The organism is Afipia sp. 1NLS2 (assembly GCF_000178995.1).
Taxonomy (GTDB): Bacteria; Pseudomonadota; Alphaproteobacteria; order Rhizobiales; family Xanthobacteraceae; genus Afipia.
In genome coordinates, this window is record NZ_ADVZ01000001.1 from 530,001 (window position 1) to 642,247 (window position 112,247).

107 protein-coding genes, 2 tRNA genes, 1 rRNA gene and 1 riboswitch (2 of these 111 cut by a window edge) are annotated in these 112,247 nt (G+C 62.0%); of the genes, 46 read left to right on the top strand and 64 right to left on the bottom strand.

Annotation, left to right across the window (positions count from 1 at the left end):
* Both AFIDRAFT_RS02565 and AFIDRAFT_RS02570 read right to left on the bottom strand, forming a co-directional pair.
* Window positions 1–65, bottom strand: a tRNA-Ile gene (locus AFIDRAFT_RS02565); it reaches 12 nt to the left of the window's first position.
* A 196-nt stretch (window positions 66–261) separates the two neighbouring features.
* Window positions 262–1,748: ribosomal RNA gene (locus AFIDRAFT_RS02570) — 16S ribosomal RNA — on the bottom strand.
* 698 nt (window positions 1,749–2,446) lie between these two features.
* Between AFIDRAFT_RS02570 and AFIDRAFT_RS02580 the strand changes: the two genes are divergently transcribed.
* Complete coding sequence (locus AFIDRAFT_RS02580; protein WP_040297748.1) at window positions 2,447–4,510, top strand: M23 family metallopeptidase; 2,064 nt, start codon at window positions 2,447–2,449, stop codon at window positions 4,508–4,510.
* A 77-nt stretch (window positions 4,511–4,587) separates the two neighbouring features.
* Here the strand turns inward: AFIDRAFT_RS02580 and clpB are convergent, their stop codons facing one another.
* On the bottom strand, window positions 4,588–7,221 hold the full coding sequence (gene clpB, locus AFIDRAFT_RS02585; protein ID WP_009337486.1) for an ATP-dependent chaperone ClpB: 2,634 nt from the start codon (window positions 7,219–7,221) through the stop codon (window positions 4,588–4,590).
* Between the two features lie 212 nt (window positions 7,222–7,433).
* Here clpB and AFIDRAFT_RS02590 point away from each other — a divergent pair, with 212 nt between their 5' ends.
* Window positions 7,434–8,204: an MOSC domain-containing protein gene (locus tag AFIDRAFT_RS02590; protein WP_009337488.1), complete on the top strand. Its 771-nt coding sequence runs from the start codon at window positions 7,434–7,436 to the stop codon at window positions 8,202–8,204.
* Here the strand turns inward: AFIDRAFT_RS02590 and AFIDRAFT_RS02595 are convergent.
* The 3 genes from AFIDRAFT_RS02595 to metX all read right to left on the bottom strand — a co-directional run bounded on the left by AFIDRAFT_RS02595 (window position 8,201) and on the right by metX (window position 10,878).
* A complete protein-coding gene (locus AFIDRAFT_RS02595; protein ID WP_009337490.1) occupies window positions 8,201–8,821 on the bottom strand; it encodes a TIGR02594 family protein in 621 nt (206 codons plus the stop codon). The two genes, AFIDRAFT_RS02590 and AFIDRAFT_RS02595, sit on opposite strands and share 4 nt — an antisense overlap.
* Before the next feature lie 193 nt (window positions 8,822–9,014).
* Window positions 9,015–9,668: a methionine biosynthesis protein MetW gene (gene metW / locus AFIDRAFT_RS02600; protein WP_009337492.1), complete on the bottom strand. Its 654-nt coding sequence runs from the start codon at window positions 9,666–9,668 to the stop codon at window positions 9,015–9,017.
* A 1-nt stretch (window position 9,669) separates the two neighbouring features.
* Window positions 9,670–10,878: a homoserine O-acetyltransferase MetX gene (metX, locus tag AFIDRAFT_RS02605; RefSeq protein WP_009337493.1), complete on the bottom strand. Its 1,209-nt coding sequence runs from the start codon at window positions 10,876–10,878 to the stop codon at window positions 9,670–9,672.
* A 57-nt stretch (window positions 10,879–10,935) separates the two neighbouring features.
* Window positions 10,936–11,015, bottom strand: a riboswitch (SAM riboswitch).
* Between the two features lie 138 nt (window positions 11,016–11,153).
* Here metX and AFIDRAFT_RS02610 point away from each other — a divergent pair.
* The 3 genes from AFIDRAFT_RS02610 to AFIDRAFT_RS02620 are packed head-to-tail and all read left to right on the top strand — an operon-like array spanning window position 11,154 to window position 14,073.
* Window positions 11,154–12,002 (top strand): chorismate mutase, encoded by an 849-nt coding sequence (locus tag AFIDRAFT_RS02610; RefSeq protein WP_009337495.1) that lies wholly within the window; start codon window positions 11,154–11,156, stop codon window positions 12,000–12,002.
* Between the two features lie 17 nt (window positions 12,003–12,019).
* Window positions 12,020–13,114, top strand: a complete 1,095-nt coding sequence (gene hisC, locus AFIDRAFT_RS02615; protein ID WP_009337497.1) for a histidinol-phosphate transaminase — start codon at window positions 12,020–12,022, stop codon at window positions 13,112–13,114.
* Complete coding sequence (locus AFIDRAFT_RS02620; protein WP_009337499.1) at window positions 13,111–14,073, top strand: prephenate/arogenate dehydrogenase family protein; 963 nt, start codon at window positions 13,111–13,113, stop codon at window positions 14,071–14,073. Before hisC ends, AFIDRAFT_RS02620 begins: the two co-directional genes overlap by 4 nt.
* 9 nt (window positions 14,074–14,082) lie before the next feature.
* On the opposite strand, the gene AFIDRAFT_RS02625 is transcribed toward AFIDRAFT_RS02620, so the two are convergent.
* Entirely contained in the window at window positions 14,083–15,279 is a 1,197-nt protein-coding gene (locus AFIDRAFT_RS02625; protein WP_502685471.1) for a DUF2125 domain-containing protein, read from the bottom strand.
* 112 nt (window positions 15,280–15,391) lie between these two features.
* Here AFIDRAFT_RS02625 and AFIDRAFT_RS02630 point away from each other — a divergent pair, with 112 nt between their 5' ends.
* On the top strand, window positions 15,392–15,976 hold the full coding sequence (locus AFIDRAFT_RS02630; RefSeq protein ID WP_009337502.1) for a gamma-glutamylcyclotransferase: 585 nt from the start codon (window positions 15,392–15,394) through the stop codon (window positions 15,974–15,976).
* A gap of 6 nt (window positions 15,977–15,982) precedes the next feature.
* On the opposite strand, the gene AFIDRAFT_RS02635 is transcribed toward AFIDRAFT_RS02630, so the two are convergent.
* The 4 genes from AFIDRAFT_RS02635 to ftsE form a co-directional block, all read right to left on the bottom strand.
* Window positions 15,983–16,750: a lysophospholipid acyltransferase family protein gene (locus AFIDRAFT_RS02635; protein WP_009337504.1), complete on the bottom strand. Its 768-nt coding sequence runs from the start codon at window positions 16,748–16,750 to the stop codon at window positions 15,983–15,985.
* Entirely contained in the window at window positions 16,750–17,460 is a 711-nt protein-coding gene (locus tag AFIDRAFT_RS02640) for a YdcF family protein (protein ID WP_009337506.1), read from the bottom strand. The genes AFIDRAFT_RS02635 and AFIDRAFT_RS02640 overlap by 1 nt, the downstream gene beginning before the upstream one ends.
* A 105-nt stretch (window positions 17,461–17,565) precedes the next feature.
* A complete protein-coding gene (locus tag AFIDRAFT_RS02645) occupies window positions 17,566–18,504 on the bottom strand; it encodes a cell division protein FtsX (RefSeq protein ID WP_009337507.1) in 939 nt (312 codons plus the stop codon).
* 23 nt (window positions 18,505–18,527) lie between these two features.
* On the bottom strand, window positions 18,528–19,187 hold the full coding sequence (ftsE, locus tag AFIDRAFT_RS02650) for a cell division ATP-binding protein FtsE (protein WP_009337508.1): 660 nt from the start codon (window positions 19,185–19,187) through the stop codon (window positions 18,528–18,530).
* Between the two features lie 171 nt (window positions 19,188–19,358).
* Between ftsE and AFIDRAFT_RS02655 the strand changes: the two genes are divergently transcribed.
* Both AFIDRAFT_RS02655 and AFIDRAFT_RS02660 read left to right on the top strand, forming a co-directional pair.
* A complete protein-coding gene (locus AFIDRAFT_RS02655) occupies window positions 19,359–20,219 on the top strand; it encodes an MJ0042-type zinc finger domain-containing protein (RefSeq protein ID WP_009337509.1) in 861 nt (286 codons plus the stop codon).
* Window positions 20,219–20,596, top strand: a complete 378-nt coding sequence (locus AFIDRAFT_RS02660) for a response regulator (protein WP_009337510.1) — start codon at window positions 20,219–20,221, stop codon at window positions 20,594–20,596. Before AFIDRAFT_RS02655 ends, AFIDRAFT_RS02660 begins: the two co-directional genes overlap by 1 nt.
* On the opposite strand, the gene AFIDRAFT_RS02665 is transcribed toward AFIDRAFT_RS02660, so the two are convergent.
* The 4 genes from AFIDRAFT_RS02665 to argH form a co-directional block, all read right to left on the bottom strand.
* Window positions 20,590–23,106: a TIGR02302 family protein gene (locus AFIDRAFT_RS02665; protein WP_009337511.1), complete on the bottom strand. Its 2,517-nt coding sequence runs from the start codon at window positions 23,104–23,106 to the stop codon at window positions 20,590–20,592. The two genes, AFIDRAFT_RS02660 and AFIDRAFT_RS02665, sit on opposite strands and share 7 nt — an antisense overlap.
* A 98-nt stretch (window positions 23,107–23,204) precedes the next feature.
* Window positions 23,205–24,470 carry a diaminopimelate decarboxylase gene (gene lysA / locus AFIDRAFT_RS02670; protein ID WP_009337512.1) on the bottom strand — a complete coding sequence of 422 codons (1,266 nt, stop codon included), beginning with the start codon at window positions 24,468–24,470 and terminating at the stop codon, window positions 23,205–23,207.
* A gap of 6 nt (window positions 24,471–24,476) precedes the next feature.
* Complete coding sequence (lptM, locus tag AFIDRAFT_RS02675; RefSeq protein WP_009337513.1) at window positions 24,477–24,806, bottom strand: LPS translocon maturation chaperone LptM; 330 nt, start codon at window positions 24,804–24,806, stop codon at window positions 24,477–24,479.
* Window positions 24,807–24,858: 52 nt separating this feature from the next.
* A complete protein-coding gene (gene argH / locus AFIDRAFT_RS02680) occupies window positions 24,859–26,256 on the bottom strand; it encodes an argininosuccinate lyase (RefSeq protein ID WP_009337514.1) in 1,398 nt (465 codons plus the stop codon).
* Window positions 26,257–26,315: 59 nt separating this feature from the next.
* On the opposite strand from argH, the gene tlpA reads away from it, so the two are divergent.
* Together tlpA and AFIDRAFT_RS02690 are read left to right on the top strand one after the other, a co-directional pair.
* Entirely contained in the window at window positions 26,316–26,975 is a 660-nt protein-coding gene (gene tlpA, locus AFIDRAFT_RS02685; RefSeq protein WP_009337515.1) for a thiol:disulfide interchange protein TlpA, read from the top strand.
* Between the two features lie 79 nt (window positions 26,976–27,054).
* Window positions 27,055–27,414: a DUF1428 domain-containing protein gene (locus AFIDRAFT_RS02690; RefSeq protein WP_009337516.1), complete on the top strand. Its 360-nt coding sequence runs from the start codon at window positions 27,055–27,057 to the stop codon at window positions 27,412–27,414.
* Here AFIDRAFT_RS02690 and AFIDRAFT_RS02695 read toward each other — a convergent pair.
* From AFIDRAFT_RS02695 to AFIDRAFT_RS02720, 6 genes are all read right to left on the bottom strand, one after another.
* Window positions 27,411–27,602, bottom strand: a complete 192-nt coding sequence (locus AFIDRAFT_RS02695) for a putative motility protein (protein ID WP_009337517.1) — start codon at window positions 27,600–27,602, stop codon at window positions 27,411–27,413. The two genes, AFIDRAFT_RS02690 and AFIDRAFT_RS02695, sit on opposite strands and share 4 nt — an antisense overlap.
* Before the next feature lie 72 nt (window positions 27,603–27,674).
* Complete coding sequence (locus AFIDRAFT_RS02700; RefSeq protein ID WP_040297753.1) at window positions 27,675–28,556, bottom strand: 3-hydroxybutyryl-CoA dehydrogenase; 882 nt, start codon at window positions 28,554–28,556, stop codon at window positions 27,675–27,677.
* Window positions 28,557–28,665: 109 nt separating this feature from the next.
* Entirely contained in the window at window positions 28,666–29,610 is a 945-nt protein-coding gene (locus tag AFIDRAFT_RS02705) for an electron transfer flavoprotein subunit alpha/FixB family protein (RefSeq protein WP_009337519.1), read from the bottom strand.
* Window positions 29,610–30,356, bottom strand: coding sequence for an electron transfer flavoprotein subunit beta/FixA family protein (locus tag AFIDRAFT_RS02710; protein WP_009337520.1), 747 nt, complete (start codon window positions 30,354–30,356; stop codon window positions 29,610–29,612). The genes AFIDRAFT_RS02705 and AFIDRAFT_RS02710 overlap by 1 nt, the downstream gene beginning before the upstream one ends.
* 123 nt (window positions 30,357–30,479) lie before the next feature.
* Window positions 30,480–31,052, bottom strand: a complete 573-nt coding sequence (locus AFIDRAFT_RS02715; protein WP_009337521.1) for a cob(I)yrinic acid a,c-diamide adenosyltransferase — start codon at window positions 31,050–31,052, stop codon at window positions 30,480–30,482.
* 13 nt (window positions 31,053–31,065) lie between these two features.
* A complete protein-coding gene (locus AFIDRAFT_RS02720) occupies window positions 31,066–31,260 on the bottom strand; it encodes a twin transmembrane helix small protein (RefSeq protein ID WP_009337522.1) in 195 nt (64 codons plus the stop codon).
* A 151-nt stretch (window positions 31,261–31,411) separates the two neighbouring features.
* Between AFIDRAFT_RS02720 and AFIDRAFT_RS02725 the strand changes: the two genes are divergently transcribed.
* A complete protein-coding gene (locus AFIDRAFT_RS02725) occupies window positions 31,412–32,296 on the top strand; it encodes a YihY/virulence factor BrkB family protein (protein WP_009337523.1) in 885 nt (294 codons plus the stop codon).
* Here AFIDRAFT_RS02725 and AFIDRAFT_RS02730 read toward each other — a convergent pair.
* Together AFIDRAFT_RS02730 and gluQRS are read right to left on the bottom strand one after the other, a co-directional pair.
* Entirely contained in the window at window positions 32,229–33,500 is a 1,272-nt protein-coding gene (locus tag AFIDRAFT_RS02730) for an ATP-binding protein (RefSeq protein ID WP_009337524.1), read from the bottom strand. The two genes, AFIDRAFT_RS02725 and AFIDRAFT_RS02730, sit on opposite strands and share 68 nt — an antisense overlap.
* 46 nt (window positions 33,501–33,546) lie before the next feature.
* A complete protein-coding gene (gene gluQRS / locus AFIDRAFT_RS02735; RefSeq protein ID WP_009337525.1) occupies window positions 33,547–34,425 on the bottom strand; it encodes a tRNA glutamyl-Q(34) synthetase GluQRS in 879 nt (292 codons plus the stop codon).
* 18 nt (window positions 34,426–34,443) lie between these two features.
* Here gluQRS and AFIDRAFT_RS02740 point away from each other — a divergent pair, with 18 nt between their 5' ends.
* Window positions 34,444–35,229 carry a DNA-3-methyladenine glycosylase family protein gene (locus AFIDRAFT_RS02740; RefSeq protein ID WP_009337526.1) on the top strand — a complete coding sequence of 262 codons (786 nt, stop codon included), beginning with the start codon at window positions 34,444–34,446 and terminating at the stop codon, window positions 35,227–35,229.
* Window positions 35,230–35,318: 89 nt separating this feature from the next.
* A complete protein-coding gene (locus tag AFIDRAFT_RS02745; RefSeq protein ID WP_040297755.1) occupies window positions 35,319–35,876 on the top strand; it encodes an HNH endonuclease in 558 nt (185 codons plus the stop codon).
* Here AFIDRAFT_RS02745 and AFIDRAFT_RS02750 read toward each other — a convergent pair.
* The 3 genes from AFIDRAFT_RS02750 to AFIDRAFT_RS20100 form a co-directional block, all read right to left on the bottom strand.
* Window positions 35,849–36,250 (bottom strand): acyl-CoA thioesterase, encoded by a 402-nt coding sequence (locus tag AFIDRAFT_RS02750; RefSeq protein ID WP_009337528.1) that lies wholly within the window; start codon window positions 36,248–36,250, stop codon window positions 35,849–35,851. The two genes, AFIDRAFT_RS02745 and AFIDRAFT_RS02750, sit on opposite strands and share 28 nt — an antisense overlap.
* A 77-nt stretch (window positions 36,251–36,327) precedes the next feature.
* A complete protein-coding gene (locus AFIDRAFT_RS02755; RefSeq protein ID WP_040297984.1) occupies window positions 36,328–37,320 on the bottom strand; it encodes a beta-ketoacyl-ACP synthase III in 993 nt (330 codons plus the stop codon).
* A gap of 193 nt (window positions 37,321–37,513) precedes the next feature.
* Window positions 37,514–37,975: a ribbon-helix-helix domain-containing protein gene (locus AFIDRAFT_RS20100; RefSeq protein WP_244469019.1), complete on the bottom strand. Its 462-nt coding sequence runs from the start codon at window positions 37,973–37,975 to the stop codon at window positions 37,514–37,516.
* Between the two features lie 297 nt (window positions 37,976–38,272).
* Here AFIDRAFT_RS20100 and AFIDRAFT_RS02765 point away from each other — a divergent pair, with 297 nt between their 5' ends.
* Complete coding sequence (locus tag AFIDRAFT_RS02765) at window positions 38,273–40,315, top strand: methyl-accepting chemotaxis protein (RefSeq protein WP_245258101.1); 2,043 nt, start codon at window positions 38,273–38,275, stop codon at window positions 40,313–40,315.
* Window positions 40,316–40,374: 59 nt separating this feature from the next.
* Here the strand turns inward: AFIDRAFT_RS02765 and AFIDRAFT_RS19065 are convergent, their stop codons facing one another.
* From AFIDRAFT_RS19065 to AFIDRAFT_RS02800, 7 genes are all read right to left on the bottom strand, one after another.
* On the bottom strand, window positions 40,375–42,375 hold the full coding sequence (locus AFIDRAFT_RS19065) for a methyl-accepting chemotaxis protein (protein ID WP_009337532.1): 2,001 nt from the start codon (window positions 42,373–42,375) through the stop codon (window positions 40,375–40,377).
* A gap of 15 nt (window positions 42,376–42,390) precedes the next feature.
* On the bottom strand, window positions 42,391–43,257 hold the full coding sequence (locus AFIDRAFT_RS02775) for an ABC transporter ATP-binding protein (protein ID WP_009337533.1): 867 nt from the start codon (window positions 43,255–43,257) through the stop codon (window positions 42,391–42,393).
* Complete coding sequence (locus AFIDRAFT_RS02780) at window positions 43,250–44,083, bottom strand: ABC transporter permease (protein ID WP_009337534.1); 834 nt, start codon at window positions 44,081–44,083, stop codon at window positions 43,250–43,252. Before AFIDRAFT_RS02780 ends, AFIDRAFT_RS02775 begins: the two co-directional genes overlap by 8 nt.
* Window positions 44,084–44,093: 10 nt before the next feature.
* Window positions 44,094–45,062, bottom strand: coding sequence for an ABC transporter substrate-binding protein (locus AFIDRAFT_RS02785; protein ID WP_009337535.1), 969 nt, complete (start codon window positions 45,060–45,062; stop codon window positions 44,094–44,096).
* A gap of 282 nt (window positions 45,063–45,344) precedes the next feature.
* The gene (locus AFIDRAFT_RS02790) at window positions 45,345–46,703 is read right to left on the bottom strand and encodes a sigma-54-dependent transcriptional regulator (RefSeq protein WP_009337536.1); all 1,359 of its coding nucleotides are present in this window, start codon (window positions 46,701–46,703) and stop codon (window positions 45,345–45,347) included.
* Window positions 46,696–48,564 carry a sensor histidine kinase gene (locus AFIDRAFT_RS02795; RefSeq protein ID WP_009337537.1) on the bottom strand — a complete coding sequence of 623 codons (1,869 nt, stop codon included), beginning with the start codon at window positions 48,562–48,564 and terminating at the stop codon, window positions 46,696–46,698. Before AFIDRAFT_RS02795 ends, AFIDRAFT_RS02790 begins: the two co-directional genes overlap by 8 nt.
* A 335-nt stretch (window positions 48,565–48,899) precedes the next feature.
* Window positions 48,900–49,385 carry a hypothetical protein gene (locus tag AFIDRAFT_RS02800; RefSeq protein WP_009337538.1) on the bottom strand — a complete coding sequence of 162 codons (486 nt, stop codon included), beginning with the start codon at window positions 49,383–49,385 and terminating at the stop codon, window positions 48,900–48,902.
* Between the two features lie 172 nt (window positions 49,386–49,557).
* Between AFIDRAFT_RS02800 and AFIDRAFT_RS02805 the strand changes: the two genes are divergently transcribed.
* Window positions 49,558–49,782: a PsiF family protein gene (locus tag AFIDRAFT_RS02805; protein ID WP_009337539.1), complete on the top strand. Its 225-nt coding sequence runs from the start codon at window positions 49,558–49,560 to the stop codon at window positions 49,780–49,782.
* A 94-nt stretch (window positions 49,783–49,876) separates the two neighbouring features.
* On the opposite strand, the gene AFIDRAFT_RS02810 is transcribed toward AFIDRAFT_RS02805, so the two are convergent.
* On the bottom strand, window positions 49,877–50,359 hold the full coding sequence (locus AFIDRAFT_RS02810) for a disulfide bond formation protein B (protein ID WP_009337540.1): 483 nt from the start codon (window positions 50,357–50,359) through the stop codon (window positions 49,877–49,879).
* Between the two features lie 189 nt (window positions 50,360–50,548).
* Here AFIDRAFT_RS02810 and AFIDRAFT_RS02815 point away from each other — a divergent pair.
* Window positions 50,549–50,633 (top strand) — tRNA-Leu (locus tag AFIDRAFT_RS02815).
* 144 nt (window positions 50,634–50,777) lie between these two features.
* On the opposite strand, the gene AFIDRAFT_RS02820 is transcribed toward AFIDRAFT_RS02815, so the two are convergent.
* Entirely contained in the window at window positions 50,778–52,484 is a 1,707-nt protein-coding gene (locus AFIDRAFT_RS02820; RefSeq protein ID WP_040297761.1) for a methyl-accepting chemotaxis protein, read from the bottom strand.
* A gap of 305 nt (window positions 52,485–52,789) precedes the next feature.
* Here AFIDRAFT_RS02820 and AFIDRAFT_RS02825 point away from each other — a divergent pair, with 305 nt between their 5' ends.
* Complete coding sequence (locus tag AFIDRAFT_RS02825) at window positions 52,790–53,044, top strand: DUF3551 domain-containing protein (RefSeq protein ID WP_009337542.1); 255 nt, start codon at window positions 52,790–52,792, stop codon at window positions 53,042–53,044.
* 7 nt (window positions 53,045–53,051) lie between these two features.
* On the opposite strand, the gene AFIDRAFT_RS02830 is transcribed toward AFIDRAFT_RS02825, so the two are convergent.
* The 5 genes from AFIDRAFT_RS02830 to AFIDRAFT_RS02850 form a co-directional block, all read right to left on the bottom strand.
* Window positions 53,052–54,086: a GGDEF domain-containing protein gene (locus AFIDRAFT_RS02830; RefSeq protein ID WP_009337543.1), complete on the bottom strand. Its 1,035-nt coding sequence runs from the start codon at window positions 54,084–54,086 to the stop codon at window positions 53,052–53,054.
* 283 nt (window positions 54,087–54,369) lie between these two features.
* A complete protein-coding gene (locus AFIDRAFT_RS02835) occupies window positions 54,370–54,888 on the bottom strand; it encodes a hypothetical protein (protein ID WP_009337544.1) in 519 nt (172 codons plus the stop codon).
* A 114-nt stretch (window positions 54,889–55,002) separates the two neighbouring features.
* Complete coding sequence (locus AFIDRAFT_RS02840; protein WP_009337545.1) at window positions 55,003–55,584, bottom strand: YqaA family protein; 582 nt, start codon at window positions 55,582–55,584, stop codon at window positions 55,003–55,005.
* 62 nt (window positions 55,585–55,646) lie between these two features.
* Window positions 55,647–56,039 carry a phosphoribosyl-ATP diphosphatase gene (hisE, locus tag AFIDRAFT_RS02845; protein WP_009337546.1) on the bottom strand — a complete coding sequence of 131 codons (393 nt, stop codon included), beginning with the start codon at window positions 56,037–56,039 and terminating at the stop codon, window positions 55,647–55,649.
* A gap of 120 nt (window positions 56,040–56,159) precedes the next feature.
* Window positions 56,160–56,561, bottom strand: coding sequence for a hypothetical protein (locus AFIDRAFT_RS02850; protein ID WP_009337547.1), 402 nt, complete (start codon window positions 56,559–56,561; stop codon window positions 56,160–56,162).
* A 191-nt stretch (window positions 56,562–56,752) separates the two neighbouring features.
* On the opposite strand from AFIDRAFT_RS02850, the gene AFIDRAFT_RS02855 reads away from it, so the two are divergent.
* The 5 genes from AFIDRAFT_RS02855 to AFIDRAFT_RS02875 all read left to right on the top strand — a co-directional run bounded on the left by AFIDRAFT_RS02855 (window position 56,753) and on the right by AFIDRAFT_RS02875 (window position 64,055).
* On the top strand, window positions 56,753–58,555 hold the full coding sequence (locus tag AFIDRAFT_RS02855) for a glucan ABC transporter ATP-binding protein/ permease (RefSeq protein ID WP_009337548.1): 1,803 nt from the start codon (window positions 56,753–56,755) through the stop codon (window positions 58,553–58,555).
* Between the two features lie 236 nt (window positions 58,556–58,791).
* The gene (locus tag AFIDRAFT_RS02860) at window positions 58,792–60,219 is read left to right on the top strand and encodes a D-alanyl-D-alanine carboxypeptidase family protein (RefSeq protein WP_009337549.1); all 1,428 of its coding nucleotides are present in this window, start codon (window positions 58,792–58,794) and stop codon (window positions 60,217–60,219) included.
* A gap of 144 nt (window positions 60,220–60,363) precedes the next feature.
* Window positions 60,364–62,046: a long-chain-fatty-acid--CoA ligase gene (locus tag AFIDRAFT_RS02865; protein WP_009337550.1), complete on the top strand. Its 1,683-nt coding sequence runs from the start codon at window positions 60,364–60,366 to the stop codon at window positions 62,044–62,046.
* 3 nt (window positions 62,047–62,049) lie between these two features.
* Entirely contained in the window at window positions 62,050–62,598 is a 549-nt protein-coding gene (locus AFIDRAFT_RS02870) for a DUF924 family protein (protein WP_009337551.1), read from the top strand.
* Window positions 62,599–62,687: 89 nt separating this feature from the next.
* Window positions 62,688–64,055, top strand: coding sequence for a lipopolysaccharide biosynthesis protein (locus AFIDRAFT_RS02875; RefSeq protein ID WP_197083234.1), 1,368 nt, complete (start codon window positions 62,688–62,690; stop codon window positions 64,053–64,055).
* A 9-nt stretch (window positions 64,056–64,064) separates the two neighbouring features.
* Here the strand turns inward: AFIDRAFT_RS02875 and AFIDRAFT_RS02880 are convergent, their stop codons facing one another.
* The 8 genes from AFIDRAFT_RS02880 to cysG all read right to left on the bottom strand — a co-directional run bounded on the left by AFIDRAFT_RS02880 (window position 64,065) and on the right by cysG (window position 71,680).
* A complete protein-coding gene (locus AFIDRAFT_RS02880) occupies window positions 64,065–64,853 on the bottom strand; it encodes a 3-hydroxybutyrate dehydrogenase (RefSeq protein WP_009337553.1) in 789 nt (262 codons plus the stop codon).
* 165 nt (window positions 64,854–65,018) lie between these two features.
* A complete protein-coding gene (locus AFIDRAFT_RS02885) occupies window positions 65,019–65,522 on the bottom strand; it encodes a CAP domain-containing protein (protein WP_009337554.1) in 504 nt (167 codons plus the stop codon).
* A gap of 95 nt (window positions 65,523–65,617) precedes the next feature.
* Window positions 65,618–66,664: a sulfate/molybdate ABC transporter ATP-binding protein gene (locus tag AFIDRAFT_RS02890; protein ID WP_009337555.1), complete on the bottom strand. Its 1,047-nt coding sequence runs from the start codon at window positions 66,662–66,664 to the stop codon at window positions 65,618–65,620.
* Window positions 66,654–67,532, bottom strand: coding sequence for a sulfate ABC transporter permease subunit CysW (cysW, locus tag AFIDRAFT_RS02895; protein ID WP_009337557.1), 879 nt, complete (start codon window positions 67,530–67,532; stop codon window positions 66,654–66,656). Before cysW ends, AFIDRAFT_RS02890 begins: the two co-directional genes overlap by 11 nt.
* Before the next feature lies 1 nt (window position 67,533).
* On the bottom strand, window positions 67,534–68,412 hold the full coding sequence (gene cysT / locus AFIDRAFT_RS02900) for a sulfate ABC transporter permease subunit CysT (RefSeq protein ID WP_502685472.1): 879 nt from the start codon (window positions 68,410–68,412) through the stop codon (window positions 67,534–67,536).
* 38 nt (window positions 68,413–68,450) lie between these two features.
* The gene (locus AFIDRAFT_RS02905) at window positions 68,451–69,440 is read right to left on the bottom strand and encodes a sulfate ABC transporter substrate-binding protein (RefSeq protein WP_009337561.1); all 990 of its coding nucleotides are present in this window, start codon (window positions 69,438–69,440) and stop codon (window positions 68,451–68,453) included.
* A gap of 123 nt (window positions 69,441–69,563) precedes the next feature.
* Window positions 69,564–70,268: a phosphoadenylyl-sulfate reductase gene (locus AFIDRAFT_RS02910; RefSeq protein ID WP_009337563.1), complete on the bottom strand. Its 705-nt coding sequence runs from the start codon at window positions 70,266–70,268 to the stop codon at window positions 69,564–69,566.
* Complete coding sequence (gene cysG, locus AFIDRAFT_RS02915; RefSeq protein WP_009337565.1) at window positions 70,268–71,680, bottom strand: siroheme synthase CysG; 1,413 nt, start codon at window positions 71,678–71,680, stop codon at window positions 70,268–70,270. Before cysG ends, AFIDRAFT_RS02910 begins: the two co-directional genes overlap by 1 nt.
* 142 nt (window positions 71,681–71,822) lie before the next feature.
* On the opposite strand from cysG, the gene AFIDRAFT_RS02920 reads away from it, so the two are divergent.
* The 4 genes from AFIDRAFT_RS02920 to AFIDRAFT_RS02935 all read left to right on the top strand — a co-directional run bounded on the left by AFIDRAFT_RS02920 (window position 71,823) and on the right by AFIDRAFT_RS02935 (window position 77,310).
* On the top strand, window positions 71,823–72,137 hold the full coding sequence (locus AFIDRAFT_RS02920; RefSeq protein ID WP_009337567.1) for a 2Fe-2S iron-sulfur cluster-binding protein: 315 nt from the start codon (window positions 71,823–71,825) through the stop codon (window positions 72,135–72,137).
* A 19-nt stretch (window positions 72,138–72,156) separates the two neighbouring features.
* A complete protein-coding gene (gene cysD, locus AFIDRAFT_RS02925) occupies window positions 72,157–72,951 on the top strand; it encodes a sulfate adenylyltransferase subunit CysD (RefSeq protein WP_009337569.1) in 795 nt (264 codons plus the stop codon).
* Window positions 72,952–72,966: 15 nt separating this feature from the next.
* Window positions 72,967–74,883: an adenylyl-sulfate kinase gene (gene cysC / locus AFIDRAFT_RS02930; protein ID WP_009337571.1), complete on the top strand. Its 1,917-nt coding sequence runs from the start codon at window positions 72,967–72,969 to the stop codon at window positions 74,881–74,883.
* Between the two features lie 261 nt (window positions 74,884–75,144).
* Window positions 75,145–77,310: a malate synthase G gene (locus AFIDRAFT_RS02935; protein WP_009337573.1), complete on the top strand. Its 2,166-nt coding sequence runs from the start codon at window positions 75,145–75,147 to the stop codon at window positions 77,308–77,310.
* Between the two features lie 57 nt (window positions 77,311–77,367).
* On the opposite strand, the gene AFIDRAFT_RS19675 is transcribed toward AFIDRAFT_RS02935, so the two are convergent.
* The 3 genes from AFIDRAFT_RS19675 to AFIDRAFT_RS02945 form a co-directional block, all read right to left on the bottom strand.
* The gene (locus AFIDRAFT_RS19675) at window positions 77,368–77,526 is read right to left on the bottom strand and encodes a Thivi_2564 family membrane protein (protein ID WP_009337575.1); all 159 of its coding nucleotides are present in this window, start codon (window positions 77,524–77,526) and stop codon (window positions 77,368–77,370) included.
* Between the two features lie 95 nt (window positions 77,527–77,621).
* On the bottom strand, window positions 77,622–78,263 hold the full coding sequence (locus AFIDRAFT_RS02940) for a DUF2865 domain-containing protein (protein WP_009337577.1): 642 nt from the start codon (window positions 78,261–78,263) through the stop codon (window positions 77,622–77,624).
* Between the two features lie 45 nt (window positions 78,264–78,308).
* Window positions 78,309–79,082 carry a L,D-transpeptidase gene (locus AFIDRAFT_RS02945; protein ID WP_009337582.1) on the bottom strand — a complete coding sequence of 258 codons (774 nt, stop codon included), beginning with the start codon at window positions 79,080–79,082 and terminating at the stop codon, window positions 78,309–78,311.
* Window positions 79,083–79,353: 271 nt separating this feature from the next.
* Between AFIDRAFT_RS02945 and AFIDRAFT_RS02950 the strand changes: the two genes are divergently transcribed.
* The 3 genes from AFIDRAFT_RS02950 to AFIDRAFT_RS02960 all read left to right on the top strand — a co-directional run bounded on the left by AFIDRAFT_RS02950 (window position 79,354) and on the right by AFIDRAFT_RS02960 (window position 81,383).
* Complete coding sequence (locus AFIDRAFT_RS02950) at window positions 79,354–80,451, top strand: AI-2E family transporter (RefSeq protein ID WP_009337586.1); 1,098 nt, start codon at window positions 79,354–79,356, stop codon at window positions 80,449–80,451.
* A 102-nt stretch (window positions 80,452–80,553) separates the two neighbouring features.
* Window positions 80,554–80,889 carry an ElaB/YgaM/YqjD family protein gene (locus AFIDRAFT_RS02955; RefSeq protein WP_009337588.1) on the top strand — a complete coding sequence of 112 codons (336 nt, stop codon included), beginning with the start codon at window positions 80,554–80,556 and terminating at the stop codon, window positions 80,887–80,889.
* Window positions 80,890–80,963: 74 nt separating this feature from the next.
* Window positions 80,964–81,383 carry a hypothetical protein gene (locus AFIDRAFT_RS02960; protein ID WP_009337590.1) on the top strand — a complete coding sequence of 140 codons (420 nt, stop codon included), beginning with the start codon at window positions 80,964–80,966 and terminating at the stop codon, window positions 81,381–81,383.
* Between the two features lie 56 nt (window positions 81,384–81,439).
* On the opposite strand, the gene AFIDRAFT_RS02965 is transcribed toward AFIDRAFT_RS02960, so the two are convergent.
* Both AFIDRAFT_RS02965 and AFIDRAFT_RS02970 read right to left on the bottom strand, forming a co-directional pair.
* Complete coding sequence (locus AFIDRAFT_RS02965) at window positions 81,440–81,838, bottom strand: hypothetical protein (protein WP_009337592.1); 399 nt, start codon at window positions 81,836–81,838, stop codon at window positions 81,440–81,442.
* A 200-nt stretch (window positions 81,839–82,038) separates the two neighbouring features.
* Entirely contained in the window at window positions 82,039–82,839 is an 801-nt protein-coding gene (locus AFIDRAFT_RS02970; protein ID WP_009337594.1) for a response regulator, read from the bottom strand.
* Window positions 82,840–83,059: 220 nt separating this feature from the next.
* Between AFIDRAFT_RS02970 and AFIDRAFT_RS02975 the strand changes: the two genes are divergently transcribed.
* Window positions 83,060–83,281, top strand: a complete 222-nt coding sequence (locus tag AFIDRAFT_RS02975; RefSeq protein WP_009337596.1) for a NepR family anti-sigma factor — start codon at window positions 83,060–83,062, stop codon at window positions 83,279–83,281.
* On the top strand, window positions 83,281–83,829 hold the full coding sequence (locus AFIDRAFT_RS02980; RefSeq protein ID WP_002718381.1) for a sigma-70 family RNA polymerase sigma factor: 549 nt from the start codon (window positions 83,281–83,283) through the stop codon (window positions 83,827–83,829). Before AFIDRAFT_RS02975 ends, AFIDRAFT_RS02980 begins: the two co-directional genes overlap by 1 nt.
* A 105-nt stretch (window positions 83,830–83,934) precedes the next feature.
* Here AFIDRAFT_RS02980 and AFIDRAFT_RS02985 read toward each other — a convergent pair whose 3' ends face one another.
* Window positions 83,935–85,575 carry a CHASE domain-containing protein gene (locus tag AFIDRAFT_RS02985; RefSeq protein ID WP_009337599.1) on the bottom strand — a complete coding sequence of 547 codons (1,641 nt, stop codon included), beginning with the start codon at window positions 85,573–85,575 and terminating at the stop codon, window positions 83,935–83,937.
* 797 nt (window positions 85,576–86,372) lie between these two features.
* On the opposite strand from AFIDRAFT_RS02985, the gene AFIDRAFT_RS02990 reads away from it, so the two are divergent.
* From AFIDRAFT_RS02990 to AFIDRAFT_RS03000, 3 genes are all read left to right on the top strand, one after another.
* Window positions 86,373–87,902, top strand: a complete 1,530-nt coding sequence (locus tag AFIDRAFT_RS02990) for a DEAD/DEAH box helicase (RefSeq protein WP_009337601.1) — start codon at window positions 86,373–86,375, stop codon at window positions 87,900–87,902.
* A gap of 18 nt (window positions 87,903–87,920) precedes the next feature.
* Complete coding sequence (gene infA, locus AFIDRAFT_RS02995) at window positions 87,921–88,202, top strand: translation initiation factor IF-1 (protein ID WP_009337602.1); 282 nt, start codon at window positions 87,921–87,923, stop codon at window positions 88,200–88,202.
* A 221-nt stretch (window positions 88,203–88,423) separates the two neighbouring features.
* Window positions 88,424–88,636, top strand: a complete 213-nt coding sequence (locus AFIDRAFT_RS03000) for a cold-shock protein (protein ID WP_002714433.1) — start codon at window positions 88,424–88,426, stop codon at window positions 88,634–88,636.
* Window positions 88,637–88,756: 120 nt separating this feature from the next.
* On the opposite strand, the gene AFIDRAFT_RS03005 is transcribed toward AFIDRAFT_RS03000, so the two are convergent.
* The 3 genes from AFIDRAFT_RS03005 to cpaB form a co-directional block, all read right to left on the bottom strand.
* Window positions 88,757–89,341, bottom strand: coding sequence for a TadE/TadG family type IV pilus assembly protein (locus AFIDRAFT_RS03005; protein WP_009337603.1), 585 nt, complete (start codon window positions 89,339–89,341; stop codon window positions 88,757–88,759).
* A 20-nt stretch (window positions 89,342–89,361) separates the two neighbouring features.
* Window positions 89,362–89,907 carry a TadE/TadG family type IV pilus assembly protein gene (locus tag AFIDRAFT_RS03010; RefSeq protein WP_009337604.1) on the bottom strand — a complete coding sequence of 182 codons (546 nt, stop codon included), beginning with the start codon at window positions 89,905–89,907 and terminating at the stop codon, window positions 89,362–89,364.
* A 147-nt stretch (window positions 89,908–90,054) separates the two neighbouring features.
* Window positions 90,055–90,876: a Flp pilus assembly protein CpaB gene (cpaB, locus tag AFIDRAFT_RS03015; RefSeq protein ID WP_009337605.1), complete on the bottom strand. Its 822-nt coding sequence runs from the start codon at window positions 90,874–90,876 to the stop codon at window positions 90,055–90,057.
* A gap of 365 nt (window positions 90,877–91,241) precedes the next feature.
* Here cpaB and AFIDRAFT_RS03020 point away from each other — a divergent pair, with 365 nt between their 5' ends.
* The 8 genes from AFIDRAFT_RS03020 (at window position 91,242) to AFIDRAFT_RS03055 (ending at window position 99,293) form a co-directional block, all read left to right on the top strand.
* Window positions 91,242–91,412, top strand: coding sequence for a Flp family type IVb pilin (locus AFIDRAFT_RS03020; RefSeq protein WP_009337607.1), 171 nt, complete (start codon window positions 91,242–91,244; stop codon window positions 91,410–91,412).
* 289 nt (window positions 91,413–91,701) lie between these two features.
* Complete coding sequence (locus AFIDRAFT_RS03025) at window positions 91,702–92,226, top strand: A24 family peptidase (RefSeq protein ID WP_009337608.1); 525 nt, start codon at window positions 91,702–91,704, stop codon at window positions 92,224–92,226.
* 133 nt (window positions 92,227–92,359) lie between these two features.
* The gene (locus tag AFIDRAFT_RS03030) at window positions 92,360–93,814 is read left to right on the top strand and encodes a type II and III secretion system protein family protein (protein WP_040298004.1); all 1,455 of its coding nucleotides are present in this window, start codon (window positions 92,360–92,362) and stop codon (window positions 93,812–93,814) included.
* 20 nt (window positions 93,815–93,834) lie between these two features.
* Window positions 93,835–94,575 carry a CpaD family pilus assembly protein gene (locus tag AFIDRAFT_RS03035; RefSeq protein WP_009337610.1) on the top strand — a complete coding sequence of 247 codons (741 nt, stop codon included), beginning with the start codon at window positions 93,835–93,837 and terminating at the stop codon, window positions 94,573–94,575.
* Entirely contained in the window at window positions 94,572–95,837 is a 1,266-nt protein-coding gene (locus AFIDRAFT_RS03040; RefSeq protein ID WP_009337611.1) for a CpaE/TadZ family protein, read from the top strand. The genes AFIDRAFT_RS03035 and AFIDRAFT_RS03040 overlap by 4 nt, the downstream gene beginning before the upstream one ends.
* Before the next feature lie 18 nt (window positions 95,838–95,855).
* Window positions 95,856–97,322, top strand: coding sequence for a TadA family conjugal transfer-associated ATPase (locus AFIDRAFT_RS03045; RefSeq protein ID WP_009337612.1), 1,467 nt, complete (start codon window positions 95,856–95,858; stop codon window positions 97,320–97,322).
* Window positions 97,323–97,333: 11 nt separating this feature from the next.
* Window positions 97,334–98,305, top strand: coding sequence for a type II secretion system F family protein (locus AFIDRAFT_RS03050; RefSeq protein ID WP_009337613.1), 972 nt, complete (start codon window positions 97,334–97,336; stop codon window positions 98,303–98,305).
* A 10-nt stretch (window positions 98,306–98,315) separates the two neighbouring features.
* Window positions 98,316–99,293, top strand: coding sequence for a type II secretion system F family protein (locus AFIDRAFT_RS03055; RefSeq protein ID WP_009337614.1), 978 nt, complete (start codon window positions 98,316–98,318; stop codon window positions 99,291–99,293).
* A 64-nt stretch (window positions 99,294–99,357) separates the two neighbouring features.
* Here the strand turns inward: AFIDRAFT_RS03055 and AFIDRAFT_RS03060 are convergent, their stop codons facing one another.
* Window positions 99,358–100,167: a tetratricopeptide repeat protein gene (locus AFIDRAFT_RS03060; RefSeq protein WP_009337615.1), complete on the bottom strand. Its 810-nt coding sequence runs from the start codon at window positions 100,165–100,167 to the stop codon at window positions 99,358–99,360.
* Between the two features lie 153 nt (window positions 100,168–100,320).
* Here AFIDRAFT_RS03060 and AFIDRAFT_RS03065 point away from each other — a divergent pair, with 153 nt between their 5' ends.
* Window positions 100,321–101,697: a leucyl aminopeptidase family protein gene (locus AFIDRAFT_RS03065; RefSeq protein WP_009337616.1), complete on the top strand. Its 1,377-nt coding sequence runs from the start codon at window positions 100,321–100,323 to the stop codon at window positions 101,695–101,697.
* Window positions 101,690–102,547 (top strand): C40 family peptidase, encoded by an 858-nt coding sequence (locus tag AFIDRAFT_RS03070; protein ID WP_009337617.1) that lies wholly within the window; start codon window positions 101,690–101,692, stop codon window positions 102,545–102,547. The genes AFIDRAFT_RS03065 and AFIDRAFT_RS03070 overlap by 8 nt, the downstream gene beginning before the upstream one ends.
* Window positions 102,548–102,553: 6 nt before the next feature.
* On the opposite strand, the gene AFIDRAFT_RS03075 is transcribed toward AFIDRAFT_RS03070, so the two are convergent.
* The 6 genes from AFIDRAFT_RS03075 to AFIDRAFT_RS03100 all read right to left on the bottom strand — a co-directional run bounded on the left by AFIDRAFT_RS03075 (window position 102,554) and on the right by AFIDRAFT_RS03100 (window position 110,931).
* The gene (locus tag AFIDRAFT_RS03075) at window positions 102,554–104,191 is read right to left on the bottom strand and encodes an ABC transporter ATP-binding protein (protein WP_009337618.1); all 1,638 of its coding nucleotides are present in this window, start codon (window positions 104,189–104,191) and stop codon (window positions 102,554–102,556) included.
* 5 nt (window positions 104,192–104,196) lie between these two features.
* Window positions 104,197–105,369 (bottom strand): ABC transporter permease, encoded by a 1,173-nt coding sequence (locus AFIDRAFT_RS03080; RefSeq protein ID WP_009337619.1) that lies wholly within the window; start codon window positions 105,367–105,369, stop codon window positions 104,197–104,199.
* Window positions 105,366–106,472, bottom strand: coding sequence for a microcin C ABC transporter permease YejB (locus AFIDRAFT_RS03085; RefSeq protein ID WP_009337620.1), 1,107 nt, complete (start codon window positions 106,470–106,472; stop codon window positions 105,366–105,368). Before AFIDRAFT_RS03085 ends, AFIDRAFT_RS03080 begins: the two co-directional genes overlap by 4 nt.
* Before the next feature lie 3 nt (window positions 106,473–106,475).
* The gene (locus tag AFIDRAFT_RS03090; RefSeq protein WP_009337621.1) at window positions 106,476–108,338 is read right to left on the bottom strand and encodes an extracellular solute-binding protein; all 1,863 of its coding nucleotides are present in this window, start codon (window positions 108,336–108,338) and stop codon (window positions 106,476–106,478) included.
* Entirely contained in the window at window positions 108,335–110,218 is a 1,884-nt protein-coding gene (locus AFIDRAFT_RS03095) for an extracellular solute-binding protein (RefSeq protein ID WP_009337622.1), read from the bottom strand. The genes AFIDRAFT_RS03090 and AFIDRAFT_RS03095 overlap by 4 nt, the downstream gene beginning before the upstream one ends.
* A 197-nt stretch (window positions 110,219–110,415) precedes the next feature.
* Window positions 110,416–110,931, bottom strand: a complete 516-nt coding sequence (locus tag AFIDRAFT_RS03100; RefSeq protein WP_009337623.1) for a c-type cytochrome — start codon at window positions 110,929–110,931, stop codon at window positions 110,416–110,418.
* A 220-nt stretch (window positions 110,932–111,151) separates the two neighbouring features.
* On the opposite strand from AFIDRAFT_RS03100, the gene AFIDRAFT_RS03105 reads away from it, so the two are divergent.
* Together AFIDRAFT_RS03105 and AFIDRAFT_RS03110 are read left to right on the top strand one after the other, a co-directional pair.
* Window positions 111,152–111,895, top strand: coding sequence for a 3-deoxy-manno-octulosonate cytidylyltransferase (locus AFIDRAFT_RS03105; protein WP_009337624.1), 744 nt, complete (start codon window positions 111,152–111,154; stop codon window positions 111,893–111,895).
* Between the two features lie 8 nt (window positions 111,896–111,903).
* Window positions 111,904–112,247 carry the start of a prephenate dehydratase gene (locus tag AFIDRAFT_RS03110; RefSeq protein ID WP_009337625.1) on the top strand. It continues 523 nt past the right edge of the window, so 344 of the gene's 867 nt are visible here — the first part of the coding sequence; its start codon is at window positions 111,904–111,906; its stop codon lies beyond the right edge, outside the window.

Here is a 112,247-nt window from a genome sequence, read left to right on the forward strand (position 1 = left end):
GAAGACTTGAACTTCCGACCTCACGCTTATCAAGCGCGCGCTCTAACCAACTGAGCTACAAGCCCTGAACGGCAAGAGGCACAAAGCTGAAGCGACAATCGCTTTCAGCGCCGCCCCCGGCGCGTGTTCGTCCGCGAAGAAAGAGAAACGAAGACGGCGGCGTCCCGCCAATGCAGCTCAACGATCTGGCGATCTGTTGGCCGCTGAATGTTTCTAAAACGAACCGATAGCTGCCGAAGCAGGCTGAAGGTTCATCCTTAGAAAGGAGGTGATCCAGCCGCAGGTTCCCCTACGGCTACCTTGTTACGACTTCACCCCAGTCGCTGACCCTACCGTGGCCGGCTGCCTCCCTTGCGGGTTAGCGCACCGTCTTCAGGTAAAACCAACTCCCATGGTGTGACGGGCGGTGTGTACAAGGCCCGGGAACGTATTCACCGTGGCATGCTGATCCACGATTACTAGCGATTCCAACTTCATGGACTCGAGTTGCAGAGTCCAATCCGAACTGAGACGGCTTTTTGAGATTTGCTAGGGCTCGCGCCTTTGCATCCCATTGTCACCGCCATTGTAGCACGTGTGTAGCCCAGCCCGTAAGGGCCATGAGGACTTGACGTCATCCCCACCTTCCTCGCGGCTTATCACCGGCAGTCTCCTTAGAGTGCTCAACTAAATGGTAGCAACTAAGGACGGGGGTTGCGCTCGTTGCGGGACTTAACCCAACATCTCACGACACGAGCTGACGACAGCCATGCAGCACCTGTGCTCCAGGCTCCGAAGAGAAGGTCACATCTCTGCGACCGGTCCTGGACATGTCAAGGGCTGGTAAGGTTCTGCGCGTTGCGTCGAATTAAACCACATGCTCCACCGCTTGTGCGGGCCCCCGTCAATTCCTTTGAGTTTTAATCTTGCGACCGTACTCCCCAGGCGGAATGCTTAAAGCGTTAACTGCGCCACTGAAGAGTAAACTCCCCAACGGCTGGCATTCATCGTTTACGGCGTGGACTACCAGGGTATCTAATCCTGTTTGCTCCCCACGCTTTCGTGCCTCAGCGTCAGTATCGGGCCAGTGAGCCGCCTTCGCCACTGGTGTTCTTGCGAATATCTACGAATTTCACCTCTACACTCGCAGTTCCACTCACCTCTCCCGAACTCGAGATCCTCAGTATCAAAGGCAGTTCTGGAGTTGAGCTCCAGGCTTTCACCTCTGACTTAAAGACCCGCCTACGCACCCTTTACGCCCAGTGATTCCGAGCAACGCTAGCCCCCTTCGTATTACCGCGGCTGCTGGCACGAAGTTAGCCGGGGCTTATTCTTGCGGTACCGTCATTATCTTCCCGCACAAAAGAGCTTTACAACCCTAGGGCCTTCATCACTCACGCGGCATGGCTGGATCAGGCTTGCGCCCATTGTCCAATATTCCCCACTGCTGCCTCCCGTAGGAGTTTGGGCCGTGTCTCAGTCCCAATGTGGCTGATCATCCTCTCAGACCAGCTACTGATCGTCGCCTTGGTGAGCCGTTACCTCACCAACAAGCTAATCAGACGCGGGCCGATCTTTCGGCGATAAATCTTTCCCCGTAAGGGCTTATTCGGTATTAGCACAAGTTTCCCTGTGTTGTTCCGAACCAAAAGGTACGTTCCCACGCGTTACTCACCCGTCTGCCGCTCCGTATTGCTACGGCGCTCGACTTGCATGTGTTAAGCCTGCCGCCAGCGTTCGCTCTGAGCCAGGATCAAACTCTCAAGTTGGACTTGAACTTTGAACCGGCTGATCACAACGTTTGACGAGGTCCCACCATTTTTTGTTAGCCCAATTCTTGCGAACTAAAGCTAACAGCTGTCTGCGATTCACATCGCTGACAACGATGGTGTAACCTTTGAAACGTGTACCGCCGAAGTCTTTCGTCCGGTCCCGAACTGAAAGCCGAAGCCTTCAATTACGAGACCCGCAAGGACTCCGCCGTCCACGTTTCTCTTTCTTCATCTTTACTTGTCAAACAGCCCGGGACCGAAGTCCCAACTCTCTATTAAGGACCTTCCGACGCCAAATAACAACCGACAACTATCGGCTGTTACTTCACTCATCGGAATGAGGAACCTCAAGGGTGCGCCGTCCTGCCCGCCCGAAGGTCAAGCAACGCCGCACCGGAGTGGGCGGGTTATAGGCCGCCCTCTCGTCGCTTGTCAACGACAATGTCAAGAAATCGTCGCAACGCACCAAAATTCAAGAAGCCCCTGAATTGATTGGCCTGCAGAGGCCTCACGCCGCACTTGAGCCACATTCCTCGGACGTTCTGGGCACAGAAATTGTCGGCCCTGACCGGCATATTTCGAAGATCGGCGTTTTCGGCTATCACTTGTGTCTCCCCGCGGGGGCGGCGGATCGACCGGACGAGCTTGAGCGCGGCACTTTCGGCCCGCTGAACAGACCAGTTGGGGACCACGGCTTGCATCACAGGACGACAGGCGGACAATACGGACGTTCCGCGCCGATCGATCTCGGCCACGAACCGCCATTGTCGGTCGACGGCACGGAAGCCGCCGTCATCGATCGCCGCAGCGTCTCCGTCCAATGGTTCAGCGGCACCATTCTCACAGGTCTTTGCGGCGCGGCCCTGATCGGCGGCGCCGTTTTCGCGTCCCTCGACGGCGAGACCACCTTCGCCAAGGTGCCCGAGCGTGTGGAAACCGCGCTGCGCGGCGCATTCGGCGGTGCCGACAAGAATGCCGTCGCCCGCAAGAGCGACCGCCTGCCGCCGCCGAGCGAGGCCGCAGCGGCACGCCAGGTCATCAAGGTTTCGATGGTCGCCAAGGTCGGTAATCGGGAGGTGGTCCGCGTGCGCCCGTTCGTGCGGATCGCCGGCAACCTGACGCTGTCCTCGACCGACCTTGCCTCCAAGGTGCCCCCTTTCGACGCCCAGCGCATGCTGACCGATGTCGGCCGGACAGCCTCCGACAGTGACGATTCCCGCAATCCAGGTGCCGCCGCCGAACCAGACGCGGAGGTCTCGTTCGTGATGCGGGATCTCGGCAGCGTGTTGCCGCATGCGAAGATCGCAGCGACCGTGCCTGCGGAAGAAGTGCTGAATCAGGTCCGCAATGCCTCGAACTGGCGCGGCAATTCCGGCGTTCGCTACGCCTATAACGGTTCCTCCGGGCTGAAGATGGCCTATGCCTCGGAAGGCAGCATCGATCCCTATCGCGGCTTCGAGGCCCGTCTGGTGCCGGAAAACGTCACGCTTCTCGCCAAGACCCGCGCGCAGGCCACCGGCGGTTCGGACGCCGCCGAGCGGGTGCGCGTCGTCAAGAAGGGCGAGACGGTCGAATCGATCCTGCGCGACGAAGGCGCCAGCGCCAGCGATGCCCATGCCATCGCCTCCCAGCTTGGCGCCCGCGGCCGCGATGGCGGCCTGCGGGAGGGTCTCAAACTGCGCATCCTGATGGCGCCGGCCGGCCCAAACCTGCCGCTGCAGCCCGTGCGCGTGATCGTCGCCAACGAAACCGCCATCGAAGCCGTCGCTGCGCTGTCCGATCTCGGCAAATACGTTGCCGTCGACGTACAGAGCTTCAACGCCTCGACCGAGACGGCTTCCAATGCGAGCGACGAGGACGACGAGGACGATGACGGCACTGGCGTTCGCCTCTACCAGAGCATTTATGAGACGGCCCTGCGCGACAAGGTTCCGCAGCAGGTCATCGACGACATGGTCCGCATCTACTCCTACGATGTCGATTTCCAGAGGAAGGTGCAGGCCGGCGATTCGTTCGAGGTGTTCTTCGCCGGAGAGGACGAGACGCCCGCTGCCGGCGAAAAGCCCGAAATTCTCTACGCCGCGCTGACCACCGGCGGCGAAACCAAAAAATACTATCGCTTCCAGACCCCCGACGACGGCGGCGTCGATTACTATGACGACACCGGCAAGAGCGCGAAGAAATTCCTGGTCCGCAAACCCGTCAACAACGCCATCATGCGCTCCGGCTTCGGCGGCCGCCGCCATCCGATCCTCGGCTTCACCAAGATGCACACCGGCGTTGACTGGGCCACCGCCTATGGCACGCCGATCTTCGCTTCCGGCAACGGCGTGATCGAAAAAGCGGAATGGGAAGGCGGCTACGGCAAATATATCCGCATCAAGCATCCCAACGGTTACGAGACGGCCTATGGCCACATGAGCGCCTTCGCCAAGGGCATGGAGCCGGGCAAGCGCGTGCGCCAGGGCCAGGTGATCGGCTTCGTCGGCTCCACCGGCATGTCCACCGGCGCACACGTCCACTACGAAATTCTCGTCAACGGCCGCTTCGTCGACCCGATGCGCGTGAAGCTGCCGCGCGGACGCTCGCTCGAGGGTGGCATGCTCACCGCATTCGAAAGCGAGCGCGACCGCATCGACGCGATGATGGCGAGCCGCAGCGCACCGAAGGTGGCGCAGAACCAGCCGGTCGTCACGCAGCCGCCCGCCAATCGCGTCCCAAGCCTGCCGCCGATCTCCTCCGCGGTCAGCACGCGCTAGGCAAGCCCCTCCCGCAATAAAAAAGCCCGGCTCAAGCCGGGCTTTTCAGTGTCACCTGCTAGGGCCGACCGGCACGTTCAGTTCAGCACCCGCTTCGCCTTCGGCGTCTCATCGAGATCCGATGCGTCCTCGCCGACCGCCTTTCCGTTGAAGGTCAGGCCGCTCTTGCCGGCCGAAATCTTCACGGTCGCGCCGTCACGCACATCGCCGGCAAGGATCATCTCGGCCAGCGGGTCCTGCACGCTGCGCTGGATCACGCGCTTGAGCGGGCGCGCGCCATAGGCCGGGTCCCAGCCCTTCTCCGCCAGCCAGTCGCGGCCCTTGGCGTCGAGCACGAGGTCGATCTTGCGATCTTCCAGGAGCCCGCGCAGCCGGTTGAACTGGATTTCGACGATCTTGCCCATCTCGCTCTTCTGCAAGCGATGGAACAGGATGATCTCGTCGATGCGGTTGAGGAATTCGGGACGGAAGTGCGTGCGCACCATGCCCATCACCTGATCGCGCACCGCGCCCGTGTCCTCGCCCTCCGGCTGGTTGACGAGGAATTCCGCGCCGATGTTCGAGGTCATGATGATCAGTGTGTTGCGGAAGTCGACGGTGCGGCCCTGACCATCGGTCAGGCGGCCATCGTCGAGCACCTGCAACAGCACGTTGAACACATCCGGGTGCGCTTTCTCGATCTCGTCGAACAGCACGACCTGATACGGCCTGCGCCGCACCGCTTCGGTGAGCGCGCCGCCCTCGTCATAGCCGACATAGCCCGGAGGCGCGCCGATCAGCCGCGCGACCGAATGCTTCTCCATGTATTCGGACATATCCATGCGCACGAGCGCGGTCTCGTCGTCGAACAGATACTCGGCCAAAGCCTTCGTCAGTTCGGTCTTGCCGACGCCGGTGGGCCCCAAGAACATGAACGAGCCGATCGGCCGGTTCGGGTCCTGCAAGCCCGCGCGCGCGCGCCGCACGGCTGTCGAGACCGCGCGCACCGCCTGCGCCTGCCCGATAACGCGCTTGCCGAGCATGTCCTCCATGCGCAGCAGCTTGTCCTTCTCGCCCTCCAGCATCTTGTCGACCGGCACGCCGGTCCAGCGCGACACCACTTGCGCGATACTGTCCGCCGTCACCGCCTCGTCGATCGACGGGTCTTCGGTGACTTCGACCGCCGCCAACCGCTTTTCCAGATCGGGAATGCGGCCATAGGCGAGTTCGCCCGCGCGCTGGTACTCGCCCTTGCGCTGGGCGTTGGCGAGTTCGGTGCGCAACTGCTCGAGTTCGCTTTTCAGCTTCTGGGCGTCGGAGAGTTTGCTCTTTTCCGCTTGCCATTTCGAGGTCAGGTCGGCGGACTTCTTCTCGAGATCGACCAGATCGCCCTCGAGGGTCTGCAACCGGCTCTTGGAGCCCGCATCCGTTTCCTTCTTCAGCGCCTCCTGCTCGATCTTGAGCCGGATGATTTCGCGGTCGAGCGAATCCAGTTCTTCCGGCTTGGAATCGACCTGCATCTTCAGCCGCGCCGCGGCCTCGTCGACGAGATCGATCGCCTTGTCCGGCAGGAAGCGATCGGTGATATAACGGTTCGACAGCGTAGCCGCAGCCACCAGCGCGGAATCCGCGATGCGGATGCCGTGGTGCAGTTCGTATTTTTCCTTGAGGCCGCGCAAAATCGAGATCGTGTCCTCGACGGTGGGCTCGGACACGAACACCGGCTGGAAGCGCCGCGCCAGTGCCGCGTCTTTCTCGACATGCTTGCGATACTCATCGAGCGTGGTCGCGCCGATGCAATGCAGTTCGCCACGCGCCAGTGCCGGCTTGAGCAGGTTGGATGCATCCATCGCGCCGTCCGCCTTGCCCGCGCCAATCAGCGTGTGCATCTCGTCGATGAACAGGATGATGCCGCCCTCGGCGGACGTCACTTCCTGCAACACCGCTTTGAGCCGTTCCTCGAACTCGCCGCGATATTTCGCACCGGCGACCATCGCGCCGAGGTCGAGCGACAACAGTTTTTTGTCCTTGAGGCTTTCCGGCACGTCGCCGTTGAGGATGCGCAGTGCGAGACCTTCCACGATGGCGGTCTTGCCGACGCCGGGCTCGCCGATGAGCACCGGATTGTTCTTGGTGCGGCGGGAGAGCACCTGAATCGTACGGCGGATTTCCTCGTCGCGGCCGATCACCGGGTCGAGCTTGCCCTCGCGCGCGGCCTGAGTGAGGTCGCGGGCATATTTCTTCAGCGCGTCATAGGCGTTTTCCGCGGACGCACTGTCGGCGGTGCGGCCTTTGCGCAGCGCATTGATCGCGGCATTGAGGTTTTGCGGCGTGACGCCGCCCTTGGCGAGCAAGTTGCCGGCCTCGCTGTCCTTGTCCAGCGTCAGCGCCAGCAGCAGGCGTTCGACGGTGACAAAACTGTCGCCTGCCTTCTCCGCGGCCTGCTCGGCCGCCGTAAAAGCCCGCGCCGTCTCGGGCGCGAGATAGATCTGACCCGCACCGCCGCCGGAGACTTTCGGCAGTTTTGCGAGCGCCTGCTCGGTTGCCTGAAGAATGGCGCGCGAGTTGCCGCCCGCGCGGTCGATCAGACCGCCCGCAAGCCCCTCGGGATCGTCGAGCAGAACTTTCAGGATATGGAGCGGGGAAAATTGCTGGTGCCCTTCCCGCAGGGCAAGCGACTGCGCGGACTGGATGAACCCCTTCACGCGGTCGGTATATTTTTCAACGTTCATTCGATGGCCTTCCCTCAGCCTGCCCCGCCGCCTCGAAAGCACGGCGAAGGCATCTTCATTGGGTTACGTACGGCCTAGCCGCAGCCAGCCGGACGCGGGCCGGAAAGCGCCCGGCTTGGCCACAATGTGGGACCACAGGGCTATTTGTGAAAGGGGCCAGATCAAATTTCGGCGTCATTGGCGCGCGGCCAGAACCTCCGTTAAAAAGCGATATGTTTGATCCCTCTCAAGGCACGCTCAAAAGTCTTTACCGCTATCCGGTCAAGGGGCTTTCCCCCGAACCGCTCACTGGGGCCGCGCTGGCCGTCGGGCAGACGGTGCCGGCCGACCGGCGCTATGCCATCGCCAACGGCGCGCTCGATTTCGACCCCGCGCACCCGAAGCATTTTCCGAAAATCCGCTTCCTGATGCTGATGCGGGACGAGCGGCTGGCCGCCCTGCGCAGCCGCTTCGACGATTCCAGCACCACCCTGCGCATCGCCTACAACAACGTCGAGGTGGCGCGCGGCGACCTCTCCACCGCTGCGGGACGAGTGGCAATCGAGGATTTCTTCGCCGCGAACTTCACGAAGGAATTGAAGAGGCCGCCGAAGATTCTCGAAGCGCCGGGTCACAGCTTTTCCGACGTCGCCGCCAAGGTGGTGTCGATCGTCAATCTGGCGAGCGTGTCCGAGATCGAGAACGCGGTTGGGCAGCCGGTCGACCCGCTGCGCTTTCGCGCCAATCTGTATGTCGAAGGATGGCCCGCATGGCGCGAGCTTGAATCGATGGGGCGGGACATTCGCATCGGCCGTGTCCGCCTGCGCGTGACGCGCAACATCGTGAGGTGCGCAGCAACCAATGTCGATCCCGTGACGACGGAGCGCGACATGAACATTCCGAAGACGCTGATGGACCGTTTCGGCCACACCCATTGCGGCGTCTATGCGGAAGTGATCGCCGGGGGCGACGTGGCACCCGGCGACCGAATCGAAATTCCTTAGCTCGACGGCATCACGTAGGCGTAGACGCGCCCTCGCGAATAGGTCGCCTCGGCGACACGATGACCGTGATTGCCGGAAATGATGATCGGGTTGCCCTTGGCATCGATGCCACTGACGACACCGACATGACCACCGCCGCGGCGGCTCATCACCGCGATCGCGCCAACCTGAGGCCCCGAAACGCGATGACCATAGCGCGCGAAAGAACTGGCCATGTCCGAGCCGGTGCCCTTATGACCGGTCTTCTGCAAAACCATGTTCATGAAGCGCGCGCACCACAGGCGCGAGCGTCCGGTGGGATTGCCCTTACCGATGAAGCTCCGCGCTTCCGCCACGACGTTCGAGCCGCCGAAGCCGCCGCCAAAACCACCGGAGGAGTCCATCGATGCATTGGTCTCGCCGAATTGCTGCGCCTGCGCGCGGAATGCACCCCAGCGCGCGCTGTGGCGCACATGGTGGCGATGAGCATGATGCTTGGAGGTGTGATGCTGGCCGACGTGATGCCTGGCGTGATGACGCGGACGCGCCTCGGCCGGGTTGGAGAATGCCGCAACCGCAGCGGTGCACATGACCAGAGCTGCGAGACGCAACGGCGGAAGAGTCGTGGGTCGTTTCATTCTTCGAAGGTTCCTTTACGCATACATTGCGCGCGTGCAGCGCGACATGGCGCGTAAGACCCCTTTCGATGTGGCGAGAAAACGGCACAATTCATACCTGCATGACAGGTATTCGCCATGCGGGCACACTGGGGGCACTTCCGTCGACGAAAACCGGAAGAATCGCGGAAATGCCCTATTTTAGCCGCTCAGATTAATTGCGCCGGGTGAGCAAAAACACGCCCTGCTCGCCAAACATATTCCAGAACCACCACGGCGCATTGAGGCGCAACGGCCTTCCATAAAGGTCGAGCGCGACCGCACGCTCCATCCCGACATTGATCTCGTCGCAGAGCTGAACGAAATCCTTGATGGTGCAGAAGTGAATATTCGGCGTGTCGTACCACGTCGCCGGCAGGTTCTCGGTGCGCGGCATATGGCCCCCGATCAGCAATTGCAGCCGCATCCGCCAGTGCCCGAAATTCGGAAACGACACGATGGCACGGCTGCCGATGCGCAGCAGATTCTCCAAAACCTTGCGTGGCTGCCGCGTCGCCTGCAGCGTCTGCGACAGGATCACGTAATCGAACGAGTCGTCGGGATAACTGTCGAGGTCGGTATCGGCGTCGCCCTGCACCACCGCAAGGCCCTTGGCGACGCAACTGTTCACGCCTTCGCGCGACAGCTCGATCCCGCGCCCATCGACGCCGCGCGCCTCCAGCAATTGCAGAAGATCGCCCTCGCCGCAGCCGACATCGAGCACCTTGGAGCCCGGCGCAACCATTTCGGCTACCAGCAGATGGTCCCCCCGGACTCCGTCGACCTTGGGGAGCTGCGCGGTTGGGCGGAAAAATTCAGGCGCGTTCATATCAACTCACACTGTTCAGACCATGCGTGCTCGCGGCCGCTTCCAGGAACGCGCGCGAGATCGCGAAGAATTCGGGCTCGTCGAGCAGGAATGCATCGTGCCCCTTGTCGGTGGTGATTTCGGCGAAGGACACCCGCGCGCTGCTCGCGTTCAGCGCGTGCACCACGGCGCGCGCCTCGGAGCTTGGAAACAGCCAGTCGCTCGTGAACGAGATCACGCAGAAGCGCGTCCGCGTGCCGAGAAACGCCGCTGCCAGCACGCCGTTATGGTCGGCGGCGATGTCGAAATAGTCCATTGCGCGGGTCAGATAGAGATAGGAGTTGGCATCGAAGCGCTCGACAAACGACGAGCCCTGATGGCGCAGATAGCTTTCCACCTCGAAATCGGCGTCGAACGAGAAGGTCGGCTCGTCCCGATCCTGCAGGCGGCGGCCGAACTTGCGATGCAGCGCCGCGTCCGACAGGTACGTGATGTGCGCGGCCATGCGCGCGACGCCGAGGCCGCGGCGCGGATGCGTGCCATGCTCGAAATATCGTCCCTGCCGCCAATCCGGATCGGCCATCACCGCCTGACGGCCGAGCTCATGGAAAGCGATGTTCTGCGCGGAATGCTTCGCACCGCAGGCGATCGCAAGTGCCGCGAACACCCGTTGGGGATACGCGGTCGCCCATTGCAGAACCTGCATGCCGCCCATCGAGCCGCCGACCACCGCGAACAATTTGGTGATGCCGAGATGATCGATCAGCATCGCCTGCGCGCGCACCATGTCGGGAATGGTGATGACTGGAAAATCCAGCCCCCACGGCTTGCCGGTGGCGGGATTGGTCGAGGACGGCCCGGTCGAGCCCATGCAGCCGCCGACGACATTCGAGCAGATGACGAAATAGCGGTCGGTATCGATCGGCTTGCCCGGCCCCACCAGCGTCTGCCACCAGCCCGGCTTGCCGGTGACGGGATGCGTGTTGAACACATGCTGGTCGCCGGTGAGCGCATGGCAGATCAGGATCGCGTTGGAGCGGTCGGCATTGAGCGTGCCGTAGCTTTGATAGGCGATCTGGAATGGCGAAAGATCGACACCGCAATCCAGATGCAGCGGCTTGTCGGCGCCGAACACAACAAGCTGCGACGACGGATGATCCGCCTCGCGCGCGCGCTCTTCGCTGACCGTAGATTTTTTGCCGACCGGTTGTCGGCTTGCAACGTCGGACATCGTATCTCCAGACCTTCAGGCCCAAAAAAACCGGCCTGAACGAATTGTTCGGCCGGGATCCAGATGTCCCCGGCCTGTTTAGCGAATTCTTTAACGTGGCTGCAAGCCGGCCGGCTCAAATGACCACGGAACAAGGCAAAAATAGTCCTGCGCCACCCCTCCGTCAAGGAGCTCCATCAAGGCGGAGGCCGCTAAACTCCCCTTAGCGTGAAGGTTTTCTTTGCTTTCAGGCACCGTCTTTTCTAATCAGAACCTTCGTTGCGAAAGCTCTTTCCATGCCCGATACACCCTCACCCATTTCACTTCAGGATTTGCGCCGCGAGATCGATACGATCGACGAGCAGGTGCATACGCTGCTGATGCGGCGCGGCGATATCATCGACCGTCTGATCCGCGTGAAGCAGACCCAGGAGGTCGGCTCCGCGTTTCGTCCCGCGCGCGAGGCGGACATGATGCGCCGCCTCGTGACGCGGCATCACGGCATCCTGCCGCTCGACACCGTGGAGAGCATCTGGCGCGTTATCATCTCGACCTTCACTTATGTGCAGGCGCCGTTCTCCGTTCATGCCGACCTGTCGTCGGGCGAAAGCGCGATGCGCGACAGCGCGCGCTTCCATTTTGGTTTTACGGTGCCGTTCCTTGCCCACTTCAACGCGGGTGCCGCCGTCGAAGCGGTCGCGAAATCGCGTGGCGACCTCGCGCTGGTGTCGGCGACATCGAGCCAGACGCCGTGGTGGAGCGTCCTCGAACAGCCGGGCGCGCCGAAGATCATCGCGCGACTGCCGTTCGTCGAGCGCGCCGACCATCCGGCTGCGATGCCGGTGTTCGTCATCTCCCGCGTGGCGGACGATGCACTGGTGACCGAAATCGAGACATGGAGCCTGCACGTCAGCGGCTGGAGCCCGGCCGCAGCGCGCGCCCTCTCGCCGCTGTCCGACGTGCTGGCGGTCGCGGATGCCTCATCAGGCACCGCCGCCCTGCTGGTCTCGGTCGCTCACACCGATGGGATCGAAAAGATCATATCTGCCCTGACCGAGGCAGGCGCAGCCGTGCGGGCCTCCGCTCTCGTCGGCGGCCACGCAACGCGCTATAGGGTGCCATCGCCCGGCACGCCCGCGCCTTGAAGTCTCTGGAGCCAACAATGTCCCGCCCCATGCCGAAACCCGGCATCCTTGAAATCGCGCCCTACGTCCCCGGCAAGAGTGGCGCGGGCATGCATGGGCGCGTGTTCAAGCTGTCGGCGAACGAGGCGGCTCTGGGTCCTTCACCGAAGGCCATCGAGGCCTTTACCCGGACGGCTACGGGGCTGGAAATCTACCCGGATGGCTCCGCGCGGCTCTTACGCGAGGCGATCGGCCGCGCCTTTAACATCGATCCCGCCAATGTCGTCTGCGGCGTCGGCTCGGGCGAATTGCTGCACACCATCGCCAACATCTATCTCGGCCCCGGCGACGAGGCGATCCACACCACGCACGGCTTCCTGCTCTATCCGATTGCGACCATGAGCAACGGCGCCACGAACGTCGTCGCGCCGGAGACAAACTTCGCCGCCGATGTCGACGCGATTCTCGCGGCCGTGACCCCGCGCACCAAGATCGTCTGGCTCGCCAACCCGAACAATCCGACCGGCACCTACGTGACCGCCGCGGAAGTGCGCCGGCTGCGCAAAAATCTGCCGCCGCAAACGCTGCTGGTGCTCGATGCCGCCTACGCCGATTTCTGCTCGAACGCCGATTACGAGGCCGGCATCGAACTCGTGAAGGAAACCGACAACACGGTGATGGCGCGGACCTTCTCGAAGATCCACGGCCTCGCCGCCGTGCGCATCGGCTTCATCTTCGGACCGCCGCACCTGATCGACGTCGTCAACCGCGTGCGCGACCCGTTCAACGCCAACGGCCCCGCGATGCAGGCGGCCATCGCCTCGCTCGCCGACACCGGGCACTACAAGGCGGCGCAGGCGCATAATGAAAAATGGCGCGCGTGGTTGACCGACGAAATTTCAGGTCTCGGCCTCACCGTGACGCCGAGTGCCGCGAATTTCATCCTGATCCACTTCCCCTCCACACCGGGCAAGACCGCGGCGGATGCCGATGCTTTTCTCACCAAGCGCGGACTGATCCTGCGCGCGGTCGCGGCCTACAAACTGCCGCAGGCGTTGCGGCTCAGCGTCGGCACCGAGGAGCCCAACCGCCTCGTCGTCGAGGCGCTCCGCGAATTCATGGGTGCAGCGTGAGCACGATCCAGTTCAACCGCATCACCATCATCGGGCTCGGCCATATCGGCTCCTCGATTGCACGCGCGATCAAGCAGCTCCATCTCGCCAATGAACTGGTCGTGACGGACGGAGCCGCCGCCATCCGCGCCCGCGCCGCCGAGATCGGATTGGGCGACCGCGTGGCGCAGAGCAACGTCGAGGCCGTGACGGATTCCGACCTCGTCATCATCTGCGTGCCGGTCGGAAAACTGGGCCAAGTCGCCGCTGAAATCGCGCCGCATCTCAAGGCTGGCGCGATCGTCTCAGATGTCGGCTCCGTCAAAGGCCCGGTGACGCGCGAAATGGCAAGTCATTTGCCGAAAACGATTCATCTCGTGCCGGGCCATCCGGTCGCGGGCACGGAGGATTCCGGTCCCGACTCCGGCTTTGCCGAACTCTTCATCAATCGCTGGTGCATCCTGACGCCGCTGCCGGACACGGATGCTGCTGCGGTCGAAAAGCTCGCAACTCTCTGGCGCACCATCGGCGCCAATGTGGAGACGATGTCACCCGATCATCATGACTTGGTGCTCGCGGTGACGAGCCACCTGCCGCACTTGATCGCCTACACCATCGTCGGCACCGCCGAGGACATGGAGAAGGTGACGGAGGCGGAAGTTTTGAAATTCTCCGCGGGCGGCTTCCGCGACTTTACGCGCATCGCGGCGTCCGACCCTACGATGTGGCGCGACATCTTCCTTGCCAACAAGGACGCGGTGCTGGAGATGCTCGGCACGTTCCAGGAAGACCTGTCGAAGCTCACCCGCGCCATCCGCCACGGTGACGGCGAGGCGCTGTTCGATCATTTCACCCGCACGCGGGCGATCCGGCGCGGCATCGTCAATCTTGGCCAGGATTCGTCCGGCGCTAATTTCGGCCGCCCGACGGAAAGGCTCCCGCAGGATGCGAAACCGGCGACACCGGCACCGTCGAAATAATCTTATCGCCTAGAACAGCGCCGGGGTCTGCGCCACGCGCAGCGGCCCGAGCAGCAGCGCGCCGTCCATGAACCGCAGCGTGATCGCCCGCGCGGGGCGGCCTTCCAGCGTGGTCTGCTGGCCGATCAGGTTAAGCCCCGCGATCAGTCCCGCATTGGCGTTCTTTCGCGCAACCTTGCCAAGCCCCGGAATGATCCGGTCGAGCGAATCGATCACCTTGTTGACGTCCTGCGTCGAGACGCCCGGTGCGACGTTCGACGGCGGGGCGCCTTCAGCGAGAGCCTTCTCAAGACCCAGCGCAGGCACGATCTTCTCGAAACCCGCGATCGTCATCTGCAACTGGCCGTCGAGATGGCCGCTTGGCGTCAGGCTGAGGGTACCCGCCGCCACCGCGATGGTGTCGCCCTGCTGAATGCGCGATTCGGTGACGTCGATGCCGCCGCCATTGGCCTGAATTTCGCGAAACCGCTCCGGCCACGGCTTCGGCGCAAAATCGTTGAGCCCGCGCAGCTTCACATGAATGGCTTCGTCAAACGGCGTCGCCAGCACCGGATGGACGTCCTGCACGCTGGCGCCCTCGCTGCGCAACACGCTCTCGATCACCGGATGATCGTTCAGTTCGCCCTCCACCAGCCGGATATGCCACTCCAGATGCTTGGCGCTGAAAAATGGCGCGGTCACCCCCGCCACGATCCGCTCGACGACGGGATCGTTGAACTCCATGGAAATGCGCTTCGGCAGTGACGGCAGGCCTGCGGCACTGGCGTGGCCAAGGCTCCAGTTGGCGGTCGCGAACGGTTGCTGGCCGGTTTCGCCGACCGTCACCGGCCCGGTGAATTCCGCGATCACGCGGGTCGGATCGTAAATCTGGGCGACGGCGAGGATCTGGCTGAGTTTGGCTGTCAGTGGTGTCTTGGTGGCGAATTGCTGCGCGGTCTGCGCCGTAAGCGAGATCACCGGATCGACGCAGCGCACCTCGAAGCGGAATGGGAAACCACCGACATCACGCTTTGAGCAATCGTAAATCCGGCCGGATTTCGCCTCACGCGCCTGCCAGCCCTTGAACTGCGCGTCGACCTCATGGGAGGCATAGAACCAGAATCCACTCCAGCCGATGGCGGCAAGCAGCAGCAGCGCGGACGGAACAAAAACCGGCCATAACCGGCGGCGGCGGGGCAAAGGAGCGCGTGGTTCGGCATAAGTCATCATAGGCGGTCCCAGAGCATTCAAATCCGGCGGATGAAAGACACTCATTGCCGCGTTAGGTCTTGAAGTCCAGTCGAACAGATATGATGATTCACTCAAGAAGGCGCGATTCATGGCGATAAGACCCATTCCCGACGAAGACCTGCCCCAGGGGGACCTGTGGGTGTTCGGTTATGGATCGCTGATGTGGCGTCCCGGCTTCGACTACATCGCTGAATTTCCCGCGCGGCTGATCGGCGAACACCGCGCATTATGTGTCTTTTCGCACCATCATCGCGGCACGGCGGAGCGGCCGGGCCTCGTGCTCGGGCTCGACCGTGGCGGCACCTGCCAGGGCACCGTGTTCCGCGTGGCGGAGAGCCTGCGCAAGGTGACACTCGATTACCTGCGCGAGCGCGAGCAGATCACCGGCGTCTACCGCGAGGTTCTGCGTTCGGTCTCGATCGAAAGCGATGCCCGTGAACGAGTTCAGGCGCTGGCTTTCGTGGTCGATCGCAGCCACCCGCAATATGCGGGGGCGCTGACGGTGGAGCAGCAGTTACACTATGTCGCGCACAGCCACGGCGCCTCCGGGGCCAATCGCGACTACGTGATCTCGACGGTGAAAACGCTGGAAGCCCGCGGCTGCCACGACGAAACACTGCACCGTCTGGTCACGCTGCTACAAAACGAAGCGCCGCTGCAGGAAGCGGAATGATCCGCGCTACGGCGCGGAAAATCCCATGATGCGCTCCTGCTCCGCCCGCCCTTCCCGGATCAGGCGGTTGCTCGCATCCTCGATCGCGGACGAGACCTGCGCGGTGAATTCGTCGCGCGAGAGCCCTGCCGGAATAGGTTTCAGGAATTCCACCACCAGCGTGCCGGGATAACGCAGGAAAGTACGGCGTGGCCAGAACAGGCCGGAATTGAGCGCCACCGGCAGACAAGTGACGCCGCAACCGACATAGATCTGGCTGACGCCCACCTTGTAATCCGGCGGGGCACCGACCGGACGCCGCGTGCCCTCGGGAAAAATGATGAGCTGCCGCCCGCGCTGGACCTGATCGCGTGCGTTCTTCATCATTTTCAGCAGAGCGCGTCCGCCCGACTCGCGGTCAAGGCCTATCATCTGCGCCTTGACGAGATACCAGCCGAAAAACGGAATCCGCGTCAGCTCGCGCTTGAGAATGAACAGCGGCTGATCGAAGAACGGCATCAATGCGAAGGTCTCCCACGCGGATTGATGCTTGGAGGCGACCAGCAGAGGCCCCTCGGGGATATTCTCGACGCCGCGATACTCCACCTTCACATTGCAGATCAGCGTGAGCAGCCACGCGCTGGTGCGCGCCCATGTCTTGGCGATCCAGATAATGCCCCAGCGCGGCATCGCGTAGGTCGGCAGGCCGATCACGCACCAGAGGATCGTGTTGAGATAAAACACGATGTTGTAGACCAGCGAACGCACGAACAGCGAAAACTTCGTCATGCGCATCAACCGGCCGATGCCGACGGCTTGGACACCGCACCGCTTTTGGCGGGCTGCTCCTCCCATTCGGGAAAATTGATGCCGAACGCCGCGAGGCGCACGCGGACCTGCGCAACCAGATATTTCACGTATTCAAGCGCCACCAGCCGCACTCCGGCGGGGCTGTTCCACCATGGCTCCCCGCGCCACGCTTCGCTGACCACGGGATAGAAGATGAGATCGATGTCGGGCATCGCGTGCGTCAATTCCACGGTGGCGCGCGGCATGTGGTAGTTCGATGTCACAACGATCAAAGAATGAAATCCGCGTTCCTTCACCCAGCGCCGCGTCTCGGTCGCGTTGCTGCGGGTGTTGACGGCGGAACGGTCGAGATCGACGCAGCATTTCAGCAGCGCCTGGCTCTCCGGCTGCGCGCGCAGGATGTCAGCGGCGCCATTGGCAGGGTGCACGCCGGAGATCAGCAGCCGCTTGCCGTAACCCTTCGACAGCAGGTCGAGCGCATCCGCCACGCGCGAGGCGCCGCCGGTCAGCACCACGATTCCATCGGCATGGCGGTCTGGCTTGCTTTCCTCGGAGCGTAGCTGCGAGGCAAACCAGGCAAATCCGGCAAGAAAGATCACGAAGAACGAGAACAAAAACCGCGTCACCGGCCAGCCGCCGGCGCGCGCCCGCGCTTCGGCCTCGCTCATTTTCGAATGGTCCGGCCTGCTGGTCATGACCGTGATGCGCTCCGTCCCGATCGTATCGTTTCCCCGCGCCCAAAATGCCCGAACCGGCAGCCGCCCGCAATCATTCCCACAGCATCATTCCCAAGCCCGCCTTCAATCGATCTCGTCAAGCGTCGCAAACAGCGTCCGGCGCGACGCCCATGCCGTCACCGCTGCGATCAGCATCGCCTGCCCCGCGAGCACGAGATACCCGGATGCCGGCAGCGCGAACGTGCCGAGCAGCGCCGCGAACTGGTCGCCCGCAGGCGTGCCGGAAAACCAGCTTGCGATGGATTCCGAGAATCCGAACACCAGGATGGCGGCGACACCGCCGATCACGCCGCCCTCGAGCCCCAACTGGAGGAAGTGCCGGAAGAAGCGGTTGGCGATAAAGCGATCCTGCGCGCCGACGAAATGCAGCACCTCGACAATCGGCCTGTTGGCGGACATCGCGCCGCGCGTCGCGAACGACACCGAAATCACGGTGGCGAAGATCACAAGGATCAGAACGCCCGTGCCCGCCAGCACGATCGCGCCGCTCATCGAGCGCATCCGTTCGATCCAGGCACGATGATCGTCCACCGTGGCAGACGGCGCGATCGCCACGAGACGTTTCTGCAGATCGGCAATATTGAGAGAGCCATCCGGCGTGACCCGCGCCACGATGATGCGCGGCACCGGCAGGTCGTCGATGGAAAAGCCCGTGCCGAGCCATGGCTCGAGCAGCTTGGCGGATTCCTGCTTGGTGAAGGCGCGCGCATCGACAATGCCGGGCTGCGCGCGTACGGCATCGGTCACCGCCTTGACGTCGCGGTCAATGTCGCGGCCGGAGGTCGCCCGCAACTGGACGGTGATTTCGCTTGCGACATCCGACTGCCACTGTGCGGCGGACGCCCGCACCAGCAACACCGCACCGGTGGTGATGGAGGCGAGAAACGTCATGATCGCGACCACCGCGACCAGCGCGCGGCCGGACATCGAGCCGCGCGGCACGATCGGCGAGACGTTGCGCGCCGGCCCATCATCCTCGGTCTGGTAGTTCGCATCAGTCACGGCGGTGCACCTGAGTGAAAAGCCTACTCATAGATATGCAGCCTGGATTCATGAAGGACCATGCGGCGTGCCTGATACTGATCCATCAAGGCAATATCGTGGGTGGCGATGATGACGGCGGTTCCGGTCTTGTTGAGCTGGATGAAGAGATTGAGCAGCCGCCTTGCCAGCGATGGATCGACGTTACCGGTGGGCTCGTCGGCGAGCAGAATCTGCGGCCGCGCGATCACCGCACGCGCGATGGCCGCGCGCTGCTTCTCACCGCCGGAGAGGATCGGCGGCAATGCGTCCATCCGCTCGCCGAGCCCGACCCATTTCAACAGGTCGATCACCTCGCGGCGATAGCTCGACTCGTCCTTGCCCATGACGCGAAACGGCAGCGCCACGTTTTCATACGTCGTCATGTGATCGAGCAGGCGGAAATCCTGCAACACGATGCCGATGCGCTGACGCAGCCGCGCGATGGCATTCTTGTCGAGGAGCGAGATATCCTGTCCGAACATGTTGACCAGGCCGCGCGTCGGGCGCAGCGACAGGAACAGCATCCGCAGCAGCGAGGTCTTGCCCGCACCGGAGGGGCCGGTGAGGAACTGAAAGGAATGCGCCGGTATCTGGAACGTCAGATCCCGCAGCACCTCCGGACCAAGCCCATAGCGCAAACCGACATTTTCGAATCGGACCAAGCTCAGCTCCGTTCGGAAAAGGGCGCGAATTCCATGGCGGGAACAATTCCGCCGCAAAACAGGGACATATCTGTCGCCAGTCTTGGGACCAGTCTTGGGGCCGTTATGGTTTCCGATTCGTTAACGGACGCCGCATAGACTGCGGGCGGCTCATTCTCGGCGATTCGATTTATGCAGATCATCTGTCCCCATTGTACGACATTCTACGACGTGGACTCGTCCAAATTCGGCGCCGCCGGCCGCAATGTCCGCTGCGCGCGCTGCGGCGAAACCTGGCTCGCGAAGCCGGAATCCGCCTCCGCGATGGCGGGGCCGGACCCGTTCGAGGAGGTCGATGCGGGCTGGGGTCTGGCGGCGGAAACGCCGGTCCGTGAGGAGGACACCCCTCACGTCCAAAGTCCGTCCATCGCCGCGGACTGGCAGGATGAGTATGCTTCTCACGAGGCAACCGATGGCGAGGATGAACCTCGCGCATCCCGCAGGCCCGAATGGCTGCAAAGCCTGCTGCGCCCGCTGCAACCGATGCTGCAAACCCGTTTCCTGTCCGGCATCACATCCCGCATTCCGGGCGTGCCGCACCTGCGGCCGCCGAAGGTCAGCCTGGCTTTCACCAGCACAGCGATGGCGGCCGTCTGCCTTGGCCTCATCATCTGGCGCGCCGATGTCGTGCGACTGATGCCGCAGACCGGACCGTTCTTCAAAATAGCCGGGCTCGGCGTCAATCTGCGCGGGCTTGAGTTCGACAAGCTTCAGCTCTCCTCGGAGATGGTCAACGGCAAGTCAGTGCTGGTGATTCAGGGGGCGATGAAGAACATCACCCGCAAGCCGGTCGAACTGCCGCGCCTGCGCTTCATTGTCCGCGACCAGAACGGCACCGACATCTACGCATGGAATTCCGTGCTGGAGCAGCCCGTGCTGAAGGCCAACGAGCGGCTGGCGTTCAAGTCCCGCCTCGCCTCGCCGCCAGCCGAAGGCCGGGAAATCGCCGTTCGATTCTTCCAGCGCCGGGATATCGGAGCCGGGGCAACCTGATGGCGAAAATCCTGATCGCTGACGACGAGGAGTCGATGCGCCTCCTCGTGGCGCGCGCCATCGCGATGGACGGACACGACATCACCACCGCGCAGGACGGTGCGGAAGCGCTCGACATCATCACCCGCGCCAATGGCGCATTCGACCTGCTGCTGACCGACATCAAGATGCCGGTGATGGACGGCATCGCGCTCGCGCTCGCGGTGGCGCGCGACTACCCGAAGCTTACGATCGTGCTTATGACCGGCTTCGCCGACCAGCGCGAGCGCGCCTCGGGCCTCGAGGCCATCGTCCATGACGTGGTAACGAAACCGTTTGCGATCGCCGACATTCGCACAGCGGTCGCCGACGCGCTCGCCTCGCGACCGGCTCAATAGTCCTTCAAGAGACGCTCGATGTAGTCGAGTTCGATCTGTGGGCGGTACGAGTCGCCAAGCCGCCGCCGCAGTTCTTCCAGAATACGGCGGACGCGCTGCACGTCGATCTCGCCGGGAATCTTCACGCTCTGATCGTCGCTGTAATCGCGCCCCTTCAGCGGCCGCCCGAGCGGATCGGTGTCCTGCCCGCCGCTCTGACGCTGACCGAAGCGATTGCCCTGCTGGCCTTCGCCGTCGCCCTGATTCTGCTGCGCGAGGTTTTGCGCGCCCTTCTTCAACGCCTCGACCGCGCGGCCCTGCGCATCCACCGCACCATTTGCGCTGCCCTGACCAAGCTGGCCTCCCGCTTCGCCCATCGCGTTGTCAGCGTCGCCGAGCGGATTTCCTTCGCTCAACTCGCCGTCTTCACCGGGCTGTTTCCCGCCCTGCTGGGGCATCATGCCCTTCTGCTTCATGCCGTCGAGCAGCTTCTGAAGGCGGTCACGCAAGTTCTGCTGCTCACGCTGCAGATCGCCCATCGCGTTGCGGCCTTCCTGCTGCTCACGGCGCGAGTCACGCGAATTCTGTCCCTCATTATAGGTCTTGTCGCGCAACTGCTGCTGCTTGCGGGCGAGATCGCTCAATTCGTTGAGCGCCTGCTGCATATCCTGATCGCCCTGCCCCGGCTGCGCCATCTGCAGGTTTTCCAGCATCTGCTGCATCTGTTCGAGCAGTTGCTGCGCGGCTTCCTTGTCGCCGGAACGCGCCAGACGCTCCATGCGATCGATCATCCCCTTGAGATCCTGCTCACTCATCACCCGCGCATTGCGGTCGAGCGGGCGCGCAAGCTCCTGCGGATTCTTTTGCAACTGCTGCGCCAGTTGCCGCAGATAGTCGCTCAGCGCCGCACGCAAATCCTGTGTGAGCTTTTTGATTTCCTCATCGCTCGCACCGCGTTCCAGCGCCTGCTTCAGCGCATCCTGTGCCGCGCGCAGCGCCTTTTCGACATCGGTGACGTTCTTGTCCTCGATCGCCACCGCCAGCGCCCACAGGCTGTCCACCGTGCCGCGCAACGCCTCGCGCGTGTTGGCATGTGCGAGCTGGTTGGCAACGGCGTGGAGGCCGAGATATTCGCCCGACTCCGGCGTGAACGCCTGCGGCGCGACCAGAAGCGCTTCCAGCGCGATCATCACCAGCGGCTTCTGGCTGGCGTCAAGCGCCAGAATCCGGCGCTGCTCGATCAGGGCGCGCGCCAGGGGCTTGTTGAAGACGCGCTGCGGCAGCCGCATGTTGAAGGGCTCGCTGCGTCCTTCGTTGCCGGCTTCGTCCTTGGCCGTCAGGGTCAGCCTGACCTCCGCACCCGCATAAGGATGCTCGCTCAGATCCTTCACGGTCTGACCGACACCCGTTTTCGTCCGCGCGCTCGGCAAGCCCAAAGCGAACGCGATCGGATCGTACAGTGGCGAGGTGGCCTTTTCCGGCGTGCCATCGTCATCCGAATTGCGAAGCGCGATATGCGCCTGCGCCTGCGTGACGCCGTAATCATCCTCGAGCTTGTAGGACAGCGACAAGCCACCATGCGCCTGCCGCTCGGGGTCCTTCGCCAGCGCAATTGTCGGCGCATGATCGGGAATGACCTTGAACGACCATTGCGGCAGCGAGGACGGCGAGCGGACCCGCGCGCTGCCATCGGTTGCGATGGTGAAGCGGCGCTCGTCGGTGTTCTTCGGCGCGTCCCCGGTCTCGGCCGCAGCGGCGACACCGCCGCTCAGGCTGACATCGAGCGAACCGCCGCTGGCGCGCACGATCAGCGTGCTCCCTGCCGGAACCGAGATCGGCTCCTCAGCGGAAGCTGCCTTCTGCGGACCGGAGATCACGACTGGCGGACGGTTGGTGTAGGGCGGCGGATCGACCCAGGCATCGATTCGCGCCGGAGTGCCCGAGAACATCCCGTTCCAGTCGAAGGCCTGCATGAAACGCGCGGTCCGCTCGTCGCCCGCAGCGATGAAGGTCGCGATCAGCAACAGGATCGCCGCCGCGCGCAGCGCCAGCGGATCGTGGCGTGGCAGATCTGGCGACGGCAGCCGCGCGCGGATGCGGTCGAGCGAGGCACGCATGCGCGCGCGTTGCGCATTCCACAATGCGAGCGCTACCGGGTCTTCCGACTTCAGCGTGTCGGTCAGCGCGGTCGCAGGACGATGAGCGATGCCGGAATCGAGGTCGAGACGGCGCAGCGCCTCCTCGCGGGCGGGCCAGCGAAAGCGAACAAGCGGCACCAGCGCGGCAAGACCGGCGATGGCGAAAATCGCCACGCCCGCGACACGCAGGACAAACGGCGCCACCATCCAGACGCCTGCCCAGGCGGCGGCGAGAAACAGGCCCACGACCGTCAACACCCGCGCCAGCGATGGCCACAGCCGCTCCCACGCGATCGCAAGCCGCGCATGTTGCACAGCGCGGGCGATCGCCTTCAGCAGAACGTCCTCCTCCGAGGGAGGTGTCTGCGGGGAATCGGGTATCTGGCCGCTCACGAAAATCTCCGGTTAGGCGAAGATCAGCCTATCACGGCGGCCTCAATGAGGCACGGCCGGAACCGGCTCCGCCCACGCCTAAAGGCCCGGAATCAAGCTCACAGCCAGGGCGCGATCCGGTCCATTCCGATCAATTGCGCGGGATCGATGCGCGGACGCACCACGGCGTACTGGTCGCCCTTGACCAGCACCTCCGGCACCAGTCCGCGGGTGTTGTAGGTACCGGCCTGCACCGCGCCATACGCCCCCGACGACATCACCGCCACGAGATCGCCCGCCTTGAGCGCGGGCAGATGACGCCCGAGCGCGAGATAATCGCCGGTCTCGCACACCGGCCCCACCACGTCGGCCACGATGCCATCACCCGGCGACGATACCTCGCGCACGGGAATGATGTCGTGATGCGCCTCGTACAGCGTTGGCCGGATCAGGTCGTTCATCGCCGCGTCGATGATGACGAAATTGCGAGCCTCGCCATGCTTCACATAGATCACGCGGCTGACGAGGATGCCGGCATTGCCGACGATCATCCGTCCGGGCTCGAACATCAGAGTGCAGTCGAGTCCCCTGGTGACGCGCTTGACCACGTCCGCATAAGCATCCGGCGCCGGCGGCACCGGCAGATCGCTTTCATAGGGAATGCCGAGGCCACCGCCGAAGTCGATATGATCGATCGCATGACCGTCGGCGCGCAGGGTCCGCACGAAATCCACCAGCAGCGTGAACGCCGATTCCATCGGGCCGAGATCGGTGATCTGACTGCCGATATGCATATCGACGCCGGTGACGCGAATACCCGGCAGCTTCGCTGCCCGTGCATAGACCGCGCGCGCGCCTTCCAGCGGAATGCCGAACTTGTTCTCCGACTTGCCGGTGGAAATCTTGGCGTGGCCACCCGCGCCGATGTCGGGATTGAGCCGCAACGAGATGCGCGCGGTGTTGCCGGTCTCGTGCGCGATGCGCGAAAGCAGATCGAGTTCGGGCTCGGACTCGACATTGATGCAGAGAATGTTTTCGGCGAGCGCCTGACGCAATTCGCTTTCCGTCTTGCCGACACCGGAAAACACGATTCTGTCGGCCGGAATGCCCGCCGCGCGGGCGCGCATCAATTCGCCGCCGGACACCACATCCGCTCCCGCGCCGAGACGCGCCAGCGTACGCAGCACCGACTGGTTGGAATTCGCCTTCATGGCGTAGCACACGAGCGTGTCGAGACCCGCGAAGGCCTCCGCGAACACGCGATAATGCCGCTCCAGGGTCGCGGTCGAATAGCAATAGAACGGCGTGCCGACGGCTTCCGCCAGACGGTCTATATCGACGTCCTCGGCATGAAGAACGCCGTTACGGTAATGGAAGTGATGCATGATGGCTCAATCCAGAATCGGATCGAGAATGATGCGCTTCTTCTCGCCGCGAGGCGCGATCATCTGTTTGCCCTGGCTTCCGGCAGGAGCAAAAAGAGTTTCATCGGCCGACGATCCCGGCGACGTCTGCGAGCGATAGGTCTGCGCATTGCTGCCCTCGACCTCAGCGTGCGAAGGCGTAAGCGCCGCGCCGGGCGGCAGATCGAGCGGGCCTTTCCGGCCGCAGCCGCCGAGCGCAAGGGCAGACAGAATCAGCCCAAGCGCAGCGAGCTTCGACCAGGAAACGTGAGAGACGAAACGGTTCACGACGGTGTCCTTGAATTCGGGCCGCACCATACAAAGAACGGCTGCGGCTGGCGAGGCCCCCGCGCTGTCAATCTTCGGCCTGTCAGCCCGATTTTTGCTCTTTTTCCAGCCGCATAAGCCAGTTTTTCGCCTGTTCACGAACGTTTTCCGGAGCGGTGCCGCCAAAGCTGGTCCGGCTCTCGACCGAGGCTTCCACCGACAGCACGCCGAACACGTCTTCCGTGATGGCAGGCTCGACCGCCTGCATATCGCTGAGCGGCAGCTTATGCAGCGCCAACCCCGCCTCCGCCGCCTTGGCGACGATCCGGCCCGTGACGTGGTGCGCCTCGCGGAATGGCATCTTCAGCGTCCGCACCAGCCAGTCGGCCAGGTCGGTGGCGGTCGCATAGCCTTCACCGGCGGCGACCTTCATGCGCGCCTCGTCCGGCTCGATATCGAGCACCATGCCGGTGATGGCGCGGATCGCCAGCGACATCGCGGCGAACGCTTCCATCGCACCCGCTTTGTCCTCCTGCATGTCCTTCTGATAGGCGAGCGGCAGGCCCTTCATCACCATCAAGAGCGCGCTCAACGAGCCGACGATGCGGCCGGTCTTGGCACGCACCAGTTCGGCCGCATCGGGATTGCGCTTCTGCGGCATGATCGAGGAACCGGTCGTGAACTTGTCCGACAGATGAACAAGCCCGACCAGCGGCGAGGTCCAGATCACGATCTCTTCGGCGAAACGCGACAGATGAACCGCTGCGATCGAGCACGCGGACAACGTCTCCAGCACGAAGTCGCGATCCGAGACCGCGTCGAGCGAGTTCGCCATCGGCCGCGCGAAGCCGAGCGCCGATGCCGTTGCACGCCTGTCGATCGGAAACGAGGTGCCTGCAAGGGCGGCTGCGCCGAGCGGGTTTTCATTGAGGCGCTTGCGTGCATCGGCAAAACGCCCGCGGTCGCGCGCGACCATTTCGACATAGGCCAGGAGATGATGGCCGAACGTCACCGGCTGCGCGGTCTGCAGATGCGTAAATCCCGGCATCACCGTTCCGGCATGCTCGAGCGCGCGTTTCACCAGCGCACGTTGCAGCGAGGCAAGATCGGCGTCGAAGGAGTCAATGGCATCGCGCACATAAAGGCGGAAATCGGTCGCGACCTGATCGTTGCGCGAACGTGCGGTATGCAACCGACCCGCCGCAGGGCCGATCAATTCGCCAAGCCTGCTTTCCACATTCATGTGAATGTCTTCGAGCGCGCGCTTGAAGGTGAACGTGCCTGCTTTGATTTCTGACAAAATTGTGTCTAGACCACCGGCGATGTTTTTTGCATCGTTGGCGGTAATGATCCCTTGCGCGGCCAGCATGGCTGCGTGGGCCTTTGACGCGGCGATGTCCTGGGCATAGAGGTGCTGATCGACGTCGATTGAGACGTTGATTTCCTCCATGATCGCATCGGGGCTCTCTCCGAAGCGGCCGCCCCACATCTTGTTGCTCATGACTGATAGCTCACGACTGCCGACCTGACTTCGCACTCAATCTACGATAAATAGCACCAATGACCGAGCAGACACCGCCTACCCGCTCCCGCCCCCGCATTCCCATGGCGCTCGCCACCGTCATTATCGGCGTCGGCGCCGCTACTGTGGCGATATACGGGATGCGAGGCCTGCAAGGCAATGCATCTGGCGACCCGGTTTGCCGCCCGGCGGTCAATCTCGCGCAGAAACTCAAGCCTCTCGCCCAGGGCGAAGTCGCCGCATTAACCATGGCCTCGCAGCCGCTGCGGGTCCCGGATCTCACCTTCGACGACGCCTCCGGTAAATCACGCAAGCTGTCGGAATTCCGTGGCCGCACCCTTCTGGTGAACCTTTGGGCGACATGGTGCGTGCCCTGCCGCCGCGAAATGCCGGCGCTCGACCAGCTTCAGGCCAAGCTCGGCGGGCCGAAATTCGAGGTCGTCGCCATCAATATCGACACCCGCGATCCCGAGAAGCCGAAGAATTTCCTGAAAGACGGCGGCCTCACCAAACTCAGCTATTTTTACGACAACAGCGCCAAGGTGTTTCAGGATCTGAAGGCCGCAGGACGTGCCCTCGGCATGCCGACCTCGATGCTGGTCGATCCTTCGGGCTGCGAAATCGCGACCATCGCGGGCCCCGCCGAATGGGCCAGCGGCGACGCGGTCAAGCTGATCACCGCAGCCCTCGGACAATAGGCCGCCCTTCTTTCCTTACATTCGTCGCCTTTGACGGAGTCCATGTCGCTGCGGTGCATCAGCAGCGAAAGGGCCTGTCATGCAATATGTCGACGGATTCATCGTCCCTGTGCCGAAGAAGAAGCTCGCCGCCTACCGGGCACTCGCCCGCAGGGCTGGAAAGATCTGGCGCGAATACGGCGCACTCGAATATCGCGAATGCGTGGCCGAGGATGTCAAACACGGCAAGCTGACCTCGTTTCCGCAGAGCGTGAAATTGAAACCGCAGGAGACCGTGGTGTTTTCCTGGATCATCTATAAATCGCGCAAGCAGCGCGACCGCATCAACGCCAAGGTGATGAAAGACCCACGGCTCGCCGACATGATGGACACCAAGACGCTGCCGTTCGACGGCAAGCGGCTGATCTATGGCGGCTTCGAGATGATGCTGAAATTCTAGGCGAAAATATCGAGCTGGCCGCCGATACCCGCCGCATTGTTCGCGGCGGGAGAGCTTTGCGCGGGCTGAAGCAATTGCAGGACCGAGCCTTGCGCGTTCAGTTGCGATTTGAGCACGCTCGTCGCGATCTTCTGCTGGGTATTTCCAGCCTGCATCGCCATCGCGGCGGCAACGAGACTCATATCCATGACGCACTCATCCTGTTCGAGACAGGCAACCTAACCAGCGAAGGTTAACAATCTCGAACGGATGCCGGAGCGTCAGCGCGTCGGAACCGGCTTCTCGCCGCGATAGTCGTAAAAACCGCGCTGCGACTTGCGGCCGAGCCACCCTGCTTCAACGTACTTCACGAGGAGGGGGCATGGGCGGTACTTCGAATCCGCGAGCCCTTCATGCAGCACCTGCATGATCGACAGACAGGTATCGAGGCCGATGAAGTCGGCCAGTTCCAACGGCCCCATCGGATGATGCGCGCCGAGCCGCATCGCGGCGTCGATCGCCTGCACATTGCCGACGCCTTCGTAGAGTGTGTAGATCGCCTCGTTGATCATCGGCAGCAGGATGCGGTTGACGATGAAGGCCGGAAAATCTTCCGACACCGCGATCTGCTTACCGACCTTGGTGACGAAAGCCCGCGCGGCCTCGAACGTGGCGTCATCGGTGGCAATGCCGCGGATCAACTCCACGAGCTCCATCAACGGCACCGGATTCATGAAGTGAATGCCGATGAATTTTTCCGGACGGTCAGTCGAAGCCGCAAGGCGCGTGATCGAGATCGAGGACGTGTTCGACCCGATAATGGCGTCAGGCTTCAGCACCGCGCACAGATCGTGGAAAATCTTGCGCTTGACCTCTTCCTTCTCGACCGCGGTTTCGATCACGAGATCGCAGGAGGCGAGGCCCTCCAGCGTTGCCGAAGAACTGATCTTTTTCAGCGCAGCCTGATGCTCGGCTTCGGTGATGACCTTCTTCGTCACCTGCCGCGACAGGTTGCCGTTGATGGTCGCCATCGCCGATTTCAGCCGGTCTTCCGAAATATCGTTCAGCACGACATTCATTCCGGCGAGGGCAGCGACATGCGCGATGCCGTTGCCCATCTGACCTGATCCGATCACGCCGATTGACTTGATTTCTTTTGTCATCTTTCCGTCGCCATCCGTTCGCGGCACATCCGCTGCAAGTCTTCGCGGGCCTGCGCTCTCTCTATTACACCAAAACCCCGTCGCCTGCCGGGTCTTCCGGCATGCGTCATTAACGCCGTCGCTTGGCCAGTTCCTCGGTCAGTTCCGGCACGATCTGATAAAGATCGCCGACCAGGCCATAATCCGCGACCTGGAAAATCGGCGCATCCTCGTCCTTGTTGATCGCCACGATCACCTTCGAATCCTTCATGCCGGCGAGATGCTGGATCGCACCGGAAATGCCGACGGCTATATAAAGATCGGGCGCGACCACCTTGCCGGTCTGCCCCACCTGCCAGTCGTTCGGCGCATAACCCGCATCGACGGCGGCGCGTGACGCGCCGACACCCGCACCGAGGGTATCGGCCAGCGGCTCGATGTATTTCGTGAAGTTCTCTCGGCTTTGCATCGCGCGGCCGCCGGAGACGATCACCTTGGCCGAAGCAAGCTCGGGCCGGTCGCTCTTGGCGACCTCCTCGCCGACATAGGCCGACGTACCCGGCCCCGCCACCGCCGCAACATCCTCGATTGGCGCGTTGCCGCCGTCCGCAGCGGCTGCGAATGACGAGGTCCGCACCGTGATGACCTTCTTGCCGTCCTTCGACTTCACGGTCTGGATCGCATTGCCCGCATAGATCGGCCGCTCGAACGTGTCGGGCGCCACGATCTTGGTGATCTCCGATATCTGCATCACGTCGAGAAGTGCCGCCACGCGCGGCAGCGTGTTCTTGAAGCGCGAGGTCGCGGGCGCGACGATGGCGTCGTACTCGCCTGCGATCGAGACAACCAGTGTCGCCAGATTCTCGGCCAGATCGTGCGCATAAGCCGCATCGTCCGCCAATCGAACTTTCCGCACGCCCGCAAGCTTGGCCGCGGCCTCGGCGGCTGCACGGGCATTTTGCCCCGCTACCAGAATATCGACGTCACCACCCAGCGCCGCGGCAGCGGTGAGCGCTTTGGCGGTCGCGTCCTTCAGCACGCCGTCCGCATGCTCGGCCATCAACAATGTCGCCATCACAGCACTCCCGCCTCAGTGAGCTTGCCGACGAGTTCGGCAACCGAGGCGACCTTGACGCCCGCACTGCGGCCCGAGGGTTCGGACGTTTTCAGGATTTCAAGACGAGGCGCGAGATCGACGCCGAGTTGATCCGCCGTCATCTCCTCGATCGGCTTCTTCTTCGCCTTCATGATGTTCGGCAGGCTCGCATAGCGCGGCTCGTTGAGCCGCAGATCGGTGGTCACGATCGCCGGCCCCTGCAACTTCACGGTCTGCAAGCCGCCATCGACTTCACGCGTCACCTGGATGTTCGCGCCGTCGGCTTCGAGCTTGAACGCGAAGGTCGCCTGCGGCCAGCCCAGCAGCGCCGCCAGCATCTGGCCAGTCTGGTTGGAGTCGTCATCGATCGCCTGCTTGCCGAGGATCACAAGACCCGGCTGCTCGCGCTCCGTGATCGCCTTCAGAACCTTGGCCACCCCGAGCGGCTCGACGGGCGCATCGGATTTAATGTGAATGCCACGGTCGGCGCCCATCGCGAGCGCGGTGCGGATCGTCTCTGCCGCCTGCGCGGGCCCGATGGACACCGCAACCACCTCGGTCGCTTTCCCGCCTTCTTTTAGCCGCAGCGCTTCTTCGACCGCGATTTCGTCGAACGGATTCATCGACATCTTGACGTTGGCAAGCTCGACGCCACTGCCATCGGCTTTGACCCGGATCTTGACGTTGTAGTCGATGACCCGCTTGACCGGCACCAGAACCTTCATGGTTCCCCTTCATTCTGACTTAGTGTGCGCTGCGGAACCTAAAGAGGTCGCCCAGCCGGGTCAACGCGCTTGGGCGAGGGAAAGACCCGAAAGCGCCTCTGAAAACCCTATGCCGCGTCCCGTTCACCGGTTCTGGCCCGGCACCCACAGCACGTCCCCCGCGCCGTTGCCGTTCGCAGCCCGCGAGGCCACGAACAGGAAATCCGACAAGCGGTTGAGATAGCGCACCACGGCATCGCCGACCGGCTCATTGTCTTTCCCGGCCAATTCAACCACCAGCCGTTCGGCGCGGCGGCAGATGGTGCGCGCCTGATGCAGATGCGCCGCGGCGGCGGTCCCGCCCGGCAGGATGAAGGATGTCAGCGGCGCAAGCACCTCGTTCAGCGCATCGATATCCCGCTCCAGCCGCTCGACCTGCACCGGCAGAACCCGCAACCGCTCGGCCTTGCCTTCACACTCCGGCACCGTGAGGTCGGCGCCGAGATCGAACAGGTCGTTCTGGACAAGACCCAGCATCGCATCGAGCCGGGCGTGATCCCCAAGATGCAACCGCGCTACGCCGATAGCGGCATTGGTTTCGTCGACGGTGCCGATGGCCGCGACCCGCAGATCGTATTTCGGACGCCGCTCGCCGCTGCCGAGCGCGGTGGTGCCGTCGTCTCCGGTGCGGGTGTAGATGCGGTTGAGGGTGACCATGCTCTTGCTTCGTCTAGCGCCCCATCGCCCAGACCGCAGCCATGGCGATGACGATGGCGATGAACTGAAACAGCACCCGCAGCCGCATCAGGCGCTGCGAGGTGTTCGGCGAGCCGCCGCGCATCATATTGATCAGGCCCAGCAGCAGCACGATGGTGACGGCGATCAGGGCGATGGGGAGAAGGAATAAGGAAAAAAAGGATGTCATGTGCGTTACATACCACCCGGCGACCCGCCCCCCAAGGATTTAGAAGGCTTTCAGCCGGTCTCGCGGGAGGAACATGGCTGGGCATCCCGGATTTCATGACTTGCTCACCGTATCCCGCTAACCTCCATCTCCGAGAGAAAGCCCGCGTCTCATGACATTCATCCGCCGCGCCTTTCAGATCGGGATCGACGCCTTCAATGCGTTTCTAGCCGACGACGGCTGGGCGATCGCGAGTCATATCGCGCTGTCGGCGCTAATGGCGTTCTTTCCGTTCCTGATCGTGCTCGCCTCGCTCGCAGGCTTCCTGGGCTCCAAGGATCTGGCCGACCAGGCTGCCGGACTGATGCTGCAGGTCTGGCCGAGCCAGGCCGCCGATGCGCTGGTGACACAAATCCACGACGTCCTGACCCAGACGCGCGGCGATGCGCTGACCCTCGGCCTCGTGCTGTCAGTGTATTTTTCCTCCAACGGCGTGGAGAGCCTGCGGGTCGGCCTCAACCGCGCCTACGGCGTCACGGAGACACGGCCGTGGTACTGGCTGCGGCTGGAATCGATCGGCTACACGCTGATCGCGGCCCTTATCTCGCTGGTGCTCGCACTGTTGCTGGTGCTCGGCCCGCTATTGCTCGCCACCGCGCGCTATTACCTGCCGCTTATCATCGAGCCGAAAGCGCATCTGCTCAACTTTTCGCGTTACGCCATCGCGCTGGTGTCGCTCGTGAGCGCCTTGTTCGTGCTGCATGCCTGGTTGCCCGCCGGACACCGGACGCTGCGGCAGATCATGCCGGGGATCGCGTTCACCGTGATCGCCTCGCTCGTCTCGGCGGCAGGCTTCGGACAATATCTGGCGCGCTTCGCCAACAACTATGTCACCACCTATGCGGGGCTCGCCTCGGTCGTGATCGCGCTGGTGTTTCTGTATTTCATCGCCGCGATTTTCATCTTTGGCGGCGCACTCAATGCCGCGATCATCCGCCGGAAGCAGCCCGGCGAACCGTCGCCTCGCCAAGCGCCGCCGCCAGCGCCCGCGGGCTGACCGGCTTCATCAGGAAGGCATCGGCGCCGGCGGCGCGCGCCTTGGCTTCATCCTGCTCGTGGCCGGAGACACCGACGATCCCGACGCGCTCGCCCGCAACGCCCAGCGCGCGCAACCGGCGAATGGTCTCGACACCGTCGATGCCCGGCAGCACCATGTCCATCAGCACGACATCGAGATCGCCGCGCGACACGCGCTCCGCCGCAAGCTCGCCCTGTCCGACGAATTCGATCTTGTGCCCCAATTCGCCAAGCACCGTGTTGAGTACGACGCGGCCGAACGGGTTGTCCTCGACGCTGAGGATTTTTAACGCGCCGATATAGGACGGTGGCGGCGCAGATGTCTTTCGTTCCTCTCGCGGCAAGCCGACACGCACCGTCAGCGTAAAGACGGTGCCGCCATCCTTGCGCCGCGTCACACTAACATCGCCGCCCATGGCCTGCGCGAGTTGCTTCACCGACCACAGCCCGAGTCCCGCGCCGCCGAAACGCGATGCCACATCGATGCTTGCCTGCGAGAACGGCTTGAACAACCGGTTGATCTCGGCGAGCGACAGGCCGATGCCGCTGTCGGACACAGCGAAAGCAACATTCATCCCATTCTTGCCGCGCGGCGTGGCGGAAACATCGAGTTCGACCAATCCTGACGGCGTGAACTTCACCGCGTTGTCGATCAGATTTTCCAGCGCCGCGCGCAGGCGCACGGCGTCGCCTGTCACAAACTGCGGCAGGCCTTCGGTGATCGTCACTTTGGATTGCAGGCCGTTGGCGGTCGCGCGGCCAGCAAGGCCATCGCCGGCCGAACGCGCCAGCGCGTGCAGATCGAAAAAATCCTCACGCATGGGCAGGCGCGCGGCCATGCTCTTGGCGGCATCGACATAAAGGGTCGCGAGTGCTGCGAGATGCTCCGCGCCGGTGCGGATGGTTTCCACCCAGCGACGCTCGCGCGCGCCCAAGTCGGACGTCTCCAACAGCGACGAGATCGCGAGGATACCGGTCAGCGGTGTGCGCACCTCATGGGCGAAGGCGGCAAGCGCCGTTTCCACCACGCCGCGTACCGGGCCTGCGGGCTTGCGTGACGGCTTGCTGGCAGCGCGCTTGGGCGCAGCCTTCCGCGCCGGCGTCTTCTTCGCCGGAGGTCGCTTTCCCTTGTGTAATGTCTTCGACTTCCCCAGGCGGCGCGTCGAACGCGGCTTCGTCGCCATGCAATCCCCCAACGAGGCTTCATCCTGCCATCCGTGGGCGCAAGAGTCACGGCAGCCCGACCATCTCCCGGATATTTTGTGGGCTCAGGCCCTGCTCCCGTAGCGCCTGCAACGAGGTTGCCTGCGCCGATTTCGAGAGCTTCCTACCGTCCTCGCCGCGCAGCAGACCGTGATGCCGGTAGACCGGGGCGGGCAGGCCCAGCAATTGCTGCAACAGCCGATGGACGCTGGTCGCCCAGAACAGGTCCTGCCCGCGCACCACATGAGTCACGCCCTGCAAGGCATCATCGATCACGACCGAGAGGTGGTAACTCGTCGGCGTTTCCTTGCGCGCCAGCACGACATCGCCCCATGCCTCGGGCCGGGCCGCAACATGTCCGGTTTCTCCTCCGGGGCCGGAACCCTGCTCTTCCCAGACCAGCGCACCTGCCCGGCGGCAGGCGATCCGGCTGTCCAGCCGCAGGACGAAGGGCTCTCCTGCCTGCATCCGGGCTTCACGTTGCTGCGGCGACAACGCCGCCGCCGAACCAGGATAGAGCGGCGCCCCATCGGGATCGCGCGGCCAAGGCTTATCCGACAACGGCTTACTCTGTTCGATCATCCGGGCGATCTCCGCCCGGCTCTCGAAGGCCTGATAGACCAGCCCCTGCCCGGCGAGCTGTTCCATCGCATCCCGGTAGAGATCGAAATGCTCCGACTGCCGCCGCACCGGCGTTTCCCAGACGATGCCGAGCCATGCGAGGTCTTCATAGATCGCCGCCTCGTATTCCGGGCGGGAACGCGACCCATCGATATCCTCGATCCGCAGCAAAAACCGCCCGCCGCTCTGCCGCGCGAGGTCGAAGTTCAACAGCGCCGAATAGGCGTGGCCGAGGTGCAGCCGCCCATTCGGGCTCGGGGCAAAACGGAAAACGGGTGGCGGCATTGATCCTATTCGCGTGACATGCTGATTCTGAGAGGCATGACACTATACCTGAACACGCAGACCGACCTCGACCGTGCCATCGCCATGCTGGTCGCGGCCGATCCGCGCCTTACGGAAGTCGCGAAGGTGGCAGGCATGCCCGCACTGCGCCGCCGGGAGCCGGGGTTCACCGGCCTTGCCGCCATCGTCTGCGGTCAACAATTGTCCACTCACGCCGCTGCCGCAATCTGGAAGCGTGTCAGCGATGCCTTCGATCCATTTCATCACGATCTGATCCGCGCTGCGCGTCCCGCGCGGCTGGCGCGGCTGGGGCTCTCGGCCGCCAAGATCAAGACACTGAAGGCGCTGGCGCGGGAGCTTGCAGCAGAGCGACTCGATCTCGACACACTCGGCCGGCAGGAGGCGGACCTCGCCCACGGCGCGTTGACGGCGCTGCACGGCATCGGTCCCTGGACGGCCGACATCTATCTGCTGTTCTGTCTCGGCCATGGCGATGCGTGGCCGGGCGGCGACCTCGCCGTGCAGGAGGCGATGCGGATCGGCCTGAACCTCGATGCGCGCCCGACCCCCAAACAGGCCACGGCGCTGGCGGAACGCTGGCGGCCCTGGCGCGGGGCGGCGGCGCATTTGTGGTGGGCCTATTATCATGCCGTGAAGCGCCGCGAAGGCATCCTCCCCGACAACACCGCGCGCACCGAATCGAAGGCCGTGCGTTCCGTTCGGGCCGGTGCACCGCCCGTTCAAGCCCGCGTGAAACCGACCGGAAAACCGCATGCAACCCAACGGGGCCAGCGGAAAAAATAGCGTCCGCCCTTCACAATCGTGTCGCGCTACCTGTAGTATTCTGCCCGTAAAGCTGCTTCGCAGCCGATCAGGGGGGTCAGGAGCGTTACTTGAACGCACATGTCTCACAAGGAGGTTGGCCGGCATTGGTCTTGAATGCCGATTTCCGGCCGCTGAGTTACTACCCGCTCTCACTTTGGTCATGGCAGGACGCAATCAAAGCCGTGTTCCTTGACCGCGTGAACATCGTTGCCAGTTACGAGCACGCCGTTCACAGCCCGTCATTCGAGATGCAACTGCCGAGCGTCGTGTCGCTCAAATCCTTCGTCAAGCCGACGACGCATCCCGCGTTCACGCGCTTCAATGTTTTCCTGCGCGACCGCTTCTCCTGCCAATACTGCTCCTCGCAGGAAGACCTCACCTTCGATCACATCATCCCGCGTTCGCGCGGAGGGCAGACGACATGGGAAAACGTCGTCGCCGCCTGCTCGCCCTGCAATCTGAAGAAGGGCAGCATGACGATGCAGCAGGCGAATATGTTCCCGCGCCAAACTCCTTATGCGCCGACGGTCCACCAGCTTCACCGCAACGGCAGGCTGTTCCCCCCGAACTACCTGCACGAAAGCTGGCTTGACTATCTCTACTGGGACACCGAACTCGACCCGTAGGCCGCACGGCCATTGCCGCGCTTCGGCGCGGCTCTGCTCTTTTTCAGGTTCAACGGACGAGGCTTGCGGCCGTTGTCGATTGCGACGAACGCGAAGATCGCGCTGGTGACCTTGTTCGTTTCTTCGCTGTCGCGGCTGCGCCGCCAGGCTTCCACCGAAATACGCAGTGAGGTACGGCCGGTTTCCTTCAGGCTTGCGAAGAAGGTGACCTCGTCGCCCACAAAAACCGGGCTGATGAATTCCATCGCATCGACGGCAACGGTGGCACAGCGCCCACGCGCCAGCCGCGTCGCGAGACTTCCCGCGGCCAGGTCCATCTGCCACATCAGCCAGCCGCCGAAAATATCCCCGGCCGGATTGGTGTCGGACGGCATGGCGATCGTTCGTATAACGGATTTTCCCTTTGGGGCAGGCATCTCTATTTCACCATCCAACGCGACGGATTATCCCGTCATTGATCCGAAGTCCGGAAGACAACTGCGCCGCCGGTGAAGCCTGCGCCTACCGCCGCCATCAGGAGAAACTGACCGTCCGCAAATTTTCCTTGCTCGCTGGCGAGCGACAGCGTGAGCGGAATGGTGGCCGCCGACGAATTGCCAAATTCCTCGATCGACCGCAGCGTCCTGCACGGATCGATGTCCAGATTTTCCGCGACAAGATCGAAAATGCGCGCATTGGCCTGATGCGGAATGAAGTGATCAATCTGCGAGGCCTTGATGCCCGCCCGCCCCAGCGCCTGCTCCGAGCAGAGCGTCATCAACTTCACAGCCTTCTCGAAGACGACCTTGCCGTCCTTGATCCGGATCACGCGGTCTTCCGGCTCCGCCGTGCCCATATCAGGGTTGCGCGTGCCGCCCGCCTTGATCGCAATCATATCGTAGAGACTGCCGTCGGACATGACGCTCGAACCGAGAACTCCCGCATCCTCACGCGACGACGGCGCAAGCGCCATCGCCGCCCCGGCGTCCGCGAACAGAACCGCGCTCGTCGTATCCGCTTTGTTGATGCGTCGGCTCAGGATATTGGCCGCAACGATCAGCACCGACTGGCCTGTGGTTTTGACGAATCCGTCTGCGAACAGCAGCGCATAGATGAACCCCGAACACGCCCCGGTCAGATCGATCGCCCCACAGGTGAGACCGAGGCGATGCGCCAGCAGCGGCGCAGACGGTGGCAACAAATGATCCGGCGTGGAGGTGGCGAGCAGTACCAGACCGATGTCATTCGTCTCGATTTGCGCGTGCGCAAGCGCAGATGAAGCCGCCTCCACGGCAATATCCGTCAGCGCTTGATCCGGTGCCGCCCAGCGGCGCGCCTTGATGCCGGTGCGGCGCGCGATCCAACCGTTCGACAAACCGAGATCCTGCTCAAGAACGGAATTCTCAATACGCCGCTCGGGCACATAATGGCCGAGGCCCGCAATTCGCGACGACCGGACATTCATGGGACGTTTCACATCGAGAAATTCTTGCATCAGTCATCGACACGCTTTTTGCCGTGCCATCCATTGCATGCGCATTCATTGCCTGCAATGAGGCGATCATACCTCTGAGCGAACAAACACACAGCATGCACGATGCGCGAAACAGCCGGTTACCTCTGCATGAAATCCGCCAGATGAATTCTGCTACACGCCGTCAGGTCGCGAGTAGGATTTTCTGAATCCTGTTGTCTTCCCGCGCATGCTTTTTGTGAAAAAAATAATCGAAAACGAACAGCCGCACTTCCGAAGACAGATTGCTGTCTTCCCGATCTTCCTTGATCCTCGTCACGATCCGCGCGAGTGACTGATTATGCGCATGGGCGATTTCCTTGAGCGCGTCCCAGAACGGCTGCTCCATGCTCACGCTGGTTTTGCGGCCAGCGACCGCGATCGAACGCTGGATGATAAGAGACTTCGTCGACGAGACCATTATTGTTTCCCCCGGGTGGCGACAGATCATCAAGCCGGCCTTGAACGGCCTTTGTGCTTGGCCTTGAGTCGCGGGGGAGCAAGAAGGATGCCAGCGGCAAACACTCGCCATACGATCATATCGCAAGGCATTTCCGGAAAGCCTCTCTATCCTTTTGCGCGATTTTTTGCCGAGAGCATCCATCATCGGCAATAATTTGCCGAGATAGACGCGTGAGCGCTCTCATCCACGATCTCAAGCCACAAAAAGCGGTACCGCTTTCATCGCGAGATGCAATTTCACGCGAGCGGAAATCCGCACACCGAAGCGATACATTGCCCTTATCAAAAATTTAAATCGAAGCAGCGAAAGTATCCAGATAGGGGGAGTTATCGGACGGTTGCGTATGCCATGCCGTTAGCTGCCCCGTTCCAATTCAGCGCCTGGGGGCACTTGATGAAACGTCCAAGCATTGCTTCGACCTTGAATTTGATGATCACGTTGATGGCAGTCTCCATTGTATTGATGCTTGCCCGCCAGTCCTGGCATTCCTGGGAACGCCTGACCGAGACAAAACGGATGACCGTGATCTCCGATTTGTCGGCCGATGCCTTCCAGGCGATGCACAATTTGCGCGCCGACAAGTCCACCATGGTTCGCACCCTGAAGGCCGACAAAACGATCGAGCCGAAGATCCAGAAGTATCTCGACGATCTTCACACCGGTGAAATCAAGGCGATGCGCGCGGTCGGCAAGAATCTCGCTTCCGTCGATTTCAATGGCCAGGCGAAGGTCCGTGAAGAGCTGATCAAGCTCACCGATCGCTTCGCCGCGCTCCAGGTCGAATCCATGAGCGCCGTACACAACGAGAAATCGACCCGGCGCGCCGCCCTGCCGACCGAGTACAACGAGGTCGGCGGTAAATTGCTCGATCTTCTTCAGGATCTGTCCACGCAACTGGTCGGGCTGATCAACCACGCCGACGCCACCGTCGATCAGTTGCTCGCCATCAAACAATCCGCCTGGCACCTGCGCGCCACCGCCGGTGAAGCATCGCTCCGGGTCTCGATGGCCTTGGGTGCGGGCAAGATGACACCCGAAACCCATACCCAGCTCACCAAGCTGATCGGCGGAACACAGTCCGCCTGGGAAGGCCTCGAGATCGCCGCCGAGGGCATGCAGTTACCGGCATCCGTCAAGACCGCCATGGACGCGACGAAGGCCGCCTATTTCGACGAAAAGTACACCGGCCTTCGCGAGCGCCTCGCCGACGCGCTGACCAACGGCACACCGCCGGAAACCAATGCGAGCTATTGGAGCCCGTTCTCGGTCAGCCAGATGAGCAGCGCCGTCACCCTGGCCGAGAACGCTCTCGATGCCGCCCGTGCCCGCAGTTCCGAACTGTATGCCCAGGCCAGGGCATCGCTGATCTGGCAGCTTGGATTCCTACTGATGGCGATCATCTTCGCCGGCTCCTGCATCGCGGTGGTCAATAAAGTCGTGATCCGCCCGCTTCACAAAATCCGTGACGCCATGCAAAGCGTCGCGGCAGATGACCTTAGCGTGGAGGTGCCCTTCGCCACCCGCGCCGATGAAATTGGAGCCCTGGCGGCGACACTCGCGACCTTCAAGCAGAACGCCGAGGACAAAAAGCGCATCGAGAGCGAGAACGGCGCGGAGAATGCCCGCAAGCTCGCGCGGCAGCGCACCGTGGAATCCCATATCGCCGCTTTCGAACAACAGATCGGCAGCGCGCTCGATGCGCTCTCGATGTCCTCCGAGCAGATGAACCATACCTCCGAGGAGATGTCTGAAATTTCGGATCGGACCAACGATCAGGTCATGACGGCGGTCAGCGCGGCGAACGCGGCGCTTGCCAACGTCCAGAGCGTTGCCGCGGCCTCCGAAGAGTTGACCGTGTCGATTCATGACATCAGCCGTCAGGTCACCCATGCGGCCTACACGGCGCTGCGCGCAGTCGAGCAGGTTCAGCAGACCGATGATCGCGTCAAAGGCTTCTCAGAAACCGCGAGCAAGATCGGCGACGTGGTCAATCTCATCAACAACATCGCGGCCCAGACCAACCTGCTGGCGCTCAACGCCACCATCGAAGCCGCCCGCGCAGGCGATGCCGGCAAGGGCTTTGCGGTGGTCGCATCCGAAGTGAAAATGCTGGCAAGCCAGACCGCCAAAGCGACCGAGGAAATCTCGACGCAAATCCTTGCCGTCCAGAACGTCGCGCAGGATTCGATGGAAGCGATGAAGGGCATCCGCGGCACGATCATGGAGGTGAGCGAGGTCGCGACCGCCATCGCCGCCGTGATCGAGCAGCAGGGTGCCGCCACGCAGGAAATCTCCAGCAACACCCAGCAGGCCGCCCAGGGCACGCAGGCTGTCTCCGACAATATCGGCGGCGTGTCGGAAGACGCCAAGTCCACGGGCGATTCGGCGCGGAACGTCCGGGAAGCAGCGGAGGTGCTATCCGTGCAGGCACAGCAACTCCGGCAGCAGGTCGACAACTTCCTGGGCCAAATCCGCGCGGCCTGACCTGCGCCACCAATACACCCCGCGATCGCCCGGCCCTTCAGGACCGGGCGATTTTCTTTTCAGGCCACGCTGATCCTGGCGACAAAGCCATCGACGATCTCCCGCAGGGCCTGCGCATGGCGGGACAAATCACCCGATGCGAACAGCACCTCCTCGGCCACACTGCCGGTCCGTGTCGCGGACGTGCCGACGGTGGTGATGATCTCGAGTACGCTGCCGTTACTGGCGGAGACTTCGGCCGCGCTCTTGGCGATCTCATGCGTGGACGCCTTCTGATCTCCCACAGCCTCGGACACGCTGGAGGAGACGTTGTTCATGATCGATATCTTTTCGCTGATCGAGTTGATTTCCGCGGTGACGCCGGATGCCGCCTTTTGAACGCTCTCGATCTGCGTCGATATCTTTTCTGTCGCCTGTGCCGTCTCGTTGGCCAGCGCCTTGACCTCCTTGGCGACGATCTTAAAGCCCAATCCTTCGTCGCCGTAGCGCTCCGCCTCGATGGAAGCATTCAGCGCAACCAAATTCGTCTGCTTGGCGACACGTCCGATCAATTCGACAATCTCGCCGATCCGGGTCGAGACGTCCGACAGATTGGCCGCCATCGCATCGACTCTGGAAATTTCATTGGCGGCGTTGCTCGCAACCTGTGTCGAATGCTCCACCTTGCCGCCGATGTCCTCGATCGAGGCCGCGAGCTGGCTTGCAGCCTTCGCAACCAGATCGGCCTCGTCCAGTGCCGAACGTGCCGAGCTCACCACCAGATTCGATTTCTCCAGCGTCTCGCTGGCCGTGTTCGTCATGCTCTGCGCGGCGGCTTTCATCGCCTCGGCCGAAGACGCAACGTCGTCGACGATGGCGCCGATGGTTCCCTTGAATTCCTGGATCGATTCCTCGATCTTGGCCGCCCTTGCCGCTTTCGCATCCTGTTCGCGCAGGCGTTCATCGGCCAAGGCGTTGGAGCGGATCATCTCCTCTTTGAAAAACAGCAGCGCTTTCGCCATGGTGCCGATCTCATCCCGCCGCCCGAGCGAAGGCACCTCGGCATTTACGGCGCCGCCGGCAAGCTCGCGCATAGCGACCGTCATGCCCGCAATCGGCCGGACGAGATTGCCCGCGATCGCCAAGGCTATAACCACCGTCAGGATCGCCGCCAGCGCGGAAATCACAATCAACCGCCATGTCGAACTGCGGATGAATTCACCGGCGGCGCCCGCCGTTTCCGCGCCGTCCTTGCCGGCCCTCTCCGCGAGCCCGTGCGCGACCGAAATCAATTGATCCTGCGCCTCGCCGATGTTCGCGCGTGTCTTGGCCAGCACCGCGTCATTCTTGACCCACGCATTCAAGGCCGCCGTGTAGTCGCCCGTGGCCTTGCGGATCGCCTTGATCTTGAGGATCTGCACGTCGTCGCTCGACGCCGACTCCATCTCGCCGAACAACTCGCCCAGCGAATCGAACTGCTGCTTCAACTGATTGAGGAAGGACTGCTGCCGCTCGATCATGAAGGCCTGCTCGGCCACCCGCGCGGCCAGAATGCCGCGCTCGACCTTGCCCGCATTCGCACTCGCGACATACGCCTTCTCTTTTTCCTCCGGCGTCTTCACCATCAGCCCCGACAGATCCTGTTCGGCCGTCGAAGCGAACTCCTGCGCAAGCCAGGTCACCGCGTGGCTTTTCTGCTTGAGGATCGCAATTTGCTTGCGGCTATCCTCCGCGGCCCCGGCCCCCTGCGCGACGATGGCTTCAAATTTCTCGATCAGAGGCTTGGCCGATTCGGCTTGAGGCATATGACCGAGATTCGACCGCATCGCCCCGACCGCCTGCTGGAACGCCGCCTTGGCGTCCGTCCGGTCCGAATCGATCAACGACTGCGCGGCTTGCGCCGCGACATTGGCCTGTTGCTCAAGGTTGTAGGACACCGCAACCCGCGTGAACGCCACAGCGCTCAAATCCGCGACCGAGTTTCCGAGACTCCGGAACGAAACCACCGCCGTACATGCCACGACAAGCAGCATGAGAAGCGTCGTTGCGAAACCAAAGCTGATCCGGCCGCGAATCCCCATTTCGCAACTCGGCCTTTAACCGCGAAGCCCGGCGAGCTTGCCTTCGTCCTCCGCAAACCGCTCCTGCTCCTTCATGACCAGCGACGTCAGATACTTCTTCAGGTCGTTGAATTCGGCCCGCGTCGAATCGCGCGGCCGCTCGATCTCGACACGAACGTCGGCCTTCACGGTACCGGGACGATAGGTCATGACGATGATGCGGTCGGCGAGATAGATCGATTCATCGATGCTGTGCGTGACGAAGATGATGGTCTTCTTCAGCTCGGCCCAGATCCGCAGCAATTCGTCCTGCAGGGATCGCCGCGTCAGCGCATCGAGCGCCCCGAACGGCTCGTCCATCAGCATGATCGGCGAATTCAGCGCCAGAACGCGGGCGATCGCCACACGCTGACGCATGCCGCCGGACAGGTCCTTCGGAAACCGGTCCTTGAAGTCCTGCAGTTTCAGCTTGTGCATCAACGTCTCGGTCCGCTCGTCGATTTCCGCCAGCGGGCGCTTCTGGATCTCAAGGCCGAACGCGATGTTCTGGCGCACCGTCATCCAGGGAAACAGCGCATATTCCTGAAACACCATGCCCCGGTCGGGCCCCGGCGCCACGACATCCTTGCCCTCGACAGTGATCCGCCCTTCCGTCGGAGGGGAAAATCCCGCAATCGCGTTCAGCAAGGTGGACTTGCCGCAGCCGGACGGTCCGAGCAGGCAGACGAACTCACCATCGCTGATCTCGAGATTGATGTCCTTGAGCGCCGTTACGGTGTCCTCGGCGGTGCCGAACCGCTTCTGCACGCCCTCGACCTTGATCTGGATGTCCTCCCGCTGACGTCCGGCGAGAATCGGCGTGTCCATGATCATGACATTGTCCTTACGCACTGCTTCACGCATCGATGCCTCTATGCCAACGCAGAAGGTGATTGTTGATACGGGTCATCACGGTATCGATGCCCAGGCCGAGAAAGCCGATCGTGAACATTCCGGCGATGATCTTGTCGGACCAGAAGTACTCGCGCGCTTCCAGAATACGGAAGCCGAGCCCGCTGTTGACTGCGATCATCTCCGCCACGATCACGACGATGAACGCCGTGCCCATGCCGATGCGCGCGCCCGACAGGATGTACGGCGTTGCCGCCGGCAGGATGACCCGCACGAACATCTGGTACTGGCTGACGCCGAGGTTGCGCGCGGCGCGGATATAAATGCCATCCACATGGCGCACGCCGGCGATGGTGTTCAGCAGCACGGGAAAGAACGCCCCGATGCTGATAAGAAAATAGGCTGGCGGATTGCCAAGGCCGAACCACAGGATCGCCAGGGGAATGTAGGCGATCGGCGGAATCGGACGGAGCACTTCGATCAGTGGATTGAACAGCCGGTAGATCTTGTCGTTCGCGCCCATCAAGAGGCCGAGCGGCAACGCAAGACCGGCCCCAATGAGAAATCCGACGACGACACGCTGGAAGCTCGCAAAAGCATCGAGCGGAAGTTCGCCCGACAGCGCCCACGACAGCCAGCTATCCGTCAGCGGATTGCGGGGCAGCGGCGGCAGCAAATAAGCCCACCACTTCTGGATCACCGCAAGCGGACCCGGCAGGATGATCGGGCTGAGAATATGAGCCGACGAAAACGCCTGCCACACTACGAGAACCGTGATGGGGATGATGGTCGCCCGAAACAGGCGACCACCTTTCTCTGTTAAAGTACGCTTGGACATCACGCGCCCCTTAATTGATCTTCAAATCGGCCTTCGCGGCCTTCAGGAGATCGAGCTTGGTCCAGTCGGTGGCCTTCGGAGGCGCGACCATGCGGCCGACACCGAACTTCTGCATCATGTCGGTCGTGACCTGAACGTGATGCAGGTCGATGTCGTAGGAGAACGACGCGTTCGACATCGCGTCCCTGTAGTCCTGCTCACTCAACTGCCCCTTGAACAGGCTGGTGCGGACATACTTTTCGGCCAGCGCCGGATCGTTCTTGAAAGTCTGGGTCGCCTTCACGAACAACTGCATGAAGCGCTTCGCAACGTCAGGACGCTCCTTGTACATCTTCTCGGTCATCACGAGCGCGCGGATCGGCTCGCCCATCTCGGTGTCGTACGGCTTCAGAATCTCGACGCCCGCGCCCTTGTTGATGACCTGGGCGGCCTGTGGCTCGGACTGGCAGATCGCATCGATCTGGCCGCCGATCAGCGCCTGATTGAGATCGGCGAAGGCGAGATAGTAGATCTGCACATCCTTGCCGGGCTTGTCCGACCAGGTCAGGCCGGCCTTCGACAGTTCCGCCAGAAGCAGAAGCTCCTGAGCGCCGCCGCGAGCCACGCCGATTTTCTTGCCCTTGAAGTCGGCGACCGAATGAATGCCGCTCGCTTTCGAGGCGACGATACGGACGCCCCCCTTCGCGAAGCCCGCGACCACGTAGATCGGCGCGCCCCCGGAACGCCCGGCAATCGCGGCATCGAGAGCACTCGCGGCAACGTCGATCTCACCGGCGAGAATGGCCGGCATGATGTCGAGACCCTTGGCGAAAATCCGCTCCTCGACCTTGAGGCCGAACTCCGGCGCAATCTCCTTCATGTAGGAGACGGCTCCATAGTGAGCGAACTTCAAATTGCCCAGACGGACAACATCCTCGGCATGCGCGGACTGAATGCCCACAGCCATGGCGATAGACAGAATGACAGCACGAAACTTCATGATAGACGTCTCCTCACAGGACAGAGTCTTCCCGCCGGTGAACCGGCGTGGCTTGATCGTTTTGGAAGGAAAGAAAGGTTGCCGGCTCAAGTCCGCAACGGCGGCGCCCTCCCAGACGCCAGGGCGTTTGCCGCCCTTTGCCGTCAGGATCGCAAGAACGATGCCAATCCCAAAAACTCAGTCATTTCAGAAGGAGAATGAAACGGACGTGAAATAGCCTGCGGATATCGGCAGATTATCGCCGAGCAAAACGCATCGATGAGCCAAATTCCGCCGTTCGCCTCACGGACGGCAATAATCCTTCCGCTCGATCGCGTAGCGCGTCATCTTCTCGTTCAGCGTGCGGCGCGGGATATCGAGCATCTCGAGGACTTTCGCGACATTGCCCTCGCTTGCGAGCAGCGCTTTTTCGATAACGCCGCGTTCGAAATCGGCGACCAGATTGGCCAGCGACTGCGGCAGCGCCTGACCGCCCGCGACTACCGCGCCTCCGGCCTTTCCGCCGACGCTCAGCCCGAGCGCGAAGCGTTCGGCGACGTTCTTCAGTTCGCGCACATTGCCCGGCCACGTATGGCTTAGCAGGCTCGTCAGATCGACAGCAGTAATCTCCCGGCTCTTGCGGTTTTGCGCCGCCGCGGTTTCGGCGACAAAATGCTCGAACAGAAGGCTGATGTCCTGTAGCCGCGCGCGCAGCGGCGGGATCGTCAGTTCGGAGACATTGAGCCGGTAATAGAGATCTTCCCGAAAACTGCCTTCCTTGACCGCCTCGGACAGATCGACCTTAGCCGCGACCACGATCCGCGCATCGAACGGGATCGATTTATGGGAGCCGAGCCGCTCGAACGCCTTCTCCTGAAACGCGCGCAGCACCTTGACCTGCAACGCAGGCGGCATGCTTTCGATCTCGTCGAGAAACAGCGTCCCCTTGTGCGCATATTCCAGCCGGCCGATCCGCTTGCCGACCGCTCCGGTGAATGCACCCTGCTCGTGGCCAAAGAATTCGCTCTCGAACATGGTCTCGGGAATCGCGCCGCAGTTCACCGCAACGAACGGATGCTCGCTTCGCGGCCCGAACTCATGCAGACATCTGGCGACAAGCTCCTTGCCCGTGCCGGTTTCGCCGCGAATGACGACATTGAGCGGCGTCGCGGCAAGTTCGAGGATATCGGCGCGAAGCTGGCGGATTCCCGGCGAGATGCCGACCAGGCGCCGCTCGATCCGGTTGCCGAATGTCGCATCCAGCCGCAAGCGCCTGTTCTCCAGCACGAGCTGGCGCATCTCGCAGGCCCGCCGCACCGTACCGATCAACCGATCCGGATCGAAGGGCTTCTCGAGAAAGTCGTAAGCACCCTGCTTCATCGCATCGACCGCCATCGCCACGTCGCCGTGGCCGGTCAGCAGCACGACCGGGATATCGCGATCGATCGCAAGGCATTCCTGAAGCAGATCGAGCCCGCTCATCTTCTTCAACTGAACATCTGTGAGCACGACTCCGGAAAACTGCCGGTCGATGATCGCGCGCGCATCCTCCGCCGACGACAGGATGGTGGCGTCGATATCGGCGAGCGCCAGCCACTGCTTCATGGATTCGCGCATGGCGGCTTCGTCATCGACGAAAATGACTTGGTTGTTCTCAGGCATGATTACCGGCATCATTGACTATCGGCAGCTTCACGTAAAACGAAGCGCCCCCATCGGGGTTGTTCTCGCACGTCACCGTTCCGCCGAACCCGCGGATGATCGTATAAGACAGCGACAGCCCGAGCCCCAATCCCACGCCTGCATTCTTGGTGGAGAAAAACGGCTCGAACAGTTTCGAAAGATTCTCTTCCTTGATGCCCGAGCCGGTGTCGCCGACTTTCAGGACCCAGAAATCGTGATCACGAACCGCCTGAAGCGTCAGCTTCCGCACGGGTTGCCCCTGCATCGCGTCGATCGCATTCCGGATCAGGTTGACGAGCACCTGCTCGAGCCGGATTTCATTGCCGCAGACCATCGCATCATCGGGCACCGCGCGATCGATCTCGATATCCGCATGGTCGATCGTCGTCTGCAGCAGCGCCAATGCCCGGTCGACGCAATATTCCAGCGACACCGGATCGCGCTTCATCGCGGACTTGTGCGAGAAGGTCCGCAGATGGCTGGTGATGCCCGCAAGGCGCTTCGTCAGGCTCGCGATCATGTCCAGATTGGCGCTGACGCCCTGCTTGTCATCCTTCTCATAAAGCAGGCGGGTGCTCGCCGAATAGGTCTGGATCGCAGCGAGCGGCTGGTTGATTTCATGAGCGATGGCCGCCGACATCTGCCCCAACGCCGCCATCTTGCCCGCATGGATCAACTCCTCCTGCGTCGCGCGCAGTTCGAGCTCGGCCTTTTCGCGCTCCGATATTTCCGCCTGCAGATCGAGCGTTCGCTCCCACACCTTCTGCTCGAGCTGATCGTGCGCCACCCGCAACGCTTCGGAGACCGCCTTGCGGGCGTGCAATTCGGTATGCAGGCGCAGCCGCCGTTGCCAGAAGAACAACCCGATCAGCACGAGGAGCGCAAGAACCGCGCCACTCGAGATCATGACCTCGCGCCACTTGGCATTCACCGGCGCGATATCGCTCAGATAACCGATGGTCCAGCCGTCATCGCCAAAATCCCGGGTCTGCATCAGATAGCGGCGCTTCTCGAAGTCCACCACCGAGGAATGCGTGGCAAGACTGCCGAGTCTCTTGAACGCCAGAACATGCAGATTCGCGTTGCCGTATTCCTGCGTTTCCTTCAGTTCTTCGGCGATGCCCGGTCCGAGCACGTGCAGCATTCCATACTTCCAGCCGAGATAGCTCGACAGGATCACGACCTTGTTCCGGTCCATAACGAACAGACGTTCGCCGCCGCTCGCCCACTCGGCCTGCAACGGCTCAAGGTCGATCTTGACGACCACGACACCGACGATCGTTCCGCCCGCATAAATCGGGCTGGAAATGAAATAGCCGGCGAGATTCGTGGTCGTTCCCACGCCGTAGAAATGCCCCGACTGCCCCTGCATCGCCTGGATGAAATAGGGCCGGTACGAATAGTTCTTCCCGACAAACGACCACTGGCTGTCGAAATTGCTGGACGCGCGGGTCAGCCCCGAGGTGTCCATCACATAGATCGCAGCGCTTCGCGCATTTTCGTTCGTCAGTTTCAGTTTGGCGTTTGCAGCAGCGACCGCCGATGCATCATCCCCGCTGACAGCGGCGACGATCTCGCTGTCGCGCGCAAGCACCGACGGAAGATAGGCATAGGTCGCGAGTGCGTTCGAAACCGTGCTCGAATAAAGCTCGATTCGCTGAAAGCCCGCCGCTTCGATCTCGCGCAGCGCGCGCGACGACATCGCCGATGCGATTTCCCACACGGCAATCGCACCGATCGCAATAAAAACGGCAAGCGCCGCAAAAACGCGGCGGCTACCGTGAAATGTCGAAAATCCAAAACCCGGCCGGCTTCGCGGGGCCCATGCAGTTATCGTCATTCACCTGAACCTGACCGTTGTCCTGAGGCAACGTCACGGTCACCGACTACCACACGCAGAAAATAAAATCGCGATTCAACTGTCCAGCGTTAATGCCGGAATGCTTGCTGCATGATGCAAATCAACGTCTGATATTTTGTATACCAATGGCGTCGGCAATCCGGTCGCGCCACCTCGCAAGGCGCAGGAAGCGCGGGCAAATAATCGATCGCGCCATCGCATAAAACGCCTCGTGACACGATAGATAAAAGTATCGCGGCGGTGACGGGGCCTACGCCCATTCATCCGCCGCGATGACCACTATATCTCGCAGAAATGCCCCACGAGGAGTGAGGCTAGCCGCCCTTTAGGTGCTTGGTGCACTCGCTGTAATAACCGCCACCTTTTTGAATCCACTTCAGGCCGCCGTTGGCATTGGAGGCCTTGTTGGCGTTGTATTGGTCCACGCAGGTGTGCATGCGAGCCTTGCCAGCGCTCTCGGACGCGTACTTCGCCGCAACGGCATTCGGGAAAACAGCCGGGCCGGATGCCGTCGCCGCAGGGGCGGCCGCTGGCTTGGTCGCAGGCTTGGCGGTGGGTTTTGCTGCCGCGGTGGCCGGTGCTGGCGCAGGTGCCGCAGCCGGAGCAGCCGTGGCCTCGGCGCCGCATTTGGCTTTGCGGAAATCCTTCCAGCTCTGGCCGCCAAGCGAGCCATCGGCCTTCGCTGCTTTATATTTGGCGCTGCATTCCGTCATCGACAGCGCGCTTGCCGGACTTGCCGCAACGAGGGCCATCAAACCCGCCGTGGCAGCAGCAAAAAGCAATTTCGACTGAAAAACCATCGCCCGCCTCCTAAAATGAAGAGGGCCCGATCCTAGCGCAGCGCCGGAGGGTTTCAACGGATGAACGAAAGCGTGATCTAAAATATCGTCTTCCGATGCCGCCCGCTTCGGCCATTCATGAACAGTTCATCCACCGGGAGACAGGGTGTAGGCCTGAACTTGAGGCTCAACCATGACATTCCTGTCTCGCGCCATCGGTACCGCATTCGTCGTCAGCCTGCTTGCAGGGCCCGCCCTCGCCCAGGCCCCAACAACGCCCGCGCCTGCCGCCAAGGCCGAGAAGCCGCGCTCCGCCGCCTCGCTCGACTGCTCCAAGCAGGCCGACGCGAAGGGGCTGCACGGCAAGGAGCGTCATAAGTTCCGCTCCAAGTGCAAGCGCGATGCGACCAAGAAGTAGCTTTTTGTTGCGTGCGTAGACGTACCTCACCTGCCCTGAAACTTGAGCCGGCGGTCTGACCGCCGGCTTTTTCATTACGCGCAGGAAAAGGGCCTCATGCCGGGCGGCGGCCCAGACCAAGCAGGCCCCATCCGGCCAGCGCCGCCATCAGAGCCGAGATCAGCGCGTTATAACCCGCCAGCGACAGGCCGAGGAAAGACCACTGCACCTCGTCGCAGCGTACGACCTTGGCGGTCTTGAGGTTTTCCAGAAGATTGCCCGGATTGCCGAAATCAACGGCCGACCCGGTGCATTCGGTCGGCCCGGGCCAGAAGCCCCATTCGACCCCGGCGTGATAAGCGCCGAAGGCGCTGTTGAACACCGTCACACAGAACAGCACCGCAAATCCGGCCACCAGCAGGGAGCGAGGCCCCTCACCGGCGGCCACCATGGCCAGTACGGCGGCAAGCGGAATCCCGATGTAATAGGCGTATCGCTGCTCAAGGCACATCGGACAGGGCCGGATACCGAGCACGAGCTGGAAGAACCAAGCCCCCGCGATGGTGGCGAACGCAATCACACAGATCGCCAGCGCCATCCGGAAAGCGCGCGACCGCGCCGGTTGGTCGGATGAAAAAATAGCGTCAGACAAGGCCTGCCTCCGGGCTCGTCCGCTCCTAGCGCGCCCTCCGGCAGGTGTCGAGAGAGGCAGGATCACAGCCGGTTGACCCGCCGACGCCGCTGGCTATAGTCCGCCCGCTCGCCGCGCCTGACCCGTGCTGCAAGCGCCCCTGTGGCGGAACTGGTAGACGCGCTCGACTCAAAATCGAGTTCCGCAAGGAGTGCTGGTTCGATTCCGGCCAGGGGCACCAACACCTGCTCGCCGCTGCTTGTATCCCGCCCAGCGGCATTCGTATATCAATATAAATCAATGGCTTATATAAAAACAACGGCCGCGGGGGCTCGCCGTTGATCGCGCATGTTCGCGAACCTCCCGCTCTGTACCGGTGCTCTGTTTAAGCCGCCCGCACACTGGCGAGGAAATGCTCGACTTCAAGCTTGAGACGATTGCTCTCGTTCGACAGCGACTGGGCCGACGCCAGCACCTGACTCGACGCCGAGCCCGTCTCCGTCGCACCTCTGTTCACCTCGCCGATGTTGTTGGCGACTTCGCTCGTTCCGGTCGCCGCCTGCTGGACATTGCGTGCGATTTCCTGTGTCGCGACACCCTGCTCCTCGACAGCAGCGGCGATGGTTGTCGTAATCACCGAAATCTCGCTGATCGTCGTGCTGATCTCCTTGATCGCGGTAACCGAATCGCTGGTCGATGTCTGGATCTCGCCGATCTGCCCGGCAATTTCCTGCGTGGCCTTGGCGGTCTGCTCCGCCAGCGCCTTCACTTCGGTGGCCACCACGGCGAAGCCCCGGCCTGCCTCGCCCGCCCGCGCCGCTTCGATGGTTGCATTCAGCGCCAGCAGATTGGTTTGCTCCGCGATCGTCGTGATCAGTTCGACAACATCGCCAATCTTGGTCGCGGCGTTGCTCAGCGTCATGATGCGCTTGTCGGTCATGTCTGCCTGCATGACGGCATCGCCCGCGATCTTCGATGACGCCTCGACCTGGCGACCGATCTCCTGAACGGATGACGCCATTTCTTCAGTTGCCGACGCCACCGACTGCACACTCGCCGAGGCCTCCTCGGAGGCGGATGCCACACTCGTGGACAATTGCTGCGTGATCGCGGCGGTCTTTGTCAGCGAGTCGGCAGCAGCTTCAAGCTCGGTCGATGCAGAGGCCACGGTTTTGATGATCTCGCCCACAGCCGCCTCGAAACCGTCAGCGAGCTTATACATGTCCGCTTTACGTTGTTTCACCGCACGCGCCTCACTCTCCGTCCGCTCGGCGCGCAGCCGTTCGGCTTCAATCATATTGTTCTTGAAGACCTGCACCGCGCCGGCCATATCGCCAATCTCATCCTTGCGGGCGGTGCCGGGAATATCGACGGACATGTCATTTCCGGCGAGCCGGGTCATGACACTCGCCAGCATCCGTATCGGCTTGGTAATGCCGAAGATGCCCAGCAGAGTACCCGCGACCATTCCGATGACGACACCGATTGCCGCTATGACGATCATCGTATTCGAGATGGACTGATATTCTTCCGTCGATGCCCTGGCTTCTTCCTGGACGGTTTCTTCCAGCCTGTCCGCGATCGCCTTGATCTGAGCCCTCGCCTTGCCGGCGGCTTCCTTGCTCTTGAAAGCGGCCTGGCGAAGCCCTTCCGTTTCCGCGTTCACTTGCACGTTCTTCAACTGTTCGGCGATCTGCAGCGTATTGCGGACGTCCTTCTCGTACGTCTCGACCGCATCCTTTGCCGGCAGGATCATCGCCTTGGCTTTCGCGTCGTGTGTCTGCTCAATATCCGCCATCCGCGCGTTGAAGGCCTTCAATTCCGTTTCGATCTGCTTTTTGGCATCAGCGACGTTTTCGGGACGCGGATCCATCGCGATGTCGAATTCCGCGCGGCTCATCGCGACAATATCGAGATTGGCCCTGGCGGCCTTCACGGCGCGCTTGGCCGCCGCACTCATTTGTACTGCATCGTCATTCATTGAGCCCATGGAATGAATGCCGAGCCAACTCAAGCCGGCCGCGATACCCGCCATCAGGACAACGACCGCAAGAATTTTGATCAGAATTTTAGTGTTGGATAGCAATGACATTTGGAGCCCCATTTTGCTAAAGGCTCCATATCTCAAGGGAGCCCCGTCAGGAGGGCCCCACACTCCGTTAGAGACCCCGCGCTGCAGGGAAGAAATGATTCGAAGTGCAATATCAGGGTAGCGCTTCAAACTTACATTTAGTTAAGCGCAAGTTGCTTCGGAGAGTTTCCCCAGTCAGGGCATGGACATCCTGATACGCGGCGCTATCTTCGACACAAACAATATGTTCGCGTTTTTACTGGCCGCGCCGCCGGAACCTCTTTCCATTACCAGACTTGAATTGCCGACCCGCTGAGGAGGATCACATGCGCATTTCGATGGCTGCCGTTCTGGCGTCTACGCTGGCAGGCTTGATTTGGAGCACACTTCCAGCGCAGGCGCGCAACTACCGCTACTGCCTCTACGAACACAACGACACTGCAAGCGACTGCGCTTACGACACCTATGCCCAGTGCGCGGCCTCGGCGTCAGGCCGCGTCGCTTACTGCAACATCAATCCGATGTATACCGAGCCGGCAAAACGGCCTCGGCATCGCCGCAAGCCACCACGGGACTATTGAGCCTCGTTTACGCCGCGCAATCGGCGTCGGTGAGATCGTCTTCGGAGACGACGCAGTTGCGGCCCTGCGCCTTCGCCTTGTACAGCGCGCGATCGCAGCGCTCGATTAGTGTCGCCATCGATTCGCCGGGGCGGAATTGCGCCACGCCGATCGAGACCGAAATATCGGGGAGCGATTCACCCGTCGAACGGCGTGTAAGATGGCAGCCCGCAACCGTTGTCCGAATCCGCTCGGCCACCTCATGGCAGGTCGCAAGATCTGCGCCGGGCAACACCGCGATCAATTCCTCGCCGCCATAGCGCGCAGGCAGGTCGTTCTCACGCACCCGCTCGCGCAAAACGCTTGCGATCAGCCGGATCACCTGATCGCCGACGCTGTGACCGTAGGTGTCGTTGAACTTCTTGAAATGGTCGATGTCGAGCATCAGGAGACTGAGCGGATCTTCCACTTCCATCGCCCGCATCTGAGCAACGCGGAAGAACTCCTCAAGCGCCCGGCGGTTCGGCAGCGCCGTCAGCGTATCGGTCTTGGCGCGCTCTTCCGCATCGCGCAGCGAGGTGCGGATGGTGTCGAGCTCCTGTGACGCTTCGGTGAAGTTGGATTCGAGAATCGAGGCACGGCTCGCAGCACTCGACAACGCGCCCATCAGGCTCTCGACCAGCGAGCGCGGATTGATCCCTTGGTTTGCCTGTGTGGCAACCCCGTCGATTTCGCGGATATGGTCGCGGTTGTCGGTGATGGCAGTCGCCAGATACTGCTGCGCCTGAGCCATAACGTGACCAAGCTGCTCGGAGATATTCTGGGCCGCAGGCGCGTTGACGCCCGGCGTTGCGATATACAGCGAGCGCAGATCGTCGCAAACGAAGCTGTCGAATTTACGTTTGTTGCCGACGAGGATGTCGATCGTCCGTTTCAGGTCCGGCGGCGTGCCAAGGCAATAATTGAACCAGACGGTGAAGTTATTCGGAGTCAGTGGGACGTTCTCGCGGATCATATGATCCATGGCCCTGTCCGCGACCTCTTTCGCGGAATCGAAGTCCATGTCGTCCTGTACAATTCTTGTCATGACCTGCGGTCTAAAATTGTAAGAAATTCCGCCGCGCGATTCTTCGCGTGGGAACGCCAGGATGCCGGGTTGCCGTGAGCCAGCCGATAGCCCACGAGAGTCCGACACCCGTTACAGGTGCAGACTCGCTCAGTTACTGTATGTCTATACCAATGCGGTTTAGGAAGTGTTGCGAAAGTGGAACTGGCCGCGACAGATTGGCGATGATGCAGCGCAAAATAATTGGCATGCCAAATAAGCGGCTCGCCCGTCAGGGCGCCTATTGGCAGACCGCCCGCGTCACATAATTTTCGGTGCGGCACTCGCCCGGCGCGCCGGTCCGCCCGGATAGGTAAACCTTCGCCGAGCACTTTTCGGAGGTCTCGATATCGAGGCTTTTGCCGCTCTTGAATCCCTTGCCCTTGCACAATTGTTCTGCGGCGACATTGCAATCGGGCGCTCCATTGGCCGTCATCGGACAGGCAGCCCGGCCGGTCGTGACCGACTGCACTCGCGTCAGGCTTTCCGTTGCGTCCTTGGTCTTGGCGTTAAGGTCTTCCAGCGTTTTCTGAGAGCCTTTCCACCCCGAGGAGAGATTTGAGGCCGAATCCTTCAGCAGCTTGCCGAGTTCTTCTACGAGGCCCGGATTGTGCGCCGGCTTGGCTGGCGTGGACGGCTGTGCAGGAGAAGGCGATGGCGGCGCGATGGCGGGAGCGGCTGGCGGTGGCGTAGGGTCCGGCGTCTGTCCGGACGGCGCAAGTGCTTGAGCCAAAGCAGGCAGCGGTACCGCAATCATCATGGTGCACACCGCAAATCCGGCCGCAAAGCAGCAAGTCCGGATTCCCAGATGCCAAAGCCATCGTCCCATAGCCGGACACTATCCCGCCACCGGCGGCACGCAAGGGTGTTCCGGTCAGAACAACCTGAACGCGGCAATAAAGCCCCCGACCAGCACCGCAGCGCCGATCGCGACCCAGAGGCCGAGGCGCTTTTCGATGTGATGGCGGATCGTCTCGCCATAGCGATTCAAGAGGACCGCCGCGATAAAGAAACGTGCGCCACGCGTGATCGCCGAAAGCAGGATGAACAGCCAGATGTCGTAACCGGCGAAGCCGGATGTGATGGTGACGATCTTGTAGGGGATCGGCGTCAGGCCCTTCAGCAGGATGATCCATGCGCCGTAATGGGCATAGGACGCGCGGAACGCATCGACCTTGTCGCCATAGCCATAAAGACCGATCAGCCATTGCCCGACGGAGTCGTAAAGCAACGACCCGATCGCATAGCCCAGCACGCCACCGGCAACTGATGCCACCGTGCAGACACCGGCATAGATCCAGGCCCGCTGCGGTCGTGCCAGCGCCATCGGAATCAGCATGATGTCCGGCGGAACAGGAAAGAAGGAGCTTTCCGCAAAGGATACGGCCGCCATCAGCCACAACGCGTAGGGCTTATCGGCGGCGGCGATGCACCAATCGTAGATCCGTCTCAGCATGGCGCGATGAAACACGCGGGCGCGCGTTTGTCCATGCGTCGCATGGGGTCAGCTTGCAATGATCAGCGTGTCGCCGCAGGCCGGGCCAAAACGCGGCGGCGAGGTGCCGGAATTCCGGCGGGGCCGGTCTTGATGGCGGCCTTCTGCTTCGGCAGCTTTTCGGCGATCCCCTGAGCGCGCTCGCGGCGATCCATCTCGTCCCAGACATCCTGCGGGCGGATGCCGGCGGCAGCCCACAAAACCGTCAGATTGTAGAGAAGGTCGGCGCTTTCGCGGACGACGGCGTCCTGCTTGCCGCTCACCGCGTCGATCACGACCTCGATGGCCTCCTCGGCGAGCTTCCTCGCCATCTTGGAAGGGCCGCGTTGAAACAGCTTCGCTGTCCGCGACGTGGCGGGATCGAGATTCCGTGCAGCGATCACCGCACGGTATAGCCGCTCAAGCGAATCACTCATGCCTTCAAACTAATCCAACCTTGTCGCCACGGGGTTAACGTCATCTCGTGGCGCCGGAGCGACGGGTGCAAACGAACGCCGGGGCCGATAAGCCCCGGCGCAGACTCGCGACTTCATTCCTCAGTAAGGATAGTAGCGGTAGCCGCCGTAATAGGCCGGTCCGCCATAATAAGGCTGCCCGTAATAGGGATCGCCGCCATAGTAATAATTCTGCCGGTAGTAATCGCGACGGCGGGACTCCGCGATCGCACTGCCGATCGCACCGGCGGCCAGACCAAAGACCGCGGCGGCCGCTGCATCGTTCCGGCGATAATGGCGCTTCGCATGGCGTGTCTTGGCGCGCGCGCTCACATCCGTCAGTCTTTCTCCGGCGACGTTCATGGCCGGTACCGAAGCCTGCAAAAGGCCCGACGACGCCGCTTGAGCGGGGCTTGCTCCCGGTGCCGTGACCAGCATGGTGGTCGCAAGGACAAAGGCCGCACCCTTGCCTGCGAGGAAGAGCGATCGGATCTGACCTGGCATCTGTTCCTCCTGAAAGCGGGCCGAACGGCCCTGAAAGAAACCCTTGTCAGAACATGGGGTTCCGAGCGCCTTCGTCAAGCGACAGTTGGCCGCATCGCATGCCTCCGGCACGACCAAAGAACCCAGCCCCGTCAGTCGCTTGTACGGCGGCGGCAGGTTTGCCAAAGTCTGCCCCGCACCGGTTTTTCTTCATGGCCCTTATCCGTCTTTATCTACGGGTTCTTGATCAGCTCGGCGACGAAGCCCGGCTGGCCTGGATTCTGGCTTTTGCCAATCTCCTGCTCGCGACGGCGCAATTCGCCGAGCCGGTCCTGTTCGGCCGCATCATCGATGTGCTGACCGCCAATCCGGGCGCCGGCAATGCCGCTGCTGCGATCCCCGCGCAGACGCCATGGCCCCTGCTCGCCGCCTGGGTCGGATTCGGGCTGTTCACGATTCTCTGCAACGCCGCCGTCGCCTGGCATGCCGACCGGCTGTCGCACCGGCAACGCCAGGCCGTTCTCACAAGCTATTTCGACCACATCATGCAATTGCCGCTCACCTTCCACACCGGCACGCATTCGGGCCGGCTGATGAAGGTGATGCTGCAAGGCACCGACGCACTGTGGCGGCTGTGGCTGTCGTTCTTCCGCGAGCACTTCGCATCCGTGCTCTCGCTTCTCGTGCTGTTGCCGCTCGCCTTCTACATCAACTGGCGGCTCGCGATTCTCCTGTTCGTGCTGTGCATCGTCTTCACGACGCTGACGACGCTCGTGGTCCGCAAGACCTACGGCATGCAAAACGAAGTCGAGGAACAGTACAGCAATCTGTCCGCACGCGCCTCCGACGCGCTCGGCAACGTCGCGCTGGTGCAGAGCTTCGTGCGCATCGACGCCGAAGTTCAGGGCCTGCGCGGCATCGCCGACAAGCTGCTCGCCGCGCAGATGCCGGTGCTATCATGGTGGGCGCTGGTTTCGGTGATGACGCGCGCCTCGACCACCATCACCGTGCTCGCGATTTTCACCGTCGGCATCATCCTGCACCAGCAGGGCCTCACCAGCGTCGGCGAGATCGTGATGTTCGTCTCCTTCGCCACGATGCTGATCCAGCGGCTCGAGCAGGTGGTCGGCTTCGTCAACAGCGTGTTCATGGAAGCGCCGCGGCTGCAGGAGTATTTCAACGTTCTCGATGCGGTCCCCGCCGTGCGCGACCGGCCCGACGCCATCGACCCCGGCCGCCTGCAGGGGCTCGTGGAATTCAACGACGTGTCGTTCTCCTACGACGGCAAGCGGCCTGCGATCGAGGACGTGTCACTCACCGCCCTGCCCGGCCAGACCATCGCGCTGGTCGGCGAAACCGGCGCGGGCAAATCCACCGCCATCGCGCTGCTGCACCGGGCATTCGATCCGCAATCCGGCGTCATCAAGATCGACGGCATGGACATCCGCGCCCTCACGCTTGCGGGCTTGCGGCGAAACATCGGCGTGGTGTTTCAGGAAGCGCTGCTGTTCAATCGCTCGATCGCCGAGAACCTGCGCGTCGGCAAGCCGGATGCGACCGACGAGGAATTGCGACAGGCAGCAAAAGGCGCGCAGGCCCTCGACTTCATCGAACGCAGCGAGCAGAAATTCGACACAAATGCAGGCGAGCGCGGACGCATGCTGTCCGGCGGCGAGCGCCAGCGGCTCTCGATTGCCCGCGCGCTGTTGAAGAACCCGCCGATCCTCATTCTGGACGAGGCAACCTCCGCGCTCGATGCCGTCACCGAAGCCAAGGTCAACGCCGCTCTCGACACCGTGATGGAGGGCCGCACCACGTTCGTGATCGCGCATCGCCTCTCTACTATCCGCAATGCAACGCGCATTCTTGTGTTCGATAAAGGACGTGTGATCGAGAGTGGAACCTTCGATGAACTGGTTGCGCGGGGAGGATATTTTGCCAATCTCGCCCGGGCCCAGTTCATGGTGCAGGAAGCAGACCGCGATGCGCCGCCGATCGCCATCGAGAAGCTTTAGGAAAGCCCGATCGCGACGAAATTTGGCCCAGTTCGTGGCGGATAGACTGCCGAAAGGAGCGTTCACAGGCTTTCTCTCGCGCCCAAGCCGGTATAGGTTTGCCGCGTCGCTCCATCCGTTTTCATGCATCCGCAAGAGCGGCTTCATCGCAACGTGTTCGCCTGCTTCGCCGGCGCCACAACGAACCGGACTTAAGCGTGACTGATTTTATGCTTCGCCATTCCGGCGCATTTCGCATGTGGCTGATCGCAATCGCCGCAGCGTTTTCGTTGCACGCTTCAGCCACACCGGCCCACGCGGAAGCCTATCTGCTGATCGACGCCAACTCCGGTAAGGTGCTGCAAGCCGAGAATGCCACCCAGCCATGGTATCCGGCCTCGCTCACCAAGATCATGACCGCCTATGTGACGCTGACGGCGGTGAAGCAGGGCCGCATCAGCCTCGACACGCTGCTCACCGTTTCGCCGAACGCTGTCGCGCAAGCCCCCTCGAAAATGGGTTTCCCCGCTGGGACGACGGTGACGGTCGATAACGCGCTGAAGATGATGATGGTGAAATCGGCGAATGACATGGCGGTCGTACTCGCCGAAGGCGTCGGTGGCTCCATCGAGGGTTTCGCGGGCATGATGAACGAGACCGCTCGTCAACTCGGCATGACGCAGAGTCATTTCGTCAATCCCAACGGCCTGCCCGACGACGCACATATTTCATCGGCTCGCGATATCGGCATTCTTGCGCGCGCCTTCTATCGCGACCTGCCCGAGTACGAGTATTTCGCCCACCTGCCCGGCATCAAATTCGGCCGCCGCGTGACGATGAACTTCAACAAGCTGATCGGCCGCTATCCCGGCGCGGACGGCATGAAGACCGGTTTCATCTGCGCCTCCGGCTTCAATCTCGTCGCCAGCGCCACGCGTAACGACAAGCATCTGATCGCGGTGGTGCTCGGCGCGCCCTCATCGGCCCAGCGCACGATCAAGGCCGCACAGCTTCTGGAAAAGGGATTCAATCACAGCAAGCTTGCATGGCTGAAACCCTCTCTCGGCACGGTCGAACAATTGCCGCCGATCGACGCCGCGCCGCCAAACCTGCGCGATCAGGTCTGCGGTCCGCATCGCAAGCGTCCCGCCGCCGAGGACGAGGACGACGATGTCGAGATCACGCTCGACAACAAGAGCGACTCCGCGAACCCCGCCTTCGCGCTCGCCAAGCTTCAGGTCAACATCAAGGCGTCGGACATCCTGTCGGTCCCAGCCGTGCAGGCGCAGCCGATCATCGTCTATACGGGCCCCACGCGCAGCGGTTCTGCGTTGCTTGCCGCCAATGCCGAAGAAGCCGCCAAACAGGCCGCAGCGGGCAAGGCACTCCGCAAAGCCAGAGCTGCCAAGCATGGCGCGCACAAGCACGCCAGACAGGCGGCCAAGCCTGCAGATACGCCCGTTGCACCGAAGCAGGCCGCAGCGAGCACTGGCAAGCGCACCGCGACAGCGTCGGCCGCTCCGGCTGCGAAGCCTGCGGCCAAACCTGCGCCAGCGTCCTCCACGAAGCCCGCAGTGCACGCGAAGCCCGTTGCTCACCCGGCCAAGAAGCCCACGGCGAACGCTTCCGCCAAGCCGAAGCCAAAACCCGCCACGTCGCAAAAAGACACCGCACCAAAAACCTGACGATGCGGTGATGCTGCCGCATCACGAGAGCGCGCGGCAAAATGTTCGGTGCGCATCCTGATCGCGCAGACCCTGCGCCTTGCCTTGAGCCAGTTGCTCTCCGATACTCGTTCCAAGAGTGGCTGCGCCGCCTCGGGAGATGTCATGGAACGTATCTGGCTCAAAAGTTATCCGCCCGGCATACCGGCGGATATCGATGCAAGCCATTATGCCTCCCTCGTCGACCTGATCGAAGAAAGCATGGCGGCTTTCGCCGCCCGCACGGCCTTCACCTGCATGGGAAAGTCGCTAAGCTACCGGCAATATGACGAGTTCTCCGCCGCTCTCGCCGCTTATTTCCAAAGCCTCGGCTTGCCCAAGGGATCACGCGTCGGCGTGATGATGCCGAATGTGCTGCAGCATCCGATTACGTCCACCGCGATTCTGCGCGCGGGCTTCGTCGTGGTGAACATCAATCCGCTCTACACGCCGCGCGAGCTTGAGGTGCAACTCAAGGACAGCGGCGCAGACGCCATCGTTGTGCTGGAAAATTTCGCGCACACGCTGCAAAGGGCGTTGACCGTCACCCCGGTGCGGCATGTCATCGTGGCCTCGCTCGGCGACCTGATGGGCTTCAAGGGCAGGATCGTCAATTTCGTGGTGCGGCACGTCAAGAAGCTCGTCCCCGCCTTCTCGATTTCGAGCGCGGTGTCGTTCAACGATGCCTTGGCGCGAGGGCGCGGCATCGCCTTCAAGAAACCTACGCTCGGCCCGGACGATATCGCCTTCCTGCAATATACCGGCGGCACCACCGGCGTCGCCAAGGGTGCCGTGCTGCTTCATCGCAACATCGTCGCCAACGTGTTGCAGAACGATGCATGGCTACAACCGGCACTGAAGAAAAAGCCTGTCGAAGGCCAATTCCTTCAGGTCTGCGCGCTGCCGCTCTATCATATCTTCGCACTCAGTGCCTGCTTCCTGCTGACATTGCGCGCGGGCGGCGCAAGCCTCCTTATTCCCAACCCGCGCGATATTCCCGGCTTCATCAAGGAATTGAAGCAGCACCGCGTTCATAGCCTGCCTGCGGTGAACACGCTCTACAACGCGCTGCTTCACGCGCCGGGATTTGACGACATCGACTTCAGCCAGATGATCGCCTGCGCGGGCGGCGGCATGGCGGTGCAGCGCACGGTCGCCGAGGAATGGAAGAAGCGCACCGGTTGCGCCATCGCGGAAGGTTACGGCCTGTCCGAAACATCGCCGGTGCTGACCTGCAACCCGTCCGACATCGACAGCTTCAACGGCACCGTGGGACTGCCGCTGCCGTCGACCATGATTTCGATTCGTGACGACGCCGATCATGAGATGCCGGTCGGCGAGCGGGGCGAGGTGTGCGCAAGCGGTCCGCAGGTGATGCAGGGATACTGGAACAAGCCCGATGAGACCGCGAAGGCGATGACGGCGGACGGCTTTTTCCGCACCGGTGACATCGGCGTGTTATCGGACGATGGCTATCTTCGGATCGTGGATCGGAAAAAGGACATGATCCTGGTGTCAGGCTTCAACGTCTATCCAAACGAAGTCGAGGAAGTGCTCTCGAGCCATCCCGATGTGCGGGAGTGCGCGGTGATCGGCGCTCCGGATGGAAAGTCCGGCGAGGTGGTGAAGGCCTTTGTCGTCAGAAAAGACTCGAACCTCACCGAGCAGGCGCTGCACGATTTCGCCGCCGAGCAGCTCAGCAAATACAAGACGCCGCGGCACATCGAATTCCGCAACGAGCTGCCGAAATCCAATGTCGGAAAAATCCTCCGCCGCGCGCTGCGCGATGAAGAAATGGCAAAACACTGATCGATGACAACTTCGTTTTCTCCCGACGACATCATCTCGTTCTGGCGTGACGCCGGCGAGGATCGCTGGTTCAAGGCGGATGCGGATTTCGACGCCGACGTGCGCACGCGCTTTCACACGTTATGGCAGGAAGCCCGCGATGGCCGCCATGCCGACTGGGAAAAGACGGCCGACGGCATGCTGGCGCTGATCATCGTGCTGGATCAATTTCCACGGAACATGTTTCGCGGCAGCGCCGAGGCGTTCTCGACCGACCCGCAGGCGCTTGCCCTCACCAAGCGCGCCATCGCGCAGGGCATGGACCAGCGCATCGGCCCCGACCTTCGCGCCTTCGTCTATATGCCGCTGATGCATTCGGAAGATCCCAAGGACCAGCTTCACTGCGTCGAGGTGTTCCGCGCGTTCGGCAACGCCAACAATCTGGCGTTCGCTGAACTGCACGCCGACATCATCCGCAAATTCGGACGCTTTCCCCATCGCAACACCGTGCTCGGGCGGCGGACGACAGCGGAGGAAGCGGCCTTCCTCGCCGATGGCGGCTTCAAGGGATAGGCCGGCCGCCCAACCATATCTTAACGAATCCTTGCTAGGTCGGGCCATCGCCGCGGATGCGGCAGACGGATCACCGCCCCTTGGCCATCATGGACGCTCAAAGCTCGACGAACCGCCTATCGACCTGGCTGGAGCGGCTACGCGGTATGTTGGGAGGCACCAACGAGGCCTCGCTGACCAGCCGTCTCGCGAGCGCCGTATTTGCCATCCGCGTGCTCAGCGCCGGCCTTGCGTATCTGGCGCAGATTCTGCTGGCGCGCTGGATGAGCGGATCGGAATACGGCATCTACGTCTATGTCTGGACCTGGGTGCTGCTGGTCGGCAGCATGCTCGATTTCGGCCTAGCCGTTTCGGCACAGAAACTCATTCCCGAATATCGCAGCAGCGGCCAGCAGGCCCTCCTGCGCGGCTTCCTGCTCGGCAGCCGTCTGATGGTGCTCGGCGCATCGACCCTGATGGCCCTCGTTTTCGCCAGCATCGTCCATCTCGTGACGCCATGGCTCGAAGCAGGCATGGCGACGCCGCTTTACATCGGCTGCCTGATATTGCCGGCCTTCGTCGTCGCCAACATGCAGGACGGCATCGCCCGCTCACATGACTGGATTCGCCTCGGACTGATGCCGCAATTCATCGTCCGCCAGACGCTGATCATCGCGTTCACGGCGGGCATGGTCGCGCTCGGCCTGCATCTCGAGGCCACCGCCGCCATGATGGCGAGCGCTGCTGCAGTATGGATCTCCGTGACGGGGCAGATGCTCATTCTGAACCGCAAGTTGCACGCCGAAGTGGAGCGCGGCCCGCGCGACTACGCGCTCACAAGCTGGCTCAAGCTGTCGCTCCCCATCATGATGGTGGAAGGCTTCTACCTGCTGCTGTCCTACACCGACATTCTGGTGCTGGAGCATTTCCGGTCATCCGAAGAAGTCGGTCTTTATTTCGCGGTGGTGAAAACGCTCGCGCTGGTGTCCTTCATCCATTACGCGATGGCGACCACCACCGCGCATCGCTTCACCGAATACTATACGAGCGGCGACACCGAACGGCTGTCCGCTTATGTGAAGCATGCGATCAAGTGGACTTTCTGGCCCTCGCTCGCCGCGACGCTGCTTCTGCTCGCATGCGGCAAGCCATTATTGTGGTTGTTCGGCCCGCAATTCACCGCCGGCTATGGAATCATGTTCGTCGCCGCCATCGGATTGATCTCGCGTGCGGCGATCGGCCCGGTGGAAAGGCTCCTGAACATGAGCGGCAACCAGAGCTCCTGCGCGCTGACTTATGCCAGCGCTTTCGTCCTGAACCTCGTGCTGTGCGTGGTGCTGGTGCCGCACTACAGCGGCTACGGCGCAGCCGCGGCCACTTCGACCTCGCTGGTGTTCGAAAGCATTCTTCTGTTCGCCATCGCCAAGCATAAGCTCGGCCTGCATGTCCTCGCCTTCGGCGGGCGCAAGAGCACCTGAGCGCGCCGCCTACGCCGCCGTCCAGCCGCCGTCGATCGACAGATTGGCGCCGGTGATCTGGGCCGCATCATCACCGCACAAATAGACTGCAAGGGCCGCGACTTGCTCCGACGTCACGAACTCCTTGGTCGGCTGCGCCTGCAGCATCACGTCCTTGATGACCTGCTCCTTGGTCATATTGCGCGCCTTCATGGTGTCGGGAATCTGCTTTTCCACCAAAGGCGTCCAGACATAGCCGGGGCTGATCGCGTTGCAGGTGATCTTGAAGGTCGCAAGCTCCAGCGCCACGGTCTTGGTGAGACCTGCGATGCCATGCTTGGCCGCGACATAGGCCGACTTGAAGGGCGATGCCACCAGCGAATGCGCCGAGGCGGTGTTGATGATGCGACCCCAGCCGCGCTTCTTCATGCCGGGCACCGCCGCGCGGATGGCATGAAAGGCAGATGACAGATTGATGGCGATGATCGCGTCCCACTTCTCGGGTGGAAACTCCTCGACCGGGGAGACGAACTGGATACCGGCGTTGTTGATGAGGATGTCGACCGAACCGAAAGTCTTCTCTCCGAGCGCGATCATCTGCTCGATCTCGGCAGGCCTGGTCATGTCCGCGGGAGAATGCACCGCCTTGACGCCGAATTCGCTCTCGATGCCGGAACGCTCTTTCTCGATATCGGCGGGCTCACCCATGCCGTTGAGCACGATATTCGCGCCAGCCTTGGCAAGCGCGCGTGCGTAAGCGAGACCGATACCGCTGGTCGATCCGGTGATGACGGCGGCCTTGCCTGCCAGTGAACCCATTGCGTGCTCCTGCGTCTGGAAGATTGTCGCGGAGAACGTGGGGCGTGATGGATGCGCCGTCAATCCCGACGAGCGCAGGGGAGAGTCTTATCTTTTGACGCGTTTTCTCAACGCGAACCGTCATCCTCGGGCCAAGCCCGAGGACATGCTTCGCTTGAAAACGCTTTAGCGATCCGGCGAGGCCAGGATCATGGTCCAGAATACCTTGTACTTCGAATTCGGCGCATAGACCGCGGCAATGCCCATTTTTGTGACACCGCTCGCCAGCATGTTGGCCCGATGCGAGGGCGAGTCGCGCCAGCCGGAAAACGCTTCCGCCATGGTGTGGTAGCCGGCGGAAATATTCTCGACCGCCTTCGCGGCATTAAAGCCCGATGCCTTCACGCGCTTGGCGAACGGACCCGCGACATCGTGATCGAGCTTGTTCTTGGCCGCCATCGCCCGCGACTGCGTTTCGGCGGCGGTCATCAATTCGGAATCGATCGTCACCGCGCCCAACCCGTTATTCTGGCGGTATTGGGAGATCATCGAGGCCGCCGCACTGGCATCGAGTTTGGCGTTCGGATTCGCCATGCTGACATAAAAGGATGGCTGCTCGGTGGAGATGTCGTTACCGGCGCAACCGGCGAGCACGAGCAATCCCAGAATGGCGACGGCTAATCGTAACATGTGTGCAAAGGCCCCTTGAGAGGGCCGTTGTTGCACAGGAACCATGGCTGAAAGGTGAACACGGACACAATTTTCATGCCGTCCGGCTCCCGGATTTATGCCCCGGCGAAAATCCGGAACCGGCGGGGCTGAAGCCCCACCACATCGCCGGACTTGAGCCCACGGTCGCGCGGCGCATCGATTTCAATCACGGTCTCCCCGCCGCCGACATGCAGCGCGATATCGGCCCGCTGGGTAGGGCCGAACGTGCGCACGTGCCTGACGTCGCCCTCGAGAAGCCCGCTGCCCGCAGGACCCACCGCGACATCATGGCGACGGATGAAAAGTTTCGATGGCCCCGAAGCGCTGCCCTGCGGGTCCAGACCAAGCGTTGTCTCGCCGAGGCGAACCTGGCCGTTCACGACCTGCACGGGCAACACGATGGATTCACCGATAAAGCCATGCACGAAAGCACTCGCCGGATTGTCATAGACATCGCCCGGCGAACCAACCTGCTCGATCTTGCCCTTATCCATCACCACCACGCGGTTGGCGACTTCGAGAGCCTCTTCCTGATCGTGGGTGACGAAAATTGAGGTGACATGAATCTCGTCATGCAACTGGCGCAACCAGCGCCGCAATTCCTTGCGCACCTTGGCATCGAGCGCGCCGAACGGTTCATCCAGCAGCAGGATGCGCGGCTCGATCGCTAGTGCGCGCGCAAGCGCGATGCGCTGACGCTGGCCGCCAGACAATTGCGCGGGATAGCGATCGGATAGCCAGTCCAGTTGCACAAGGTCGAGCAACTCCTTCACGCGCCGCCGAATGACATCCTCGCCGGGGCGCACCGCGCGCGGCTGCACCCGCAAGCCGAAGGCGACATTCTCGAACACGGTCATATGGCGGAACAGCGCATAGTGCTGGAAGACGAAGCCGACATTTCGCTCGCCCGCGCCGCGCGACAGCGCATCATTGCCGTCGAACCGCACCGAGCCTGCATCCGGCCAATCGAGACCAGCGATGATGCGCAGGAGCGTGGTCTTGCCCGAGCCGGACGGGCCGAGCAGCGCCAGCAGTTCTCCATCATCGACCCTCAGGCTGACATCGTCGAGTGCCTTGAACGCGCCGAACCGTTTGACGAGATTGCGAACATCAATCGTCATTTGCGGGCTCTCCTTCCAAATGTCCTTCGAGGATGGTCTTGGCAACCAGCGTCACCAGCGCCAGCAATGCGAGCAGCGAGGCGACGGCGAACGCCGCCGCGAGCTGGTACTCGTTGTATAGAATCTCGACCAGCAGCGGCATCGTGTTGGTTTCGCCGCGGATGTGGCCGGACACCACCGACACCGCGCCGAATTCGCCCATCGCCCGCGCGTTGCACAACAGCACGCCGTACAGGATGCCCCATTTGATGTTGGGGACGGTGACGCGGAAAAATGTCTGAAGCCCGGATGCGCCGAGGGAGATCGCGGCTTCTTCCTCCTGCGTGCCCTGCTCTTGCATCAGCGGGATCAGCTCGCGGGCGACAAACGGGAACGTCACGAACGTCGTCGCCAGCACGATCCCCGGCGTGGCAAATAAAATTTGAATGCCGTGCTGCTGCAGCCAGACGCCGAACAGGCCCTGCATACCGAACAGCAGCACGAACACGAGCCCCGAAATGACCGGACTCACCGAGAAGGGTAGATCGATCAGCGTGATCAGCAGCGTTTTACCGCGGAATTCGAACTTGGCGATCGCCCACGCCGCCAGGAGACCGAACACGAGGTTGGCGCTCACCGAGATCAGCGCCGTCGTCAGCGTCAGCAGGATCGCCGATAGCGTCTCAGTGCCGGACAATGCATCGAAATAGGCCGACGTGCCCTTGGTGAGCGCGGTGGCGAAAACCAGAATCAGCGGCAACAGCACGAAGACCGACAGGAAAGTCATCGCGAAGGCGATGACAAGAAAGCGCAGGATGCGCGGCTCCGAGCGCGCATCGGGGCGCGCCAGCGGCAGAATACGGCTTGTGGTGAGGACAAGATCGCTCATTTCAATGCCTCGCTGCGCCACGGGTCTGGGCCCAGCGCTGAATACGGTTGATCACGAAAATAATCAGGAAGGCCGCGACCAGCATGACGACTGCGATCGCGGTCGCATCGGCATAGCGGAATTCGGACAGCCGGATCACGATCAGTAACGGCGCGATCTCCGACACGTTCGGCAGATTTCCCGCGATAAAAATCACCGAGCCGTATTCGCCGACCGCCCGCGCGAAAGCGAGCGCGAAGCCGGTGAGAATGGCAGGCGTCAGACTCGGCAGGATGACTCTGGCGATAACCTGCCAGCGCCGCGCACCGAGACTGCTCGCGGCCTCCTCCAGTTCCGGCTCCAGATCGGCCAGCACCGGCTGCACCGTGCGCACGACGAAGGGAATGCCAATGAAGATCATTGCCACGAAAATGCCGAGCGGCGTAAACGCCACCTTGATGCCCAGCGCCGCCAACGGCGCACCAAGCCAGCCCTTCGCGCCGAACAGCGTGCTCAACGCGATGCCCGCCACCGCCGTCGGCAGCGCGAAGGGAATATCCACGATCGCATCGAACAGGCGGCGGCCGGGAAAATCATAACGCGTCAGCGCCCAGACAACGATGACGCCGCCCACGAGGTTGACCAGTGCCGCGGCGAAGGCGATGCCAAACGACACCGACAGCGCATGAAGCGTGCGACCGCTCGTCACCGCATCGAAGAACCCGGACCAGCCAAGCTCCGCGCTCTTCAGAAACAGACACGCAAGCGGCAGCAGAATCAGGATTGATACCCATGTCAGAGTGAGCCCGAGGGTCAGCCCGAACCCCGGCAACACGCTCCGTCTCGTCAACACACTCACAGCGCCTCGCTTGCTTCGATAAACCGTGACTGCCGGGCGCATGTGATGCGCCCGGCAGTCCTTGTCGATCAAAAATTCCGTCAGTTCTTATAGATCTTGTCGAACACGCCGCCCTCGGCGAAGTGCTCCTTCTGGGCTTTGGTCCATCCACCGAACCCATCGTCGATGGTGAACAGATCAACCTTGGCGAAATTCGCCGCATACTTCTTGGCGACTTCGGGATCGCGCGGGCGGTAGAAATTGCGCGCCGCGATCTCCTGCGCTTCCCTCGTGTACCAATGTTTCAGATAGGCCTCGGCAACGCCGCGCGTCCCCTTCTTGTCTACAACACTGTCGACGATCGCCACCGGTGGCTCGGCAAGGATGGAAATCGCAGGCACCACGATCGCGAACTTGTCCGCGCCGAATTCCTTCACCGCTAGATAAGCCTCGTTTTCCCAGGCAAGCAGCACGTCGCCAACACCACGCTCCACGAATGTCACGGTCGAGCCGCGCGCACCGGTATCGAGCACCGGCACGTTCTTGTAGATGTTCGCGACAAATTCGCGTGCCTTGTCTTCGGAGCCGGACTTCTTCAGCGCGTAGCCCCAGGCCGCGAGATAATTCCAGCGTGCGCCGCCCGACGTTTTCGGATTCGGCGTAATCACGCTGACGCCCGGCTTGATGAGATCGTCCCAATCCTTGATCGCCTTCGGGTTTCCCTTGCGGACAAGAAACACGATCGTCGAGGTATAAGGCGACGAATTCTGCGGCAGGCTTTTCTGCCAGTCCTTCTTCAGCACGCCCTTGTTGGCAATGGCATCGATGTCATAAGCCAAAGCGAGCGTCACAACGTCCGCCTGCAAGCCATCGATCACCGAACGCGCCTGCGAGCCCGAGCCGCCGTGCGACTGCTTGATTTCGACGGTCTTGCCGGTTTCCTTCTGATAGGCAGCCGCGAATGATTTGTTGAAGTCGACGTAAAGCTCGCGCGTCGGATCATACGACACATTCAGCAACGTATAATCGGCGGCGTGCGCGGCACCTGCAACCACGATTCCCGCGAGCGCAAGAAGGGCACGACGGATCATTCAAATCTCCATGCGAGCCGATGACAAAACGTCATCAGCGATGGAGCTACAGTCCGAAACTCACGTGTTTACGTCAACGAAACGGGATTTCTTTGTTTGATGCGAAGCGTAACGAACGTGCTATCAAGTCTTCGCAACGTGAATGCCGCATTCTGTCTTGGCTCTTCCGCGCCAGCGACCGGCACGCGCGTCTTCTTCTCCCGGCGCACTTCGACTCGAGCACGGCATGCATCCGACCGACGCGTAGCCTGACGCGACCAGAGGATGCTGCGGCAACTTCGCTTCCGCGTAGAGCGCCCTCAATTCTTCCGCCGTCACATTGGCCAGCGGATTGAATTTCAACCGCTCGCCATCACGTTCGACGACGGGGATGGCCGCGCGTGCACCGCCCTGAAATCGCTTGCGGCCATTGAGCCAGGCAGCGAACGGCGCAAGCGCACGCGTAAGCGGCTCCACTTTGCGCAAATGGCAGCACGCATCCGGATCGGTCAGCCACAATTCACGATCCGCGTCCTGCCGCGCCACGTCCTCGGTTAACGGATGGATCGTGTGCACGTCGGTCAGGCCGAGATGATCGATCAGCGTGTTGCGGTAGGCGAGCGTTTCCTCGAACAGCCAGCCGGTATCGAGAAATACGACAGGGATCGCCGGGTCGACATCGGCCGCGAATTTCAGCAGCGCCGCCGATTCCGTGCCGAACGACGACACCAACGCGAGCTTCTCGCGTCCGACCGCTTCAACAGCGGCACGAATGATGTCCGCGGGCGAAGCATCATTCAGCCGCGCGTCCAGCGCCGCGACGTCCGTAACTTTTACATCCAATGCCATCACTGGATTTTCTCCATAAGGCTCGCGGCCAGCCGATCGAAATCCGACCGGCGCCATAACAGCGAGCGCTCCACCACATCGCCGATGATAAGGATCGCAGGGCCGTTCTCGACCTGCGTGACAAGATCAGGAAGCTGGTCGAGCGTGCCGACCACGGCTTTTGCATCCGGCCGCGTCACACGCGCGAACACGCCGACCGGCGTACCGGGCGAGCGGCCTGCGGCCAGCATCCCGGCGCGGATCGCGGGCGCCGCCGTGATGCCCATGTAGACCACCACCGTCATCGCAACGTCGGTGAGAAGCGACCAGTCCACCGCCTCGGCATCTTGAGTCTTGTGCGCAGTGAGGAAGGTGATCCGCGTGGCCTTCTTGCGGAATGTCAGCGGCACCTCGAACTGCGCTGCAGCACCTATTCCGGCGGTGACGCCCGGAATGACGGCATAGGCAACACCCGCTTCGCGCAGCGCCGCGATCTCCTCGCCGCCGCGACCGAAAATGAAAGAATCGCCACCCTTGAGGCGGACGGCGCGCTTGCCCGCGCGCGCGGCTTCGATCATCAGCCTGTTGGTGGCCTCCTGCCCGATCCCCGGCTTACCGATACGCCGGCCGACCGACACGCGCGCGGCATCGCGGCGCGCACGATCGAGCACTTCAGGCGACACCAGATCGTCGTAGAAAATCACGTCGGCATCCTGAAGCGCCCGCAGCGCCTTGATCGTGAGAAGATCGGGATCGCCCGGTCCCGCGCCGACCAGAGTGACGAGACCGCGTTCGGATGCGAAGGCGACAGGATCCTCGATCGCATCCAGCGCGCGTTCGGCCTCACGCTCGCGCCCGGACAGAACCAGCGCGCCGATCGGGCCATCGACGATGCGCTCCCAGAATGTCCGCCGATCGGACATCTCCGGCAACCGCGCCTGCATCGGCTTGCGCCAACGACCGATGAAGGCTGCGAGGTCACCAATACGCGCAGGCAGAATGCTTTCGATCTTCTCGCGCACACGCCGCGCCACCACCGGCGAACTGCCGCCGGTGCCGACCGCGACAACGACATCGCCGCGATCGACGATGGCCGGAAAGATGAAGGTCGAATGCGTAAGATCGTCCATGACATTGACGGGAATGCCCGCCGCCCGCGCACGCGCCGCCATGGTTTCGCCCAACTCTCCCGCCCCGGCGCAGAGAATGGCGATGACACCATTCAGGTCCGCTGATAAAGGATCGCCGGCGCGTTCGACCCGGCCCGCAGCCTCGCTATCGAGGCCGGAATCGTAGTCGCCATCCACGGCAAACCATCTCACCCGCGCTCCCGCTGACAACAGCAGCCGCAGCTTTGCCCGCACCAGATCTCCCGCGCCCACAAGAAGAACGGGCCCGGTTTGAAGGTCGAGAAAGATCGGCAGGAAGCGCATGACAACTCGAAGCTGAAATTCTGGATTGACTAGAATTAATTTCTATATATGTATCTAGAAGATACACCAAGTAGAATTTAATTCTTCTAAAGAACGATCCTATCGAAGAATTTTTGCCTTCCCAGATAGTGAAACAAGGGAAATGTATCTTCTTGTCGAAGACCGCGACGGCCAAGAGCACAAACTGGAAGGTCTGGACGGATGGCGCGTCATGGAGGTCATCCGCGATTGGGGGCTTTCGATCAAGGCCGAATGCGGAGGCGCCTGCGCCTGCGCAACCTGCCACGTCTATGTCGACCCGGAATGGGTCGGGCGGCTCGCGCCGCCGAGCGATGAGGAAATCGACATGCTCGACGGGGCCTTCTTCGTCGAGCCGAATTCACGGCTTGCCTGCCAAATCCTGATGACTCCTGAAACCGACGGCCTGCGCGTCAAGCTGGCCCCGGGTACGGAGTAGCCACGAAAGATGACGACGCATGGACCATCTCGACGAGCTTGAAGCACAAAGCATCTACATTCTTCGCGAGGGGTTCGCGCGCCTGAAACGGCTCGCCTTGCTGTGGTCGCTCGGCAAGGATTCGAACGTCATGATCTGGCTGGCGCGCAAGGCGTTCTTCGGCAAGGTGCCGTTCCCGTGCCTGCACGTCGACACGCAAAAGAAATTCCCGGAAATGTACGCCTTCCGGGATCACTACTCGAAGGAATGGGGCCTCGATCTCAAGGTGGACTTCTGCCCGCCGGTCGAGGAAGTCGACCCCACGCTGCCACCGGCGGCCCGCTCTGCGGCGCGCAAGACCGAAGGCCTCAAGCTCGCACTCGCCAAGTACGGTTTCGATGGCCTGATCGCTGGCATCCGCCGCGACGAGGAAGCCACCCGCGCCAAGGAGCGCGTGTTCTCGCCGCGCGGCACGGAAGGCGGATGGGACGTCCGCGACCAGCCGCCGGAGTTCTGGGATCACTTCAACGCTTCGGTGCCCCCCGGCGCGCACCTGCGCATTCATCCGATCCTGCATTGGACCGAGACCGATATCTGGGCCTACACCCAGCGCGAGAACATCCCGATCATCCCGCTTTATCTGTCAAAGAACGGCAAGCGTTATCGCTCGCTCGGCGATCAGGACATCACCAATCCCGTCGCCTCGCATGCCTCGAGCATTCCCGAAATTCTCGCCGAGTTGCACAGCACCAAGGTGCCGGAGCGCGCGGGCCGCGCGCTCGATCATGAAACCGAAGATGCCTTCGAGCGGCTGCGCGTCGCCGGTTATCTGTGAAGCGGGAGCAGCGCCATGACCATTCTTGTTTCTCCTTCTGCCGTTCCGCACGCCGCAACCGGCGAGCGCCCGCAGGTTTCCATCGTCATCGTCGGCCATGTCGACCACGGCAAATCGACCCTCGTCGGCCGCCTCTTGCATGAGACCGGCAGCCTGCCGGACGGCAAGCTCGAAATGCTGAAAGCCGTCAGCGCGCGGCGCGGCATGCCGTTCGAGTGGTCGTTCCTGCTCGATGCGCTGCAGACCGAGCGCGATCAGGGCATCACCATCGACACCACGCAGATCCGTTTCCGCACGCCCTCGCGCGACATCGTCCTGATCGACGCGCCCGGCCATGCCGAATTCCTGCGCAACATGATCACCGGCGCCTCGCAGGCCGACGCCGCCGTGCTGATTATCGACGCCCTTGAAGGCGTGCGCGACCAGACCCGCCGCCACGGCTATCTGTTACATCTGCTCGGCGTGAAGCAGGTCTGCGTCGTCATCAATAAAATGGACCGCGTCGATTTCAGCCAGCCCCGCTTCGAGGAAATCAAACGCGAGATCAGCGAGCATCTCACCGGACTCGGCGTGACCCCGGCTGCCGTTATCCCGATCTCCGCGCGCGATGGCGATGGCGTCGCGCACAACACGCCGCGCATCGCCTGGTACAATGGTCCAACCGTTGTCGGCGCGCTCGACACGCTGACGCCAACACGCGCTCTCACCGAATTGCCGCTGCGCCTGCCGGTGCAGGCGATCTACAAATTCGACGACCGCCGCATCATCGCGGGCCGCATCGAGGCCGGACAACTTTCACCCGGCGATGAAATCGTCATTATGCCTGCGGGCAAGATCGCCAAGATCAAGACCGTCGAGAGCTGGCCGAACACCCCCGTGAACGGACCGCAAGCGGCTGGCCGCTCGGTCGGCATCACGCTCGACCGCGAACTCTTTCTCGAGCGCGGCGATGTCATCGCCCACACGGCCACGGCGCCGCGCGACACCCGCCGCCTGCACGCCCGTATCTTCTGGCTGCATGAAGCGCCGCTGAAAACCGGCGACACCGTTCTCGTCCGCATCGGCACGATGGAGAGCCGCGCCACCGTAGTCGCCGTCGAGAAGGCGGTCGATCCTGGCGAATTGACGGGCGTCGCAAGCACCTCGATCGCGCGCAACCATGTCGGCGAAATCGACCTTTCGCTCGCAAGACCCGCCGCCGCCGACCCCTATGCCGACAACCCGCGCAACGGACGGCTGGTGATCGAAGTCGGCGGCCGCATCGCAGGCGGCGGACTCGTGCTCAGCATCGATGCCGGACAGCGCGCGGTGCCGGTCGATATCGTCCCCGTCGAATCCGCTCTGCAACCGCAAGAGCGCGCGGCGCGGCATCATCACTCCGGCGCGGTGCTGTGGTTCACGGGCCTGCCCGGCGCAGGCAAGTCGACGCTCGCACGCGCGCTGGAGCGCAGGCTGTTCAGTCGTGGTGGCTCCGCGATATTGCTCGACGGCGACACGCTGCGCGCAGGCCTCAACAGCGATCTCGGATTTTCCTCCGACGACCGGCGTGAAAACATCCGCCGCCTCGCCGAAGTCGCAGCCCATCTCGCCCGCAACGGCCACATTGCCATCGTCGCGGCTGTCTCCCCCGCCGCAGAGGACCGCGCCCAGGCTCGCCGCATCGCCGACGACCTGTTCCATGAGATCTACGTGTCGACATCCGCCGAGGTTTGCGAAAGCCGCGACCCGAAAGGCCATTACGCCAAGGCGCGGGCGGGCGGCCTGCCCGGATTCACCGGCACCGGCACCGATTACCAGCCACCCTCCACCGCCGAACTTGTGCTCGACACCGCGACCCGGCCCGTTCTCGAGGCGGTCGGCGAGATCGAGCGCATGCTGCTTGCGAGCCACGTCCTCCTGCAGGAACCGATGGATATTGCCGCTCACATCTGAAGGCAGCGGACACGCTTTCCTCCGTGCGGGGCAAAATCTGTCATCGCGCGGAGTAAAATTGTAAATTTTGTAAAAATAGATTTGCAAAATCGCAACGCTTAGTCGTTTTCGTGCGCCATAGGTCTAATAGGTGCTATGCAGCAAAACACTTCTCTTTATGGGGTGTTTATCGTTAGATCGTCCCAATCCAATTCATTTCGGCGGACATTTCATTCCATTTTTTGAAATGGCCGCCAGTGGCTGTTTGGGAATGGGACTGAAATGACTCGCACAGAAATCGCCGGCCTGAAGATTGCTCCTGTCCTCGCGGAATTCGTCGAGAAGGAAGCCGTACCCGGCAGCGGAATTTCCGCCGAGAAATTCTGGAACGGCGTCGCCACGCTCGTGAAGGAATTCGCAGCAGACAATCAGGCGCTTTTGAAAAAGCGCGACGAACTGCAAAAGCAGATCGACGAATGGCATCGCGCCCATCGCGGCAAGCCGATCGACCTCGCCGCTTACACCGCGTTTCTGAAGGAGATCGGTTATCTCGTCCCCGAACAGCCGACGCAGCCGGTGAAGACCGCCAACGTCGACGACGAAATCGCCCACATTCACGGCCCGCAGCTCGTGGTGCCGCTGAGCAACGCGCGCTATTCGCTCAACGCCGCCAACGCGCGCTGGGGCAGCCTGTATGACGCGCTATATGGCACCGACGCCATTCCCTACGACGCCGATTACAAAAAGAACGGCTACGACAAGAATCGCGGCGCCAAGGTCATCGCGAAGGCCAAGGCGTTCCTTGACCAGTCCGTGCCGCTCGCCAAGGGCAGCCATGCCGACGTCACCGGCTATTCCGTTGAGAAGGGCGAACTGGTCGCACGGCTTGAAGGTGGTTCAACCGCGCTGAAGAACCCGGCCCAGTTCATCGGCCATCGCGGCAATGCCGCAGCCCCTTCGGCGGTCTTGCTGGTCAACCACCGCCTGCACATCGATATCGAGATCGACCGCACGGCCACGATCGGAAAGGACGATCCCGCCGGCGTCAACGACATTGTCATCGAATCCGCGGTGACGACGATTCTCGACATGGAGGACAGCGTCGCCGCCGTCGATGCCGAGGACAAAGTCCTGATCTATCGCAACGCCCTTGGCCTGATGCAGGGCACGCTGAAAGCCGAATTCAGCAAGGGCGGTAAGACGCTGCATCGCGAACTGAACGACGACCGCGCCTATGTCGGCCGCGACGGCAAGGAAATCACGCTCCCCGGCCGCAGCCTGATGCTGGTGCGCAATGTCAGCATCCACATGTACACGGACGCCGTGCTCGATGCAGCCGGCCATGAGATTCCCGAAGGCATTCTCGATGCCGCCATCACCGCGCTGCTCGCGCTGCATGATCTGAAGCAGCGCCGCAACAGCCGCGCTGGTTCGGTTTATATCGTCAAGCCGAAGCTGCATGGCCCGGATGAAGTGGCGCTGACCGTGCGTCTGTTCGGACGCGTGGAAGAAGTGCTGTCGCTGCCGGCCAACACGCTCAAGGTCGGCATCATGGACGAGGAACGCCGCACCACCGTCAACCTCAAGAACTGCATCCAGAACGCATCCGAGCGCGTCTGCTTCATCAACACCGGCTTCCTCGACCGCACCGGCGACGAGATCCACACTTCGATCGAAGCCGGCCCGCTGGTCCGTAAGGCCGAGATGAAGGCAAGCGCCTGGATCAAGGCTTACGAGGATTCCAACGTCGACACCGGCCTGCTCGACGGCCTTCCCGGCCATGCGCAGATCGGCAAGGGCATGTGGGCCGCGCCCGACAAGATGGCTGACATGCTGGCGCAGAAGATCGCGCATCCGCAGGCTGGTGCCGCGACCGCATGGGTACCCTCGCCGACCGCAGCCACGCTGCACGCGATGCACTATCACCTTGTCGATATCGACGCTCGGCAGAAGGAGCTGAAGTCGCGTCCGCGCGCCAAGCTCTCCGACATCCTCACCATTCCGCTCGCCAATTCGAACTGGTCGTCGGACGACGTGAAGGAAGAACTCGACAACAACTGCCAGAGCATCCTCGGCTACGTCGTGCGCTGGCTCGATCAGGGCATCGGCTGCTCGAAGGTGCCCGACATCCACAATGTCGGCCTGATGGAAGATCGTGCCACGCTGCGCATCTCGAGCCAGTTGCTCGCGAACTGGCTGCACCATGGCGTGATCGACCGCGAGCAGGTGATGGAAGCGCTCAAGCGCATGGCCATCGTCGTCGACAAGCAGAACGAAGGTGACCCGGACTACACGCCGATGGCGCCGCGCTATGACGGCATCGCCTTCCAGGCGGCCTGCGACCTGATCTTCAAGGGCCGCGAGCAGCCGAACGGCTACACCGAGTTCATCCTCCATGCGCGCCGCCGCGAGATCAAGGAAGCGGCGCGGCGGAAGCTGGCATCCTGAAGCCAGTCTCATCCCGAAAGCAAAAAGCCCGGCATTGCCGGGCTTTTTTATTGAGCGCTACAGCGTGATGTATCGCACCAGCGAGAGAATACCGATGATGATGACGACGATGCGGATGATCTGTTTCGCCCGTCCCTCGATCGGCAGCATATTAACCAGATACAGAACCAGAATAACGACAACGAACGTAATCAGTGCGCTGATGAGCAATGACATGAAGGCCCCGTCTGTTTGACCGCGACGAACATAAATCGCCGCTCCTCAGAGAAGCCAACGCGTGACGGAATTTGAAGTTCCCGTTCGGGAACGGATTACTGCGCCGCCATGACGGGGATGGTCGCAAAGCGGGAGGCCGCACTCTTCGTCTGGGCGGGACTGACCTTCAGCGTCACCCGGCTGGACTTCGCCCCGGTCGCCGACAGCGTGCCATCTGCGTTGGCGACCAGGTCGCCCTTACGCAGCGTCGGGTCGTCCTTGATATCGATATGCGCAAGTCCCCCCGGGGTCCTGCCGTTGCAAGTGCACCCGTTCACGAGCTCATTGCGATAGCGGAAAGCATTGGGGAGTGCCGAATAGGGTTTGCCGCTGTCGGTCGCCGCGCTGTCGATATCATGCCCGAACACCACCTTGGTTGCGCTGGCAGGGCAAAGGCTCTGGCACATCTCGGCCTTGCTCTCGTTCCCTGTCGCACCAAGCGGAAAATACCGGCCATCGCAGGTGCGCACGCAGTACGCCTTAGAAGGCCCCGATGCGACACGCGACTGCTCCGGCGCGGCGTTATCATAGCCCGGCTCGGCAAACGGCAACGAAGGAGCATGGTAGCTCGGCCGCACGAATCCACCGAACAGCGATGAAAAGAAATCCTGGGCTTGCGCCGGCGAACCAGAGGCGACGATGGCCATCGTCAATCCGGCGGCGAGACCCGTGATCCACGTCGCATGTTTCGGCGGCATTCCACTTCTCCTCACACCCATCCTGCGCGTCCTACCGGGACAGCGTTAATCGAGCCTCGACAACTGCATCGGCTGGCCGGCTCTTTCCATGCTGGTGGTTAGCGAGGCTTGAGATGGCAACGTGCGTTTTGCTTCAAATTGCGGAGAACCGCCCTTCGGCAGCACGATCACCTTGGCGCCGACCTTCACGCGATTGAACAGGTCCTCGACATCGGTGTTGGTCAGGCGGATGCAGCCGCTCGAGACGAACTTGCCGATGGTGGTGGGATCGTTGGTGCCATGGATGCGATAGTCGCTATGGCCGAGATACATCGCCCGTGCGCCGAGTGGATTGCCGGGCCCGCCCGCGACGAACCGCGGCAGATAGGGCTGGCGCGCGATCATCTGTGCCGGCGGATGCCAATCCGGCCATTCCGCCTTGCGCGAAATGGTCTGCACACCCGACCATGTGAAGCCTTCCCGCCCGACGCCGACGCCATAGCGGATGGCGCGATTGCCCCCGAGGACGAGGTAGAGATAGGTGTGGCGCGTATCGATGATGATCGTGCCCGGCGCCTCGCGGCTCGGATAGGATACCACCGCGCGCCGCAAGCGATCCGGCAACGCCGCATCCTCAGAGGCTTCATTGTCGGGGGCCCCCGACGGAACGGCTGAATTCTGCGGCCAGTACAGGCCAGGCTGCGCCGCGTAGCTTAGGGACTGCGCGGAAGCCGGCGCAGCGACGATCATCGCCGCTGCCATCACGGATAAACCAGCGCTCCAGTTCAACACCGAGCGCAATGCGAAAAAGTCCCTCCTACCGCCAGCCAGGTCATTCATGACACCACGCCTCCGCGCATCCCATGATGCGAGCGCGAAGCCAATGCGCAGACAAGCCTTGCGGTTCCTTACCTCTTTAGAGACGAGGATCACAAACTGAGCGAGGAACCATTGCCTCATGATTCTCGTTATGACGCCTGTTAGTGCGGAGTTTCTCGCTGCCGGGGGTGTTGCCGGAGGGGAAGTTTGTTGCATCTGACGGACGGCCGGCAGTCCCGCCAGTTTGTTTCAAGTTGTGGCCATTGCCGGATACCGATCGAGCGAAAAACCCATGCATGAGCGCGCGATCGAAACCGTTGGCGAACCTGTCCCCGAAAGCATCGCCCTTTCGCCTCCCGTCATCCAGCGCGCCGAAATCGTCTCGTTCTGTCTGGTCGCGCTGCTGATCCTCGCCATCGTCGCGGTGCTGTATGTGGGGCGCGCGTTCTTCCTGCCCGTCGTCACCGCGGTCATTCTTGGCACCATGCTCTCACCCGCGGCCAAGCGCCTCGAGGCCTTCCGGGTGCCGCGTCCGGTCTCGGCGGCGCTCATCGTCGTCCTCACCTGGGCGGCTTTCGTGCTGATGATCGGGCTGATCTCGGTGCCGGTGATGGATTGGTTCGGCAAGCTGCCTGAGCTTGGCCCCATCCTGAAGGACAAGCTGCATGTGTTCGACCGCCCGCTTGCGATCTGGCATCAACTGCAGGCGATGCTGGGTGCGCCGGCCACGGCAGAGCCGTCGTTGCAGCTTCCGAAAGTCGCGTGGGTACAGCCCACGATTGAATTCCTTTCCCCGACATTCACCGAAATCCTGCTGTTTTTCGCGGTGCTCGTTCTGTTCATCGCAAGCTGGCCGGACCTGCGCCGCGCGCTCGTGATGAATTTTCCCAACCACGACTCCCGGCTGCGGATGCTGAGGATCCTCAACGCTATCGAAACCAATCTCGGCAGCTATCTCCTCACTGTCAGCTTCATCAATGCCGGTGTCGGCGTCGCCACCGGCATCGCCTGTGCGCTTGCGCAAATGCCAAATCCGGCAGGGCTTGGCGGGCTCGCTGCGACGCTGAACTTCATTCCCATCATCGGGCCAATCCTGATGTTTGCGATCCTGCTGTGTGTCGGGATCGTCGCGATGCCGACCCTTGGCGGCGCGCTGATCGCGCCTCTCGCCTTCGCGGGGATCGCCTTCGTCGAGGGACACTTCGTCACACCGACAATCATCGGGCGGCGATTGTCACTCAACGCGCTGGCGGTGTTTCTCGCGCTGGCATTCTGGACCTGGCTGTGGGGGCCGATGGGCGCGTTTCTATCGTCTCCGCTGTTGATCGTCGGCCTCATCGTCAAGGAGCACATGATACCTGAGCGCGACCAGCCGCTTCCATCAGACTGAGGCTGCGGGAACTTTCCGGGATAGGGACGCGTTTGTGCTGCACACAGCTCGCCCTGCAGCGGGCATTCCGATGTCGCGTACCGGTAACGGGAAATTCAGCACATGACAGATCAAGCCACTCTCGACCGCCTTCAGAAAGATTTCGATGCCGTCAGAAAAGACGTTTCAAATCTCGCGCAGCAACTCACCGAGTCGTTGAACTCACTGGCCGACACCGCACAAACTCGCGCCAGACGCGGCTATCGACAGGCTCGCGCGCAGGTCGATGCCGCCGTCTCCGATGCGGCGGAGCGCGGCAGCGCGGCGCTCGACATGGCGCAGGACGCCGCCAACACCCTGGAAGAAACCCTTGAAGATGCGATCACTGAACGCCCCCTCGCAGCCGTCGGCCTCGCCATCGGCCTCGGCTTCCTGATCGGCGTGACGTGGCGCCGCTAGTGCCCTGAACCTTCAAGGCGGGCGCGCGAGCGACCGCCTTTTTCGTTTGTCCTGTTTCACTGATCGAGGCTTTCATGCTCGACAAGTTCATTGATGACCTGAAGGAAAGCGCCGGAACGGCGATGCGACTCACGTCGCTCGCCGCCGCTGTTGCCGTTTGCCTTTTCATCACCACCGGATTCCTGTGCGGGGCGGCCTTCGTCGCCGTGCTTGATAAATATGGCCCGGTCTATGCCTGCCTCGCCGGCGCCGCCGTGTTCTTTGTCTGCGCGGCCATGGCTGCGATCTGCTACGCACTGCGTAAACGCGCCATCCGTCAGCGTCGCGTGGAGGCCGCAAAATCGACGCTGCAAACCGCGCTCGGCGACCCGCTCGTCATTGCAACCGCCCTGCAGGCCGTGCGGATTATCGGCGTGAAGCGGATGATCCCGCTGCTCGCAATCGGCGGCATCGCGTTGGGGCTGATGTCGAAGCGACCGTCCGCGAAGGAATAATCGCCCGTGTTTTTGCGCGGGCGGTGCAAGTGCAAGTCCACTGCTTCAATGGCACGTCAGGTGATGCAGCGGGAGGGTTGCAGCAGCTTCGCGACCGGCGTCAGCACACTGACGGACGGCTCGCATGCCACCATGCGTTTACCCGTCGAAGCCCGGTCCACCGGAGGGGGCGCGATATGGTCTGTCGCAGAACCGCCCGCAGGCAACGGAACGCGCATCATCACCGAACTATCGGCACCCGGCAGCTGGAAAGAAACAGTGAGGTTCGGCCCTGGCACGGATGGCGTTGTGAGACGGTCGCCTTTGCCTGCGCGTTCGATCTGAGGCCCCGCATCGGCCCGCACAATCGCAGACGGCTGCCGCTGATCGCCCTTTGCGGGGACTTCGAGATGCACGGTGCTGAACGCCAGCGTTGCTGCGGCAGCACCCAAAATTCCTGAGGCCAACTGAAACATGGTCGTCGTCGCTTTTACTAAACGCACCACAGACGATGCATCAGATAACGATTGCCGGAAGGCTTCGTTCCGGCAAGAGATCTGGCGGGGTAAGACTATCGAGCGCAGGTGCAGTACCCCAAAAGAGGTAGGTGCCCGTTTCTCCAAGAAAAAAGCCCCGCTAAGCGGGGCTTTTCGTGAACGTGGTCAGGCCCCGCCCGTCAGGCGCTCGCCCGCTGGTTACGATTGCGTGAGTTCCTCTGAAAGAACAGCGCCTGGCTCGCCACCGCCGAAACCATCGCCGGCTGGAACGGCTTCGAGATCAGGAAAGCTGGCTCTGGCCGTTCGCCGGTGAGGAAGCGTTCCGGGTAAGCGGTGATGAACACCACCGGCACCTCGAAGGTTCGCAGCAGTTCGTTCACCGCATCGAGGCCCGAGCTGCCATCCGCGAGCTGGATATCGGCGAGGATCAGGCCCGGCCGCTTGGTTTTCGCGAGCGAAAGCGCATCGCTGTGAGTGCGCGCGACGCCGATGACGTTATGGCCGAGGTTTTTCACCAGACTTTCGAGATCCATGGCGATGAATGTCTCGTCCTCGATGATGAGCACGTCAGTCGCGATCTCGGCTGCAAGCTCGCGGCCCGCCGTATCCGTCAGCGCACGAACTTCCGCAACATCGATATCGAGAATGAAACTGACTTCTTCCTCGGAGAAACCTTCAAGGGACAGCAGCAGAAAGGCCTGACGCGCCAGGGGCGTGATGTTGGAGAGCCGCCGCTCCGACGCGGCTAGAGGAACAGGCTCGCCTTCGTCATTCAACGCAACCGAATGCCAGATCTTGGTAAAGAGGCGAAACAGGCCGACTCGAGGGCCATGGCTCTCATCCAGCAGAGAGGGATCCTGCAGCAGGGCCTCCAGCATCGCGCCGACATAAGAATCTCCAGACGCCTGGCTCCCTGTCAGCGCGCGGGCGTACCGGCGCAACAAGGGCAAATGTTCAGCAACAAGCTGAGAACGGGACATACCCCCTCCATAAAATCGATATCGTGGCTGCAGGCGATCGAGACTATGTCCCGGAAGCCGTGTCCCTATCTACCCCCGAGCGCGATTAAAGTTCCCTTCTCTCGGAACTTTCTGGTTTGAACCGCATTAAAGTTCGGAGAATGGCCTGCAGACTATCCGGCCGGTAAAAAAAGCATTCTCCTTGAAGGAGTTAACCCATGGCGACAGCATGGATTCAACCATGAAAGACCCCAAGCCGCTTCCCAGCAAGCCGGCCCCCAAAAGCGGCCTCAATGCAGAAATCCAGGCCCGGATCGGCCACCAGCTCCGCGCCATGTACGACGATGTCGTCAAACAGGGAGTGCCGGATCGCTTCGCCGATCTGATCCGCAAACTGGACGCCGGCGAACCGCCTGGGACCGACGGTGAGGGCCTGCCGCAAAACAGTATCGGGAGGGATTGATGCCTCTCACAGATTCTCTTCGCGACGAAATCCTCGCGTCTGTGCCGAGTCTCCGCGCCTTCGCGATTTCGCTCAGCGGAAAGAGCGATCGTGCCGACGATCTGGTGCAGGAAACGTTGCTGCGTGCGCTCGCCAATATCGACTCGTTTCAGCCCGGCTCGAATCTGCCTGCCTGGCTGTTCACGATCCTGCGCAATCTGTTTCGCTCCGATTATCGCAAACGGCGGCGCGAGGTGGAGGATGCCGAGGGCAGCTACTCCAAGACGCTGAAGTCGCAACCCGCGCAAAGCTCGCATCTCGAATTCGAGGAGTTTCGCGCAGCACTCGAAAAACTTCCGCAGGACCAGCGTGAGGCCCTCATCCTCGTCGGCGCTTCAGGCTTTTCCTATGAGGATGCGGCGGCCATCTGCGGATGCGCGGTCGGCACCATCAAAAGCCGTGTCAACCGGGCGCGCTCGAAGCTCAGCGCCATGCTGTATGTCGACGGCACGGAGGATTTCGGGCCTGACAGCACGGTCCGCGCCGTGATCGGTGGCAGCGGCAACTGATCGCTGTTGTCTCCTGTATCGAACAGGACAACGGGGCGCCCTCTGGCGTCCCGTTGTTATTTCCAGCCCTGATCCGGATATCCGGCGGACATGATGGAGCCGCCCTCAGGTCGCGCGCGAGATATAGCCCGTCCGGTTCATTTCGTTCTCGTCCACCACCGTCGCCATCGGCGCGGTCAGTTCATAGACATAGCTGACATCGGTGAAGTATCGCTTCGAGGTACCACCGAGCGCCTCGGGGGCGACGCGGTCGAGCAGCACGATACCGAAATCACTCTCAGGCCGGCGCGTCGCAACACTGGTGTTGAATTCCTCCCAGTGGAATTTGAAAATCGCATGTGGCTCCTCGCCGGAGACCGTCCAGTTCGCCACGATATGCGGATGCTTGCCGACCAGCGACAGCCCCTCGTCCGAATGCGAGGCCAGTTCGAAAAACAGCAGCGACAGGCTCTGCGCCGCGCGCGCCGAAACCGTGATGTCGGGCCCATCGAGCGCAATGCGGTCGCCGTGCGGAATCGCGCGTGAATCGAACAAACCCTTGAGTTTCACGCCCTGCCACTGACTGTCGCTCAGCAGCGTGACGACATTCGACATCGCATGAATGCGGCCGATCAGCAGTTCGCGCGCACTGTCGATGTCGGAGCCATGGCGCAATGTTCGCGTCACGATCGACTGGATCACCGCGAGGATATTCTTGACGCGATGATTGAGCTCGTCGATCACCGCCGTGAGCCTGCGCTCGAACCCGATCCGGGTCTGGATTTCCCGGCTGAGGCGCACGTTGTTGTAAGAGACGTAGCCGAACAGCGAACACAGCACGACCGTCACCGCGAGGCCGATCAGGCCAGCAACAAAAGCATGATTGAGCGCACGCTGCATGGTGTCGGTCTTGGGATAATAGTCCAGCGCCCACTGCCGGCCGCCAAACAGGATCTTGCGAACCTCGGGCCGGTTTTCTTCCGGTCGTGCCGCCGCCGTCACCACCTCGCCGTTATTATCGAGCACGAGTTCGCCGCCCTTGGCGCGGGGATCCCGCAGCGCCACGGAAAACAGCGAAAGATCGTCATTTCCGAGCATCAGCGACAGCCGGTATGACGTGGTGATGAAGCCGATCGGGGATTTCGTACCCTGCTTCACAACCGGCACGGCCAAAACCACACCCAAGGAGCCACCCACCGGCGACAAAATCAGCGGATCGGATGCTTCCGGCTCACCTGTTTCGGCTGCCTTCGCCAGCGTAGGCCCGATCACCGGATGCTGGTCGTAAGCACGGCCCGGCAGCTTCAACGTGTTGTCGTCCTGCGGCTCGACATCCATCAGCACATCGACGCCTTTCGCCGCCGCGGCGGCGTCGAGCGGCGCATCGTTGAAATTCCGAATCTGCGGATTTTGGAAACCGGCTCTTTTCAATTCAGCTTCGGCGAGCGGGAAATCGGACGGCATCAAATGCGCGATCCAGCCCGTCACCACGAAATTGGTCTTGAAGGTGTAGATCGAGGGACGCAGCGGCTGCAACGCGTTCGAGGAAATCGCCGTCGAGGGCTGGAAAGCGCCGGCCGACACGCGCGCCAGAACCTCGCGTTCGCTCAACCGTTCCTGAACGAGACCGGCATGGGCATCAATCTGGCGCGTCAGCGCGGCGCGGTCGATGACGCCTTCCTGCTCATAGATACGATAGGACACCAGCCCGGAGACCAGTATCCCGATGATGGCGAGAAGCCCGATGAAAAAACCAACCCGGAGCACGCTTATCGACTCGGTACAAGGATTTGCCGAAGACACTTCAAGATGACTGCAACTCCTCCGGATTCAGGGCAGATAAAAAACGGCCCAGCGCGGCCGGGCCAATCCAAAGTAACAATGAACCGTCTATCGAAACTTACTGACGCGGAGCCGGCAAACCGAAAGAACGTCAAGCCACACCCTGGCCAATAGTTCCTGCCACCCAACCCCGCAAACCGCCATCGACCACGCGCTGCTGACTCCCGGCATTGTCCTCGGGGCTGGCAACTCCGTTCCGGAAGCGCGACAGCCGATTGGTTAAGACTTCGACAAAAAAGCCAGCAAAATCAATGCATGACAACCGTCATGAGCCCAGCCACGATGATGAACAGCCCAAGCAGGATCATGGCGAGTAAGAAGTCGCCGTAATCTATGGATTTCTTTTGGACCCTCAGCCACATGCATGCTCAACGGGCGACCCTTTCGAGCGTTCCGTCCAAAGAGGGGGATTAGCCTATTGGATCATGCGGTTGGGGACAGCGAGGGCCCCAATGGGCCGCCCAGGGGCGGAACATTCCGCCGCGTTCGCTTGATTTTAACCTTGAAAGCGCCGTCTTCGTGCTTCATAGCCTTGCCCACGACCTTGAGAATCGTCAGGTCTTTGCGAGCCGCGTGTTCGGATCCGTTTACGGTTTCTGGCTTGCCTTCTTTCAGCTAACCGAACCGACGCCCCAAACACGCGGGTGTCTCCGACACCCGAGCGCCCCCGAGGTCCAAGAAGACCGCCGGGCTCGCCCTTTGATTCATACAGAAAGCTTCACTTGACCTCCTTTCAGGATTTCGGCCTCGCCGATCCCATCTCACGCGCCCTCCGCGAAGAGAATTACGTCACCCCCACCCCCATCCAGGCCCAGACCATCCCGATCGCGATCACCGGGCGCGACGTCGTCGGCATCGCCCAGACCGGCACCGGCAAGACCGCCTCGTTCGCGCTGCCGATCCTGCATCGCCTTCTGGAGAACAGGGTCCGTCCGCAGCCCAAGACCTGCCGCGTTCTGGTTCTCAGCCCGACCCGCGAATTGTCCGGACAGATTCTCGACAGCTTCAACGCCTATGGCCGCCATCTGCGGCTGAGCGCGGCGCTCGCCATCGGCGGCGTGCCGATGGGCCGTCAGGTCCGCGCCATGATGCAGGGCGTCGAGGTGCTGGTGGCAACTCCCGGCCGCCTGCTCGACCTCGTTCAGGGCAATGCCGTCAGGCTCAACCAGGTCGAGTTTCTCGTCCTCGACGAAGCCGACCGCATGCTCGACATGGGCTTCATCAACGACATCCGCAAAATCGTCGCCAAGCTGCCCGTAAAGCGCCAGACGCTGTTCTTCTCGGCCACCATGCCCAAGGACATCGCCGAACTCGCCGAGCACATGCTGCGCGATCCGGCGCGCGTCGCGGTCACGCCGGTGTCCTCCACCGCCGAGCGCATCACCCAGCGCATCATCCAGCTCGATCACAGCGCCAAGCCGGCCACGCTTTCGGAACTGCTGAAATCAGAGCCGGTCAACCGGGCGCTGGTGTTCACCCGCACCAAGCACGGCGCCGACAAGGTCGTGCGCGGTCTCGTCAAGGCCGGGATCCCCTCGGAGGCGATCCACGGCAACAAATCGCAGAACCATCGCGAGCGCGTGCTGGCCTCGTTCCGCAATGGCGACATCCGCACGCTGGTCGCGACTGACATCGCCGCTCGTGGCATCGACGTCGACGGCATCACCCATGTCTTCAATTTCGACCTGCCGAACATCCCGGAAACCTACGTCCACCGCATCGGCCGCACGGCGCGCGCAGGTGCCGACGGCACCGCGATCTCGCTCGTGGCGGGTGAGGAAAATACTTACCTGCGCGACATCGAGCGGTTGATCCGCGTGACCCTTCCCCGCGAGGACCGGCGTACCGGCAAACACGAAACTCCAAGTCAGCCCCCCGCACAGCCGCGCAAGAACCATCGCGGCGGCGGCCAAGGACATCAGGGACAAGGCAAGGGGCGCGGTAACCAGGGACACGGCAAGGGGCGATCTTTTGAGGCGTCCGACCACTCCCATGCCGATGGCGCCCCCGGATCCCGCGGGCCGCAGCGCCGGCGGCGGCATCCCGGCCATGGTGTCAGTCCCGGCGCGAACCCCGGCTCCCATCACGATCCGGCAGCCACTCCCCGCGCCGAACAGGGGAAACATGAACGAACTCGGCCGTCGCAAGCCGGCCAGGCAAGCGGTATACAGGGCGTCGCCTTCCTCCACCGTGGCAGCGCACCTGCGCGCACCGCATCACAACCTAATCGCAATCGGCGCCCGCAGCGCTGAACTGATCCGGAGACGTTTATGGCCAAAGAAGAACTGATCCAATTTGAGGGATTGGTGACCGAAATCCTCCCCGACGCGCGCTATCGCGTCCAGTTGGATGCCGGGCATGAAATCGTTGCCTACACTGCAGGCAAAATGAAGAAGAACCGCATCAAGACCCTGGCGGGCGATCGCGTGACAATCGAAATGTCACCCTACGATCTGGAAAAGGGCCGCCTGATTTTCCGCCACAAGGACGAGCGCCCGGCCGGCGCGCCGCGCCCCACGGCGCCGCGCGGTGGTCAATTCCGCCGCCGCTGACCGCCCTTTTGCATACCCTGAAACCTGCCTCCCAAAAACGTCGGGGGGCAGGATTGTTTTGGGGGCTTCTTTCGAATAATATCGCCCAATCGAATTTCGGCCGGACGACAATAGCTATCCCCGGTATAGCCGGTTAGCGCTGACGACCTCTTCCAAATTTCGATCTCACCAACCCGTGGCGACACGGGTTATTAGACATCTACTTGAGAGGAACTACCCACGTGAGCATGGGAACAGTGAAGTGGTTTAACGCGACCAAGGGCTACGGCTTCATTCAGCCGGATGATGGTGGCAACGACGTGTTCGTCCACATCAGCGCCGTTGAACGCGCTGGCCTCGGCACGCTGCGCGAAGGCCAGAAGATCAGCTACGAAATCGTTGCCGATCGCCGTTCGGGCAAGTCGTCTGCCGATAATCTTCGCGCGGCCGGTTAAAACCGATCTCGCCGATATTTCGGTGATCTATTAAGGCCGCGCTCTGCGCGGTCTTTTTAGTTTGACGGCTTTTAACTTGATGACTTGAGGCCTGTGAGGCGCGCGTGAATCGCGCTCCACTCAGTTACAAACCGGAGCTGAGGGATAAGCCACCGAGTCCGTCTGCCGCGGGCGGGTGAAGGTTCTATCGCTCAAATGGAATGTCGGTGGCGTGAAGCTCCCGCCGTTCATTCCGGCAGCCGGTGTATAATCGTAAGCCACCTCGCTCATGATGAGATAGGTGCCTCCGATAGCGATGCCGCTGGGGACGAGCGTGGTCACCACCTCGTTGCAGCCGCGCGCCGATGTGTTCGACGCCTTGCTCCACTTGACCTTGGCGATCCCGTTGGTGTCGATGAAAACCTGCGAGATCTTTGCCTGCACCGGAGCGTTGGAATAAGGCGCCATCACCGCAGACGATATATTGAATGCATTGCTGATGTCCGTATCGGTGATTGATGTTGCCTGCGAAATCAAGTCGGACAGCGTACGCGTCAGGATGATAACCTTGCGGTCGACGGCAACCCCAGTCGACACTTCGATCGTTCCGAAAAACAGCATCAGAACGATGGGGAGAATGACGGCGAACTCCACGGCCGCTACAGCGCGTACATCGCGCACCAACCTGCACGCATTCAACCGTTCAGCCATTCGATAAAGCGACATTCGCATGATTCCAGATCGCACTATGGCTCGACACGAAACGCCGTCGTCGAAGATATAAGCCGCTTGTCAGATCCGATATTCGCCAGCGAGAAACCGAGGTTCGTGATCAGGAGCGGCCATTTGTAAAACGTCCGCACCACGACAATGCTGGCGCTCCCTGCAGCCGGCGGCTGATAGGTGAAATTGTTGGTGGCGTTTCCTGCCCCATCAAACAGTGTCGGCACAGTGAAAGCATCGCCGGCGGGATAGGCTCGCACGTCGAGGTAGATGCCGCTGCATGTCAGCAGGAATTGAACCCTGCCGCACAGATTGTCGTGAATCTGTTCGGCAGTCATCTGCTGGTCTTGCGCCTGATGCGTCAAAAGCAGGCGCGCGGTGTCCTGCGTACCTGTTTCGAGAACTTGCGTGGCAAAGAACATCATCGCGACTTCGACGATCGCGAACAGCAATGCGAAAAACAGCGGCGCGACCATAGCAAATTGAACCGCCGCGCTGCCCCTCCGGTTCATACCAAAGCGGCGGAAAACATCCCTCAGGTGCAGCGTGCGCGGCGACGGCGCGGGCATCGTGTTATCCTCAGTCGGGCCATTAAATAGCTACCGCCGAGACTAACCGACAGAGATTGTCGAATGCTTGCGCCCGATCCGGACAAGGCAAGGGGCACGGTTAAGAAAATGGTAACCAGTTTCTTCCGGAACGGTGAAAGAGCGGCGTTAGCCGCCATCGCTGCTGCGCTTCTTGCACGACGTCGAGCAATTATAGGTTTCACGCTCGCCGCCGCCCCGATAGACCGTAATCAGTTTCTCGTCGCTCGCGTCCTCGACCTTGCCGGGCTTATTGGCATCGACGAGGCTGCGCAGGGCAAGCGACAGCGTTCCGCTCTGCCGGGAACGTGCCAGCGTTTCTGCCTGGGCCGGCTTGAGCTCCAGCGTCGCGGTCTTGCCGACGACGACCTTCTGGCCGTTCTTTTCCTCGACCGTCTGGTCGATCGCGAGGACCCGCACATCGCTCAGGATGATCTCCGAGCTGACGCTCTCACCATTTCCCTCACGGCTCTTCTGGCGGCGGGACAGCAACACATCGACATGATCGTTGGGCAGGATAAAGCCACCAGCGCCGGTTTCCGGCGAGATTTCCGTCGAGATCGCCCGCATGCCGCTCGGCAAAATGGCCGCCATGAAGCCCGAGCCATTCGCCTTCACCAGCTTGGTTTCGCGGATCGGTTCGCCGGCAAGGAAGGGCGAGCGCACGATCGAACCGGTCATATCCTTGATAGCGTCGGCGCGTTCACTCTTCTTGACGAAGCTCGAGCTTGCCGTCGCGGCGGGCCAGGACTGCCACTTCATGTCATCGGCGGTGATGGTCTGGCCAAGCGGGATATCGCTCTTTGCCACCAGCACATCCGTGGTTTCCAGTTGCGGCACCGGAGCAGCGACACGGGGCGCCGGCTTCTGATCCGATCCACTGGCGAGGAAGGCTGCAACGCCACCGGCGCTGACGGCAATGGCCAGCACCACAACACGCGCGGTGTTCATCTGCTTACTCTCTTACGCAACTGTACAGGGGCCTAAAGACGACCCGGTATGGCAAATCTGACGTTAATTGATGAATGAACTGCAAATATTCAATGATGCATTGGCCGCAACGAAATTCCCAACGACACTTCGTCTCTTATTTTCTCAATTTTCATGCATCAATTCAGCGCCATTCAAATGCGATACATTGGTTTAACGCCGCATTTACCGTGTGCAAGAAGAGCCTGATACAGGCGACTTTCCGCAATCGAATTAACTGCGATGCAATTCCTCGATTTTAGTCTCGCGCTTGGCCTCGGTGCCCACCCGCTCCGGATGGACCAACTGAAACAGACAGCCACGTAAATACATTTATGGAGTCTCCAATGACCAACCTCCTCGCTCGCTTCGTCAAGGACGAATCCGGCGCCACCGCTATCGAATACGCGCTGATCGCCGCCGGCATTTCCGTCGTCATCATCGGCGCCGTGCAGACCCTCGGCAGCACGCTGAACGGCGTTTTCACAACCATCAACGGCAAGCTTACCGCACAGTAAGCCTCCAAGGATGCAGCTAAAGGCTTCGGGAAACCGAAGCCTTTTTGCGTCCACGTAACGCATGACAACGCAGGACCTCGACGTGAAAGCCCAGCCGGCGCCACGCCATCAGGGCGCGAGCCTATTCCAGCGCAAAGCGGTTGCGCACGATCTGGAAGGGCTATTGCTTATCTGCTCTGGGATCGGCTTGGCCTGCGCGATTCTTGCTTTCAGAATCCTAAGCGTTTGGTGATTGTTCACGTCTGACACCTAGTCTTCGCGCGAACGCTCCGAAAATCTGCGAGACTCTATGCTGCTGGATCTAGCGCGCCTGTTCCTGTTCCCCGCGCTCATGGCGTTCGCCGCCGCCAGCGACCTTCTCACCATGACCATTTCCAATCGCGTGTCGCTGCTGCTGATCGCGGGGTTCTTCGTTCTCGCCATCGTCACCGGAATGGGCTGGGAGGCGATCGGCTGGCATGCCCTCGCCGGGCTGAGTGTCCTCATAATTGCCTTTGCCTGCTTTGCGTTCGGCTGGATCGGCGGCGGCGATGCCAAGGTGGCGGCTGCTACCGCGCTGTGGTTCGGATTCGGCTATCTGCTCGATTATCTTCTGCTCGCATCGGTGCTGGGCGGCGTTCTCACCCTGGCGATCTTACAGTTCCGCAACTGGACGCTGCCGACCTGGCTCCTGGGTCAAGATTGGCTGGTGAGACTCCATGGCAAGGACACCGGCATCCCCTACGGCATTGCCCTCGCCGCCGCGGCGCTTCTGATCTATCCGGACACGGACTGGACTAGGGCGGTCGATCTGTTCCAACTCGCAATGCGGTGAGCCGCGACGGCGAGCGATAAAGCTTCCATTAACCCGATTTAGATACGCCTCATTAACCATGCTTTGACGAATAACTGGTCAAATCCCCTCACAGCGACAGAGCCGTCGCCGCGTGATGTGGAAAGTGAAGCGTATGAAGACCGCCCCCTTGATTGCCCGCGCTCTGTCGTTCGTGGCCGTCTCCGCTCTCATTCTTAACTCATCCCTCTCGCCTGTTCTGGCAACGGACTACCAGGTCGCCTCCGCCAGTACCGCATCCGCGGATTCGTTGAACGCAAGATCGCTGAGGCTCGGCATCAGCAAGTCGCTGGTCGTCGACCTGCCGCGCGACGTCAAGGACGTCCTGGTGGCGGACCCGAAAATCGCCAACGCGGTCGTGCGCTCGTCCCGGCGCGCCTACATCATCGGCGCCGCCGTCGGCCAGACCAACATCATCTTCTTCGACGCCGACGGCCAACAGATGGCCGCATACGACGTTGCCGTGACCCGTGATCTCAACGGTATCCGCACCGCGATCCATCAGGCCTTGCCACAATCCGACATCCAGGTCGAAGGCCTGGGCGATGGCGTGGTGCTGACCGGCAGCGCCGCCAACCAGGCCGAAGCGCAGCAGGCTTACGAACTCGCCGCGCGCCTGATCGGCGGTCCCTCCAAGGCCAACGATCTCGTCGTCAACAACATAACGGTTCGCGGCCGCGACCAGGTGATGCTGAAAGTCACCGTCGCCGAAGTCCAGCGCAACATCGTCAAACAGCTCGGCGTCGATCTGAGCGGTAAATTCAGCTACGGCACGGCCGTGGTGGATTTCAACAATGCCAACCAGTTCAGCGCGCTCGGCCACGCGCTGGCGCCCGATAATGCGATTTCCACGTCGTTCGGCTCCGCGCCTTCGGTGAAAGCGACATTGCGTGCGATGGAAAGCGCAGGCGTGGTCCGCACCCTCGCAGAGCCGAATTTGACCGCTATTTCCGGTGAAAGCGCCACGTTCATCGCGGGCGGCGAATTCCCGATTCCCACCGGCATCACCTGCCAAACGGCAGCCGGCACCTCCAGCAATTGCCAGCCTTCCATCGCCTTCAAGAAATTCGGCATCTCACTGAACTTCACACCGGTCGTGCTGACCGAAGGCCGGATCAGTCTGCGGGTCATGACCGAAGTCTCGGAAATATCGAACGACAATTCGCTCACGGTCAGCGGCATGACGATTCCTTCCATTAAAACCCGCCGCGCCGAAACCACGCTCGAAATTCCCTCGGGCGGCTCGATGGCGATGGCCGGCCTCATCCAGGAGCAGACCAAGCAGGCGATCAACGGCCTGCCGGGCCTCGCGCAGCTGCCGGTGCTCGGCACGCTGTTCCGCAGCCGCGATTTCATCAACAACCAGACCGAACTGATGGTGCTGGTGACCCCCTACGTGGTGCGCGCCGTGGCACAGAAGGATCTGTCGCGGCCTGACGATGGTTTCGCTTCAGCATCGGACCCGCAGACCGTCCTGCTCGGCAACATCACCCGCATCTATGGTGTGCCGCGCCGCGAAGGCCAGGCCAGCAGCAGCTATCGCGGCAAGTACGGCTTCATCACCGATTAAGGTTGGACAGGATTTCGATCATGAGCAAACGCGTATCCAACCTCTCCTCCACCACGGCCATGGCCGCACTGGCGCTGGTGAGCGTCACCATGCTCGGCGGGTGCATGCACAGCCAGGAAGCCGGGATCGTGACCGGCTCGCTACCCGACGACTACCGGCTGCGCCACCCGATCGTCATTCAGGAAGCCAGCAAGACGACGGAGATTTTTGTCGGCCATGCGCGTGGCGGACTGACGACGGCGCAGCGCGCCGATATCGTCGGACTCTCCCAGGCGTGGCTCAGCGAAGGCACCGGGGCCATTACGATCGACGTTCCGACCGGCACGCCGAACGCGCAGGCCGCAAGCGTGACGGTTCGCGACATCCAGAACATTCTGGCCGCCGCCGGCATTCCGCCGAAAGGGATCAGGGTCATGCCCTATCACCCGAACGATCCGCGCCAATTCGCGCCGGTTCGCGTGCGTTATGCGCGAATCATCGCAGATGCCGGCCCCTGCGGACTCTGGCCGGAAGATCTTGGCCCCTCGGTCAAGAACAAGTCCTATTTCGAGAACCGGTCCTACCAGAATTTCGGCTGCGCCTATCAGCGCAACATGGCCGCGATGGTCGCCAATCCGGCAGATCTCGTTCAACCGCGCGCGGAGACCCCGCCGAATTCGGCGCGCCGCACCGAAGCTTTCGCCAAGTATCGCAACGGACAGACGACCGCGACCGATTACCCCGAGGCCGAAAAAGCCAAACTCAGCACGGTAGGCAAATGATCAGTTACGCGCGTCAGGGCGAGCAGAACGACGAGACCAGTCAGGCGGCGGTGGAGGAGCATATCGCTCCTGCGCCGCGCGTGTCCGTGCAGGCGTTCTGCGAAACCGTCGAGACCGCCGCTGCCGTGCAGGCAGCGTGCGAAGACCGGCGGCTGGCCAAGGCACATCTCAAGATTCAGATGGGAGGCATGGCCGCCGCGATCGAGGCCTATCGCACAGCGCCAACACCCAACGTCATTCTTCTCGAGACCGAGAGCGAGACGGGAATCCTGTCCGGCCTCGACCAGCTTGCAGCGGTTTGCGACGCAGGCACGCGCGTTGTCGTCATCGGCCGCATCAACGACGTCACGCTCTATCGCGAACTCGTGCGACGTGGCGTCAGCGATTACGTGATCTCGCCTGTCGGCCCGCTCGATATCGTGCGCTCGGTCTGCAACCTGTTCACGACCCCGGAAGCCAAGGCCGTCGGCCGCATCATCGCCGTCGTCGGCGCCAAGGGCGGCGTTGGCGCCTCCACCATCGCTCACAATGTCGCCTGGGCGATCGCCCGCGACCTGGCGCTGGATGCAGTGGTTGCGGACCTCGACCTCGCCTTCGGCACGGCCGGGCTCGACTACAATCAGGACCCGCCGCAGGGTATCGCCGATGCTGTGTTCTCGCCGGATCGCGTCGACACCGCCTTCCTCGATCGCCTGCTGTCGAAATGCACGGACCACCTCAACCTGCTCGCAGCACCCGCCACGCTCGACCGGGTCTATGATTTCGGCAACGACGCCTTTGACGCGATCTTCGACACGCTGCGCACCACCATGCCCTGCATCGTCCTGGACGTTCCGCATCAGTGGTCCGGCTGGACTAAGCGCGCACTTGTTGGAGCCGACGACATCCTGATCGTGGCTGCGCCGGACCTCGCCAATCTGCGCAACACCAAGAACATGTTCGACACGCTGAAGGCCGCCCGCCCGAACGACCGCGCGCCGATCTATTGCCTCAATCAGGTCGGGATTCCGAAGCGACCCGAGATCAAGGCCGGAGAATTTGCCAAGGCGATCGAGAACGACCCGATCGTTTCGATTCCGTTCGAACCGCAGATTTTCGGGTCCGCCGCTAACAACGGTCAAATGATCGCGGAAATCTCGGCCAATCACCGGACCGCCGAAATGTTCCTGCAGATCGCGCAGCGCCTCACCGGCCGCGGCGACTCCAAGAAATCAGGTCACTCATTTTTAGCCCCCCTTCTCGGAAAGTTGCGCCGGAAGTAATCTGGCTTGAGGTAGAGCGTGTTTGGCAAGCGTAGCGGAGTAGACACGGACTTCCGGCCCGGAAGCGCCGCCGTAAAACCGGCGGAGCCTGCGGCGGCGGCTCCGCGCGCGCCGGTCATCGACGTGCCGAAAGCGGCAGCACCTCCGCTGGCGCCCGCGCGATCAGCTCCGCCGCCTGTCAACGAGTCACGCCGCTCCGAGAGCTATTATCAGGTCAAGGCGACGATTTTCGGCGCGCTGATCGAAGCGATCGACCTTGCCCAGCTCGCCAAGCTCGATGCCGAGTCGGCGCGTGAGGAAATCCGCGACATCGTCAACGAGATCATCGCGATCAAGAACATCGTGATGTCGATCGCCGAGCAGGAAGAACTGCTCGACGACATCTGCAACGACGTGCTGGGTTACGGCCCGCTGGAACCATTGCTCGCCCGCGACGACATCGCCGACATCATGGTCAACGGCGCCGGCACGGTGTTCATCGAAGTCGCCGGCAAGATCCAGAAGACCGGGATTCGCTTCCGCGACAACCAGCAGCTCCTCAACATCTGCCAGCGCATCGTGAGCCAGGTCGGCCGCCGCGTCGACGAATCCTCTCCGATTTGCGACGCCCGCCTCGCCGACGGCTCCCGCGTCAACGCGATCGTGCCGCCGCTCGCCATCGACGGTCCCGCGCTCACCATCCGCAAGTTCAAGAAGGACAAGCTGACGCTCGACCAGCTCGTCAATTTCGGCGCGATCTCGCCGGAAGGCGCGCAGATCCTGCAGATCATCGGCCGCTGCCGTGCCAACGTGCTGATCTCCGGCGGCACCGGCTCCGGCAAAACCACGCTGCTGAACTGCCTGACCAACTATATCGACGAAGACGAGCGCATCATCACCTGCGAAGACGCGGCCGAACTGCAGCTCCAGCAGCCGCATGTCGTGCGCCTTGAAACCCGCCCGCCGAACATCGAGGGCGAGGGTCAGGTCACCATGCGCGATCTCGTCAAGAATTGTCTGCGTATGCGCCCCGAACGCATCATCGTCGGCGAAGTCCGCGGACCCGAGGCGTTCGATCTGCTGCAGGCGATGAACACCGGCCATGACGGCTCGATGGGAACACTGCACGCCAACAACCCGCGCGAAGCTCTTTCCCGCTGCGAATCCATGATCACGATGGGCGGCTATTCACTGCCCTCGCGCACCATCCGCGAAATGATGTGTGCCTCGATCGATGTCATCGTTCAGGCCGCCCGCCTGCGCGACGGCTCCCGCCGCATCACGCACGTCACCGAGGTGATGGGCATGGAAGGCGACACCATCATCACCCAGGATATTTTCGTCTACGACATCACGGGCGAGGATATCAACGGCAACATCATCGGCCGGCATCGCTCGACCGGCATCGGACGTCCGCGCTTCTGGGATCGCGCGCGCTACTATGGTGAGGAAAAGCGGCTCGCCGCGGCACTCGACGCGGCGGAAGCGCCAGATCCAACACGGTAAGGGGTGATCTCATGAAGATTCAGACCCTTGCGATTGCATTCATGAGCGCGGTGACGCTGGGCGGCCTTGCCTGGGTGTTTCTGTATCCTCTCCTGTCCGGCGAACGGCAGGCCGAGAAGCGCCGCGCTTCCTTCTCTCGCACCGAAGCTGCGACACGGCGCATCGATCGCAATCAGCGTTCGCGCCGCGAGCAGGTCGAGGACACACTGAAGGATGTGGAAGACCGTGCCAAGCAGGCCAAGAAGGTTCCGCTCAACACACGGCTGGCCCAGGCCGGCGTGAGCTGGAGCAGGCGGCAGTTCATCATCGGTTCGGCTGCTCTTGGACTCCTGGTGTTCTTCATTTGCTTCGTGACCGCAAATTTGATCGCAACGGCCGCGCTCGCCCTCTCCGCCGGGCTGGGCCTGCCGCGCTGGGTCCTGAGCTATCTGAAACGCCGCCGCGAGAAGCAGTTTCTGGAGGCGCTTCCCGATGCCGTCGATGTCATCGTCCGTGGCGTGAAGGCAGGCCTTCCGCTGTTCGACTCGCTCAAGGTGGTCGTCAACGATTCGCCAGAGCCGCTGCGCTCGGAATTCCGTGCCATCATCGAGACCCAGAGTATCGGCATGCCGCTCGGCGAAGCCTGCATGCGCCTTTACGAGCGTATGCCGCTACCGGAGGCGAACTTTTTCGGCATCGTGATCGGCATCCAGACAAAATCCGGCGGCAACCTGTCCGAGGCGCTCGGCAACCTGTCCAAGGTGCTGCGCGACCGCAAGAAAATGAGAGCCAAGATTCAGGCGATGTCGATGGAAGCGAAAGCTTCTGCCGCGATTATCGGCGCGCTGCCGCCTGTCGTCATGATTATCGTCTACATCATGTCGCCGGATTACATTTCGCTGCTGTGGACCCATCCGACGGGCCGCTTCATGCTCGCATGTTGCGCCGTCTGGATGACCGCTGGCATTCTCGTGATGAAAAAAATGATCAACTTCGATTTCTGATGGATACGTCATGCTCGATATGTTGATCGATAAAGTCCAAGATGTTCGCTTCCTGACGATGGTGTTTGCCGCAATCGCCGCGAGCGCTACGGCCTATGCCCTGATCTCTCCCCTGTTCGCCAGCGACGGGTTGACGCGGCGAATGAAAGCGGTCGCCAACGAGCGCGAGCGCATCCGTCAGCGCGAACGCGAACGCATGAACAACAGTGAGAGGGTCACGCTGCGGCAAAGCCCAAAGCAGTTCATCGGCAAGATCGTCCACGATTTCAACCTCGGCAAATGGCTCGCGCAGGAGGAAGCCAAGGAAAAACTGGTTATGGCCGGTTATCGCGGCCATGCGCCCTACATCACCTTCCTGTTTTTCCGTATGGTGACCCCGATCGTCCTTCTGGCCGTGACCGCGCTGTATATCTTCGTGATCCTGAAGCTCAATCAGACTACACTGGTCAAAATTGGCATCTGCATCGGCGCAGCCTGGTTCGGCATGCAGGCCCCCATGCTGTTTCTGAAAAACGCGATCAGCAAGCGCCAGCTCTCGATCAAGCGCGCCTTCCCCGATGCGCTGGACCTTCTCCTGATCTGCGTCGAATCCGGCATGTCGATCGAAGCAGCCTTCCGCAAGGTCAGCTTCGAGATCGGATCGCAGTCCGTGGCCCTCGCCGAGGAATTCACGCTGACGACCGCGGAACTGTCCTATCTGCAAGACCGCAAGACCGCATACGAGAACCTGCAGAAGCGTACCGGGATCGACGGCGTGAAATCGGTGTGTATGGCCTTGATGCAATCGGAGCGCTACGGCACGCCCCTCGGCCAGACATTGCGCGTCATGGCGCAGGAAAACCGCGACATGCGCATGACCGAAGCCGAGAAGAAAGCCGCGGCTCTGCCTCCGAAGCTCACGGTTCCGATGATCGTGTTCTTCCTGCCGATCCTGTTCGTGGTCATTCTCGGGCCGACCGGCATCAAGGTCGCGGCCTACATGCACTGACCTGCGACGGCGGTTTGCCGCCGCCGAGGCAGGGTCTGCACTTGTTTCTCAAAATCGATAATTTTCAGGACCGCGACGATGCAACGCTACGCGGACGAGCGGGCGTCTTGCCGGCCTGCCCGCTGTTCAGCATGTCCTTGAGGTAGGCGACATTGGCAGCGGCTTGATCCGGGGGCAGGTCCGCCTGCACGATAGCCTCGGCTTCCGCGAAGCGGCCCTGCAGGCCGAGCGCAAGCCCGAGGTTCTGCCGGATACGGGAATCATTCGGCGCGAGCTTTTGAGCGCGGCGCAACGTCGCCTCCGCTTGAGGCAGCTCCTTGGTGAGCACGTAGGACAGCCCGAGATTGGACAGCACCGAGGGATCATCCGGCCTGATCTTCAACGCGCTTGCATAATAACGTCGCGCTTCCTCGGGCTTACCCATCTGATCAAGCACTGCGCCTTGTATCGAGAGAATGCGCCAGTCCGGATTGGCCGGCGTGTGCGCGCGCGACAGCACATCGAAGGCGAGCTTGAAGTCGCCGTTCTCGGCCAGCGCCCGGCCATAGGCACCGAGCACCTCGCGGTTGCCGGGATGGGTGAGATTTGTCTGTTCGAGCACCGCCACCGCCTGCTCGCGCTGGCCATTGGCGCGCAAGGCCTGTCCGTAGCGCAGCCCAGTGTCGAGGTCTTTCGGATTGGCGCGATATTTCTCGCCATAGACCTCGACTGCGCGGCGAGCGTCCGTCTCCGGTGCAGAGGCACTGGCCTTGCTGCCGATCGATCCCGTGATGTCCGGCACCCCTGTCGTCTGACAACCGGCAAGGCCAACCGCGGCGATGGTCAGAAAGCCGACCGAGCCGAGAAACCGGGCAAGACGGGGTGATTGACGCATGGCGCGTTCGCTCAAGGCAAGATGGACGACGGAATTCAGCCGATCCTTCAGCAGTAAATTGTTAACCCTAATGAGTGGTTAATTTTGCCGACGGCGTGATACACCCATTCTCGACCGCGCTTCGCGCCCGCAGATTCCATCCCGAGTTGCCTGATGCCCGCCCCATTCTCGACCGCTCCTGCTTCCTCCGCCACACCCATCCTGTTCGCCACGACATCCACCTGTGACAAAGTCGCTGCAAACCTGCCCGCGCCAGCGCGCGAATTCGCGACGGCCAATGGTTTCTCCGCGAAACCCGGCGAATGTCTCACTTTGCCCGGCGAGAACGGCAAGCTCGGCCTTGTCCTGTTCGGACTGGAGGACGATGCCGCCACGGCCGACCCGTTCCGCCCCGGGCAATTGCCCGCCAAGCTGCCGAAGGGTACCTACCACTTCGCCAACGCCCCGCATGATGCGCGCCTTGCCGCGCTCGCCTTCGCGCTCGGCAGCTACCGGTTCAGCCGCTACAAAAAGGCGGAGCCCTACGGCGTCAGCCTCGTGCCCCCGGAAGGCGCCGACGCCGATGAGTTGGCGCGCATGGCGGATGCCGCCACGCTCGCGCGCGATCTCATCAACACCCCGCCGAACGACATGGGGCCGGAGGAACTCGCGGAAGCGGCCAAAACACTGGCCGATGAATTCGGCGCAGCCTGGCGCTGCGTCGGCGGCGAGGAACTGGTGCGCGAATTTCCGCTGATCCACGCCGTCGGCATGGCCTCGACCCGCGCGCCGCGTCTGATCGATTTCACCTGGGGCGATGCCTCTCATCCGAAGGTGACGCTAGTCGGCAAGGGCGTCTGCTTCGATACCGGCGGCCTCGACCTCAAGCCTTCCAGCGCCATGCTCATCATGAAGAAGGACATGGGCGGCGCGGCCAACGTACTCGCACTGGCGCGGATGGTGATGGCCGCCAAGCTGAAGGTGCGGCTGCGGGTGCTGATTCCGGCGGTGGAGAATTCCGTCGCCGGCAATGCCTTCCGTCCGCTGGACGTGTTCCGCTCGCGCAAGGGACTGACCGTCGAAATCGGCAACACGGACGCCGAAGGCCGCCTCGTGCTGGCCGACGCGCTCACTTTGGCCTGCGAAGAAAACCCCGATCTGCTGATCGACATGGGCACGCTCACGGGCGCCGCGCGCGTGGCGCTCGGTCCGGACCTGCCGCCCTTCTACACCAACGATGAAGCGCTCGCTACCGATGTCGCGCGTCATGCGCGGCAGGAGAACGATCCGCTGTGGCGGCTGCCGCTGTGGCAGCCTTACGACGCGTGGCTCGATTCCAAAGTGGCTGATATCAACAATGCACCGTCCGGCGGCTTCGCGGGTTCGATCACCTGCGCGCTGTTCATGCAGCGTTTCGTGACCGCCGGGACGCGCTGGCTGCATGCCGACATCTATGGCTGGACACCGGCCGCGAAGCCTGCCCGCCCCGAAGGCGGCGAGTGCCAGGGCGCGCGCGCGTTCTACAAGCTGTTGAGCGAACGCTATGGCTGAGACGAAGCCCGATCCACGGCTCACACCCGCGCGGCCCGATCTTGCGGCCTCGCACCTGCGAGGCAAGGTGGAGGCCGCGCGCTTTGTCGATGGCGAAGAGAACGAGGTGATCGATGCCCTCGCGCCGGTGCGATGCGAGCCATCCCATAACGCCACGCTGCTCACACAGGCCCTGAAGGGCGAGCGCGTCACGATCTACGATCGCGACGGCGAAGGCTGGGCCTGGGGGCAGTTGAACGCCGACGGCTATGTCGGCTGGATGCCTGAATCAGCGCTGGTCCAGCCACGCACGACGCCGACGCATCATGTCATCGTCCAGCGCACGCTGGCTTTCCCCGGCCCATCCATCAAGCTGCCGCCGGCCGAAAGCCTGCCGCTCGGGTCGCGCGTCGAGATCGTGAAAACCAGCGACAATTTCGCCGTAACGCCGCAGAACCATTACATTCCCTTACGACATCTCGCGGCGCTTGCTGCCCATGAAAATGACTTCGTCGCGGTCGCTGAGCGTTTCATCGGCACGCCCTACCTCTGGGGCGGCAAGAGCAATATGGGCATCGATTGCTCCGGCCTCGTGCAAGTCTCGCTGGCCGCCGCAGGGATCAAGGCTCCGCGCGATAGCGACATGCAGGAAACCGCTTTGGGAGAGGCTGTCCCGCCCACGCAGTGGAACGAATTGCGGCGTGGCGATCTGGTGTTCTGGAAAGGGCATGTCGCCATCGTCAGCGGCTACGATATGCTGGTCCACGCCAATGCCTATGCGATGGCCACGGCCCATGAACCTTTTGGACAGGCCATCGCGCGGATCGAAGCGGCGGGCAGCAAGGTGACGAGCGTGAAACGTTTGAAGTAAGGCGCTTCACGCCTCCGGCGCAATCGCCGCATCCGCCTCGATATTGAACGCTGCCGCGAACAGCGCGCGGGTGTAATCCGTCTTCGGATTTTTGAACAGCGTGGAGGCTTCGCCTTTTTCCACCACCTTGCCCTGACGCATCACGATCAGATGGCTCGCAAGCGAGGCCACCACGCGCAGGTCATGGGAAATGAACATGTAGGTAAGGTCGCGCTTGCGCTGCAAATTCCGCAAGAGGTCGACCATCTGCGCCTGAAACAGCATGTCAAGCGCGCTGGTCGGCTCGTCGAGCACGACGAAATCCGGCTCCAGCACGATGGCACGCGCCACGCTGATGCGCTGACGCTGCCCGCCCGAAAACTCATGCGGGTAACGGAACCGCACTTGCGGATCGAGGCCGACATCGGTGAGCGCCTTGACCACGCGCGCCTCGCGCTCCTCCGCAGACAATGACGGCTGATGCACGCTCAGCCCCTCGGCCACAATGTCGTTCACCGACATGCGCGGGCTGAGCGCGCCGTAAGGGTCCTGAAACACAATCTGCATGTCGCGCCGGAACGGCCGCATTTCCTTGAAGCGCAGCCCCTGAATGGGCTTGCCGAGAAACACGATGGGGCCTTCTGAAGAAATCAGCCGCAACAACGCAAGGCCGAGTGTGGTCTTGCCCGAGCCGGATTCGCCGACGACGCCGAGCGTCTCGCCCTTGCGCACCGCGAGCGACACGCCATCGACCGCCTTGACGTGGCCAACGGTCTTGCGCAGCAGCCCGCGCTTGATCGGAAACCAGACCTTGAGATCGTCCGCCTGCATCACCACCGGTTTATCAGGTCGCGGCGGCGCGGGATCGGGCTTCGGCTCGGCAGCCAGCAGCGCCTTGGTGTAATCGTGCTGAGGCGCGGTGAACACCTGTTCGACCGGACCCTGCTCGACGATCTTGCCATTGTTCATGACACAGACGCGATTGGCGATACGCCGCACGATGCCGAGATCATGGGTGATGAACAGAAGACTCATGCCGAGACGCGCGCGAATATCGGCGAGCAGCTTGAGGATCTGCGCCTGCACCGTCACATCAAGGGCCGTCGTCGGTTCGTCCGCGATCAGCAGGTCCGGCTCGTTGGCGAGCGCCATCGCGATCATGACGCGCTGGCGCTGCCCGCCGGACAATTGGTGCGGATAGGCCCCCAGCCGGGTCTCGGGATCGGGAATGCCGACCTGCGTCAGAAGCTCCAGCGTGCGGGCGCGTGCCGCCTTGCCGCGCAGGCCGCCATGAAGCAGCAGCGCCTCTCCGATCTGGTCCTCGATGGTATGGAGCGGATTGAGCGACGTCATCGGCTCCTGGAAGATGATCGAGATGTCGTTGCCCCGCACGCCGCGCATCTCATTCTCGTCGAGCGGCAGTAAATTCCGCCCCTTGAATTTGATGCTGCCCGAGGGATGAGAGGCCGTTGGATAAGGCAACAGCTTCAGCACCGACAGCGCGCTGACGGATTTCCCGGAACCGGATTCGCCGACCAGCGCGACGCATTCGCCGCGATTGATCGAGAACGAAATCCTGTCGACCGCAACGGATGTCCTGCCGCCCTGCCGGAACGCGACCGAGAGGTCCTGCACATCGAGCAAAGGCTGTGAGGTCGTGTCCATCGGCCTCACTCGAACGTCTTGCGCGGATCGAACGCGTCACGCACCGCTTCGCCGATGAAGATCAACAGAGAGAGCATGATCGCGAGCGAGAAGAAGCCGGACAGGCCGAGCCACGGTGCCTGAATGTTGGCCTTGGCCTGCGACAACAACTCGCCCAGCGACGGCGAGCCCGGCGGCAGGCCGAAGCCGAGGAAATCCAGCGCCGTCAGCGTCATCACCGATGAGGACACGATGAAAGGCAGGAACGTCATGGTCGCGACCATCGCATTCGGCAGCAAATGCCGGAACATGATGACTCGGTCGGAAACACCCAATGCGCGCGCCGCTTGAATGTATTCGAAGTTGCGCCCGCGCAGGAATTCCGCGCGCACGAGTCCGACCAGCGACACCCACGAGAACAGCAGCAGGATGCCGAGCAGTACGAAAAATCCCGGCACCAGAATCGATGACAGGATGAGCAGAAGATAAAGCGAGGGGATCGCCGTCCACACCTCGATGAAGCGCTGGAAGCCGAGATCGACCCAGCCGCCGAAATAACCCTGAATGCCGCCCGCCGCGACGCCAACGATCGAGGAGATGATCGTGAGAGCCAGGCCGAACAACACCGAAATGCGGAAACCGTAGATCAGCCGCGCCACCACGTCGCGCCCCTGATCGTCGGTGCCGAGCCAGTTGTATTCGAGATCGCGGCAGCTCTTCAGTCCCTTGCGCTCCACCACCGGCGCGCATTCCTTCTCGGTCAGCATCCAGGTCGGCTTCGACGGTGCGGGCGTCGGCAGATCGAGGTTATGGGTATCGTAGGAATAGCGGATCAGCGGCCAGACGATATGCCCGCCCTTCTCCGCAATCAGCTTCTGCAGATAAGGATCGCGATAATCCGCGGCCGTCTCGAAATCCCCGCCGAAGGCCGTCTCCGGGTAGGTGACGAAGGCGGGAAAATACAGATGGCCGTCATACTGAATGAGAAACGGGCGATCATTGGCGATCAGTTCCGCGAACAGCGAGACGATGAACAGAATCGAGAAGATCCAGAACGACCAGAAGCCGCGGCGGTTGGCCTTGAAATTCTGCCAGCGCCGCCGGTTCAGCGGCGACAACCTCAGGCCACGCTGCGAGGCCGGCACCGCTTCTCCAAGCGGCGACAGGCTTTGCGTCTCAATGGGCGGAGTCACGCTCATGCCTGACGCGCCTCAAAATCGATCCGCGGATCGACCCACATATAGGTGAGATCGGAGATCAGGTTCACGACAAGGCCCACCAGCGAGAAGATGAACAGCGTGCCGAACACCACGGGGTAATCGCGATTCAGCACGCTTTCGAAGCCGAGCAGTCCGAGCCCGTCGAGCGAAAAGATCGTCTCGATCAGCAGCGAGCCGGAAAAGAACGCATGGACGAACGCGCCAGGAAAACCGGCGATCACGATCAGCATCGCGTTGCGGAAGATGTGGCCATAGAGCACGCGATGCTCGCTGCAACCCTTGGCCCGCGCGGTCATGACATATTGCTTGCGGATTTCGTCAAGGAACGAATTCTTGGTCAACAGCGTCATGGTCGCGAACGAACTCAACGCCATCGACAGCAGCGGCAGCGTGAGATGCCAGAAATAATCGATGATCTTCCAGTACCATGGGAATTGCGACCAGCCGTCCGAGGTCAGCCCGCGCAGCGGGAAGATGTCGTAGAACGAGCCGCCCGCGAACAGGATGATGAGCAGGATCGCGAACATGAAGCCCGGAATCGCGAAGCCGACGATAATGACCGCAGAGGTCCATGTATCGAAGCGCGAGCCGTCCGCCACCGCCTTGCGGATGCCGAGCGGAATTGAGATCAGGTAAGTCAGGAGTGTCATCCAGATGCCAAGCGACATCGACACCGGCAGCTTCTCCTTGATGAGCTGCAACACGCTGACATCGCGGAAATAGCTCTTACCGAAATCGAAGCGTGAGAAATTCCACAGCATCAGCGCGAAGCGTTCCGGCGCGGGCTTGTCGAAGCCGAACTGCTTTTCGAGGCTCTTGATGAATTCGGGATCCAGCCCCTGCGCGCCGCGATATTTCGAATTCACCGCATCCATCGAAGCGCCCGGCGCGCCGCGCGCACCGAGATCGCCACCGCCGCCCGAAATGCGCGAGCTCGCGCCGGTGTCGGCCCCCGACAATTGCGCGATCACCCGTTCCACCGGACCGCCCGGCGCGAACTGCACCACGACGAACGACACGAACAGGATGCCGAACAGCGTCGGCACCATCAGCAGGATACGGCGGGCAATATAGGCTGCCATCGGCTATCTCGCCTGTTCGGGCTTCGATGCTTTCGCGGCATCGTACCACCACAGGTCCGGCACGCCCACGCCCGCATAGCGCGGCAGTTTTGCCGGATGCCCGAACACATCCCAATACGCGATGGGGTGATTGTTACGGTACCATTGCGGCACCCAGTAACGGCCAGCGCGAAACACCCGGTCGAACGCATGGCAGGCGATGCGCAGCTCGTCGCGGCTGTTGGCCGCGATGATTTTCTCGATCAGCGCGTCGAGCACGGGATCAGCCACACCCGACAGATTGTTCGAGCCCTTGATCGCGGCCGCCTGCGACGAGAAGAACGTCCGCAACGCCTCGCCCGGCGTCGAGGCCATCGAGAACCGCTCGATGGTGACATCGAAATCAAAATCGTCGCGGCGGGCGCGATACTGCACCGGGTCCACGACGCGCAGGCTGGCATCGATGCCGAGCACGCCGAGGTTCTTGATGTAGGGCGCGTGATGCGGCTGGAACGACGGCTCATCGAGCAGGAATTCCAGCGTAAAGCGCTGGCCCGATTTCGAGACACGCTTGCCGTCCTTGATGGTCCAGCCCGCTTCCTGCAGCAGATGCGCCGCCTTGCGCAGCAGCTTGCGGTCCTGCCCGGAGCCATCGCGCACCGGCGGCACGAACGGCTCGCCAAATACCTCATCCGGCACTTGCCCGCGAAACGGCTCGAGCAGCTTGAGTTCATCCGCGCCGGGCGCACCTGTCGCCATCAAATCGGAATTCTGGAATGGCGAGACGGTGCGTGCATAGGCATCGTACATGATACTCTTGTTGGTCCATTCGAAGTCGAAGGCGCAGCCAAGCGCCTCGCGCACGCGCGGGTCCTTGAACTGCTCCCGCCGCATGTTGATGAACCAGCCCTGCGCACCCGAGGGCGTCTCGTCCGGCAGCGTTTCGCGCTTCACCCGCCCGTCCTTGACGGCGGGGAAATCGTAGCGCGTCGCCCAGACGCGCGCGGTGAATTCCTCGCGGTAGAGATAATTGCGCGCGGTAAAGCCCTCGAACGCAACATCGCGGTCACGATAGAATTCGTAACGCACGGTGTCGAAGTTGAACGCGCCCTTCGCGACGGGGAGGGCTGCGCCCCACCAGTCCTTCACTCGGTCGTATTCGATGAAGCGGCCGACCTCGAACTTGCCGACTTTATAAGGGCCCGAGCCCAGCGGCACCTCCAGCGTCGATTCCTCGAACGGCTGCTTGGTGTAATAGGCCTTCGAGAAAATCGGCAGCGAGGCAACATAGAGCGGCACGTCGCGCGCGCGGTTCGGCGCGAATGTCACCACCAGTGTCGCGTCGTCCGGCGCTTCCGCTTTGATGACGTCACGCATCTGCTGGCGGATGATCGGATGGCCCTTCTCTTTCAGGACGCTCAACGAGAAAGCAGCATCCTTCGCAGTCAGCCGCACACCATCGTGGAAGCGCGCTTCGGGGCGCATCCTGAAGCGATAGGTTAGGCCGTCAGGAGAAATCTGCACCCCGCTCGCGGCGAGGCCATACATCGCATCCGGCTCGTCTCCAGAGCGCATCATCAGCGTGGTAAAGGTCTGCTCGATGCCGATGGCGCCGTCGCCCTTCAAAATAAAGGCGTTGAGCGAATTGAAGGTCTGAAACGACTGGTTGTAGGAACGGCTCGACGGAATGGTCGAGAACAGGCCGCCCTTCGGCGCATCGGCGTTGACGTAATCGAATTGCCTGAAGTCCTTCGGGTACTTCAGGTCACCGAACGCCGACATGCCATGCGAGAATCCGGCATCATCAGCCATCGCAGGCTTGAGGACGCCCGCCACCGCGGCGCCGCCGCCAAGCACCAGAACATGTCGGCGCGAAATCCGCGTCAAGACCGCCGCCCGATCTTGCCGGCCTTGTCTGCGTCGAACCACCAGATCTCAGGGAACGCGGACATGCCGTATTTCGGCATCTCGGATGGGTGGCCGAAACGATCCCACCGCGCGGTGCGGATCTTGCCATAGGTCCATTGCGGCACGACGAAATGATGCCAGAGCAGCACGCGGTCCAGCGCCTTCGTCGCCGCGACAAGATCCTCGCGATCCTTGGTGTAGATCACGCGCTCGATCAGCTTATCGATCGCAGCATTCTTGATGCCGATGATGTTGCGCGATCCCGGCATCTCGGCAGCCTGCGAGCCCCAGAACTCACGCTGCTCGTTGCCCGGCGACAGCGACTCGGCCCACGAATTCACCACCACGTCGAAATCCCAGTTGCGCAGGCGGTTTTCGTACTGGGTCGCGTCGACGGTGCGCACACTCACCGTCATGCCCATCCGCTCCAGTGAAGGCTTGAAGAACAGCAACACCCGCTCGAAGCTCGGATCATAGGTCAATAGTTCAAGCTCGAACGGCGCGCCGGTCTTGGCATCGACGAGCTTGCGGTCCTTGATCTCATAACCCGCCGACTTGAGAAGCCGCAGGCCTTCGCGCAAATTGTTGCGTACATTCTCCGGCGATCCACCAACCGGATTTGTATATTGCGTGGTGAACACCTCAGGCGGCACCTGATCGCGAACGGTTTCGAGAATCTCAAGCTCGCGTCCCTGCGGCAGACCACTGGACGCGAGCTCGGTGCCCTCGAAGTAACTTGCAATGCGCTTGTACTGGCTGAAGAAGATCTGCCGGTTCATTTCCTCGAAATCGAACGCGAAGTTCATCGCGCGCCGCACGCGCGGGTCCTTGAACTTGTCGCGCCGGATATTGAATGCGAACGCCTGCATGACGCCGACGGTGCGGTTGGGGAATTCCTCCAGCACCACGCGCTTGTCCGTCACCGCCGGAAAATCATAGGCCGTCGCCCAGTTCTTGGCGCTGTTCTCCGAACGCCAGTCGATCTGGTCGCCCTTGAAGGCCTCAAGCGCCACCGTGGAGTCGCGGAAATATTCGTAGCGCAACTCGTCGAAGTTGTTGCGGCCGACATTGATGTTGATGCCGTTGCCCCAATAATCCTTCACGCGCTCGAGCACGATGGTGCGGCCCGGCACGAAATTCTTGATCTTGTAGGGACCGCTGGAAATAGGTGGCTCCAGCGTGGTCGCACCGATGTCGCGCGGCTTCCCGTCGCTGCCCGTGCCTTCCCAGTAATGTTTCGGGAGCACCGTTAACTGGCCGAGAATCTGCGGCAGCTCGCGATTACCCGGCGCATCGAAAGTGAACTTGATCTCGCGCGGCCCGGCCTTCTCCGCCTTCGTCACATGGCGATAATAGGCGGAATAAAACGGATGATATTTCTTGAACGCTTCGAGCGAGAAGATCACGTCGTCCGGCGTCACCGGCTTGCCGTCGTGCCATTTCGCTTCCTTGCGCAACCGGTAGGTGACCGACGAACAATCCGCCGGGTAGCTCATCGCTTCCGCAAGCAGACCATATTGGGTGGACACTTCGTCGAGCGAGGAAACCGTCAGCGCCTCGTATATTTCTCCGATGGCGCCGATTGATCCCTTCACGCCGGCGACGACCATATTGAAATTGTCGAACGTGCCGACCGCGGTCTGCCGCACCACTCCGCCCTTGGGTGCTGTGGGATTGACGTAATCGAAATGCGGAAAATTTGCCGGATACTTGACGTCTCCGAACAGCGACAGGCCGTGTGTCCACGCGCCATCCTTGGGCGATGCCGTTTCAGCGAACGCCGGCCTGACAGAGTTGAGGAGAGAAAACGAGGCGGCGAGCGCGCCGCTGCGAAGGAGTTGGCGTCGGGAAATCGGCAACCGTCAAAATCCTGTTGGTTGTGAAATAAACGCAACGCGGCAGTGCGCGACCACTTCACCGTCCGCGTTCATTATGTCGGTTTTTGGATATGACGCCAGCCCGCCGAAACGATAAATCCGCGCGACGTTGTCGCGCGGATTCTAAAAAATCGTTTAGGCTGGAACGTGCGCCCGGATACGGACCGAGCGAGCCTGCCTTACTTGAGAGTCTCGAGATAGGCGATTAGGTCGGCGCGTTCGCTGTCCTTGCTGATGCCCGCGAAGCCCATCGCCGTGCCCGGGATAAAGGTCTTCGGACTCTTGATGAAATGGTTGAGGTCCTCAACGGTCCAGTTGCCGCCCTTGGCCTTCATGGCAGCGGAGAAGTTGAAGCCGCCGCGGCCTTGGCCCCTCGGCTCGTCAACAATGCCAAACAGGTTCGGACCGACCTTGTTGGGTCCGCCCTTCTCAAAGGTATGGCAGGCGGCGCACTTCTTGGAAACAGCCTGACCCTTTTCGGCGGAAGCCGTCTTGAGCAAATCCGCAATCGGCACCTCAGGTGCCTCCTTGGCTGGCGCGCCAGCGGCTGCCGCTTCCTTCACCGCGATCTCAAAGCCCGGCTTGTCCAGCTTCTTCGGAGCGAAAATTGCCTGGGCGGCGAAATTCGTCACCAGCAAAACAAGGCAGGTGCCGAGAATCGCACCCATGATCTTGTTGAGTTCGAAAGAGTTCATTTCAGATCAGGCTCCGGGCCGGGAAATTGACCTGATGCCTTGCATTTTCCGCTGAAAAACGGATCAAAACATCAGTGCAGGGTCAGCTACGCGCCACTTGCGAGGCAGCGCCGAGGGAATAACGGTTTGCCCGGCTTCTGGCAACCCGTATAAATGTCCCGATCCTGCGAATATCCCGCATTTCCGTGCGTTTCCAGCCCTGCAGCCCGGCCTTCCGTCCATGACCGAACAAGACACCCTGGTCCTGATTCCCGCCCGCATGGCGGCGTCGCGACTGCCGGGAAAACCGCTTCTGGACATCGCGGGCCTGCCGATGATCGCCCATGTCCTGCGCCGGGCGCGGGATGCCCGCCTTGGCCGGGTCGCGGTCGCCACCGATTCAGCCGAAATCGCCGCCGCCGTCACCGCACAGGGCGGCGAGGCCGTCATGACCCGCGCCGACCACCCCTCCGGGTCGGACCGCATTTTCGAGGCCTTGGGCAAACTCGACGGCGCAGGCCGCATCAACACCATCATCAACGTCCAGGGCGACCTGCCTACCATTGCGCCGGCCGACATCCGCGCGGTGCTGCAACCCTTCAGCGAACCCGCCGTCGATATCGCCACTTTGGCTGCGGAAATTCGCGTCCCGGAAGAACACACCAACCCAAACGTAGTGAAGGTGGTGGGCTCGCCTGTCTCGAACGACACGCTGCGGGCGCTTTACTTCACCCGCGCCACCGCGCCCCATGGCGAGGGACCGCGCTACCACCACATCGGGCTTTATGCCTATCGCCGCGCGGCGCTGGCGCGATTCGTCGCGCTGCCGCCCTCGCCCCTTGAGCGGCGCGAGAAGCTCGAACAATTGCGCGCGCTGGAAGCCGGCATGAGGATCGACGTCCGGATCGTCGATTCGGTGCCGCTCGGCGTCGACACTCCGCACGATCTGGAAGCCGCGCGCCGGACACTGGCAAAACAGGTATAACGACAAGCATGACGACAGAACCAATGACCATCGCCTTCCAGGGCGAGCCCGGCGCCAACTCGCATATCGCCATCGACGAGGCGTATCCCGGCGCCAAGGCCCTGCCCTGCGCCACCTTCGAGGATGCGCTGGCCGCGATTGCCTCCGGCGAGGCCGATCTCGGCATGATCCCGATCGAGAACTCGGTCGCGGGCCGCGTCGCGGACATCCACCATCTCTTGCCGAAATCGAACCTCTTCATCGTCGGCGAATGGTTCCTGCCGATCCATCATCAATTGATGGCTCCGCGCGGCGCCGCGCTCGATGGCATCAAGACCATCGAAAGCCACATCCACGCGCTTGGCCAATGCCG

Bases quoted from the DNA above. Each gene is read 5' to 3' on its own strand.
- cysG (WP_009337565.1), bottom strand. From the start codon at position 71,680: ATGCGCTTCCTGCCGATCTTTCTCGACCTTCAAACCGGGCCCGTTCTT.
- AFIDRAFT_RS03025 (WP_009337608.1), top strand. From the start codon at position 91,702: ATGCTGCTGGATCTAGCGCGCCTGTTCCTGTTCCCCGCGCTCATGGCG.
- AFIDRAFT_RS02750 (WP_009337528.1), bottom strand. From the start codon at position 36,250: ATGCCGTCCGACACCAATCCGGCCGGGGATATTTTCGGCGGCTGGCTG.
- AFIDRAFT_RS02865 (WP_009337550.1), top strand. From the start codon at position 60,364: ATGGAACGTATCTGGCTCAAAAGTTATCCGCCCGGCATACCGGCGGAT.
- AFIDRAFT_RS02630 (WP_009337502.1), top strand. From the start codon at position 15,392: ATGGCGATAAGACCCATTCCCGACGAAGACCTGCCCCAGGGGGACCTG.
- AFIDRAFT_RS02690 (WP_009337516.1), top strand. From the start codon at position 27,055: ATGCAATATGTCGACGGATTCATCGTCCCTGTGCCGAAGAAGAAGCTC.
- AFIDRAFT_RS02810 (WP_009337540.1), bottom strand. From the start codon at position 50,359: ATGGCGCTGGCGATCTGTGTGATTGCGTTCGCCACCATCGCGGGGGCT.
- AFIDRAFT_RS02800 (WP_009337538.1), bottom strand. From the start codon at position 49,385: ATGGTTTTTCAGTCGAAATTGCTTTTTGCTGCTGCCACGGCGGGTTTG.
- AFIDRAFT_RS02780 (WP_009337534.1), bottom strand. From the start codon at position 44,083: ATGTCCAAGCGTACTTTAACAGAGAAAGGTGGTCGCCTGTTTCGGGCG.
- AFIDRAFT_RS02805 (WP_009337539.1), top strand. From the start codon at position 49,558: ATGACATTCCTGTCTCGCGCCATCGGTACCGCATTCGTCGTCAGCCTG.
- AFIDRAFT_RS02905 (WP_009337561.1), bottom strand. From the start codon at position 69,440: ATGATCCGTCGTGCCCTTCTTGCGCTCGCGGGAATCGTGGTTGCAGGT.
- AFIDRAFT_RS02960 (WP_009337590.1), top strand. From the start codon at position 80,964: ATGCTCGACAAGTTCATTGATGACCTGAAGGAAAGCGCCGGAACGGCG.
- AFIDRAFT_RS02625 (WP_502685471.1), bottom strand. From the start codon at position 15,279: ATGACTTATGCCGAACCACGCGCTCCTTTGCCCCGCCGCCGCCGGTTA.
- AFIDRAFT_RS03040 (WP_009337611.1), top strand. From the start codon at position 94,572: ATGATCAGTTACGCGCGTCAGGGCGAGCAGAACGACGAGACCAGTCAG.
- AFIDRAFT_RS02590 (WP_009337488.1), top strand. From the start codon at position 7,434: ATGTTTGATCCCTCTCAAGGCACGCTCAAAAGTCTTTACCGCTATCCG.
- AFIDRAFT_RS02965 (WP_009337592.1), bottom strand. From the start codon at position 81,838: ATGTTTCAGTTGGCCTCAGGAATTTTGGGTGCTGCCGCAGCAACGCTG.
- AFIDRAFT_RS02980 (WP_002718381.1), top strand. From the start codon at position 83,281: ATGCCTCTCACAGATTCTCTTCGCGACGAAATCCTCGCGTCTGTGCCG.
- lysA (WP_009337512.1), bottom strand. From the start codon at position 24,470: ATGCATCACTTCCATTACCGTAACGGCGTTCTTCATGCCGAGGACGTC.
- lptM (WP_009337513.1), bottom strand. From the start codon at position 24,806: ATGGTGCGGCCCGAATTCAAGGACACCGTCGTGAACCGTTTCGTCTCT.
- AFIDRAFT_RS03085 (WP_009337620.1), bottom strand. From the start codon at position 106,472: ATGGCAGCCTATATTGCCCGCCGTATCCTGCTGATGGTGCCGACGCTG.
- AFIDRAFT_RS20100 (WP_244469019.1), bottom strand. From the start codon at position 37,975: ATGATGGATGCTCTCGGCAAAAAATCGCGCAAAAGGATAGAGAGGCTT.
- AFIDRAFT_RS03020 (WP_009337607.1), top strand. From the start codon at position 91,242: ATGACCAACCTCCTCGCTCGCTTCGTCAAGGACGAATCCGGCGCCACC.
- AFIDRAFT_RS02860 (WP_009337549.1), top strand. From the start codon at position 58,792: ATGTGGCTGATCGCAATCGCCGCAGCGTTTTCGTTGCACGCTTCAGCC.
- gluQRS (WP_009337525.1), bottom strand. From the start codon at position 34,425: ATGCCGCCACCCGTTTTCCGTTTTGCCCCGAGCCCGAATGGGCGGCTG.
- clpB (WP_009337486.1), bottom strand. From the start codon at position 7,221: ATGAACGTTGAAAAATATACCGACCGCGTGAAGGGGTTCATCCAGTCC.
- AFIDRAFT_RS02945 (WP_009337582.1), bottom strand. From the start codon at position 79,082: ATGAATGACCTGGCTGGCGGTAGGAGGGACTTTTTCGCATTGCGCTCG.
- AFIDRAFT_RS03100 (WP_009337623.1), bottom strand. From the start codon at position 110,931: ATGAACTCTTTCGAACTCAACAAGATCATGGGTGCGATTCTCGGCACC.
- AFIDRAFT_RS03065 (WP_009337616.1), top strand. From the start codon at position 100,321: ATGCCCGCCCCATTCTCGACCGCTCCTGCTTCCTCCGCCACACCCATC.
- AFIDRAFT_RS03005 (WP_009337603.1), bottom strand. From the start codon at position 89,341: ATGTCGCTTTATCGAATGGCTGAACGGTTGAATGCGTGCAGGTTGGTG.
- AFIDRAFT_RS02920 (WP_009337567.1), top strand. From the start codon at position 71,823: ATGTATCTTCTTGTCGAAGACCGCGACGGCCAAGAGCACAAACTGGAA.
- AFIDRAFT_RS02715 (WP_009337521.1), bottom strand. From the start codon at position 31,052: ATGGTCACCCTCAACCGCATCTACACCCGCACCGGAGACGACGGCACC.
- AFIDRAFT_RS02785 (WP_009337535.1), bottom strand. From the start codon at position 45,062: ATGAAGTTTCGTGCTGTCATTCTGTCTATCGCCATGGCTGTGGGCATT.
- AFIDRAFT_RS02835 (WP_009337544.1), bottom strand. From the start codon at position 54,888: ATGATGATTGCGGTACCGCTGCCTGCTTTGGCTCAAGCACTTGCGCCG.
- cysW (WP_009337557.1), bottom strand. From the start codon at position 67,532: ATGAGCGATCTTGTCCTCACCACAAGCCGTATTCTGCCGCTGGCGCGC.
- AFIDRAFT_RS02880 (WP_009337553.1), bottom strand. From the start codon at position 64,853: ATGGGTTCACTGGCAGGCAAGGCCGCCGTCATCACCGGATCGACCAGC.
- AFIDRAFT_RS02955 (WP_009337588.1), top strand. From the start codon at position 80,554: ATGACAGATCAAGCCACTCTCGACCGCCTTCAGAAAGATTTCGATGCC.
- AFIDRAFT_RS02910 (WP_009337563.1), bottom strand. From the start codon at position 70,268: ATGGCATTGGATGTAAAAGTTACGGACGTCGCGGCGCTGGACGCGCGG.
- AFIDRAFT_RS02935 (WP_009337573.1), top strand. From the start codon at position 75,145: ATGACTCGCACAGAAATCGCCGGCCTGAAGATTGCTCCTGTCCTCGCG.
- AFIDRAFT_RS02870 (WP_009337551.1), top strand. From the start codon at position 62,050: ATGACAACTTCGTTTTCTCCCGACGACATCATCTCGTTCTGGCGTGAC.
- cysD (WP_009337569.1), top strand. From the start codon at position 72,157: ATGGACCATCTCGACGAGCTTGAAGCACAAAGCATCTACATTCTTCGC.
- AFIDRAFT_RS03050 (WP_009337613.1), top strand. From the start codon at position 97,334: ATGAAGATTCAGACCCTTGCGATTGCATTCATGAGCGCGGTGACGCTG.
- AFIDRAFT_RS02825 (WP_009337542.1), top strand. From the start codon at position 52,790: ATGCGCATTTCGATGGCTGCCGTTCTGGCGTCTACGCTGGCAGGCTTG.
- AFIDRAFT_RS02890 (WP_009337555.1), bottom strand. From the start codon at position 66,664: ATGACGATTGATGTTCGCAATCTCGTCAAACGGTTCGGCGCGTTCAAG.
- hisE (WP_009337546.1), bottom strand. From the start codon at position 56,039: ATGAGTGATTCGCTTGAGCGGCTATACCGTGCGGTGATCGCTGCACGG.
- AFIDRAFT_RS02970 (WP_009337594.1), bottom strand. From the start codon at position 82,839: ATGTCCCGTTCTCAGCTTGTTGCTGAACATTTGCCCTTGTTGCGCCGG.
- AFIDRAFT_RS02720 (WP_009337522.1), bottom strand. From the start codon at position 31,260: ATGACATCCTTTTTTTCCTTATTCCTTCTCCCCATCGCCCTGATCGCC.
- AFIDRAFT_RS02655 (WP_009337509.1), top strand. From the start codon at position 19,359: ATGCAGATCATCTGTCCCCATTGTACGACATTCTACGACGTGGACTCG.
- AFIDRAFT_RS02705 (WP_009337519.1), bottom strand. From the start codon at position 29,610: ATGGCGACATTGTTGATGGCCGAGCATGCGGACGGCGTGCTGAAGGAC.
- AFIDRAFT_RS02775 (WP_009337533.1), bottom strand. From the start codon at position 43,257: ATGCGTGAAGCAGTGCGTAAGGACAATGTCATGATCATGGACACGCCG.
- AFIDRAFT_RS02595 (WP_009337490.1), bottom strand. From the start codon at position 8,821: ATGAAACGACCCACGACTCTTCCGCCGTTGCGTCTCGCAGCTCTGGTC.
- argH (WP_009337514.1), bottom strand. From the start codon at position 26,256: ATGAGCAACAAGATGTGGGGCGGCCGCTTCGGAGAGAGCCCCGATGCG.
- AFIDRAFT_RS03060 (WP_009337615.1), bottom strand. From the start codon at position 100,167: ATGCGTCAATCACCCCGTCTTGCCCGGTTTCTCGGCTCGGTCGGCTTT.
- AFIDRAFT_RS02640 (WP_009337506.1), bottom strand. From the start codon at position 17,460: ATGACCAGCAGGCCGGACCATTCGAAAATGAGCGAGGCCGAAGCGCGG.
- AFIDRAFT_RS03010 (WP_009337604.1), bottom strand. From the start codon at position 89,907: ATGCCCGCGCCGTCGCCGCGCACGCTGCACCTGAGGGATGTTTTCCGC.
- AFIDRAFT_RS02840 (WP_009337545.1), bottom strand. From the start codon at position 55,584: ATGCTGAGACGGATCTACGATTGGTGCATCGCCGCCGCCGATAAGCCC.
- AFIDRAFT_RS02610 (WP_009337495.1), top strand. From the start codon at position 11,154: ATGCCCGATACACCCTCACCCATTTCACTTCAGGATTTGCGCCGCGAG.
- AFIDRAFT_RS02940 (WP_009337577.1), bottom strand. From the start codon at position 78,263: ATGCCGCCGAAACATGCGACGTGGATCACGGGTCTCGCCGCCGGATTG.
- AFIDRAFT_RS02710 (WP_009337520.1), bottom strand. From the start codon at position 30,356: ATGAAGGTTCTGGTGCCGGTCAAGCGGGTCATCGACTACAACGTCAAG.
- AFIDRAFT_RS02850 (WP_009337547.1), bottom strand. From the start codon at position 56,561: ATGCCAGGTCAGATCCGATCGCTCTTCCTCGCAGGCAAGGGTGCGGCC.
- cysT (WP_502685472.1), bottom strand. From the start codon at position 68,412: ATGCGCCCGGCAGTCACGGTTTATCGAAGCAAGCGAGGCGCTGTGAGT.
- AFIDRAFT_RS19065 (WP_009337532.1), bottom strand. From the start codon at position 42,375: ATGGGGATTCGCGGCCGGATCAGCTTTGGTTTCGCAACGACGCTTCTC.
- AFIDRAFT_RS02820 (WP_040297761.1), bottom strand. From the start codon at position 52,484: ATGTCATTGCTATCCAACACTAAAATTCTGATCAAAATTCTTGCGGTC.
- AFIDRAFT_RS03035 (WP_009337610.1), top strand. From the start codon at position 93,835: ATGAGCAAACGCGTATCCAACCTCTCCTCCACCACGGCCATGGCCGCA.
- AFIDRAFT_RS02855 (WP_009337548.1), top strand. From the start codon at position 56,753: ATGGCCCTTATCCGTCTTTATCTACGGGTTCTTGATCAGCTCGGCGAC.
- AFIDRAFT_RS02635 (WP_009337504.1), bottom strand. From the start codon at position 16,750: ATGCGCATGACGAAGTTTTCGCTGTTCGTGCGTTCGCTGGTCTACAAC.
- AFIDRAFT_RS02795 (WP_009337537.1), bottom strand. From the start codon at position 48,564: ATGACGATAACTGCATGGGCCCCGCGAAGCCGGCCGGGTTTTGGATTT.
- AFIDRAFT_RS02725 (WP_009337523.1), top strand. From the start codon at position 31,412: ATGACATTCATCCGCCGCGCCTTTCAGATCGGGATCGACGCCTTCAAT.
- AFIDRAFT_RS03075 (WP_009337618.1), bottom strand. From the start codon at position 104,191: ATGGACACGACCTCACAGCCTTTGCTCGATGTGCAGGACCTCTCGGTC.
- AFIDRAFT_RS03070 (WP_009337617.1), top strand. From the start codon at position 101,690: ATGGCTGAGACGAAGCCCGATCCACGGCTCACACCCGCGCGGCCCGAT.
- AFIDRAFT_RS02765 (WP_245258101.1), top strand. From the start codon at position 38,273: ATGGCAGTCTCCATTGTATTGATGCTTGCCCGCCAGTCCTGGCATTCC.
- cpaB (WP_009337605.1), bottom strand. From the start codon at position 90,876: ATGAACACCGCGCGTGTTGTGGTGCTGGCCATTGCCGTCAGCGCCGGT.
- AFIDRAFT_RS02740 (WP_009337526.1), top strand. From the start codon at position 34,444: ATGCTGATTCTGAGAGGCATGACACTATACCTGAACACGCAGACCGAC.
- AFIDRAFT_RS19675 (WP_009337575.1), bottom strand. From the start codon at position 77,526: ATGTCATTGCTCATCAGCGCACTGATTACGTTCGTTGTCGTTATTCTG.
- AFIDRAFT_RS02885 (WP_009337554.1), bottom strand. From the start codon at position 65,522: ATGTTACGATTAGCCGTCGCCATTCTGGGATTGCTCGTGCTCGCCGGT.
- AFIDRAFT_RS03080 (WP_009337619.1), bottom strand. From the start codon at position 105,369: ATGAGCGTGACTCCGCCCATTGAGACGCAAAGCCTGTCGCCGCTTGGA.
- AFIDRAFT_RS02695 (WP_009337517.1), bottom strand. From the start codon at position 27,602: ATGGATATGAGTCTCGTTGCCGCCGCGATGGCGATGCAGGCTGGAAAT.
- AFIDRAFT_RS03030 (WP_040298004.1), top strand. From the start codon at position 92,360: ATGAAGACCGCCCCCTTGATTGCCCGCGCTCTGTCGTTCGTGGCCGTC.
- AFIDRAFT_RS02660 (WP_009337510.1), top strand. From the start codon at position 20,219: ATGGCGAAAATCCTGATCGCTGACGACGAGGAGTCGATGCGCCTCCTC.
- cysC (WP_009337571.1), top strand. From the start codon at position 72,967: ATGACCATTCTTGTTTCTCCTTCTGCCGTTCCGCACGCCGCAACCGGC.
- AFIDRAFT_RS02790 (WP_009337536.1), bottom strand. From the start codon at position 46,703: ATGCCTGAGAACAACCAAGTCATTTTCGTCGATGACGAAGCCGCCATG.
- AFIDRAFT_RS02700 (WP_040297753.1), bottom strand. From the start codon at position 28,556: ATGACAAAAGAAATCAAGTCAATCGGCGTGATCGGATCAGGTCAGATG.
- AFIDRAFT_RS02875 (WP_197083234.1), top strand. From the start codon at position 62,688: ATGGACGCTCAAAGCTCGACGAACCGCCTATCGACCTGGCTGGAGCGG.
- AFIDRAFT_RS03105 (WP_009337624.1), top strand. From the start codon at position 111,152: ATGACCGAACAAGACACCCTGGTCCTGATTCCCGCCCGCATGGCGGCG.
- AFIDRAFT_RS02950 (WP_009337586.1), top strand. From the start codon at position 79,354: ATGCATGAGCGCGCGATCGAAACCGTTGGCGAACCTGTCCCCGAAAGC.
- tlpA (WP_009337515.1), top strand. From the start codon at position 26,316: ATGACCGAGCAGACACCGCCTACCCGCTCCCGCCCCCGCATTCCCATG.
- AFIDRAFT_RS02975 (WP_009337596.1), top strand. From the start codon at position 83,060: ATGAAAGACCCCAAGCCGCTTCCCAGCAAGCCGGCCCCCAAAAGCGGC.
- AFIDRAFT_RS02730 (WP_009337524.1), bottom strand. From the start codon at position 33,500: ATGGCGACGAAGCCGCGTTCGACGCGCCGCCTGGGGAAGTCGAAGACA.
- AFIDRAFT_RS02755 (WP_040297984.1), bottom strand. From the start codon at position 37,320: ATGAATGTCCGGTCGTCGCGAATTGCGGGCCTCGGCCATTATGTGCCC.
- infA (WP_009337602.1), top strand. From the start codon at position 87,921: ATGGCCAAAGAAGAACTGATCCAATTTGAGGGATTGGTGACCGAAATC.
- hisC (WP_009337497.1), top strand. From the start codon at position 12,020: ATGTCCCGCCCCATGCCGAAACCCGGCATCCTTGAAATCGCGCCCTAC.
- metX (WP_009337493.1), bottom strand. From the start codon at position 10,878: ATGTCCGACGTTGCAAGCCGACAACCGGTCGGCAAAAAATCTACGGTC.
- AFIDRAFT_RS03055 (WP_009337614.1), top strand. From the start codon at position 98,316: ATGCTCGATATGTTGATCGATAAAGTCCAAGATGTTCGCTTCCTGACG.
- AFIDRAFT_RS02830 (WP_009337543.1), bottom strand. From the start codon at position 54,086: ATGGACTTCGATTCCGCGAAAGAGGTCGCGGACAGGGCCATGGATCAT.
- metW (WP_009337492.1), bottom strand. From the start codon at position 9,668: ATGAACGCGCCTGAATTTTTCCGCCCAACCGCGCAGCTCCCCAAGGTC.